91 protein-coding genes are annotated in these 94,995 nt (G+C 42.4%); 45 read left to right on the top strand and 46 right to left on the bottom strand.

What is annotated here, in order from left to right:
* Positions 1-141 precede the first annotated feature (141 nt).
* Entirely contained in the window at positions 142-816 is a 675-nt protein-coding gene (locus tag PHI47_RS11260; protein ID WP_299937307.1) for a tRNA-uridine aminocarboxypropyltransferase, read from the bottom strand.
* Positions 817-936: 120 nt separating this feature from the next.
* Between PHI47_RS11260 and PHI47_RS11255 the strand changes: the two genes are divergently transcribed.
* The 6 genes from PHI47_RS11255 to PHI47_RS11230 all read left to right on the top strand — a co-directional run bounded on the left by PHI47_RS11255 (position 937) and on the right by PHI47_RS11230 (position 8,823).
* The gene (locus PHI47_RS11255; protein WP_299937304.1) at positions 937-1,866 is read left to right on the top strand and encodes a diguanylate cyclase; all 930 of its coding nucleotides are present in this window, start codon (positions 937-939) and stop codon (positions 1,864-1,866) included.
* An 87-nt stretch (positions 1,867-1,953) separates the two neighbouring features.
* Positions 1,954-3,012 carry a 3-oxoacyl-[acyl-carrier-protein] synthase III C-terminal domain-containing protein gene (locus tag PHI47_RS11250; RefSeq protein WP_299937302.1) on the top strand — a complete coding sequence of 353 codons (1,059 nt, stop codon included), beginning with the start codon at positions 1,954-1,956 and terminating at the stop codon, positions 3,010-3,012.
* 116 nt (positions 3,013-3,128) lie between these two features.
* Entirely contained in the window at positions 3,129-5,156 is a 2,028-nt protein-coding gene (locus tag PHI47_RS11245) for a TonB-dependent receptor (protein WP_299937299.1), read from the top strand.
* Positions 5,156-5,677: a hypothetical protein gene (locus tag PHI47_RS11240; RefSeq protein ID WP_299937296.1), complete on the top strand. Its 522-nt coding sequence runs from the start codon at positions 5,156-5,158 to the stop codon at positions 5,675-5,677. Before PHI47_RS11245 ends, PHI47_RS11240 begins: the two co-directional genes overlap by 1 nt.
* Positions 5,674-7,596, top strand: a complete 1,923-nt coding sequence (locus tag PHI47_RS11235) for a GGDEF domain-containing phosphodiesterase (protein ID WP_299937294.1) — start codon at positions 5,674-5,676, stop codon at positions 7,594-7,596. The genes PHI47_RS11240 and PHI47_RS11235 overlap by 4 nt, the downstream gene beginning before the upstream one ends.
* Positions 7,597-7,656: 60 nt before the next feature.
* A complete protein-coding gene (locus PHI47_RS11230; protein WP_299937292.1) occupies positions 7,657-8,823 on the top strand; it encodes a pyridoxal phosphate-dependent aminotransferase in 1,167 nt (388 codons plus the stop codon).
* A gap of 25 nt (positions 8,824-8,848) precedes the next feature.
* Here the strand turns inward: PHI47_RS11230 and PHI47_RS11225 are convergent, their stop codons facing one another.
* The 17 genes from PHI47_RS11225 to PHI47_RS11145 form a co-directional block, all read right to left on the bottom strand.
* Positions 8,849-9,070, bottom strand: coding sequence for a hypothetical protein (locus tag PHI47_RS11225; RefSeq protein ID WP_299937290.1), 222 nt, complete (start codon positions 9,068-9,070; stop codon positions 8,849-8,851).
* Positions 9,071-9,142: 72 nt separating this feature from the next.
* Positions 9,143-9,688 carry a hypothetical protein gene (locus PHI47_RS11220; RefSeq protein ID WP_299937287.1) on the bottom strand — a complete coding sequence of 182 codons (546 nt, stop codon included), beginning with the start codon at positions 9,686-9,688 and terminating at the stop codon, positions 9,143-9,145.
* A gap of 16 nt (positions 9,689-9,704) precedes the next feature.
* On the bottom strand, positions 9,705-10,652 hold the full coding sequence (gene lpxD, locus PHI47_RS11215) for a UDP-3-O-(3-hydroxymyristoyl)glucosamine N-acyltransferase (RefSeq protein WP_299937285.1): 948 nt from the start codon (positions 10,650-10,652) through the stop codon (positions 9,705-9,707).
* Positions 10,653-10,658: 6 nt separating this feature from the next.
* Complete coding sequence (gene ilvN / locus PHI47_RS11210; RefSeq protein WP_299937283.1) at positions 10,659-11,135, bottom strand: acetolactate synthase small subunit; 477 nt, start codon at positions 11,133-11,135, stop codon at positions 10,659-10,661.
* Complete coding sequence (locus PHI47_RS11205) at positions 11,132-12,826, bottom strand: acetolactate synthase large subunit (RefSeq protein WP_299937281.1); 1,695 nt, start codon at positions 12,824-12,826, stop codon at positions 11,132-11,134. The genes ilvN and PHI47_RS11205 overlap by 4 nt, the downstream gene beginning before the upstream one ends.
* A gap of 113 nt (positions 12,827-12,939) precedes the next feature.
* Positions 12,940-14,205, bottom strand: coding sequence for an RNA polymerase factor sigma-54 (rpoN, locus tag PHI47_RS11200; RefSeq protein ID WP_299937278.1), 1,266 nt, complete (start codon positions 14,203-14,205; stop codon positions 12,940-12,942).
* Between the two features lie 135 nt (positions 14,206-14,340).
* On the bottom strand, positions 14,341-14,631 hold the full coding sequence (locus tag PHI47_RS11195) for a 2Fe-2S iron-sulfur cluster-binding protein (RefSeq protein ID WP_299930524.1): 291 nt from the start codon (positions 14,629-14,631) through the stop codon (positions 14,341-14,343).
* Between the two features lie 67 nt (positions 14,632-14,698).
* Complete coding sequence (locus tag PHI47_RS11190) at positions 14,699-15,082, bottom strand: 2Fe-2S iron-sulfur cluster binding domain-containing protein (RefSeq protein ID WP_299937275.1); 384 nt, start codon at positions 15,080-15,082, stop codon at positions 14,699-14,701.
* A gap of 82 nt (positions 15,083-15,164) precedes the next feature.
* On the bottom strand, positions 15,165-15,671 hold the full coding sequence (locus PHI47_RS11185) for a nitrogen fixation protein NifZ (protein WP_299937271.1): 507 nt from the start codon (positions 15,669-15,671) through the stop codon (positions 15,165-15,167).
* Positions 15,628-16,002 (bottom strand): nitrogenase-stabilizing/protective protein NifW, encoded by a 375-nt coding sequence (locus PHI47_RS11180; RefSeq protein WP_299937269.1) that lies wholly within the window; start codon positions 16,000-16,002, stop codon positions 15,628-15,630. The genes PHI47_RS11185 and PHI47_RS11180 overlap by 44 nt, the downstream gene beginning before the upstream one ends.
* Before the next feature lie 39 nt (positions 16,003-16,041).
* A complete protein-coding gene (locus tag PHI47_RS11175; protein ID WP_299937265.1) occupies positions 16,042-16,557 on the bottom strand; it encodes a flavodoxin in 516 nt (171 codons plus the stop codon).
* 11 nt (positions 16,558-16,568) lie between these two features.
* Positions 16,569-17,021, bottom strand: a complete 453-nt coding sequence (locus PHI47_RS11170; RefSeq protein WP_299937263.1) for a NifX-associated nitrogen fixation protein — start codon at positions 17,019-17,021, stop codon at positions 16,569-16,571.
* A 5-nt stretch (positions 17,022-17,026) separates the two neighbouring features.
* Complete coding sequence (gene nifX / locus PHI47_RS11165; protein ID WP_299937261.1) at positions 17,027-17,479, bottom strand: nitrogen fixation protein NifX; 453 nt, start codon at positions 17,477-17,479, stop codon at positions 17,027-17,029.
* Positions 17,469-18,767, bottom strand: coding sequence for a nitrogenase iron-molybdenum cofactor biosynthesis protein NifN (gene nifN, locus PHI47_RS11160; protein ID WP_299937259.1), 1,299 nt, complete (start codon positions 18,765-18,767; stop codon positions 17,469-17,471). Before nifN ends, nifX begins: the two co-directional genes overlap by 11 nt.
* Positions 18,767-20,128: a nitrogenase iron-molybdenum cofactor biosynthesis protein NifE gene (gene nifE, locus PHI47_RS11155; protein WP_299937257.1), complete on the bottom strand. Its 1,362-nt coding sequence runs from the start codon at positions 20,126-20,128 to the stop codon at positions 18,767-18,769. The genes nifN and nifE overlap by 1 nt, the downstream gene beginning before the upstream one ends.
* Before the next feature lie 57 nt (positions 20,129-20,185).
* Positions 20,186-20,791 (bottom strand): class I SAM-dependent methyltransferase, encoded by a 606-nt coding sequence (locus PHI47_RS11150; RefSeq protein ID WP_299937255.1) that lies wholly within the window; start codon positions 20,789-20,791, stop codon positions 20,186-20,188.
* A gap of 14 nt (positions 20,792-20,805) precedes the next feature.
* The gene (locus tag PHI47_RS11145) at positions 20,806-21,630 is read right to left on the bottom strand and encodes a mechanosensitive ion channel family protein (protein WP_299937253.1); all 825 of its coding nucleotides are present in this window, start codon (positions 21,628-21,630) and stop codon (positions 20,806-20,808) included.
* Between the two features lie 135 nt (positions 21,631-21,765).
* Between PHI47_RS11145 and PHI47_RS11140 the strand changes: the two genes are divergently transcribed.
* Complete coding sequence (locus PHI47_RS11140; RefSeq protein ID WP_299937251.1) at positions 21,766-22,188, top strand: host attachment protein; 423 nt, start codon at positions 21,766-21,768, stop codon at positions 22,186-22,188.
* A 32-nt stretch (positions 22,189-22,220) separates the two neighbouring features.
* Here PHI47_RS11140 and lpdA read toward each other — a convergent pair whose 3' ends face one another.
* Genes lpdA through PHI47_RS11125 form a run of 3 tightly spaced genes read right to left on the bottom strand, consistent with a single transcriptional unit; the run spans position 22,221 to position 25,212 of the window.
* Entirely contained in the window at positions 22,221-23,567 is a 1,347-nt protein-coding gene (gene lpdA, locus PHI47_RS11135; protein ID WP_299937249.1) for a dihydrolipoyl dehydrogenase, read from the bottom strand.
* Positions 23,568-23,579: 12 nt separating this feature from the next.
* On the bottom strand, positions 23,580-24,446 hold the full coding sequence (gene lipA / locus PHI47_RS11130) for a lipoyl synthase (RefSeq protein ID WP_299937247.1): 867 nt from the start codon (positions 24,444-24,446) through the stop codon (positions 23,580-23,582).
* Positions 24,430-25,212, bottom strand: coding sequence for a lipoate--protein ligase family protein (locus PHI47_RS11125; protein WP_299937245.1), 783 nt, complete (start codon positions 25,210-25,212; stop codon positions 24,430-24,432). Before PHI47_RS11125 ends, lipA begins: the two co-directional genes overlap by 17 nt.
* 103 nt (positions 25,213-25,315) lie before the next feature.
* Here PHI47_RS11125 and acsA point away from each other — a divergent pair, with 103 nt between their 5' ends.
* Genes acsA through PHI47_RS11100 form a run of 5 tightly spaced genes read left to right on the top strand, consistent with a single transcriptional unit; the run spans position 25,316 to position 30,407 of the window.
* Positions 25,316-27,067, top strand: coding sequence for an acetate--CoA ligase (acsA, locus tag PHI47_RS11120; RefSeq protein ID WP_299937243.1), 1,752 nt, complete (start codon positions 25,316-25,318; stop codon positions 27,065-27,067).
* Between the two features lie 10 nt (positions 27,068-27,077).
* Positions 27,078-28,034, top strand: a complete 957-nt coding sequence (gene pdhA / locus PHI47_RS11115) for a pyruvate dehydrogenase (acetyl-transferring) E1 component subunit alpha (RefSeq protein WP_299937241.1) — start codon at positions 27,078-27,080, stop codon at positions 28,032-28,034.
* The gene (locus PHI47_RS11110; protein ID WP_299937239.1) at positions 28,031-29,014 is read left to right on the top strand and encodes an alpha-ketoacid dehydrogenase subunit beta; all 984 of its coding nucleotides are present in this window, start codon (positions 28,031-28,033) and stop codon (positions 29,012-29,014) included. The genes pdhA and PHI47_RS11110 overlap by 4 nt, the downstream gene beginning before the upstream one ends.
* Positions 29,011-30,162, top strand: coding sequence for a dihydrolipoamide acetyltransferase family protein (locus PHI47_RS11105; protein ID WP_299937238.1), 1,152 nt, complete (start codon positions 29,011-29,013; stop codon positions 30,160-30,162). The genes PHI47_RS11110 and PHI47_RS11105 overlap by 4 nt, the downstream gene beginning before the upstream one ends.
* Complete coding sequence (locus PHI47_RS11100; protein WP_299937235.1) at positions 30,159-30,407, top strand: phosphopantetheine-binding protein; 249 nt, start codon at positions 30,159-30,161, stop codon at positions 30,405-30,407. Before PHI47_RS11105 ends, PHI47_RS11100 begins: the two co-directional genes overlap by 4 nt.
* 6 nt (positions 30,408-30,413) lie before the next feature.
* Here PHI47_RS11100 and PHI47_RS11095 read toward each other — a convergent pair whose 3' ends face one another.
* Positions 30,414-31,274 carry a hypothetical protein gene (locus PHI47_RS11095; RefSeq protein WP_299937233.1) on the bottom strand — a complete coding sequence of 287 codons (861 nt, stop codon included), beginning with the start codon at positions 31,272-31,274 and terminating at the stop codon, positions 30,414-30,416.
* A gap of 134 nt (positions 31,275-31,408) precedes the next feature.
* On the opposite strand from PHI47_RS11095, the gene PHI47_RS11090 reads away from it, so the two are divergent.
* Genes PHI47_RS11090 through PHI47_RS11075 form a run of 4 tightly spaced genes read left to right on the top strand, consistent with a single transcriptional unit; the run spans position 31,409 to position 35,398 of the window.
* A complete protein-coding gene (locus PHI47_RS11090) occupies positions 31,409-31,747 on the top strand; it encodes a TraR/DksA family transcriptional regulator (RefSeq protein WP_299937229.1) in 339 nt (112 codons plus the stop codon).
* 10 nt (positions 31,748-31,757) lie between these two features.
* Positions 31,758-32,231: a DUF2603 domain-containing protein gene (locus tag PHI47_RS11085; RefSeq protein ID WP_299937227.1), complete on the top strand. Its 474-nt coding sequence runs from the start codon at positions 31,758-31,760 to the stop codon at positions 32,229-32,231.
* 7 nt (positions 32,232-32,238) lie between these two features.
* Complete coding sequence (locus tag PHI47_RS11080; protein ID WP_299937225.1) at positions 32,239-32,865, top strand: protein-L-isoaspartate O-methyltransferase; 627 nt, start codon at positions 32,239-32,241, stop codon at positions 32,863-32,865.
* Between the two features lie 4 nt (positions 32,866-32,869).
* Positions 32,870-35,398 carry a cation-translocating P-type ATPase gene (locus PHI47_RS11075; protein ID WP_299937223.1) on the top strand — a complete coding sequence of 843 codons (2,529 nt, stop codon included), beginning with the start codon at positions 32,870-32,872 and terminating at the stop codon, positions 35,396-35,398.
* 30 nt (positions 35,399-35,428) lie between these two features.
* On the opposite strand, the gene amrS is transcribed toward PHI47_RS11075, so the two are convergent.
* The 4 genes from amrS to PHI47_RS11055 form a co-directional block, all read right to left on the bottom strand.
* Positions 35,429-36,454 (bottom strand): AmmeMemoRadiSam system radical SAM enzyme, encoded by a 1,026-nt coding sequence (gene amrS, locus PHI47_RS11070; RefSeq protein WP_299937219.1) that lies wholly within the window; start codon positions 36,452-36,454, stop codon positions 35,429-35,431.
* Positions 36,455-36,488: 34 nt separating this feature from the next.
* Positions 36,489-36,917 (bottom strand): Hsp20/alpha crystallin family protein, encoded by a 429-nt coding sequence (locus PHI47_RS11065; RefSeq protein ID WP_299937216.1) that lies wholly within the window; start codon positions 36,915-36,917, stop codon positions 36,489-36,491.
* Between the two features lie 110 nt (positions 36,918-37,027).
* The gene (locus tag PHI47_RS11060) at positions 37,028-39,148 is read right to left on the bottom strand and encodes a Tex family protein (RefSeq protein WP_299937214.1); all 2,121 of its coding nucleotides are present in this window, start codon (positions 39,146-39,148) and stop codon (positions 37,028-37,030) included.
* Positions 39,149-39,212: 64 nt separating this feature from the next.
* Positions 39,213-40,424, bottom strand: coding sequence for a phosphoglycerate kinase (locus PHI47_RS11055; RefSeq protein WP_299937212.1), 1,212 nt, complete (start codon positions 40,422-40,424; stop codon positions 39,213-39,215).
* Between the two features lie 156 nt (positions 40,425-40,580).
* Here PHI47_RS11055 and PHI47_RS11050 point away from each other — a divergent pair, with 156 nt between their 5' ends.
* Positions 40,581-42,032, top strand: a complete 1,452-nt coding sequence (locus tag PHI47_RS11050; RefSeq protein WP_299937210.1) for a pyruvate kinase — start codon at positions 40,581-40,583, stop codon at positions 42,030-42,032.
* Between the two features lie 12 nt (positions 42,033-42,044).
* On the opposite strand, the gene PHI47_RS11045 is transcribed toward PHI47_RS11050, so the two are convergent.
* The 11 genes from PHI47_RS11045 to PHI47_RS10995 form a co-directional block, all read right to left on the bottom strand.
* Entirely contained in the window at positions 42,045-43,421 is a 1,377-nt protein-coding gene (locus tag PHI47_RS11045; RefSeq protein WP_299937207.1) for a sensor domain-containing diguanylate cyclase, read from the bottom strand.
* 70 nt (positions 43,422-43,491) lie between these two features.
* Positions 43,492-45,135 (bottom strand): alpha-glucan family phosphorylase, encoded by a 1,644-nt coding sequence (glgP, locus tag PHI47_RS11040; protein WP_299937204.1) that lies wholly within the window; start codon positions 45,133-45,135, stop codon positions 43,492-43,494.
* Between the two features lie 16 nt (positions 45,136-45,151).
* Positions 45,152-47,107: a 1,4-alpha-glucan branching protein GlgB gene (gene glgB, locus PHI47_RS11035; RefSeq protein ID WP_299937201.1), complete on the bottom strand. Its 1,956-nt coding sequence runs from the start codon at positions 47,105-47,107 to the stop codon at positions 45,152-45,154.
* The gene (glgA, locus tag PHI47_RS11030) at positions 47,104-48,576 is read right to left on the bottom strand and encodes a glycogen synthase GlgA (protein WP_299937198.1); all 1,473 of its coding nucleotides are present in this window, start codon (positions 48,574-48,576) and stop codon (positions 47,104-47,106) included. The genes glgB and glgA (PHI47_RS11030) overlap by 4 nt, the downstream gene beginning before the upstream one ends.
* Positions 48,569-49,411: an ROK family protein gene (locus PHI47_RS11025; RefSeq protein ID WP_299937195.1), complete on the bottom strand. Its 843-nt coding sequence runs from the start codon at positions 49,409-49,411 to the stop codon at positions 48,569-48,571. Before PHI47_RS11025 ends, glgA (PHI47_RS11030) begins: the two co-directional genes overlap by 8 nt.
* Positions 49,411-50,829, bottom strand: coding sequence for a glycogen synthase GlgA (glgA, locus tag PHI47_RS11020; RefSeq protein WP_299937191.1), 1,419 nt, complete (start codon positions 50,827-50,829; stop codon positions 49,411-49,413). Before glgA (PHI47_RS11020) ends, PHI47_RS11025 begins: the two co-directional genes overlap by 1 nt.
* Positions 50,822-51,817 (bottom strand): UTP--glucose-1-phosphate uridylyltransferase, encoded by a 996-nt coding sequence (locus PHI47_RS11015; RefSeq protein ID WP_299937189.1) that lies wholly within the window; start codon positions 51,815-51,817, stop codon positions 50,822-50,824. The genes glgA (PHI47_RS11020) and PHI47_RS11015 overlap by 8 nt, the downstream gene beginning before the upstream one ends.
* A complete protein-coding gene (locus PHI47_RS11010) occupies positions 51,810-53,840 on the bottom strand; it encodes an alpha-amylase/4-alpha-glucanotransferase domain-containing protein (RefSeq protein WP_299937187.1) in 2,031 nt (676 codons plus the stop codon). The genes PHI47_RS11015 and PHI47_RS11010 overlap by 8 nt, the downstream gene beginning before the upstream one ends.
* A gap of 8 nt (positions 53,841-53,848) precedes the next feature.
* On the bottom strand, positions 53,849-55,840 hold the full coding sequence (locus PHI47_RS11005; RefSeq protein ID WP_299937184.1) for a glycoside hydrolase family 57 protein: 1,992 nt from the start codon (positions 55,838-55,840) through the stop codon (positions 53,849-53,851).
* Positions 55,840-58,347, bottom strand: coding sequence for a sugar phosphate nucleotidyltransferase (locus tag PHI47_RS11000; RefSeq protein ID WP_299937182.1), 2,508 nt, complete (start codon positions 58,345-58,347; stop codon positions 55,840-55,842). Before PHI47_RS11000 ends, PHI47_RS11005 begins: the two co-directional genes overlap by 1 nt.
* Before the next feature lie 245 nt (positions 58,348-58,592).
* Positions 58,593-58,946 (bottom strand): sugar phosphate nucleotidyltransferase, encoded by a 354-nt coding sequence (locus PHI47_RS10995; RefSeq protein WP_299937180.1) that lies wholly within the window; start codon positions 58,944-58,946, stop codon positions 58,593-58,595.
* 276 nt (positions 58,947-59,222) lie between these two features.
* Here PHI47_RS10995 and PHI47_RS10990 point away from each other — a divergent pair, with 276 nt between their 5' ends.
* Positions 59,223-59,648: a rhodanese-like domain-containing protein gene (locus tag PHI47_RS10990; RefSeq protein ID WP_299937177.1), complete on the top strand. Its 426-nt coding sequence runs from the start codon at positions 59,223-59,225 to the stop codon at positions 59,646-59,648.
* A 192-nt stretch (positions 59,649-59,840) separates the two neighbouring features.
* Here PHI47_RS10990 and PHI47_RS10985 read toward each other — a convergent pair whose 3' ends face one another.
* The 6 genes from PHI47_RS10985 to moaA form a co-directional block, all read right to left on the bottom strand.
* On the bottom strand, positions 59,841-60,239 hold the full coding sequence (locus PHI47_RS10985; protein ID WP_299937173.1) for a type II toxin-antitoxin system PemK/MazF family toxin: 399 nt from the start codon (positions 60,237-60,239) through the stop codon (positions 59,841-59,843).
* Positions 60,240-60,264: 25 nt separating this feature from the next.
* Positions 60,265-61,089, bottom strand: coding sequence for a TIGR02391 family protein (locus tag PHI47_RS10980; protein ID WP_299937171.1), 825 nt, complete (start codon positions 61,087-61,089; stop codon positions 60,265-60,267).
* Between the two features lie 38 nt (positions 61,090-61,127).
* A complete protein-coding gene (locus tag PHI47_RS10975; RefSeq protein ID WP_299937168.1) occupies positions 61,128-62,315 on the bottom strand; it encodes a Shedu immune nuclease family protein in 1,188 nt (395 codons plus the stop codon).
* Positions 62,316-62,592: 277 nt separating this feature from the next.
* The gene (locus tag PHI47_RS10970; protein WP_299937165.1) at positions 62,593-64,344 is read right to left on the bottom strand and encodes a nitrite/sulfite reductase; all 1,752 of its coding nucleotides are present in this window, start codon (positions 64,342-64,344) and stop codon (positions 62,593-62,595) included.
* Positions 64,345-64,359: 15 nt separating this feature from the next.
* A complete protein-coding gene (locus PHI47_RS10965) occupies positions 64,360-64,800 on the bottom strand; it encodes a hypothetical protein (RefSeq protein ID WP_299937162.1) in 441 nt (146 codons plus the stop codon).
* 295 nt (positions 64,801-65,095) lie between these two features.
* Positions 65,096-66,061 (bottom strand): GTP 3',8-cyclase MoaA, encoded by a 966-nt coding sequence (gene moaA / locus PHI47_RS10960; protein WP_299937159.1) that lies wholly within the window; start codon positions 66,059-66,061, stop codon positions 65,096-65,098.
* A gap of 126 nt (positions 66,062-66,187) precedes the next feature.
* Here moaA and PHI47_RS10955 point away from each other — a divergent pair, with 126 nt between their 5' ends.
* The 24 genes from PHI47_RS10955 (at position 66,188) to PHI47_RS10840 (ending at position 90,971) form a co-directional block, all read left to right on the top strand.
* On the top strand, positions 66,188-66,844 hold the full coding sequence (locus tag PHI47_RS10955) for a Crp/Fnr family transcriptional regulator (RefSeq protein WP_299937156.1): 657 nt from the start codon (positions 66,188-66,190) through the stop codon (positions 66,842-66,844).
* A complete protein-coding gene (locus PHI47_RS10950; RefSeq protein ID WP_299937153.1) occupies positions 66,845-67,744 on the top strand; it encodes a type IV pili methyl-accepting chemotaxis transducer N-terminal domain-containing protein in 900 nt (299 codons plus the stop codon). It begins immediately after the preceding gene.
* Positions 67,745-67,920: 176 nt separating this feature from the next.
* Complete coding sequence (gene napA / locus PHI47_RS10945; RefSeq protein WP_299937151.1) at positions 67,921-70,710, top strand: nitrate reductase catalytic subunit NapA; 2,790 nt, start codon at positions 67,921-67,923, stop codon at positions 70,708-70,710.
* 11 nt (positions 70,711-70,721) lie between these two features.
* Positions 70,722-71,531: a ferredoxin-type protein NapG gene (napG, locus tag PHI47_RS10940; RefSeq protein WP_299937149.1), complete on the top strand. Its 810-nt coding sequence runs from the start codon at positions 70,722-70,724 to the stop codon at positions 71,529-71,531.
* Positions 71,531-72,346: a quinol dehydrogenase ferredoxin subunit NapH gene (napH, locus tag PHI47_RS10935; RefSeq protein WP_299937147.1), complete on the top strand. Its 816-nt coding sequence runs from the start codon at positions 71,531-71,533 to the stop codon at positions 72,344-72,346. Before napG ends, napH begins: the two co-directional genes overlap by 1 nt.
* The gene (locus PHI47_RS10930; protein ID WP_299937144.1) at positions 72,343-72,960 is read left to right on the top strand and encodes a nitrate reductase cytochrome c-type subunit; all 618 of its coding nucleotides are present in this window, start codon (positions 72,343-72,345) and stop codon (positions 72,958-72,960) included. The genes napH and PHI47_RS10930 overlap by 4 nt, the downstream gene beginning before the upstream one ends.
* A gap of 1 nt (position 72,961) precedes the next feature.
* Entirely contained in the window at positions 72,962-73,438 is a 477-nt protein-coding gene (locus PHI47_RS10925; RefSeq protein WP_299937141.1) for a 4Fe-4S binding protein, read from the top strand.
* Positions 73,435-74,373: a hypothetical protein gene (locus tag PHI47_RS10920; protein WP_299937138.1), complete on the top strand. Its 939-nt coding sequence runs from the start codon at positions 73,435-73,437 to the stop codon at positions 74,371-74,373. The genes PHI47_RS10925 and PHI47_RS10920 overlap by 4 nt, the downstream gene beginning before the upstream one ends.
* On the top strand, positions 74,370-74,720 hold the full coding sequence (locus tag PHI47_RS10915; RefSeq protein ID WP_299937134.1) for a chaperone NapD: 351 nt from the start codon (positions 74,370-74,372) through the stop codon (positions 74,718-74,720). The genes PHI47_RS10920 and PHI47_RS10915 overlap by 4 nt, the downstream gene beginning before the upstream one ends.
* Positions 74,721-74,735: 15 nt before the next feature.
* Positions 74,736-75,956: an alginate export family protein gene (locus tag PHI47_RS10910; RefSeq protein WP_299937131.1), complete on the top strand. Its 1,221-nt coding sequence runs from the start codon at positions 74,736-74,738 to the stop codon at positions 75,954-75,956.
* Positions 75,957-76,109: 153 nt separating this feature from the next.
* Complete coding sequence (locus tag PHI47_RS10905; protein WP_299937128.1) at positions 76,110-78,212, top strand: ribonucleoside triphosphate reductase; 2,103 nt, start codon at positions 76,110-76,112, stop codon at positions 78,210-78,212.
* Between the two features lie 15 nt (positions 78,213-78,227).
* Positions 78,228-78,893, top strand: coding sequence for an anaerobic ribonucleoside-triphosphate reductase activating protein (locus PHI47_RS10900; RefSeq protein ID WP_299937125.1), 666 nt, complete (start codon positions 78,228-78,230; stop codon positions 78,891-78,893).
* A gap of 65 nt (positions 78,894-78,958) precedes the next feature.
* Positions 78,959-79,255 (top strand): c-type cytochrome, encoded by a 297-nt coding sequence (locus PHI47_RS10895; RefSeq protein ID WP_299937122.1) that lies wholly within the window; start codon positions 78,959-78,961, stop codon positions 79,253-79,255.
* Positions 79,256-79,391: 136 nt separating this feature from the next.
* A complete protein-coding gene (locus tag PHI47_RS10890; protein WP_299937120.1) occupies positions 79,392-81,596 on the top strand; it encodes a TonB-dependent receptor in 2,205 nt (734 codons plus the stop codon).
* Between the two features lie 37 nt (positions 81,597-81,633).
* Complete coding sequence (locus PHI47_RS10885; protein WP_299937117.1) at positions 81,634-82,275, top strand: Crp/Fnr family transcriptional regulator; 642 nt, start codon at positions 81,634-81,636, stop codon at positions 82,273-82,275.
* Between the two features lie 141 nt (positions 82,276-82,416).
* Entirely contained in the window at positions 82,417-84,057 is a 1,641-nt protein-coding gene (locus PHI47_RS10880; RefSeq protein ID WP_299937114.1) for a cytochrome D1 domain-containing protein, read from the top strand.
* Positions 84,058-84,079: 22 nt separating this feature from the next.
* Positions 84,080-84,244 carry an anaerobic ribonucleoside-triphosphate reductase gene (gene nrdD, locus PHI47_RS10875; RefSeq protein ID WP_299937111.1) on the top strand — a complete coding sequence of 55 codons (165 nt, stop codon included), beginning with the start codon at positions 84,080-84,082 and terminating at the stop codon, positions 84,242-84,244.
* A gap of 193 nt (positions 84,245-84,437) precedes the next feature.
* On the top strand, positions 84,438-84,884 hold the full coding sequence (locus PHI47_RS10870; protein ID WP_299937108.1) for a cytochrome c: 447 nt from the start codon (positions 84,438-84,440) through the stop codon (positions 84,882-84,884).
* 9 nt (positions 84,885-84,893) lie between these two features.
* Positions 84,894-86,276: a cbb3-type cytochrome c oxidase subunit I gene (locus tag PHI47_RS10865; RefSeq protein WP_299937106.1), complete on the top strand. Its 1,383-nt coding sequence runs from the start codon at positions 84,894-84,896 to the stop codon at positions 86,274-86,276.
* A complete protein-coding gene (locus tag PHI47_RS10860) occupies positions 86,276-88,042 on the top strand; it encodes a VWA domain-containing protein (RefSeq protein ID WP_299937104.1) in 1,767 nt (588 codons plus the stop codon). Before PHI47_RS10865 ends, PHI47_RS10860 begins: the two co-directional genes overlap by 1 nt.
* A gap of 12 nt (positions 88,043-88,054) precedes the next feature.
* Positions 88,055-88,846: a CbbQ/NirQ/NorQ/GpvN family protein gene (locus tag PHI47_RS10855; protein ID WP_299937102.1), complete on the top strand. Its 792-nt coding sequence runs from the start codon at positions 88,055-88,057 to the stop codon at positions 88,844-88,846.
* Positions 88,839-89,438: a cytochrome c oxidase subunit 3 gene (locus PHI47_RS10850; RefSeq protein WP_299937100.1), complete on the top strand. Its 600-nt coding sequence runs from the start codon at positions 88,839-88,841 to the stop codon at positions 89,436-89,438. The genes PHI47_RS10855 and PHI47_RS10850 overlap by 8 nt, the downstream gene beginning before the upstream one ends.
* Complete coding sequence (locus PHI47_RS10845; protein WP_299937097.1) at positions 89,435-89,698, top strand: cytochrome C oxidase subunit IV family protein; 264 nt, start codon at positions 89,435-89,437, stop codon at positions 89,696-89,698. Before PHI47_RS10850 ends, PHI47_RS10845 begins: the two co-directional genes overlap by 4 nt.
* Before the next feature lie 64 nt (positions 89,699-89,762).
* Positions 89,763-90,971, top strand: coding sequence for an NnrS family protein (locus PHI47_RS10840; protein WP_299937094.1), 1,209 nt, complete (start codon positions 89,763-89,765; stop codon positions 90,969-90,971).
* A gap of 5 nt (positions 90,972-90,976) precedes the next feature.
* On the opposite strand, the gene PHI47_RS10835 is transcribed toward PHI47_RS10840, so the two are convergent.
* Positions 90,977-91,447 carry an HPP family protein gene (locus PHI47_RS10835; RefSeq protein ID WP_299937091.1) on the bottom strand — a complete coding sequence of 157 codons (471 nt, stop codon included), beginning with the start codon at positions 91,445-91,447 and terminating at the stop codon, positions 90,977-90,979.
* A gap of 105 nt (positions 91,448-91,552) precedes the next feature.
* Here PHI47_RS10835 and PHI47_RS10830 point away from each other — a divergent pair, with 105 nt between their 5' ends.
* Positions 91,553-91,966, top strand: a complete 414-nt coding sequence (locus tag PHI47_RS10830; RefSeq protein ID WP_299937089.1) for an Rrf2 family transcriptional regulator — start codon at positions 91,553-91,555, stop codon at positions 91,964-91,966.
* Between the two features lie 53 nt (positions 91,967-92,019).
* On the top strand, positions 92,020-92,307 hold the full coding sequence (locus PHI47_RS10825) for a DUF1294 domain-containing protein (protein WP_299937086.1): 288 nt from the start codon (positions 92,020-92,022) through the stop codon (positions 92,305-92,307).
* 48 nt (positions 92,308-92,355) lie between these two features.
* On the opposite strand, the gene PHI47_RS10820 is transcribed toward PHI47_RS10825, so the two are convergent.
* Positions 92,356-92,880, bottom strand: coding sequence for a 3'-5' exonuclease (locus tag PHI47_RS10820; RefSeq protein WP_299937083.1), 525 nt, complete (start codon positions 92,878-92,880; stop codon positions 92,356-92,358).
* Between the two features lie 263 nt (positions 92,881-93,143).
* Between PHI47_RS10820 and PHI47_RS10815 the strand changes: the two genes are divergently transcribed.
* Positions 93,144-93,620: a CZB domain-containing protein gene (locus PHI47_RS10815; protein WP_299937079.1), complete on the top strand. Its 477-nt coding sequence runs from the start codon at positions 93,144-93,146 to the stop codon at positions 93,618-93,620.
* A 27-nt stretch (positions 93,621-93,647) separates the two neighbouring features.
* On the opposite strand, the gene PHI47_RS10810 is transcribed toward PHI47_RS10815, so the two are convergent.
* Positions 93,648-94,742 carry a type II toxin-antitoxin system HipA family toxin gene (locus tag PHI47_RS10810; protein WP_299937076.1) on the bottom strand — a complete coding sequence of 365 codons (1,095 nt, stop codon included), beginning with the start codon at positions 94,740-94,742 and terminating at the stop codon, positions 93,648-93,650.
* Positions 94,743-94,995 lie beyond the last annotated feature (253 nt).

The following is a 94,995-nucleotide window of genomic DNA, read 5'->3' as shown; positions in this document are numbered from 1 at the left end:
GATGCTGACGGTAACGGTGGAATCGCCGCTGTCCAGTTCGCCCTTCTTGGTACCTCTTCGCACCCTACGATCTCTAATGCAGACTTTTTGGTCAGCTAAGTTACAAATAGCCGCCTCGCTTGGGCGGGTATGTAAGTATAACTATTCATCTCTGCGTATAAACCGCACTTGTTCACCCTTTAAGCGGGCAGCACACTCTATCTGATATTCTACCATCGATGTAAATGGATCTAAAAAATGTTCAAAAGCACCCTGCTCTAGTTTTTCCATACCTCGTTCTTGAAGTAACTCAATCACCGTAAGCGTTGATTCTATGGTAGAGAGACAAAATTCTTTCGGTTGCTCTTTAATTTTAAATTGAGAGCTTTTTGTATGTGTAAAACTGAGTTTTGGCAAAACATTTAGATTTTTACTTAAACGAAGTATTTTCACGGAACACGGCCAAGTTGAATCAATAAGAAAAATTACCAATTGCTTTCCATACGTTTCTATATTCTCTGTGTTTAAATTAACGCTCTCTTTTCCAGGATATAGAACATAACACAGATTATTGCTATCCTCTATCAATGAATTGATAACTGCATGTTTAGTAAAATCGACATCGATAAAAAGTTCAGAATTGATAAGTGAAAGATGAGTCAGATGACCTGTACCGTTTTTAGTTTTTTTAAACTCTTTGGGATGCATCAAAATAATAAATTTTGTCTTTGTATTAAAGGGTTTTATATGAGAACACATGCATGAGCTGAGAGGCCGATAGCATCTATAGCATTTTGATCTTGCTTCAAAAATATCATTTAATTCAATTTTGTTCATTATCTTCTTTATTTATAGAGTGTACATTTCATAAAAGAATATCCAATTATCACTAAGAGAAAAGAAAAACAAAGTGAAAAATGCTAAAATAATTTCATATAAATTATTAGAGGTAATAATATGAGTCATACTAAAGTTTATGATAAAATTTTTTCTATTCATGATCAAACAATTGGTACACTTAGATCACTTAAGATAGCTCCTTACCCATCTCATTACAAAAAATATTTTGATGAAATTTTTATTGAACAAGCGGATTCAGCACTAATAAAAGCCCAAAAAGAAAATGATAATCTTAGCAATGTTCACGATGATTTAAGCCGATACCTCGATATTGCACAGCGTTCGATTATTGCTTTTGTAGAATCTCACGCAGATCTATCACAAGTTGTAGAGCTTCAAGAAAACTACATCAATAAAGCGGCTAAGGAAGGGGTTGAACGATGTATGAATTTTGTAGAAGGGCTAAGTGAACTGGGACAAAATATGTCCAATGAGCTTGAAAAAGCAAAAAATAAAATTGAAGAGCTCAGCGGTGAACTCCAAAAAGCACTTTCACAGCTCACCACCGATCCCCTCACCCAAGTCACCAATCGAAAAGGTCTGATTGAAGACTTGAACAGTGTAGTTATTGCAGGGAAAAGTAAAACACTGCCTATGGTCATTATGATGATAGATGCCGATAACTTTAAATCTCTTAATGACTTGAACGGCCACTTAGCCGGTGATAAAGTGCTCTATTTCTTAGCGCAAAGCATCAAATCCTCCATCCGAGGCGGAGATAAAGTGTACCGATACGGGGGTGAAGAGTTTGTAGTCATATTAAACCGTTGCGAAAAAGATCAAGCTTTTGTTGTTGCCGATAAAATTCGTTCTAAAATCGAGCATAGTCATCTGATATATGCGGGTAAAACAATACATATTACCGTCAGTGTAGGTGCAACAGAACATCACTTAGGTGACAATTATGATGATTTTATCGGACGTGCCGATGCCGCGTTGTACCTAGCTAAAAATCAGGGAAAAAATAAAACTGTTTTGGTACATTGAATAAATTTATATAGACATTTTTCAACATATTTTATTTAGTTTCAAGTTATAGACGGTTACCATGCCCAAAATTTAATAAGGCTTTTAATGGAACAAACTGTCTATATCGTCGGAGTCAAATCACTATTTCCAAAAATGTATGATGCTATTGATGTTATAGACAAAGTATATAATGAAAATTTGTGTTCAGTGAAAGTGAATAAACTAGCTAAAAGACTTACTATGGGGACTCAAATTAAAACCAAAGGAATCTCGATCGATCTCGATCAATTTCCAAAAAAAATTGTACCTGATGAAAACAATCCCCTGATTTGGGGGACACAAATTGTTAGCTCTTTTCTAAAAGATATTACAAAAGAAGAGATTGGATTTATCTCCGTTTCCTATAATACAAGCTCACACAAAGATTTTTTACCAAATTTATCTTTTCAAATTGCGAATGCTTCCCAACTAAACCTTAAGGCTCCGCCGCAGGAGATAGTCAATTATGGCTGTGCATCAGGTGTTTTTTCGATTTTATCAGCCGTGGATTTTTGTCAAAAAAATGATAGTGCTGCTTATGTTATGGCCTTTGAACAATGTTCTTGTCTTTATGACCCAATATGTGATGAAAATGACAAAAATTTTAGAGCTTCCCTAAAAGGTCATACAATTTTCGGAGACGGTAGTGCCGGTTTATTGCTTGCAAGCGGAAAAATCGCAGAGAAATTTGAAAAAAAATTAAAAATTATTGATGTCATGGTTGATTTTCAATATGGAGATGCCATAAAAGCAGAAAATGGAATATTTCTTGTCGGTGACGGAGTTAAAGATGTCATGCCTGGTCTTGTAAGCGAAAAAGTTATCAAACCCCTCTTGGAAAAACATGGGTTATCTCCCAATGAGATACTAGAATGGTCACTCCATCAAGGTGGCATTCCTGTCATTGAGCGATTTAAAGAAGAAGCTATTTTAGGCTTAAGCGAAACACAGATCGAAGCATCCAAAGCTATGTTTGTCCAATATGGAAATGTCAGTACCCCAAGTAACCTTATCATATTGGAATCCATCATAAATCACGATACAGGCCGAAAAGATGATTATGGAATGATTGTGGGATTCGGAGCAGGTTATTATCTTGGCGCTGTTTTATATCAACATTGTTAAATATTTACTCAAAAAGTTACACCGTGGTACGCTCAATACGGTGTTAAACCTCATTTTTTAGCTCATCTTTAACTTCCATCGGTAACAATAAAATATTCAAAACCGTAAAGGTCCTCATGAAATTCTCCATCGCTGCCGTTACATTACCTCTTTTTGCGATAACTGTAAATGCAACTGATCCGCAAATGATTGCCTCGCTGAGTGATGATATGGCTCAAGCAACCCAATTGGCAACCCAATCAAACCAAAATATCGATTATCAACCTTTTATCCTTTCCATTCTTCACAGCGATGATCTCATTAAATTTGGCGTTAGAACATTGGGAGAAGCACTCACATTGGTTGCGGGTGTCGATATGGCTACCAACACCATGAACAACCGAACTCCGATTTTTAGAGGGTCAAATCCTACAGCATACGGACAATCTACCCTCGTAATCGATAATTTTGTAATCAACAACACTCTTTTTAGTGACTATAATGGCTATTTGGACATGCCTATTGAACTTATTGAGCGAATTGAAGTAGTGCGAGGTTCCGGAAGTTTTCTCGAAGGTGTCAATGGCTATGCAGGAACGATCAATGTTTTAACTCGCGCAAAAAACAATCCGAACTATACTCAACAGGGTTCTTTGTTCGGTTTTGGCGGGAACAATGGATTAATCGGTGCAGGAGGGTGGAGTACCTATCACGGTAAAGAGTGGAAACTCGCTCTGGATGTATTTGGTCAACGTAACAATCTTAAAACACCAATAACGGTAAAAGATGCCTTCCCCTCTTTCCTAAGTAAAGCCGATTACGCCCATTTAGGGATGCAGCACAGCGGTACAGGTGTAAGCTATACCTACAAAAACTTTGAGCTCCAAGGTCGTATTAACCAATATCAAGGTGATAGTGCCTTTGGAAATTTAAATGTTTTACCTAATCCTGATGGAGTCATTAAGCAGCCCTCATGGTATCTGCAGGGAAAATACAACCTCCAACTTGATAACGACACCGATATAACGTTTAAAACCTCTATTATGGAAGATACTTGGGAAAGCAATGCACGTTCGCTTCCACCTGGGACCTATGGAACCGTCACTTTTTCCGAGGGATATTGGGCTTCATTAATGATCAAGAATCGCCATATTTCTGGTGGTGCTGCACTTCATTACAACGGGTTTGATTCACACCGTATTACTGCCGGAATAGAATCGACATGGAATGATGCTGTTGATATGCAGTCTATCACAACCAATAAGATTACAGGTACAGGATTAGTAGATTATTCTAGTACTTCCAATGCCTTTATAGACGCTGATAAAGCCAATCGCCAAACTACCGATCTTTATCTTTCCGATAATATCGATATTAACGATCATATCGCTTTAGCCATAACTGCGGGGACAATAAAAGCTTCTGACGTGCAGTCAAATATTTACGGTAGAGCCGCCCTCGTTTATCAGCCAAACTATGCTGATATTTTTAAAATAATGGCATCAGAAAGTGCCCGTTACCCTTCCGATCAAGAAATGCATATTACGCCCAGTGCTTTCGCTGCTGGTAATGAAAATCTCAATCGAGAACGAGTACACTCTATAGAGGGGCAATATCTTCGTAAATTAAATACCAATTTAACTGCGGGTATAAGCTTTTTTTACATTCAGAACATGGATCAAATTACTCTTGATCAAAACAAGACGTTTCAAAATCTAGGCGAAAATAAAACGACAGGAGGAGAAGCCGAGTTACGAGGCAATCTCACCACCGATGACACGATCTTATTCTCTTACAGTTATTTACACGGAAAAGTAAAAACAAGCAGTGGAGATGAATCAACGTTACCGTACAGTGCATCTCATTTACTTAAACTAGCCTACGCGTATGATTTTAATGAAAATCTTACGCTTGGGGGTATTTGGCATTACGTTGGGAGCAAACAACGCTCTAGTGGTGATACACGCCAAGAGTTAAATGCCTATCAAACACTTGATCTTTCCTTAGGCTGGAAACTGAACCATTTAAATAGTTACTACATCCAAGCAGTCATTGATGATGTTGGCAATTCCATCGTCCGTTACCCTTCTCCAAGATCAACGTATTCTGACGATTATCCCGTTGCCGGACGCAGTTTTTGGGTCCGTACTGGATGGAGATTCTGATGATCCGATTATGGTTTATTTTGTCCATTTTACTGCTGTTCATCCATGCAGAAGATAATGTTTTACTCAATACACATATTAAAATGATCCCAAAAATCATGGTTTTGGATCTTAAAGCAGCATCCAAATCAAATACTGCTACACTGGCTATTGTTTATGAATCTAATCGTAAAGCATTGGCACAAAATATCGCTGATGAAATCAATCAAAACTATAATGGTAAAGTTGGTAATTTGAATTTTCTTGCTATGGCAGTCAATGTGGATGATCTATTATTACGGAAAGATGTAACCTTTGTTTATCTTACTTCAATGAGCAATCGATCGGTCGATAAAGTGGCTGCATGGGCGCTTACAAGCTCAATTCCGACATTCTCATATGATCTGTCCGATCTTGAACGTGGGATATTAGGTTCCATTGTCATCGAACGCTCAACCATTATCTATATCAATAAAAACATACTGAAAGAAGGGAAATTTCGATTTAATGATACTCTGTTCCAACTTGCGAGGTTGATATGATCCATCAAATTCATAATGCCCGTATTTCAACTAAAATAATAGCAACATTGATTATGACCGCTTTTTTGTTTTTTGCCATCATTACTATGGCGACATTCACGATCGTTCGTGATGTAACAATGAACGCCCAGCGCGAGAAAGCGGCTTTACTAGTTGACACCATTGAAGCATCCATCGCACTCTCTCTCTTTTTAGGTACTAAAAATTTTGGTGAAAAGCTTTCTGCAATTACTCGACTGAATGAAGTTGTATCGGTAAAAATTATCGATAAGCAAGGAAAAACGATCCTTAATTATCATAAATACAAAGCTGATGTTTCAAAGGAAACCATACAAATTACGAAAAATTTAAGTGAACCCGGCTCTCTTCAGCCAATTGGATCCATTACCCTTACCTATTCCGGAGAAGCATTTATCAAAGCTATGAACCGCTTTTATACACTGTACGGCTGGATTGCATTAAGTATTGCTATCTTGCTATTGTTTATGCTTACGTGGATTAACCGACTCCTTGTCCCAATTAAATTAATTGCCAAAAAAGTTCGTGGTTACAAACCGGGTGAAAAAGTAATCTTTGATATCCCCTATACCCAACGAGAATTTAGACAAATTATCCATGCATTTGAAACGATGCAAGAACGCGTTTTACATTATTCGAATGAAATTGAAACAATCAATCAAAATCTTGAAAAGAAGATTACCGAAAAAACCCATTTAGCAACTCAGCACCTCTATTTTGACAATCTTACCACCCTTCCAAATCGCCTTAAACTCCAAGAGGATCTCTCAGTAAATGGGATAAATACCGTTGCCATTTTAAACATCGATGATTTTAAAGAGATCAATGACTTTTTTGGTATTGATGCCGGGGATTGGCTTCTAAAACAAATCGCATATTGGCTGGGTGAAATGAAACTCTCACCTTACCGACTCGGCGGAGATGAATTTGCGTTCCGGCTAAAACCAGGCAATACATCCACTCAATTTCGACATGACATCGAAATGCTCCTTTCTCTCTTAAGTGAGAAACTCTTTTTAATATCGGATGAAACTATTCATATCCATGCAACCGTTGGAATCGCTATTGACAGTGATAAGCCTCTCATCCATGCTGATGTTGCTTTAAATAAAGCGCGAAACAATAAGCTCCCCTATTCCGTCTACGATCAATCTGAAGGTATTGAACAACAATATCAAGCCAATATAGCAATGTCTGCGCAAATTCGTCAAGCTTTGGTTGAACATCGAATCGTTTGTCAATATCAACCGATCGTTTCATGTATTAACGGTCAAATTGAAAAATATGAGACCTTGGTACGGATTCAAAATGAAGATGGTTCACTCATCGGCCCTTATGATTTCTTGCCAATTGCTCAAAAAACAAAACTTTACCATCACATAACCCAAGAAGTTGTCTATCAAGCCTGTAATTTATTTGCAACAAGACATGAACAATTTTCCATTAATCTTTCCAGTACTGATATTTTAGATGTCCGTACCATAGCTACGATTGAAAATATACTTCGTCAAACAGGTACAGCAAATCGGATTATTTTTGAAATATTAGAATCAGAAGGGATTGAAAATTTTGATGAAGTCGCCTTATTTATCACTAAGATGAAAGCGTTAGGCGCCAAAATAGCCATAGATGATTTCGGTACCGGATATTCGAATTTTGAAAATATTCTCAAATTAAATGTCGATATCTTAAAAATCGACGGATCTTTAATTAAATCCATCGATCAAAATCCTCGGCACAGGATTGTTGTCGAAGCAATTGTCGATTTTGCTCATCGAATAGGCATTGATACTGTCGCAGAATACGTTGCTTCCGAAGAAATACTCAAAAATGTGTCCGATTTAGGGATAACCTACGCACAGGGTTTTTATACCGGAAAACCGCAATTTTTAAATCAATAATTCATGTAAAAATTAAAGCCAGCCATGTTATAATTCCGAAATTTTTTACAAGGGCCGCTTATGCTAACCGATCGCGTCAATATACTCTCCGAATCGATTACCATTGCTATCAGTACGTTAGCGCAAGAACTTAAAGCACAAGGGAAAAATATCCTCAGCTTCTCCGCTGGCGAACCCGATTTTGACACTCCTCAAGTGATCAAGGATGCTGCCATCAAAGCGATCAATGACGGGTTTACCAAATACACCGCCGTTGACGGTATTCCTGATCTTAAAGCAGCTATTGCTTTGAAACTCAAACGAGATAACGGACTGGAATACAAAGCAAACCAAATCATTGCAAATAATGGGGCAAAGCACTCACTTTATAACCTTTTTGCCTGTACAATCCAAGGTGGTGATGAAGTGATCATTCCTGCACCGTATTGGGTCACCTATCCAGAACTTGTGATGTACTGTGGCGGTACGGTTGTAGAGATTGAGACCAACGATGCAAGCGGGTTTAAAATCACCCCTGAACAGCTCAAAGCAGCATTGACACCTAAAACAAAAATGTTGATTCTCACTTCACCGTCAAATCCGACAGGTGCCGTCTACTCACGTGAAGAGCTCACTGAATTGGGCAAAGTGCTAGAAGGAACAGATGTCATCGTAGCCAGTGATGAGATGTATGAAAAACTCATTTATGATGGTGAGTTTACCTCTGCTGCTGCAGTCAGTGATGATATGTTCCAACGGACTATCACAATCAATGGACTTTCCAAATCAGTAGCAATGACAGGATGGCGTTTTGGGTATATGGCTGCTGCCAACACCGAAATCATCCAAGCAACCAAAAAGCTCCAAAGTCAAAGTACGTCAAACATCAACAGTATCACCCAAAAAGCGGCCATCTTCGGACTCAATGGTGCTGCGGATGCTGATATTGAAACAATGCGCGTAGCCTTTAAAGCTCGCCGCGACGAAGCGGTAAAACTTCTTAATGAGATCGACGGAATCTCTGTACTTTGCCCAGCTGGTGCATTTTATCTCTTTGTTAATATTAAAGAAATCAGTAATGATTCGATGGAATTTTGTAAAGCTTTATTAGAAGAGCAAGGAATCGCTGTTGTTCCTGGAGTCGGATTCGGTTCTGAGGGATATTTCCGATTTAGCTTTGCAACGGATATTGAAAGTATTCGCGAAGGTATTAAACGTATTGCTGTGTTTGCAGCGTCACGACGCTAATTCCCGCCTTCGCGGGAATAACAAATTACTTAATAGATTTTAATGCTTCCACAACTGCATCAATATTTCCCATTGGAATATGAACTTTCCACTCTGGATTTTTTGCATCACCGGATAATGAAATTCCAATACTTGCGACGCTGTCACTTCCTACACCGTAAGGCTCATCAACTTTACTAATAGAAACAATCCCTTTTTTAGTCCCATCCAATGGGATCTCTTTAATAACCGTTACACCAGAACTCATATTCTCTCCTATTTAACTGTAATGAAAAGAGTTTAGCCGATTTTGGCTAAAGCAATCTTAAAAAATAAGGAATTATTCTGAGCCCTGAGATTTGAGGTTATTTCCGTAGATAAAAGCGTACATTTTACGATAATAGCGTTCATTGCGCGTTCTATCGGTTGCACTGAAATGGTGATAACGCCCTAGTGTCTCCCATGAATATCCAAAGCTTTTAACTAATTTGGTCAAAATGGTATTAGCTTGTTCTCGCGCTGAAGTATCTTCGAAATATTCGTGCAGCATAGGGTTGGGGTGATATTTGTAGTTGATTTGATAGGGACCAAGATCGAGATTCGTTATACCTCCATCAATCAGCGCCTGCGCTTGCATACTGCATTGTTCGCTTGAGCCGCATTTGATGATATGCCCGTTCACTGCAAAACCTGCTGCTGCCGCACGCTGTGCTTCGTCTTCAGCATTGATTCGGATAACATTAGGATTGCACGCACCGCCCTCTATGAGGCATTCACAGTGCTTAATCGCATCGAGGACAATATCAGGCATTCGAATATCGGTAGATTCACCTTCAGCACTTAAGATCGTGCCGAGCATCATTAAACCTACTATCGCTATTCTCATGCTTGTCCCCTTCTTCTTAAGATTCTAATATTTTAGCGAGTTTTGCCTGCATTTTCAGCCATAATTTATGTTCCATCAAGGGAAAGCCACTGTAGACTCCCTTCAAAGTGATACTTTTAGTAACACCTGAGCGTGCCGCCAATGTTGTAAACGGGGCAATACTAAGGTGTCCTGCCGTAGCACTTTGCCCTCCCATAACAACGTTTCGTCCCAAAGTTGTCGAACCTGCAAGACCGGATTGAGCTACCATAATGGAATGTTCACCTACTATACAGTTATGTCCGATTTGGATTAGATTGTCTATTTTAGAGCCCCGTTTAATAATCGTCGAACCGAATACGGCACAATCAACGGTTGTATTTGCACCGATTTCAACATCATCTTCGATAATCACATTCCCGTTTTGATAGAGTTTAACGTGCTCTCCCATTTTGGTATGAGCATATCCGAATCCGTCACTTCCGATTACTGTTCCGGCATGAATCATAACATTGTTGCCAATACTGCAATCGCGGTAAATGGTGACATTGGGATAAAGGATGACATTGTCTCCGATAACAACTTCCGCTCCGATATAAACTCCGCTCATAATCGTACAATTTACACCGATTTTAGAGCCATTTTCAAGATGTGCGGTTGGATAGACAACACTTCCCTCTCCGACAACCGGTGCAGCGTCACTGCTTCGAATCGGTTTGGCAAAATACTGTGATAGCTTTGCAACCATCAAATAAGGTTCATCCGATTCGATAGCTACGACACCGGAAGGAAGAAGGCTCGATTTTGCCTTCGGAAGAATAACAGCAGAAGCTTGCGTCGTTGCAAGGTCTTTTTCGTATTTGGAATCAGAGAGAAAAGAGATTTCTCCCTCACATGCATCGCGAAGGGTATTCATCCCACTGATTTCAATCTGACTGCCGATTCCCGCACATTCGAGAATGGATGCTATTTCATGCAGTGTCATAGTGCCTTATCTCTCAAGCGCGACAGAGCCGCTGCGAACAATCTCTTTGGGGTGAAAACGTTTTATCGCTTCTAAAAAATGACCGATTCTTGTCGGTTCATCCGTGACCATAACAATCATCGTATCGCTTCCTACATTGACGATACTGCCATTGTACGCATGAGTAAGGGCTTCAATGTCACCCAATGATTCATTCATAGGAATTTTGACCATGGCCATCTCTTTTTCAACCAGATCAGCATGTTCATAAACTTTCAAAACCGGAATCAATTTATGAAGCTGTTTCGTGATCTGTTCGATTACCCGAACCGATCCGGAAGTTACAATCGTGATACGGGAGTATTTTGAATCAGGAATCGGAGCCACCGTGAGAGACTCAATATTGTATCCACGTCCTGAAAACAATCCTGCGATGCGTGAAAGTACACTCGCTTCATTCATAACAATAACGGAAATAACGCGACGTTCTGTTTGTTCCATCATTTCTCCTTGTACTCTAACATCATATTAAACAGCGATCCGCCTGCCGGAACCATCGGTAAAACGTTTTCAAATCGATTAACGGCAACATCGATAATCGCTACAACATTCTTTTCAATCGCATCTTTTAATGCGGCATCAAATTCTTCTTTAGTTGTAACGCGGTATCCGACTCCCCCAAAGGCATCAGCAAGTTTGACGAAATCGGGCTGTATCGACAAATCGGTTTGTGAATGGCGTTTATCATAAAAGAGAGTTTGCCATTGACGTACCATTCCCAAAAAGTTATTGTTTAAGATAACGTTGATGACGGGGAGTTTGAATTCAACTGCCGTCATCAATTCTTGGATATTCATCAAAATAGAACCGTCACCCGTAATGTTGATACTGACACGTTCCATATCGGCACGTTTAACACCAAGTGCTGCCGGAAATCCAAATCCCATCGTCCCAAGACCGCCGGAGCTGACCCATTGGCGCGGACGGGTAAAGGGATAAAACTGCGCAGTCCACATTTGATGCTGTCCGACATCGGTCGAGATATTGGCACCGTCTCCCAAGAGCTGCCCGATACGTTCAACAACCCATTGAGGTTTGAGACGATCGCCCTCTTCTTTATACGAAAGAGGATGAAGTTTGTTGAAGTTGGCAATCGTGTTGTGCCACTGGGTATAACGTAACGGATCAACTTGCTCTTTGGCTAATGGAATCATTTGCTCTAAAACATTTTTGACATCACCGACGATCGGAAAGTGTGCATTCACCAATTTTGAAATACTGGCCGGATCGATATCAACATGAATGATCTGAGCATTTTTGGCAAACTCAGAAAGTTTCCCCGTAACACGGTCATCAAATCTCGCGCCCAAACCGATAACCAAATCGGTCTCAGACATTGCCATATTCGCCGCATACGAGCCGTGCATACCGAGCATAGAGATCAACAACGGATCATCATAACGGAGCGTTCCGCGTGCCATAAAGGTTTCTACCGCAGGAATCTGTGTCATTTTTGAAAACTCGCGTACCAATTCTGCTGCATTGGAGTTGATGACACCACCGCCAAGATAGAGCAATGGACGTTTTGCGTTTGCAATAGCCTCCATCGCTTTTTTGATCTGACGTGTATTGCCTTTTGTTGTCGGTTTATACGTTTCCAAATCAACTTCTTTAGAGTAGTCGAATTTGGCGATTTGTGCCGTTACGTCTTTTGGAATATCAACATGCACGGGGCCCGGACGGCCGGTACGGGCAATGTAAAACGCCTCTTTAAGGATACGCGGAAGATCCGCCGCATCGGTTACTAAATAGTTATGTTTTGTGCATGGTCGACTGATACCGACTGCATCAATTTCTTGGAATGCATCAGTACCGATCAAGGACATTGGAACCTGTCCGCTGATAAGAACGAGAGGAATAGAGTCCATATATGCATCCGCCAAACCGGTCACACCGTTCGTAAAACCCGGTCCTGAAGTGATCATTGCCACTCCAACTTTGCCGGAAGCTTTCGCGTATCCTTCGGCGGCATGTACTGCCGCTTGTTCATGACGGGTCAAAATATGCTGAAATGAGCGTTGTTTATAAATCTCATCATAGACGTTCATGATCGCCCCACCAGGGTAGCCGAATACGACTTCGACTTCCTCGGCGATGAGTGCTTCGATAACCATCTGTGCACCGCTGATTTGCATGTCGTCTCCTTGTACGTTAAAAATATGGGAATATAACTGAAAAAAATTAGGTGATTATAAAAGAAAGAAGCTATAAATTACGTTAAAAGAGCACAAGGAAGGGACGGTACCCTTTAGAGAAGTTCCAATTTGTACAAAAACAGCCGCTCTTTATACGAAGGGATATCAAGTTCCTGACGATATTTGGCAATTACACGTCGTACCATTTTTACTCCGAAACGCTCTTCAATCATTTCATGAAGGCTTTTATCGCTAAACGGATCATCCTTATTTTCACTCCCGACAAGACGTTTGAGAAAGTGTTTGATTTCTGAAGTAGATACTTCACCGATCGAATTGGAGAAAAAGTCTTTAAACGCGTATAATCCCCGTTCTGTCTGAATGTATTTATCAGCAATGGCGCGGGAGATGGTCGATTCGTTAAAGCCAAGTTCATCCGCTACGTCTTGAAGTCGAAGCGGTTTGAGTTCTCCCCCCATAAAAAAACTGTATTGTTTTTCGATCAATACCAATGCCACATTATAGAGAGTCGCTTTACGCAAATCAAGAAGCTTAACGAGTTCACGCGCCTCTTTAAACTTTTGTTTCGCAAAATTATCGTACTTATCGATCATATTGACCTGTAGATCAGGATAAAAGGCATGATTGATACGGATATTTAATTCTGATCCTGCAAATTCGACAAACAAATCCGGTGTAATTTGAGACTCCGGTTCCATATACTCTAATGCCGGTGGATTTTTCAGGTGCTGCAAAACATGTTTGGCATCATGAAGACGGGGGTGATTGATGAATTTTTCCATTTTATCAAACTGTAAAATCATTGCACCCAGAAGTATGCTCAACTCATCATCAAGGTCATGATCACTCAGCTGAAATAAAAATGACTCTTTGTAATCGCATGCGCCCACTCCGGAGGGCTCAAGATGAGCGAATCGCTGACGTACTCTCTCAACCGTATGAGCATCAGTATCACACTGCTGAGCCACCTCTTCGACAGAACCTTCAAAATACCCCTCGTCGTTAATATAATAGATAATTTGACGGGCAATTTTTTGCGATATCGGTGTCGGGAACAAAGGCGCGACAATCTGCTCATCTAGTTTTTCATACAAAGAGGTTGATGAGATACTGAGCCATTCAATTTGCTCACTGGAAGAATTCGACACATAGTTTTGAAATGCACCGTATGCTGTACTCCCACCTGCAGCTGCATTGGACTCTTCAAAACCTGATTTTACCTCTAAGCAAGGATTTTCATTGGTAATAACCTGCAAATGTTTTTCGAGATCGTTGAGTGAACATTGTAAGAGCGGCAACCATGTCTGCATGGATAGTCTTGGAAGTTGCTTTTGTTTGTAAGATAAAGTTGTTTGCATAATAGCCACCTAAAAAATATACATTTTTATACATTAAATGCATATATTGTTCTGATAAAAATTATAGGGTTTTTTTAAGCAGATAGTTGATTAAAAAAGAGGCAACTCAGCCGAAACTGAGTTGTAAAGATGGGCTTAGTATTTAATACGTACTAATCCGTTTGGTGCAACGACTTTCATCTGACAAGCTAGACGCGCTTTCGGGCTGGTTTCACCAACCGTTTTAAGGACCGCTTTCTCTTTATCGTTGATTTCGCTCATGTATTCCATACCTGATTCGATCATTACGACACATGTGCCGCATTCACCGTCACGGCATCCGAATGGAAGCGCACTTCCTGAAGCTTCTACGATATCTTGGATCGTTTTGCCCGGGTGGACATTGATCGCCAAAAAGTCATTCATAATTTCTACACGTGTTGTCATCCCAACTCCTTGTATATTATATTTTTTTTAACTCTTCATGAGTAAATAATCATGAAGCCACCACGAATCAGTTAAATGGTTTTACCAATATAGAAGTATTTTTGATCGCACATTGACAAGCCAAACGTACCGGAGTCGGACGATTGTATTGTTGAGCGATTTCAGCTTCTTTTTTATTGATAGCGCCCATTTGTATCAAAGTTTCAAGCTCTTTATCATCCATATAAACTGCTTGTCCCTTAGATGAGTAATCTTCGGTTGTTGAATCGATTTTTTCATCATTTGATATTTCTTCAACACGTACTGCACAGCTGGCACACATTCCGTCTTTACAATCCGATGGAATAGAAATACCGTTACTTTGAGCAACACGCAATAGTACGTCACCGGTTTTAGCATAAACACGTTTGTCTTGCTTTTCACCGAAACCGCAAAAAATTACACTGACCATCTTGAACCTCCTCATAATTCCCGTACGATATGCTCATGACTTCATATCAAATACAGTATGCACAAATCTCAAAAAGTGTAGATTACTCCCCCTCTTCTTGAGATTGCGCTGCTTTTTCAGCAGCTCGCGCAGCACGGTGTTCTTTGAGCCATTTCAACTCTTCGGCAACTTCATCATAACCGTCATCTTCGAGGGCACTTTCCAACTCTGCTTCTCGGCATCCGAATGTCAATCCTTCTTCGATAAAGTTGACTTCGTAAACCCGTATGGTCTGTAAAAAATCGCCGATTTTACGAACATACCCTTCAGACCCGGCGTCTACCAATACATCACCAACACGAGCATGAGGATAGGTTCCGTCATTTCGTATCGCTTTTACCAGTCGAACGCGTTCTCCTATTCGAAATACCGAGAGAATCTCATCTTTGGTCGACATCTTGTAGAGGTTTGTTTTACGTGCCTCATTGTTAATCGGCATTGTTTCGCTGTCGCGCTCAGACGATTCTAAATCAGCTTGTGCCGAATCAGCCGTTTGTTCCAAAAAATCAGAAGCTGATGGTTGCTTGGCTTGTACAGGCGTGGACTCCATGACTGACCTCCTCTACATCATTACAGCTGCTCGATGTAGAACAGGTTCCGCAAGCGCTGGGTTTATCAAACATTTCCCAGACGTCAGCAGCTGATGGGCTATAGCCGTTCTCAAAGTTTTTGTAGACCGTAATAAGGGCAAATTTATAGAACTCAAGCAATTTTGCATCACTGCCCATATCGTGACCTTTGGACTTATCGACCAATTCTCCAAATTTTTTCATGATATGAAATCGTTTTGCGTTTACTAGACGCTCATCGTACTCCAGATCAAAAAACTCGAAAAAATCTTCGGTATCGGTAATTTTTTGAAATTCGGTTAATGTTCCCATCCTATGCTCCTTATTGTTACTCGTAATGCAATTTTGACTCTACAGTCCCATCTCGTTTTTCAGCTGACTGGCCCACTCTTTGACACGATCTTCGGTCAAATCTTCCTGATTGACATCATCAATCCCTAATCCGCAGAATTTTCCCTCACGTTCAGCTAACGAATGTTCATAATCGTATCCGTTGGTTGATGTAAATCCGTATGCACTTGCACCCAGAGAGGTAAACAAATCATGCATTTTTCCAAGAGCACTTAAAAAGTGTTCTCCATGTGTTTTTTGGTCACCTGCACCGAAGAAGGCAACTTTTTTACCTTCTAAATCGGGACGATCATTGCTCAAATCGTATAATGGATCAACCCAGTCACGCTGAGGATCACCTTGCCCCCATGTTGATGAACCGAGAATCAATACATCGAAATCCTCAAACTGTTCAATACCATCAAAATCTTCTTCCATATCGATGAGTTCTGAACCTTTTAACTCATCTGCAAGAAGTTCTGCCGCACCCCGTGTGACACCGCTGCTGCTACCGAAAAAAATACCGACTTTTGACATGTTTGGACTCCTTATCCTTGTTTATTGCATGGTTTATATTGTTCATACGTTGCGATTGCGTTGGCGAGATGTTTATCACCATCTTCAAACAATGCTTCATACGTACGAAAACCGAAACGGTGTGCATCTTTGAAATATTTGTCTACGATGCAGATGCGATCCGCTATAACCGCACATCGACCGAATCCTTCATGACTCATTTCCATGATGACATTGCATACCACACCTGTTTTACGTTCGAACGCTAATGCGATTGCTTTATAGATCATTTTGATATCGTTGGTGAGCATCTCATCAATATCTGCAATAAGAGGAATAGCTTTGAGATCCTCTTTGGTTTTGACGTACTTTTTGATTAATAGCTCTTCATCACTGATTCGTGACCAATTCCCGAACTGATCGAGTGCCCGGATTTGACGTATTAACTCTGTTCCAAATTCATTCATTACTTTTTCTGCTTCCATAATAATTATTCCCCTTCTGCCCATCGGTCTTGTCGAACATCGTGTTCGGTTTTCATTTGAATGATATTTTTAATCCACGGCGGAGGATTTCCATTAATCATTTCTACTAATGTTTTGAGAATATCCTCGATCAATGTCGGCTCATTCACTTTCATCGGGTGGATTCCTGCTCGAATTACTTTTGCCGCAGCCGTACCGCCGATACTCTCACAATACATGATGTTTACCCCTTTGAGAGCACGAACACGAAAATCTGTTTTGTCATCATCTTCGAGTTCAGATGTATCGGTTTTGATAACCTCGGAGAGGGAAAATCCGTCTTTAGAAACGTTATAGACAACAAACTCTCTCGCTCCGCCGAAGTGGGCGTTAATCTCTTCCATATCTTTGGTCGCGAAAGCGACTTTCATCGCATTATCCATGGTTCCATTCCCCTCTATTGTGATTTTAGTGTTCATGTTTGACCTTTCTCAATGAATTTGCTATCTCAAATAAAAAATAAGTACTGCCCTCATACAACTGATCGCTTTTAAGCTGATTCCCTAACTCTTCATAATTAGGGAAACCGCGGATAACGAGTGCCGTATTGTGATACATATGCAAGATTCGTTCTGCATGAAAATTACTGATAACCATATCCGCATGTTCAAAGAAACCGCGTGCATCTTCCAAATCTCCGACAAATACTTTTTCCGCTTCGATGGTATGGAGAACATCGCTAAACGTCGTAGAAATCGCCGCATCAATGGTTCCGCCGACACTGCGAAGCAATGCACAGATTCCGGCTAACATATCCGGCTCACCGGTAACGACAAAATGGGAGCTTCCAATTAGAAAATGGGAATCCAACATCGCATCTTGCAGACGTGAACGCCATCGTTTCATTAACGGTTTAGGGTCTGTGTGTCGTATTTCCATCAATGCCGCTACAAAATTGTCGCACCCATCCAATCCCATCAGATGATCAAAATGAAGATGTTCTATAAGCGGATTCTTTTTTTGTAAGGCTAAAGCCGATTTTTTCATCGAAGCACCAATGCTAATTACAATAGAAGAAGTAGCCAAATCTCGGATCTGATCGACGGTGATTCCTCCGTTAGCCAATTTCCCCTGCCCTGCTTCCCAATACCCATCCAATGAGGTAGAAAGATCAGGAAGTGCGTAAGTCTCAAAACCGAAATCTTCACACAAACATTTGATCTTTTCCACCTCGATAGGCTGCATACTCAAATGCGGTAAAAAGACAAGTTTGTTGGTTTTTACTTCGGTAGCGGCAACGGTAAGTTGTTCGATCATAGCAGTAACAGTAAGAGCCCATCCGCTCTCCATCCCACCCTCGTAATCGGGAGTATTAACGAACACATAGGGGATTTCGATGTGCATTCCGACTCCGCGAACATCATCCCCTTTGGTCTCGGTCAGACCCGTCGTATGCAAACCGATCATCGAAGGTTTGAGATTTTTCTCTTTGTTCTGAATATTTTCAATTGCCATAAGGATCGAGTAATCCCCACCATCGAGAACAGCGGTGATGTCGCTCACCGAAGTGTTGTTGATCGCGATCGGTTCGTTAAAATGGCGTGTAAAAAAGACTTTGGTATACGAGGCACACCCTTGAGCGCTGTGCATAAGCGGCATACAGTCTTTTACCCCCAGATATGCGAGGGTTGCACCCATCGGCTGAGAGTGCTTGATCGGGTTGACTTGAAGAGGTTTGTGCTCGTGGCGGGAAAGGGAGAATTCCATTATCCCACCTCCCACGGCGCCGGTTTTCCGACATTGGCAAATACCGGATTGCGAAATGCGTATTTTAAATCCTCGGCGAGATTAAGCAGTCCGTTGTAACCGCCGTAGCTCGTTTTTTTCTCCTGATTGACGTCGATAAACGAGATTTTTTTCTTGATGGCGGTGTAGAGGCTTCTCCCTCCGGCTAGGAGGATATGTGCTCCAGTCGAATCGATTATCTTGCCTTGTTCAGAGGCGGGTTTCGTCATCAAAACACCGTTTTCTCCGAGATATTCACGTGCTTTATCGATATCATCCTGAGTCGATTTAGCCACGCTGGTAGCGACAACTTCAATCCCCAAATCTTGTAATCCCGAAGCGATTGACCACGCTTTATTTCCTCCGGTATTGAGAACTGCTTTTTTCCCCGCAAACATTGCACGATACGGTATAAGTGCCGCTTCGAGATCCGCTTCCGCTTCCGCAATCACCGTTTCGGCACGTGCTATGAGTTCCGGGTCGCCCAAGGCGGTAACAATTTCACGAATTGCGAAAGTGGTGTCACGTTTGCCGTAAAAGGATACCGATATCCAAGGAATACCGTATTGTTCCTGCATCTTGCGTGTCAATGTGATGAGTGATTTAGCGCAGACGATAACATTCAGTTTCGCTCTATGAGCACAGCGGATATCACCGACACGCCCGTCTCCGCTCATGGAGCTCAGGACTCGAATGCCGATTTTTTCAAAGAGCGGCAAATATTGCCACATATCTCCGGTAACGTTGTAATCTCCGATCAGGTTAATATCATACGGAGTCGTAAACTCTGGTTCTTTGGTACCGATAAGATGTTCCAATACCGCTTCGCCTGCAAGACGAGAACCTAGGTTTTTACTCCCTACAAATCCGGCAGCATGAACGGGGACAACAGGTACTCCGTGTTTTTCCGCACCCAGTTTGCAGGTCATGTCGATATCATCCCCCATCAACGCAGTCACACACGTCGAATAGACAAAAATCGCTTCGGGTTTGTAATGCTCCATGACATAATCGATCGAATCACCCAGCCGCTTATCCCCGCCGAAGATGACATCATTGGTATTGATTCCTGTCGTAAATCCCATTTGCGTATGATCTCGCCCAGTGTACGACGTTTTTGTCTCACGTGTTTCCCATGATGAACCCAGACAGGTTTGAGGGCCGTGAACGAGGTGTACGGCATCGGCATAAGGGAAAAGGGAGATTTGAGCACCGTCAAAAGCGCATCCCCCTGCGGCAAGTCCCGGTTTAGGCTTATCACACCCTTCTCCCGGTTTTTTGTCTTTACTGTGAGAGCAAGCGCTCTCGTTCATAAGTTCTTTGATTTTTGCTCGGCTGACCATCGGATACTCCTAAGAGTTAAGTATCCATCTTAATGCAAGAAGCGTGCGAGCGGAGGATTACAATTTTTTACTGGCGGTTACGAGGAATATAGGGTAGCTTTGAGTCTCTTTTTCAACCGTGTGCGCATGATGGAAACGGACATGTTCAAACCCTGCTTCCTCAATTGTTTTACGCAATGCATCGCGTTCAAAACCGAAATGGTGTACCCCGTCGTTGCCATGAGAGTGAAAAGACCCGTCTTCGGCTTCGAGATCGGCAATAGCAATAAAACCGTCTCGTTTGAGATGCGTATGAAACGCTCTGAATAAATCTGCCGTATCTTCGACGTGGTGCATTGCCATTGAGCTGACAATTCCGTGAAATTGTTTTTGCAGAGGCTCTTCGCAAATATTTTGACAGATTGCTTCCACCCGAAGTTTGTCAGAGTTTTTGTTCTCTAACTGTTCAAGCATTTTTTCGGAGAGATCGACGCCGACTACCGTATTAACCATCTGAGCAATTTTAAAACTGAGCAGTCCGGTACCAGCTCCGAAATCCATAATATGCATCGTATTTAATAAAGAAATCCGGTTTGAAATCGTTTGAAATACCGCATGTGCGATATTTTGGCGCATATCGCCTTTATCCCATCCCTCGGCGGCTTGGTTAAATCGTTCGCTCATTGTTATACCTCATATTAATTTTGTGAAACCATACGAATCTCCCTCTGCGGATAGGGAATCGTGATCTTTGCTTCTCGCAATGCTTTATAGATGGCCATATTTGCCTCGTATTGTATCTTGAAATAATTACGGGTCGGCACCCAATAACGGACGCCAATCTCTATAGCACTTTCACCGAATTTTTCAATCCCGATGATCGCTTTTGTTTCGCTGGAGATGTTTTCAAGCCCTTCAATCACTTCACGGATAATATCGATTGCTTTTTCGGCATCGTCATTATAGGAGATACCGACACTCGACTCGACGATACGGTATTTGAATGAGTTGACGATCACTTCACCGATCATATTTTTGTTCGGAACCGTAATCAACTCTTCATCTTCCGTTCGAAGCGTTGTATAGGCGAGGCGGATCTCTTCGACTTCGCCATACACTTTGTTGATCAAAATCGTATCTCCGATTTTAAACGGACGGGTGATGATGAGTGAAATTCCGGCGGCATAGTTGGCAACGCTTCCCTGAATCGCCAAACCTGCCGTTAAAAAAACCGCACCGACTGCCGCAATAAAGGGTGCAATAGATATTCCCAATTTTCCTATAGCAACAACCAGCATCGCCCCAAAGATCAATATTCGTATGCCGTTAGCGGTAAATTTACTCAGGGTAGGATCAAAATCATGCTGATGAAAAAATTTGATAAGAACATTGAAAACGTATTTCGACAGAAACCAGCCGATCGTTACAATGATCAGCGCTCCAATAATTTGAAAACTATAGTTAGCTAAAAAATCGATCGCTTTCACGTAAAACCGATTGAAATAGGCTAGTTGTTGATCCATCAATAATTTCCTCTCTATTTAGTGACGCTATTATAAAGCAATTCTCTATCAATCCTATAATCTTTTTTTTAAGATACTAGGAGTACTATTAAATGTGAATCACTATTATAATCTTCGAATCTCAAGGAGTACGTTATGACACATAATGGCAAACTTATAATCGTTGCAGATATGGGGGAACTGAAAAGTTATAAAGTTCAGTTGATTACCGAAACCAACCGCTATCATTTGGAACTTGTAAATGATATCGATTACATCGAAGGACGCGAAACGATGAGTGAAACCCTCAGTGATGAGCGAGGGCGGTTCGGACACGAAAGCGGTGATGATCATGGAAGTGAGCATGAGTTGGAACAGCGTTTGATTCAGCAAATTGCAGATGACATATCAGCATTTCTCGCGGATGCTGCGGAAGATTCCTGCTATCTCGCATTCCCTGCAAAACATCATAAAGAGCTGACGGCAGCCCTCTCTGATACTGCTCAAAAAGCTTTGGCTAAAAATATAGCTGTCGATCTGGTCAAATGTCCGGTAGAAGATCTCCTCTCTCATTTTTAGTCAAATTAGGCGAAGCAGATTGTGCTTCGCTTTTACAAGAGTCTAATAATCTCTGAAATGGTGGGATGAGCATGTATGACTGCACTTAAATCATCAGCTCTCATCTCTTTTTCAATCGCCACGATGAGCTCATGAATAATCTCTGTTGCTTCAACTCCGATAATAGTCGCACCTAAAATAATTCCGCTATCAGCACAAACAATCAATTTGGCAAATCCCGAATCGTCTCCGGCTATTTTGGCTTTTGCATTGGTTTTAAAAAAAGCTTTTTTGATTATTACGGCTCGCCCTTGTGCTTTAGCCTCTCTCTCTTGCAGACCGCAGCTAGCGATTTGGGGATCGGTAAAAATAGTATAAGGGGTAAGATGATTATTGCTATCCATACTTCCGTGAACCAAGTTGTGTGCAGCGATATGAGCTTCTGTGTATGCCGTATGGGCGAATGCGGGCGTATTAATACAGTCACCGACCGCATAAATATGTTTTTGGGTCGTTTGAAAGGCCTTATTAACCTCGATAAATCCTTGGTCATTCAACCTGACTCCGGCTTTTTCAGGGGAAAGAGCTTCGGTATAAGGGATTCGTCCTGTGGCGCAAAGAACGATATCGCACGTCATTCGTACGTCACCCTCCCCTGCGAGCACTAACTCCACTCCACCCTCACCCACAACGGCTTTGTTGATAATGGTGGAGGTCATCACATTGATATTTCGCTTTTTAAAAGCACGCAAAAGGGCTTTGGCAACCTCCTCATCTTCACCGGAGAGTAATTGGGTTCCGCGAACAATTACTGTTACCGATACTCCAAAAGCGCTGAAAAATGTCGCAAATTCACATCCGATCGGACCGCCTCCGACAATCGCTATGGATGAGGGTAACGTTTTTAATTCAAATATATCGCGGCTGGAGAGTATTCGTTTCCCGTCTTGCGGTAACTGCTCTATGGTTTTGGTCTGCGAACCTGTTGCAATAATACATTTATCGAACCGGATTTGCTCACCCGAAACATCCACCGTATGTTCATCAACAAACGCTGCCGTTCCATACAGTATTTCAACCCCAGCCTGCTCTAAAAGCCACATGACACCTGTTCTTATCTCATTTTTGAGCATAATGGTTTTCTCTTCCAAACGCTCTAAATTCAGTCCTTTGATTTCCAATACGATACCGCAATCGTTAAAATAGGAGGCTTTCGAGGCATATGCCGCACCCGATAGATAATTTTTTGTCGGTATGCATCCCTCGTTCAGACATGTTCCGCCGATGCGTTCTTTGGTTCGCTCGATCAGTAAAGTTTTCATACCGGATCGGGCGAGTTCCAATGCCGACTCATAGCCTCCGGGACCGGCACCGATCACAACAATATCATATTGTTTCATATTAAGTCCTTTCTAGTAAGATGATCCTGATATCAGGTATTCATGCGCCATGTAGCTGCTGCGTGTGTAGGGGGAACTTTTGATGTAGTTAAATCCCATCTCCCTTCCGATGCGCCGTAACTGATCAAACTGCTTCGGATCTACATATTCTACCACTTCGCTATGTTCTGCCGAGGGGGATAGATACTGTCCGATACTTAAAAGACGGCATCCAACACCTAAAAGGTCTTTCATCAGTTCCAGTACCTCATCCTCTCTCTCACCTAATCCGAGCATAATACCGCTTTTTGTAGCGATTGATGGATTGAAAAGATGCAGTTTTTCCAGCACTCGCAGTGAGCGATCATACTCTGCTCCGCGTCGAATATGATAAAGACGCGGCACCGTTTCCATATTATGGCCGATGATCTCGGCTCCGCTGAGAGCTATTTGCTTTAGAGCCACCTCATTTTCGTGTAAATCTGGTATTAATAGCTCGATACTAATCGATTTATCCAACGCTTTAATGGCATGTACGGTTTCACAAAAGTGTCCTGCTCCGCCGTCACTAAGATCATCACGAGTCACACTGGTAATCACGACATGTTTCAGCCCAAGTTTCTTAATCGTCTCAGCAACCTGCACGGGTTCATCTCTATCCGGTGCTGTCGGTTTTCCTTTGGATACAGTACAAAAGGTACAGGCACGGGTACAGTGTGTCCCCAGTAACATAAATGTGGCGACTCGTTGGGTAAAGCACTCTCCGATGTTAGGACACATTGCTTCTTGGCAGACAGTGTGTACCTTTCCCTGATCCAAAAGTGATTCGACCTCATTCAGACTGCTAAGCAGTATCTTTTTGCGTAGCCATTTGGGTTTTGGTTTAAACGGTTTTTGCATCGATATTCCAGCTCTCTTGAGTATATTTTATTACCATAAGTTCTTTGGCTTTATCTTCCTCGGATGGTGTTAAAGTATCATCGATAAAACGTGTTCCGAAGGTTTTAGAAAATGATTCTTTCAACAATAGTGCAAGTTCATCATACGTGATTTTTTGTCCCAGTTTATCCAATGTTGCCGCATATTCCAATCCCGATTCGACTAAGAAGAGAGGCTTCCACAGATGAGTATCGAAGCTCATCGGTATACTTCCATGCTGTAAAAGATGACCACGTACATGGCGTTGGGCATTTCCTCCCATTTTTTCTCCGTTGATGAGGATATCATACGCCTCATTGCCCATAAGGCAAATATCCGATTGGCTGAGCTGATGTTCGATATCACAGGCGAAAGATGCTTCATACCCCATTATCCGGTACAGCCGAATCAAAAATCCGCATATCAATCGATAGCTCTCTTTTACCCCTTTCTCGGTATCTCTCGGCATAACCAACGAATACGACAGATCCCCTCCATGTACCAAAATTCCCCCTCCACTCAAGCGTCTGACACAGGGGATACTGTATTGTTTCAGTAGTTCCCTATCCACATGTCCCTGAATCTTGGAAAACCGTCCTAAACTCAGAGAATTTTCCCATCCGTATATGCGTAAAACAGGTAAATCACCCTCTCGATATTCGCTTAACAATGCTTCATCAACCGCCATATTCCACGATGCCGTTCCTACACCGGTCTCAATCAGCCGCCATTGTCTAAGTTCAAACATATTTGCCTCTCACTTCACGACGTCATAAGGAATCTTACATCTATTTTAGCTTATCATGGTTGATTATTGATTGTACCTGAAAAGAATTTTCGGAGGCTAAACAATGGAAAAACATTTTATCGATAAAAAGGCGGAGGATTTTTCAGTCCGACCTAATATAATGGAGTATGCTCAAGAGTACGCTTCATTCAAATGGGAAGATGTTTCTGCGCACTTTGAAGGATTACCCTCAGGGGGACTGAATATTGCCCATGAGGCAATCGATAGACATGCCAACGGGTTACTTGCCGAGAAAACTGCATTAGTGTGGTTAGGTGAGAATGGAGAACGCAGAACCTATACCTTTTTAGAGATGAAAAAACAGACGGCTAAATTTGCCAATGTTCTCCAGACCCTCGGGGTTGAGAAGGGAGAACGGGTTTTTACCCTCTCTACCCGTCTTCCCGAACTTTACATTGCCGCACTCGGTATTCTCAAAAATCGCAGTGTTCTCTGCCCCCTCTTTTCCCAATTCGGCCCTGAACCGATACTTCAACGCTTAGTGCGCGGTGATGCCAAAGTCCTTCTAACGACTAAAATTCTTTTTGAAAAAAAAGTGCGCTCCCTGCTGGATCAATTGAAGGATTTGCGATACGTCTTATTGATTGATGCAGAAGAAGATGAAAGTGATCAAATTCGCTCTCTCCCGCGCCTTATGGAAAATGTTTCCGAGTATTTTGATATTCTCCCCACCGATCCCGAAGATATGTCGGTACTCCATTTTACCAGCGGGACGACGGGAATGCCCAAAGGGGTCGTACACGTCCATAAAGCAATTTACACCCATTGGATGAGCGGCCGCTATGTTCTCGATCTTCACGAGGATGATATTTACTGGTGTACCGCCGATCCGGGCTGGGTAACAGGGACATCGTACGGAATCATTACCCCTTGGCTGCACGGTGTCACCAATATCGTTGATGAAGCAGAGTTCGATGCCGCACGATGGTATAGTATTTTACAAAACGAACGGGTAAGCGTCTGGTATACGGCACCGACAGCGATACGGAGATTGATGCGTCTGGATACTAATCCCAGAGACGAGTATGACCTTAGCGCACTGCGCCTTGTACAAAGTGTCGGCGAACCGCTTAACCCTGAAGCAGTGATTTGGGGGATGGAGAAACTGAAACTCCCAATCCATGACAACTGGTGGCAGACGGAAACAGGCGGTATTATGATCGCTAATCTACTCTCCCAGCAAATCCGTCCCGGATCAATGGGACGTCCTCTTCCGGGAATCGACGCGGGAGTGGTTATGCATCATGATGATGGCAGTGTAAGTGAAATCACCGAGGCGAACAAAGAGGGGGAACTCGCCCTTCGTCCCGGATGGCCATCGATGTTTCGTGCCTACCTTCATAACGACGAAAAATACGCCAACTCTTTTGTCGGAGGGTGGTATCTCTCAGGCGATTTGGCCTACAAAGATGAAGACGGCTATTTTTGGTTTGTCGGACGCGCCGATGATATTATCAAAACTTCCGGCCATATGGTTGGCCCCTTCGAAGTCGAAAGCACCCTAATGGAACATCCGGCAGTAGCCGAAGCGGGGGTGATCGGCAAACCCGATCCCCTCATCGGGCAGTTGGTCAAGGCATTCGTCTCTCTCAAAAGCGGGTACGAGCCTTCTGAAGATCTTCGACGCGAATTGATCGGATTCGGACGTAAAAGACTGGGGGTAGCAGTAGCCCCAAAAGAGCTCGAGTTTCAGCAAAGCCTCCCTAAAACCCGCAGCGGAAAAATTATGCGACGTCTTCTCAAAGCACGTGAAATGGGTCTGCCAGAGGGTGACACCTCTACCTTGGAAGATTAAGGAGATAAGAATGAAAACAGATAGTGACATTGTCCATAAATTCTATCGTGATATGCTGTTGATCCGCCGTTTTGAAGAGAAATGTGTGGAAATGTACAGCCGCGAAAAAATACGGGGTTTCTTGCACCTCTACATCGGCGAAGAGGCAATCGGGGTTGGAGTAATGCACGCGCTTGCTCCCGATGATGCCGTCCTCGCCACCTATCGCGAACACGGACAGGCTCTCGCACGGGGAGTCCATCCCAATCGGATCATGGCCGAAATGTACGGGAAGCTGGAAGGCTGTTCCAGAGGACGTGGAGGATCAATGCATATTTTTGATGCAGAAAAGCGTTTTTACGGAGGGAGTGCTATCGTCGCCGGTGCTCTTCCTGTAGCGGTTGGGATGGCATTGGCTGATAAGATGATGAAGCGCAATCGTGTCACCGTCTGCTTTTTCGGTGACGGAGCCGCAGCCGAGGGGGAATTTCACGAATCGCTAAATCTTGCCGCCTTGTGGCATCTGCCAATCCTATTCATCTGTGAAAACAACCTCTATGCGATGGGGACAGCGATCGAGTTTTCCCACTCCGAGACGAACCTTGCCAAAAAGGCATCATGCTATCGTATTGAATCACATCAAGTGGATGGAATGGATGTCGAAGCGGTAGCTGAAGCGTCCGAAAGTGCTGTAGAAAAAATACGTGATGGAGCGGGACCGATATTTCTCGAATGTTTAACGTACCGTTTTCGTGCCCATTCGATGTTCGATGCCGAACTCTACCGCTCCAAATCCGAAGTAGATGAGTGGAAAAAGAGAGACCCTCTTTTAGTACTGCAACAGCGCTATCCAAGTATTAATATTGAAAAATATGAGCATGAAATTACCATAACTATTGACGAAGCGCTCAACTTTGCCGAAAACGGCACGCTGGAGCCGAGAGATGATCTCACAAAATTCGTCTATACACAAGGGGGAGTACAATGAGTACCGTCATTACCTACCGTGAAGCGATTCGACAAGCGATACGTGAAGCGATGGAGAAAGACGAACGGGTCTTTTTGATGGGAGAAGATGTCGGTCGTTATGGTGGCAGTTTCGCCGTCAGCATGGGTCTCTTGAAACAATTCGGAAACGAGAGGATCATCGATACCCCGCTCAGTGAATCGGCTTTTACAGGTGCAGGTATCGGTGCGGCATTGAACGGTATGCGTCCCATCGTCGAAATCATGACCGTCAATTTCAGTCTCCTCGCACTGGATCAGATCATGAATAATGCCGCTACCTTGCTTCACATGTCGGGAGGACAGTTTAACGTCCCTCTGGTGATCCGGATGACAACCGGAGGGGGAAAACAGCTCGCTGCCCAACACTCCCACTCACTGGAGGGGTGGTTTGCCCATATCCCCGGTCTCAAAGTCCTCACCCCTGCCACCGTACAGGATGCCTATGACATGGTTGGATTAGCCCTTGCCGATCCCGATCCCGTGTTAATCTTCGAAAACTCTCTCCTTTATAACGCCAAGGGAGATTTAGATACCGCATCGACCCCGCTTGCTATCGGCAAAGCCAAAGTACACCGTGAGGGGAAAGAGATCAGTATCCTTTCGTATGGTATCAGTGTGTTTAAAGCCCTCGAAGCCGCTGACATTCTTGCATCCGAGGGAATCGATGCTGAAGTGATCGATCTGCGTTCGTTGCGTCCTCTGGACGATGAAACGATAATGGCGACTGTGCGTAAAACCCATCGGGTGATGATTGTGGATGAGGGGTGGAAATCGGGAAGTATCTCAGCAGAGATCATGGCTCGCATCAACGAACAGGCTTTTTTCGAACTCGACGCCCCTATGGGGAGAGTGTGTTCTGCCGAAGTTCCCTTTCCCTACGCCAAACATCTCGAAGATGCCGCACTGCCGCAACCGGATAAAATAGTCGCCATGGCTAAAAAATTGATGGAGGAGTCATGAGTACTTTTGTAATGCCCAGTTTGGGTGCCGATATGGAATCGGCGGTGTTGATGGAATGGAAGATAAAAGAGGGAGACCGTGTTGAAAAAGGGCAAGTGATCGCCGAAGTTGAAACCTCCAAAGGGGTAATCGAAATCGAGGTATTCGAAGAAGGAACTGTCGATAAAATCCTTGTTAAAGAAGAAACGGAGTGTACGGTAGGAACCCCGTTAGCCATCATCCGAACCGATAATGAAACTTTAGAAGAAGAAATGCCAACACAAACGCTCCAGCATCTCGATGAGAAAAGACCGCATACAGATGCTACCATCGATATACCGGTATCGGAATCCTCCGAACGGGTCAAAGCTTCCCCAGCAGCAAGAAGGAAAGCCAAAGAGTTAGGAATTGATCTTTTCAGTCTCGCCGCAACGACAGGTGAAGTTCATCTGTCGCACGTTGAATCTGCTGCTCCAGCCGAACCTGTTGAACAAAAAACACAAGTAAGCGGTATGCGTCAGGCTATTGCCCGTGCTATGAGCCGCTCCAATTCCGAAATCCCCCACTATTATCTAACCACTTCTATCAATATGACTCCCGCATTGCATTGGCTTGAAGAGATGAATGCCAAACGAAGTATTAAAGATCGAATCCTCCCCGCAGCTTTGCTGATCCGCGCCGTCGTTCTATCTCTCAAAGCCGTCCCAGAACTCAACGGTTTTTGGGAGAATGATGCTCCAAACATCAAAACGCAGATCAATGCCGGCATCGCCATCGCATTACGGAAAGAGGGTCTTATCACCCCGGCTTTACTGAATGCGGAATCTATGAATCTGGATGAGACAATGCATTCGTTGGACGATCTTATCAGCCGTACCCGTGCCGGAAAACTGCGAAACACCGAGATTACTCAGCAAACCATCACAATCACCAACCTCGGTGATCTCGGGGTTGAAAGCGTCTACGGTGTTATTTATCCCCCACAGCTAGCACTGATAGGATTGGGACGAATCATCAACGTTCCATGGGCTGAAGGGGATGCGCTATGTGTACGCAAAGTGATGCAGGCGACGCTCGCAGGAGACCATCGTGCCACCGACGGACGAACCGGAGCGAAGTTTCTCGAAAAACTGAACGATCTATTACAACACCCTGAGGAGTTACTATGACGCAAGAGCAGATTAAAGCCGCTATCATCGAACAGATACTATTTATCGCTCCCGATATAGAGGAAGCCAATATCATCCCTGATAAAAACATCCAACGCTCTTTGGAGATTGATTCCTTTGATTTCCTAAAGATACTGACCGCTTTAAATGAAGTGACAGGGGTCGAAGTTCCTGAATCTGATTATTCGAAGGTGGATACACTGGAACATATGTGCGAGTATTTTATGAAAAGAGTGAAAGACTAGAGTGTGTTACTCATGCCCTTCGTGCTTCTTGCGTCCGACATAATTTAGTATAGCCATCGAGACGATTAAAATACCGACTCCACTGATGAGATAAAATGCATAGTTCATATTGCGTATATCGTCAATAGCCACTTTGAACACTACCATCAACGACTCGATCGAGAGGGCGATAATGATCGAGGTTAAAAATTTTGTCAGAGTTTTGTATTCGGTCCCCTCTTCGAGCGTCAAGGATCGATAGAATACTTCCTGTTCTAAAATCGTTTTTGCCAAATCATAGATTGCAATTGCCAGAGTAATCCCGATAATCGATTTGAATACATGCTGCAATGTCTCATCACCGAAACTTATCAATGCCTTCACAAACCCGATCAATCCATATACGCCGAGAAACATTGCTAATAAAACCAATCCGCCGCCCAAAAGCGCATAGATGGCAATGGAGAGTTTTGAGATAAGTCGGTTGCTGTCGATAAGGTGCATTTTACTCAATACCGCAACCAAATCGAGATCAAACACGGCAATCTTGCCGTCAGGATATTTACGGGCAAATGAGACTTTCGGCTTGCCGCTGTTGGCACAGATATAAGGATTCGAGATATAGTTGCCTTTCTCATCGAACTGTATACGGTTGATAAAATAGGCTCTGTCTGAACCCTTTAACGACATATCATGTCCGCTGCGGTGCCATGTCGGAGTTATCTGCTCCCCTTGGGCATTCATCAAGTACATATCACTCAGACAAGGGAGACGTTTGAAAAAGTTCTGTACTTGAACATCATCAAAATCATGACGTGGATTATCACTGATCGTCGTCAGTAAAAATCCCTCTACAGCATCCCGATTGTCTCTATATATTTGCATCATTTGTTTCATCACTATATTCCATACTATAAAGTTATTTAGTGTATCCAAATCTGTTGTGCGATGTCAAAATACTTTTTAACCTTTTTTCGTTATCATCTAGCATTGTTAAACGTTTATCATAAAAGGGGGATATCATGAGTACACCTAGTAATCTTACTATCAAAAATTTTGAAGCTATCCTAAAAGCAGAAAAAGCAAACCTCGAAAAAAACATACAAATGCTCAAAGCCGAAGTAAGCAGCATTGAATCGGATAAGGATATAGGCGATATGGAAGATTTAGCAGAGCTTGAAATCGACAATTCAAGAGATCATGCGATCCTTTACAAGCTTCAATCCCAGGTATCTGAGATCGATGCCGCATTGATACGTATCAGTATGGGAATCTACGGTATTTGTGAAAAAACAGGTAAATCTATACCAATAGAGAGATTGATCGCCAATCCAACGGCTCGCACCGTTGTAGGCGAGTGAAAGGATCAGTGTGATTTATCCTGAACATTTAACCAATCATTTGGGGGAAATTGCCGGAAAGCTTGGTATCAATCCCAGTGAGATGACCATAGTAAAAATGACTCCGGGTGCTGATGATCGGCATAAAGAGCTTGAACTGATCCAAGGGGATTGGAATGATACGCGCCCTTGGATTATTTTAGATGAAAGAGATCGGATTTACACATTAACCTCGGCCGAATCTTTATCGATGATAATACATCTTCTAACCGCCAGCCAAAGTGAAAATTTCCAACATAAACTTGAAAAAGCAATTTGGCAGCGTCTGCCCATCGATTTTAATGATGTTTGGGAAGTAGCGATGGATCGGATACAGACAATGGCCCGTTCTCAGTCGGACAGTTTGGTCGTGAACATTGATTTGGATTGGCTGGTAAGTGAAATCAAGCAAAAATATCCGAATCTTTTTTATCATCTAGACCAGTTGATGGAACAAAAAGAGTAATCGGACAATGGAAAACACAATGGATGGAAACGGATACCTTATCCATCATTTAAAGGTTTCAGGTGTTCTCCAATCACCTTCTCTCATCAATGCATTTAAAACATGCAACCGAATCCTTTTCGTCCCCGAAGAATTTTATCCGTATGCCTATGATGACCGTCCGTTGCCGATCGGCACAGAACAAACCATATCACAACCCTATACCGTTGCCATTATGCTTGAACTCCTGCATCCGCGTATCGGAGACAGAGTACTCGATATCGGTTCAGGCTCAGGATGGACAACCGCCCTATTAGCTACGACAGTCGGGACATCCGGATTTGTGGAAGGCGTTGAAATTATTCCTCGATTAGTGGAATATGGAAACGAAAATTTAGCCAAAGCCGATATTCATAACGCAACAATCACATTAACCGATCCTTCGATCCTCGGAAAACCGGGAAAACTTTATGACTGCATTCTAGTTTCTGCCAGCGCTCACGAGATGCCGACTGCACTGATCGATCAGCTAAAACCACAGGGGAGACTCGTCATCCCCATCCGAAATAGTATATGGCGAATCAAAAAAGAGAAAGACGGAACTGTTACGAGCGATGAATTTCCGGGATTCCGGTTCGTCCCTCTGATCGTCTAAAAAAATGATGAAAGAAACCACATCTAATGGATTAAGTCGTGATGAAGCCTCTGAAAGACTCCATAAATATGGTCTGAATGTACTGCCAGGAACACAGCCGAAAACATTTTTTTATATCATGTTAGACGTTATCAAAGAGCCGATGTTTTTGATGCTGCTTATTGCCGGAAGTATTTATCTTGCCTTGGGCGATCGTGCTGAAGCACTGTTTTTACTCTCATTCGTTTTTGTCGTTATCGGTATCACATTAATGCAAGAACACAAGACGCAACGGGCATTGGAATCGTTACGCGATCTATCTGCACCACGTGCTCTGGTTCGACGTGACGGTGTAGATATCCGTATCGCTGGTCGAGATGTAGTCCCTGGTGATCTGCTGGTATTACATGAAGGGGATCGTATCGCCGCCGATGCCATACTTATAGAGGGGCAGTTATCGGTTGATGAATCACTATTAACGGGTGAAGCCGTTCCGGTCAACAAATTGCCGAGTGGAACCTCCAACACACAGAAAGCGGATAGCACTGCTTTATTATTTGCCAGTACTGTGGTTACCAAAGGAATTGCACTAGCCGTAGTACGTTCCACAGGCACATATACAGCTATCGGTCGCATAGGCCAGACGCTTGCATCAACCGAAGAGATTCCCTCCGGATTGCAGTTAGCTTCACGGTCTCTGATTCGTAATCTAACTATTCTGGCTATCAGCATCGCAATTGCATTAATTTTTATTAATTGGCTGTTAAATGATAAATCTTTTCTGGAAAGCCTTTTATCAGGTATTACCTTGGCGATGGCAATCCTTCCCGAAGAGATCCCTGTTATTCTCACTGTATTTTTGGCACTGGGTGCTTGGAATATTTCGAAAATAAAAGTCCTTACCCGCCGAATCAGTGCTGTAGAGGCACTGGGAGCCATCAATATCCTCGCCGTAGACAAGACAGGGACATTGACGCAAAACAGGATGAAAATTGCCGAATTGTACGTCGATGATACTCTCTTTATCGCAGACGAAGAGAATAAACTGCCCGAAATATTTTATCCGTTGATTGAATTTGCCATGCTGGCTACCCCGCTGGATTCCTTTGATCCCATGGAAAAAGCAATCCAATTCTTTGGTCATACACAGCTAATTGGAACAGAGTACCTGCACAATGAATGTGTTCCTGAATTTCAATACGATCTTTCTCCTGATATCATGGCAATGACTCAAATTTTTTCCCATATCAGCCCTTCCCTTCATCTTCTTGCAACGAAAGGGGCACCTGAAGCGGTTGTCGATTTATGTCATCTTTCTGAAACTCAAAGAAATGAAATCCAATGGCGTGTTGAAGCTATGGCTGCACGGGGACTTCGTGTATTGGGAGTAGCCAAAGGTGAAATACAATCCAGAGGTAACAATCCGGTTTGGCCTAAAAGTCAGCATGATTTTGATTTTACTTTTTTAGGACTTGTCGGGTTTATGGATCCTCCGCGACCTGAAGTCCATGATGCAATAGCTGAATGCCGAAGTGCAGGAATACGGATACTTATGCTTACAGGCGATCATCCCGCTACGGCACGTACGATTGCGAAACAAGTAGGATTATCTGAACGGGCAAATGTCATTACCGGTGACGAAATTTCACAATTAAACGATGAAAATTTGATTTTACGACTATACGAGACGGATATATGTGCCCGTATGCTACCTGAACAAAAGCTTCGTTTGGTGCAGCTATTACAAAAAAAAGGTAACGTTGTTGGCATGAGTGGAGACGGAGTCAATGATGCCCCTGCGCTTAAAGCTGCCGATGTTGGTATTGCCATGGGCGAACGAGGCACCGATGTGGCAAGAGAAGCTGCCCACATAATTCTTTTGGACGATAGTTTTGCCAGTATTGTTGCTGCGATCCGTCAAGGAAGAAATATTTATGATAACATAACCAAAGCAACCCGATTCACGTTTGCCGTCCATGTCCCTATTATTGCCCTGACTCTTATTCCTGCACTTTTACACTGGCCTGTATTGCTGATGCCTATTCATATCGTTCTTCTCGAACTGCTGATTGATCCTGCGTGTGCTATTGTTTTTGAAGCTGAAACAGCGGCTAAAAATATAATGAAACGTCCGCCTAGAAATCCGGAAGCAACCCCATTTGGTGGCAAGAATATCGCATTTGCATTGATTCAGGGAAGCGGTTTTGCACTTATATTACTCATCGCTTATCATGTGTTGCTGCAGATGGGGTGGATTATCACTACGATTCACATCACTCTCTTTACAGCACTGGTTTTTGGCTTATTTTTATTGGTGCTTGCCAACAGTGACAATAGCCCTTTTTCACAACCTCGTAATCCATGGCTGCTATATATGTTCGCTGCCGTCACACTTTTGCTTCTCACCGTACTTTTTATCCCATTATTACGTGATTTGCTTGGTTTTGCCACGCTTACACTTCCACCCATTATTGCTGCTTGTATACTGCTTTTCATAAGCGGAGTATGGTTACTGAGCGTGCATCGGATTTATGAACCCTCATTAAAAGCATAGCAAATTTTCATCTTCGCACTATGATCTGAATTAGTGCCAAATCCCCTCTATTTGTGTGCCGCAGTAGGGACAGCTGTTTGCATTAACCAAATGGTTGGTCACGTACTGCCCGATATGGCCGTGACGGTCAATGACCAGCTTATGACAGGAGGGACAATAGGTCGATTCACGTGCCTCATCGTCAATATTGCCGACATAAACGTATTTCAGCCCTGCCTTCTTGCCGATCTCATATGCGCGTCGAAGTCTAGAGCCCTGTGTTCTTGGAACATCTTGCATTTTATACATCGGATGAAATCCGCTGATATGCCACGGCATACTCGGATCAAGAGAGGCTTGAAACTCTGCAATCGCGCGTATCTCGTCATCCGAATCATTGTATCCCGGAATTAGAAGGGTTGTTGTCTCAATCCATATCCCTTTTTTATGGGCATATTCGATGGTATCCAGAACCGGTTTAAGCGATGCCCCGCAGATATCATGGTAAAAGGATTGTTCATATCCTTTAATATCTATATTCATTCCATCCAGATACGGGGCTATCGTATCGATTGCTTTATGCGTTTCGTAGCCGCTGGTGACGTAGATATTTTTCAGTCCCGCTTCGTGTGCAAGGCGGGCAGTGTCATAGGTATATTCGAAAAAGACAACAGGCTCATTGTACGTGTATGCAATACTGTCACATTTGTATTCTAATGCCAAATCAACAGCCGCTTGGGGAGAAAGGGGGCGTCCGAAAATTTCGTGTTGATGTTCTTTGGGGTATTGGGAGATATCGGCATTTTGACAAAACTTACACGAAAAATTGCATCCGACGGTTCCAAAGGAAAAAACCTTCGACCCCGGCAAAAAATGAAACATCGGCTTTTTCTCTATGGGATCAACATTCACTGCCGCTGCAAGGCCATAGGTGAGGAGATAGAGCTCCCCGTTTTCAACTTTACGAATACCGCAGATCCCGTATTCACCTTCAGAGAGCTTGCAATGTTGATTGCAAGCTTCGCACGCTATTCTTCCATCCTCTAGTTTGTGTGAAAGCCATGCTATTGCTGACATTTCAACTCCTTTCAACGGACTTATTTTGATACGGCTATTTTACGTTGATCTCTTTGGCCGTCTCGCTTATGGCCTCTTTTTTCGGAAGTGTAATCTCAAGAACCCCGTCTTTATTTTCGGCATGAACATTCTCTGCATCCACATTTGAAGGCAATGTAAAACTGCGGCTAAAACTGCCAAAACTGCTTTCACACTGATAATAGTCCTCTTTTTTGACCTCTTCTTTTGTCTTTCTTTCCCCTTTGAGAGTCAAAATATTGTTTTCAACTTTAACACTGATATCCTCTTTTTTGACACCCGGAAGATCGACATCGATATGATAGGCGAATTCCCCTTCTCTCGTATTGACGGTGGGAGTAAAGCTGGTAAACAGATCTTTTTTCAGATCAGAGGAGAAAGCTTCACTAATGCGTTTTTCTAAACTACGCAACTCTTTAAACGGATCAAATCGTGTTAACAACATAATAAACCCCTTCTGAGTAATTTGCAGAGAATTAACCAAACTTTTAGAGCACACCTCTGCTTGAAATTATTCTAACTCCACACAGATTAAACAATCCCTAAACTATAAGATTAATCTATTACATCTCTGAGACTTAGACCGACTTTCCCTTTTATAATATCGACTTCCACAACACGTATACGGCTCAACTGCTGATTGACGCTGAGTACTTCGAGAGGATGGGATATTCGTTTTTCACTCATTTGTGAGATATGAATAAGCCCGTCGTTTTTCAGCCCAATATCAACAAATGCCCCAAAATCGGCAATATTTCGGACAACCCCGGAGACAAAGGAACCCTCTTTGAGTTCTTTGATATCGGTGAGGTCGCAGCGGAACATAATCGGCGGCAAGCTCTCGCGGGGATCAAATCCGGGTTTGCGTAACTCGGTAATGATGTCACCAAGCGTCACATCCCCTACCCCCAATTCCTGCGCGATGTGCGGAATCTGTTCTTTGGTGATTGAGGAAAGATCATAGCGTTTTAAAAGGGTATTCGCCGCCTCATAACTCTCAGGATGAACCCCCGTATTATCCAACACGCTTTTGCCCTCCCGTATCCGAAAGAACCCTGCACACTGCTCATACGCTTTCGCCCCCAGCCCTTTGACTTTGAGGAGTTCCTGCTTGCTTTTAAACGCGCCGCTGTTTTCACGGTATTCCACTATCGCCTTGGCAACTTTTGTCCCCACCCCGGCCACATAGGAGAGGAGTGAGACCGAGGCACTATTAGGATCAACGCCGATACGATTAACCAAATCTTCGGTGACGTCACCCAGTTTCTTTTCTAAGAGCTTTTGATCGACATCGTGCTGATATTGCCCCACACCGAGCGATTTCGGATCGATCTTAACCAGAGCCGCCATCGGATCGCGCAACCTCTGAGCTATCGAGATTGCCCCGCGTATCGTCACATCGAGCTGTGGATACTCCTCCTGTGCGATTTTAGAGGCGGAATAGACCGATGCCCCCGCTTCGGAGACGACGGTATACGTAAGGTTCAACCCCTCTTCGCGGTTCAGCCTTGCAAAGAATTCCTGCGTCTCCCGCGACGCGGTTCCGTTACCGATGGCAACGGCGTTGAAGCCGTAACGCTCACTCAGCTGTTTGATCACTTTTGCACTTTTCTCATAATCGCTTTGCGGTGGTGTAGGATAAATCACGGCGTGATCCAGATACGTACCGTTCTCATCCACAACGGCGAGTTTACATCCCGTGCGGTACGCCGGATCGGCGCCCAAAATGGCACGTTTGGTGACGGGAGGCGAACCTAAAAGCTGTGAGAGGTTTTTACCGAATGTATTGATTGCTTGGATATCGGATTTTTCTTTGATCATCGCATGGACTTCACGTTCCAACGAAGGGAATAAAAGACGTTTGAACCCATCAAGATAACTCGCCAAAATCAGCGTTTGAGAACTTTTGGCCTGTTTGGGAATCCGATAGCGTGCTATCGTATTTTCTATCCGATCCGCATCGAGGGTGATCTTAACGCTCAGCTCTTTTTCGGTTACACCGCGCATAATCGCGAGATAACGGTGCGATGGAATCGAGGAAATTTTCTCACTTTTTCCGGCAAGCTTTGCAAAAAGACCCTCTTCTTTGAGCCCTTTGCTTCCTTTAATCTCAAACGATGAATAATCCAAAATCTGACGACGCCAGTAGTCACGCTCACGAGGGTCATCACTGTAACGCTCGGCTAATATGTCCTGAGCACCTTTGATCGCATCTTCAACCGAAACAATGGAGCCTTTGACAAACGATTCTGCTCTTTTCGTAAACTCGTTCAACTCCAATCGTCCGCTCTCCAACAAATCAGCCAACGGTTCCAAACCTGCCGCGATGGCGACACTGGCTCGGGTATTTTTCTTTTCTTTAAAAGGGCGGTAGATGTCTTCGACCTCTTGCAACGTGGAAGCGGAGTTCAGGCGTAAGCGCAGATCATCATTGAACACTGAACGCTCAGCAATGAGTCGTGCAACTTCCTCTTTACGATCGAGAAGTTTTTTTGAGTAAGTATAAACAGTATCAAAATCACGGAGCTGTTCATCAGTGGCACCACCCGTCATCTCTTTACGGTAACGGGCAATAAACGGGATCGTCGAACCCTCTTCGAGAAGCTTGAGGATATTGGTGATTGTTTTAGAAGATAGCCCCGTTTTTTGGGCTAATAGATCGATTAGGGGAGTCATAAAAATCCTAAGAATAAAAATCTGATTATATCCAACGAAGTTAAATACAAATCAGACCGATTTTTTATGACTTTCTATCCAATTTTTCAAAACCGGGAAGGATTTTCCCCTCCAGCAACTCCAAACTTGCCCCACCACCGGTAGATATAAAACTGAATTTCTCTTTTTCACCCGCTTTTTCTACAGCATCGACGGTATCACCTCCCCCTACGATACTATAAGCATAGCTTTCACTAATGATCGTAGCGAGCTTATAGGTCCCTTTTGAAAATTGATTGATCTCATAAATTCCCATCGGTCCGTTCCAAATAATTGTATTGGAAAGTTCAACCGCTTCTGAAAATAGTTTTAATGTTGCAGGGCCGATATCAACCGCATGAAACCCATCCAGTACATCCTGAACCGGAACCACTTTTACATCGATAGGATGTTCAATCGAATCGGTAATGACCACATCCACCGGCAAATAGACTTTGACCTTATATTGCTTTGCCTCTGCTAGAACCGCTTTGGCCGTTTCCACAAAATCGGCTTCAACTAATGATGCTTTCATATCATAGCCGAGTGCTTGCAAAAAAGTGTTGCTCATTGCACCCCCGATGATCAGTTTGTCCACTTTTTGCATCACGGATGTCAACAGTGTGATTTTGGTAGAGATTTTAGAGCCTCCGACGACCAGTGCGATCGGATGAATCGGATTTTCAAGCGCTTTGGTAAACGCTTCGATCTCCCGCATCATCAAAAAACCGGCTACTTTGGTATCGACATAATCCGCAATCCCGTACGTCGAAGCATCCCGACGATGTGAGGTACCGAAGGCATCGTTGACGTACACATCACACAAATCGCCGAGTTGTTTGCAAAACGCAGGGTCATTTTTTTTCTCCCCCTCATAAAAGCGGATATTTTCGAACAAAAATATACGTTCAATTGAGCACTGAGTATTTTCTCTTTTCAACGTCTCAAAATCGTCGATAAATTCAACCCGTTTTTGGAGCAGCCGCTCCAGCCTTTTTTGGATATGTGTGAGCGAATAACGCTCATCATACCCACCCTTTGGACGGCCCAAATGACTCACCAACGTTATCGAACAGGCATTATGATCGATACAATAGTTGATTGTGGGAAGTGCGGCACGTATTCTACTGTCATCGGAGATGTTGAACTGTGCATCCATAGGAACATTAAAATCGACACGAATCAAAACTTTTTTTCCGGTTACATCAATATCTTTTAGGCTTTTTACTCCACCCATTATATTAATATTGCTAGTCATTGGTTCCCTCTTTTTTGAAACATACTGGAACATTTTATATCCCGATTATCCATATATTACACCAAAATTCATAACATTCGACACCTAAAAAACACTTGTAACATTTTTATCGTACTATTAGCATTATAATAGTGCTAAACAATTACGGAGGGTTCGATGGAGAACGCTTTTTTAACTGAACTGCTCGAAAAATTATTGGATCTCAAAGAGAAAATGACATCCGGCATCGACAGTGATATAACCAATGTCTCTTTGCTCAACATGAAACAATATCTCAACCTTCGCAAACACGATTATTCCCGTTTGCAAGATGATTTGACGAAAGTGGGACTTTCCTCGTTCGGGCGTTCTCAGGCTCATATCGAAGCGAGTATCAATGTCGCCATAGATATGCTCGCCCATGTTCTTCACAAAAAATCCTCAGTCCAAAAAGCGTTATTAAGTTATGAAGAGTCTCACGCCATAATGGATAAGAACAGCGAAATTTTTTCCACCTCAAACGACAAAACAAAAATCATGATCACCGTCCCCTCCGACTACGCGGATGATGAATTTTGGTTTAGCAATCTCGCCCATGAGGGAGTTCATCTCTTTCGGATCAATACGGCTCATGACTCGATAGAAATTTGGAATGATATGGCTAGAGCAATTAATCTGGAACGGCAATCCGGCGGTAAAGATTTGAGGATCTATGTCGATCTAGCCGGCCCTAAAATCAGGACATCGCTGATTAAACGTAAAAAATCATCCGATAAAGTTAAAACAATAAAAGTCAATTATGGGGACAAAGTGCTGATTCGTACATCCGATTACCTTCACACGGATAAAAAATCAAAAAAATATGCGGCAACGGTTGGATGTACCCTTGCCAATCTCGGATACTTAGTTACCATCGGCGACAAAGTCTTTTTGGATGACGGTAAAATCGAAATGGTAATCGAAGAGATGCATGGAGATGATATCGTCTGCTCTGTTTTAACGCACAAAAAAGGGGGCAGTTCTATCAAAGACGAAAAAGGGATCAACTTCCCCGACAGCAACATCGATATCCAAGCCATCAGCGACCATGATAAAGAGATACTTCCATTTATCTGCGAATACGCTGACATCATCGGAATATCCTTTACTCAAACACCCGAAGATATTCATGATCTGATCGAACAACTGGACATACTGGGCAAAAAAGGCAAAATCGCGATTGTCGCCAAAATTGAAACTAAAAAAGGGGTAGAGAATTTACCCAGAATCCTCGAAGCCCTTATCGAATACGGTAACTCTGGGGTCATGATAGCGCGAGGGGATTTAGCCATCGAGATCGGATTTGAAAATCTGGCGTATATGCAAGAGGAGATTCTCGACCTTTGCACCGCAGCGCACATGCCCGTGATTTTAGCCACTCAGGTGTTGGAAAACAAAATGAAAACGAACATCCCCAGCCGCGCCGAGATATCCGACGTCGCATTCGCCCACAAAGCCGAGTGCATTATGCTGAATAAAGGGGAATACGCCCTAGAGACGATCAAAATTCTCAATACGATTTTAACCCAGATGGATTTGATCTTTCGTAAAAATAAACTGCTTTATAATCCGAGTTTTCAGTGGAAGTAACCCAAGATTGATTTACGCTTGATATATCTCCGTTCTGTTTCTGCCGTTCTTTTTAGCTTCGTACAATGCGGTATCTGCTTTTTCAAAAAGAGTTTTTTTCGTATCTTCTTTAGTGAGCTGAGCGATTCCGAAACTGAGGGTCAAATTATTTTCAACATACCTAAATACATACGACTGAACCAGTTTTCGTAGATTTTCAGCTAAATTATACGCACCGTTAAGCTCAGTCGAAGGGGTTAGGATGACAAACTCTTCCCCTCCCCATCGTGCGAAAATATCTCCGTTTTTAATATTATTTTCAATCAAACTGACCAAGTCTTTGAGCAGTATATCACCGGCTTGATGCCCATAGGTGTCATTAACCAGCTTGAAATTATCAACATCGAAAATGATGAGGCTCAAGGGCTGATTGTTGAGATTGGCATTACCGATTTCTAGGCCAAAAATCTCTTCGAAATTTTCACGGTTATTGATACCGGTAAGGTTATCTTTGTATGCTTTTTGCTCCAAAGTATTTGTCATGGAATAGAGTTCATCAACCTTATGTTTCATGGCTTTGTTAATGTTTTTGAGCTGCTGTTTTGTCTCTTCGAGTTCGGTGATGTCGTGCCGTATCGCGATATATTCTACAACATCACCGTCAACGTCCAAAATCGGGATAACCGTCGTATCGACGATATACTGGCTCCCGTTTTTTTTCATATTGGTGACAACACCGTTCCAACTCTTTTTGGCTTTGATTGTGTCCCACAAATCTTTAAACGCTTCTCTGGGCATATCGGGGTGTCGGATAATATTATGCGGCTTTCCGACGAGTTCGTCTCTGCTGTAACCGGATATCTCACAAAATTTATCATTAACGTAAGTAATGACCCCTTTTGGATTCGTTTTTGAGACGATATTGCTTAAATCAACTGCTTTTTTATATTCGGCCAAAAGGTTAGAATTCTCACTTTTGTAATTTTGATTATTGCTGGTAATAATTTCAAAATTTATTGCCAAATCATTGGCCATTTGCAGGGTCAGAGAGTCAATTTCGCTTTGTAAAGAAAATGAGAGATTTCCATTTTCAAAAATAATCTCTTCTATGGCATTTTTTAATTTAGTAATCAATGAAAAAAGATCAGCAGTCGTTACGTTATAGTTATTTAATAGTTGTAAAAATTCGATCTTTATCTGACATTCTGAAACCGTTGCACGCCATTCAATAACGCTGATAAAACAATCACAAAACTCATAAAAAAGATGGGTATTTTTGTCAACAATAGGTAAAGAGTGTCGATGAAGTACATTTTGTACCTCATTTTTAGACATCCATCTTTTAATGATATCATTTCTATTGACTCGTAAAAAATAGGAAAACTCTTCGCTATTTATAATCTTAATCATATACACTCACTTTTAGATTTTGTCATCATTATTTTTGCTTATTGTATAGCAAAAATAATAAAAAACTTCATCAATGATTATACATTTTCACATAATATTCATGCGCCATACGCCCTGAGTCGAATGCAGGAATAACATCGCTCATCGCATTTTTCACCATCTGTGTCCACTGCTCGGGACGGTCGTAATACATCGGTATGATCTCATTTTCCAAAATATCCATAAGGTTTTTGTTATCTTCATGGTCTTGGACTTCGACTGGAGTGCTGTGATCGATCGGCGGAATCGTAAACGCGTTGATCCCGTGTTTTGCAAATTCAGGATGCCATCCATCATCGGTAGAGAAATGAATCGAACCGTTCATACTGGCAGTCATGCCGCTCGTACCGCTTGCTTCGCGCGACACACGCGGTGTATTGAGCCATACGTCTGAACCTTTTTTCAGGATACGTGATAGCTCAAGTTCATAACCGACCAATACTGCCATATTTTTGATTCCATGGCTGATATGGATCAGTTCGTTAAACCCATTTACGGCATTGGTATCAAACGGATACGGCTTGCCTGCCCAAATAACCTGAATAGGATTTTCGGTACATTCCAATAAACGTTTAAAACGTGCAAAATCATGTTTGAGCAGGCCAGGACGTTTGTATTCGGCAAAACGGCGAGCCCAAACGATCGTCAAAATATCAGGATTGAACATTTTACCCGTCTGATCGGCAACCACATTAAAGAGATTGCGTTTGAGATGTTTTTTACGTCCGATCAGAGCATAATCTTCGTGTTCATCCAGCGCGGTAAGCATACCGTTATCGGTCCAGAAACGGCGATTTTGGGCATTGGTGATATAAATGATTTCGGAACGTCCTTCGCAATTCTGCCACATTCGGTTAGCAACCGCACCGTGCATTTTAGAAACGGCATTGGTAATCTTAGAGGAACGTAGCGCCCCTACGGTGAGATTAAAGCTGCTATCGTCTTTCATCTTCATAATCGAACGGACGGTTTCCAAATCTAACCCGTTAAAAAAACCGAATTTATGGAGTAACTGAATATTATGCTGTTCATTTCCCGCATCTTCAGGGGTGTGAGTGGTAAATGCCACCCGTTTTCTGACATCATCCATATTCTGATACTTTGCATACAACTCATACACCAACGGCAAAGCGTGCCCTTCATTCATATGATAAATATCGATATTTTGTCTCAATGCTTCGAGAACTTTTACCCCTCCGATACCCAATACGACCTCTTGTGAAATACGCGTCTCTTCATTTGCATCATAAAGTTTATGGGTGATAGTACGTGCCAAAAAGTCATTTTCAGGGATATCGGTAGAGAGAAGAATTATCGGAGCAGAGCTAAAGACATTGGAAGGCAAATAAAACGCTTTGATATGGACTTCTTGAGAATGAATATTGACCGTAGCCTGTACTCCGAGGTCTTCGAGAAAATAGTAATGTTTTCGGATAAACTCCGTTTCCAGACTCCGGTCTTCGTGGCGTGATTGATCGTAATACCCGAAGCTCCATAAAATGCCTACTCCCACTACATTTTGGCGCAAGTCATAAGCACTTCGCATATGCGAACCGGCTAAAAATCCTAACCCGCCCGAATAAATCTTGAGAGCTTGATGGATAGCAAATTCCATCGAAAAATAAGCAACACTGGTAGTGTATTTCGGATCTATTTCATAATCGTGGAGAATCATATTTTCTTCTTTATAATCATATAGTGGATAATTGTACCGCGTTATCGGCTGTTTTTCGTTTTAAGTAGACAACCCCTAACGGAGGCAAGGTAACGGTAATCGAAAATTCCCGTCCATGCACCGATTCTTTGATAGCCTCAATGCTTTCCGAATTCCCGATATTCCACCCCTCATAGAGGTACGATTGGGAATTAAATATCTCACAGTAGTTACCCCCATCAAGGACACCCGTCCGATAATGTTCCCGTGTCACGTCTGCAAAATTGCAAATCACATACACATTTTCTTCAGGATTATCGCTTTTTCGGACAAAGCTGATACAGTTGTGACTGAAATCGCTGTCGTCAATCCACTCAAACCCTTCACGCATCACATCATTCATATGTAACGCACGTTCTTCCCGGTACAGACGGTTGAGATCTGAGAGCATCGTGTTCAACCCTTTGTGCAATGGATTTTCCAACAAATGCCAATCGAGTGATTTTTCGAAATTCCACTCCGCATATTGGGCAATATCACCCCCCATAAAGAGAAGCTTTTTACCCGGATGAGCCATCATATAGCTGTACAAAGAGCGTAGATTGGCAAATTTTTGGTTGGTATCCCCCGGCATTTTGTTGATGAGGGAGCCTTTCATATGAACAACCTCATCATGACTCAGCGGAAGCATAAAATTTTCATCAAAGCCGTACCACATGCTAAATGTAAGCTGCTGATGATGGTGCGCTCGGTAAATCGGATCGTAGCTCATGTATTTGAGAGAATCGTGCATCCATCCCATGTTCCATTTGAATCCAAAGCCCAGCCCACCTACATCCACAGGACGGGTCACCATCGGGTAGGCGGTCGACTCTTCGGCAATCATCATAATATCGGAGTGTTCGCCATACAGACTGATGTTGAGCTTTTTTAAAAACTCTACGGCTTCGAGATTAATATCCCCGCCGTATTTGTTAGGAATCCACTCCCCCTCTTCACGTGCATAATTGAGATAAAGCATGGAAGCAACCGCATCGACTCGGATACCGTCTATATGATATTTTTCCACCCAAAACATAGCTGAACTGATTAGAAACGACTGCACTTCATTTCGTCCGTAGTTAAAGATAATACTTCCCCACTCCGGATGGTATCCCTGACGCGGATCATCATGTTCATACAGTGCTGTTCCATCGAAGTTGATCAACCCGTGCATATCGACTGCGAAATGCGACGGAACCCAGTCCATAATGACCCCGATGCCGTTTTGATGAAGGGTATCGATCAAAACCATCAGATCCTGCGGTGTTCCAAAGCGTGCCGTAGCAGCGAAATAGCCGACGACCTGATATCCCCATGATCCGTCAAACGGATATTCGGTAAGCGGCATAAACTCGACATGGGTGTAATGCATCTCTTTTAAATAGTCCACCAGTTCCGTAGCAAGTTCTCGATATGTGAGAGGACGGTTATCTTCCTCTACTTTTCTACGCCATGACCCTAGATGCATCTCATATACACTGATGGGTGCATCGTGGGCATTATATTGATAACGTGAAGCCATCCATGTGCCATCACCCCATCCATAATCCTCTAAGTTCCATACACGCGATGCTGATTTGGGAGGTTCTTCGGCATAAAATCCGAACGGATCGCTTTTATCATGGACAATATTATGGAATTTTGAGACGATATGGTATTTGTAAGTAAGTCCTTGTTCTACTCCGGTAACAAACCCTTCCCAAATACCCGATTCATCTAAGCGCAATTTCAAAGGATGTGCATCGGTACTGTAATCATTAAAATCACCCCGTACACTTACATACGCCGCATTCGGCGCCCATACGGCAAAATAGACCCCCGCATTCCCTTGATATTCCATTGCGTGAGAACCGAGTTTATCGTAGAGCTTTGTGTGCGTTCCTTGCTTAAAGAGGTAGATATCCATTTCACTCAGACGTGAGACCTCATAGCTCATTGGATGTTTCATCATTTCCCTTTTCTCCCGTGAACAATACGATGGTAAAGTGCTTCATATTCACGCGCTGCAACTTCCCAATCGTACCGTTTGGCCATCGCATTAGCACGCATCTGTGCAAACCCGTCAGGATCATTGTACCACGTATGTACAGCCCAGCCTACGGTATTGGTTAGAGCGTCCGGCGATGCATCATAAAATTTAAACCCCGTTCCGTGTTCTCCGTCATTATGATAGTTTTCAATCGTATCATCCAGTCCTCCCGTCGCACGAACGATCGGAAGTGTTCCGTAGCGCAGTGAGTAAATTTGGTTTAACCCGCATGGCTCAAAAAGTGAGGGCATCAAAAACAGATCGCTTCCCGCTTCGATTTGGTGGGCGAGGTCGTTGCGATAGCCGATAAAACAGCCGAATTTATCAGGATACATACGAGCGATATCACTAAAATAGTGCTCTGCCCATTTTTCCCCTGCTCCGAGCATCACGATTTGGATATCCATCTCCAAAAGTCTATGGATAGACGTTGCTATCAGGTCTATACCTTTTTGCTCCGCTAAGCGCCCAACAAGTCCGATAAGAGGAACTTCGGCTCTTTGTGGAAGATTAAAAGTCTGCTGAAGCGCGCTTTTACAAACCCCTTTACCGCTCATATCATCACTGTCAAAGGTATGGGAGATCAATCTGTCAACGGAGGGACTCCATTCGTCATAATCGACTCCGTTGAGGATTCCATGTAATTTATATGAGTTAATATCAATCAAACCGTCCAATCCCCATCCAAAATCATGCGTCCGTATCTCTTGGGCATACTTTGAGCTTACGGTACTGATCGCATCGGCATGGATAAGCCCCCCTTTGAGGAGATTGACCCTTCCGTGTTCTTCAAGCTCGAAATAATGTTCCCATCCGATACCCAAAACGTCCATTAGCCCTTTGTAAAACTTCCCTTGATGCTGCAGGTTGTGGATAGTGAGCAATGAGCCCGTATGGGCGAAGGTTGGATCATAGGCATAGTGCGTATTGAGCATCACAGGGATAGCGGCAGTATGCCAATCGTTCGCATGGATCACATCAGGATGAAAATGGAGTTTTTTGGCCAGCTGCATCACGGCACGCGAGAAAAAGACAAAGCGGTTATCATTGTCGTCGTAGCCCTTTCCATTCTCATCATACAGCCCCATACGTCCGAAATATGCTTCGTGCTCAATAAAATAAATAGGTACATCACAATCCGGAAGGGTCCCTGCATAAACACTTCCCCACATCTCTCCCATCACTCCCATTGGGACTCCGAGTCCTCCCTCTAACATGGTTAAGCCGTATTTTTCACGATCCACGACATAATAGCGCGGCATAACCACCCGAACGTCATGTCCCAGTGCACGAAGCGCTTTGGGCAATGCTCCTGCGACATCGGCCAAACCTCCTGTTTTAGCGAAAGGGACAACCTCCGAAGCGGCAATCAGTATTTTGAGTTTATCCATTAGAATTCTCCAATAATTTTGCACCCGCTAGAGGAGCATTATCTAAAACACTCCTCTCGATTTGCAAGGTTTTCAACGAAGGGTTTAACGCATAGTCTTTTAGGTTTTCGCGTACAAACGGAACTAAATAAGGGTTTTGTTCTACTATTCCCCCTCCCAAAACTAAAATCTCAGGATTAGAGAGGGTCACCAATACACCTGCAGCATGAAGAACGGCCTTTTCAAATTCGGCTGCAATGGAACGTTCTTCTGCAATAATTGAGTTTTTTAACTGTTCAAGATTGGGATTTTGTTCACGCCCATAAAGGGTAAGCCATTTGGATATTCCCGAACCGGACGCATAGAGTTCAATACAATTGCTCCGTCCGCAGCCGCAGAGAAGCGGCGTTTCACGATAGGGAATATGTCCGATCTCAAACGCCATATTACGGCTTCCTCTCACTAATTTCCCCTGATCGATAACCGCAGCGCCGATCCCCGTTCCAACGAATAAAGCGGCGATGCTATCCGATTTCCAGTAAGCCGCTTCAGCGCGAATGGCACAGTTTAGATCATTATCTATTTTCAATGGAATACCGTAACGGGATTTTACCGCTGAAGCAATATCATATTCATCAATATTAATATTAGGAGATGCGACCAGAACCCCTTGATCAACCTGTCCCGCATACGAAATTCCGATAAAAGAGATATCCGGATGCTGAAGCATGACACGATCGATATACGAGAGTAATCCATGTTCTTGAGAACGGATATATTCAGTTATAACATCGTTCTCACTCCATACTTCACTGCGCAGGTGAGTACCGCCGATATCAATAAAAAGTTTTTTCACTAATATAATCTTTCATACAATGTAGAATACGCTTTTGCACTCTCAAACCAGGAGAAATCGGATTTCATATTGTGATTCACAATTCGCTCATAATGTTTTTTCTCCGAGTACAGATCACACGCTCTATGAACAGCACTTAGTAATGCACGGGCAGTCGGTGTGTTAAATACCAATCCATACCCTGCACAACTGTCCTCTTGATATTTTTCATAGCGCTTAACGGTATCGGTTAATCCTCCGACACGGTGCACCACAGGAACCGCTCCATATCTAAACGCGATCATTTGGTTCAATCCGCATGGTTCAAACAAGGATGGCATCAGTAAAAAATCCGCCGCTGCATACATCTGATGCGAGAATGACTCATCATAACCGAAAGTCAGAGAGATGTTTTTATACTGCTTTGCCAAAGTTTCCAGTCCTTCATGATAGCGCTCTTCTCCCTCTCCCAATAGGGCAATATTACACTCACACTCAGCGATTTGCGGCAGTGCCTCGATCAGAGTTTCCACCCCTTTTTGCCCGGTAAAGCGCCCGATGAATACAAAAAGCGGTTTTGTAAGCCCTTTAAGCCCCAAACGCTTCAGCAGATTGGTTTTATTGGCTTTTTTCCCTTTGGCATCCGTGTAGGGGGAAACCAACATCTGATCCGATGCCGGAGAAAAATGTTCCGTATCAATACCGTTGAGTATTCCACTTAGTTTTGAGTGATGAAAATGCAAAAAGCCTTCCAGCCCGCATCCAAACTCATGGGTTAAAATTTCCTGTGCATACGTTGGACTCACGGTAGTCACTTCATCCGCGTAAGCAATTCCCGCTTTCATAAAGTTTACTCTTCCGTAAAACTCTAAAGATCCCATCGTAAAATAACTCCGTTCAATTCCGATGGTCTCTAATATAGAGGATTCAAATATCCCCTGATAGGCTAAATTATGGATCGTATAGATGATTTTTGGTGAGAGTACAGGATCTTTATGTATCAGCAACGCGGCAAGAGCACACTGCCAGTCGTTGAGGTGAACGATCTCATAACATTTTTTCTTGAGTAATGCTGTAATCGCATATGAAAAAATAGCAAATCGTAAAGCGTTATCCTTATATCCCGATTCGGGTGTGCCATATAGAAACTCTCTATCACACAGTATCGGAGAATAGATAAAATAGTATTCATACCCTTCAACACTGCAACTGTAAAGATCGATAGGGTAATCCACTCCTCCCATTGAAATATCAAAGGATTCTCCTAAAGAGGTAATGGAGTGTTTATCTCTATCAATCATACTGTATAGAGGCATCACGACAGTAACGGCATAAAGGTTCTTTAATGCACGCGGTAATGAATATGCAACATCTGCCAACCCTCCACTTTTTGCAAATGGGTACACTTCACTTGCTGCGAATAACATTTTTTTAACCATTATCGTCTCCTCGTAAAAGTTTTGCTGCTAATTCCGGTTCCACCGGATTGATCATCATTTCGGTATTTACTTCAAATCCGCCGAATCTATAAAGTCTGGGCATTATACGAATAATCAAACGATGTGCATTACACTCCTTTGCCTCTTCCCCTAACGGAGGGGTTGATACCCAGAGGTTAAACGCAAATTTGTTTAATTGTTGCGCAAGTCTTTGCAGTACGGAGGATAGCAGCGATGCAAGGGCATCGATATCTCCGTCACTCACCGTATCTATTTGACCGATACAATTTTTCGATCCAATCATAACTTCAAAAGGATAACTACTGGCAAAGGGACAAAACGCGCTAAATTCACCGCATTTATCAACCATCCGTATCTCTGCATCCTCCTCATCACGTATGATGGACTCTATCAAGGAGCTATGATACGTATGGAGATGTTCACGCGTTCGACGATAAAGATCACGCTGTAATTTTGGAACCAGAGGTAACCCTATCAACTGTGTATGAGAATGACTTTGCATTGAACCTGCATCATACCCTTCATTTTTAAAGAGTGCCATAAATGCGATACGGTGATCCCGACGTAAATCATCAACCCTTTGACGCAGTGTTTTAAGCCATGAAACCATCTCATGATGATTCCATTCCACCATCGAGAGACGATGAAGCGGAGTATCAATAATCACTTCATGCGCACCGAATCCGTCCCAATATTCAAATCGTCCGTTATGATGCTGATGAGGTGCTTCGATCGCTACTGCTTTATACAAATTAGCAACAACCCTGGTCTGCCATCCTTTGTGATTACTCAGAGTATCGGATTCACGCAGTGCAAAAATCTCTTTAGGGGTCATGGTTTCATTTCCCTCACAAAACGGACATATCTCCTCTGTTGATTCTGCTTTATTAATATCTGGACGATGAAGGCGCTCAGGAGCGATAATAACATCCGTATCATGCATACGGTCATAACGAATTTCAGACACGTGTGATCTCCAATGTACCCTCTATGGTAAGGGAAAATTCAAAATCAAAGACAAACGCGATACTGAGACATTGAACACTCAGATCAAACCCCTGCTCACTCTGAGAGAGAGTATGCAGCTGAAAATAGTAAGCGTGGCAAGGTTTATCCATACGGAATGTGATTTTTTTCTTTAAAACGGTGTCGATAATTTCAAAACTTTTGATATTGTCAATATTTCCATTTTGTTCTAGTGGTATGCCGTTGATCAGCAGTGTTTCATAATCGGAAAAATGTAGATTATGTTCCATCACATATTTGAATCTACCGGTTGCTTTACTTTCTAATCCAAAAGCGAAGTTGATAGAATCCGAACCGAACGTAAAACGTTTGGAAAGAGTCGCTTTTGCTTTTTCCCCTCGATAAACTCCCCCATTACGAAAAAATGTTATTGAATCTTTGCTCTGAGAGGATTCAAAAGGCTGATTGGCAAAATCGCCGTATTCGCTAAAAGTACAGCGACGAAACGACTCTGCATCAAAACACTCATCGCTGATATGATCGACAAACGAGTTTTTTAAATACCAATCGTAAATAATGGCTTCACGAAGCGTATCGTCAAACGAGCCACTGGCATGATGAATCGTATCAATCCCCTCTTCAATCGGTACACTTTTCTCACACGGTGTTTCAAATAATCGCTTGTGATACGCCTCTTTACGTCGGGTCAATGTGTTCTGGTAATTAAAGCACTTATCCCGAACGTCGAGCTCCACCAGTTGAGCTCCGTGTGCTGCATCAAAACGGGCAATCAGTTTTGAGGTGACCGATTTGTATTTAGGATAACCGTCGAGTTCATTGGTATCACTTACCAATACTTTTTTCTTACCATAGCGGATATTTTCACATTCGATAAGATAGGTATAGGCATTGTCACGCAAATTAGGGAGATATAGCCCTCCAAATACTCCATGCCAGAGCGAATCATTCGTTTGCGCTTTGTGCAAAGGCAATTCAAAATCCCCCTCACCTGCATGAAACGCACGGGAGAGTTCGATGGTTCGTTTGTGCAATCGGTTGGATTCGGGATATTTGACGAAAAAGTTTTTCCAAATTCCCCCTTTGAGAAACTTCACCCCTTCGCGTTCATACCGTTCCAGTCCCATCTCCTCTTTCAATGCCTCAAGAGCCAGAGCATCATCGGCTTTTAGACTCCACTCACCCATTTCATAATACGAAACATTCGGGAGATAGGCAATACCGCGTGGATGACGGGATTTAAAATACTCACCGTAATGACGTGTTTCTATGGATTCATCGGCTAAAACTGTTTGGACAAACTTTTCCAACCACCCTTTTTTATAAACCCATTCATGCGTTCCGGGCCACATTCCAAATTTTTCGGCATCATCGAAAATAATAGCGGCGGAATCTTCTTTCCGATTAAACGATTTTATAGCCAGAAGGGCATTCTCCACCGTTAAAAACGGTATCGCATAGCGAAGCTTTTGGCTAATCGGAAATAACCCCATAGGAACTCCGCCCTCTTCGCTCATATAATACCCGTCCAGCCCTTCGGAATCGAATCCGGCACATTGGAAATGGTAATCATCCATCACCGTATATCCGATTCCGGAACGACTCAAATCGGGGATTAAAGCGGATTCCCAAACCCGCTCGGTGAGCCATAACCCTTGGGGAACTTGCGAAAATCGCTCTTTAATCGAATCGTTCAAACGTCTTATCTGTGCAACCCGATCCTCTGCAGGGATAACGCTCAAAATCGGCTCATAATATCCCGCACTGAAAAACTCAATACTCCCCTTTTGTGCAAGCATAACTATTTTCGCATACAATGATGGTCGTAACTGTTCAATGCGCTCCATAAGCCAACCACTGCAATGAACGGAAAATTTAAAATCGCTATAGCGGCTCATTACTTCGAAAAATGGTTCGTAGCAGGTTTGTATACCCATCTCGATAACCCAGTCAAAATTGTCCACCGGCTGATGCATATGGATTCCAAACAGTAGTGATGTTTTCATCGTTTTCCCTATATAAACCAGTCGGTTATAAAATTTTCATCCAGATCGATCAACAATGACCCATTTGCCGGCAAAATCTGAACTCTTTTTTTCTCTTGTATCAATTCAAATCGCAAATGCACCGACGTATTGCAGTTAAAATGTATACGAGAGACGCCAAATTCCAAACGTTTCGGTAAAGCTGAAGGATCGATGGCGATACGTTTACCCGTCTCTTCAATAATCACTTCAATGTGTACATCAGCAAAAGATTTAAAATCCCCTTCAAAAGCCACATATAGCAATTTATCATCAAACCCATAGTAAATAATATCAACAGGGCCGCGCTTGCGATCCATCGTTGAGAAACCCTTTGTTTCATCGACTATACCGCATCCTACCCAATCGAAAAATGTATTTTTCTCTCTCTCCAAAGAGGGTGAAATCATAGTGTGCGGTTTTTGCCAAGAAGGTTTTTCACCACCATCGGAGATAATCGGAACCAATAAAACAGAGGGGATTTCTTTCTCCATCAAACGATAGATTTGTATTAAATGTTCTCGAAACAATGCATCGAACTCGAATGAAAACTCGGTGTAATGATCTTCGCCATACCACCAAAACCAGTCACTACACTCCGATGCCAGAAGATGATGCTGAATCTCTTTAGATACCTCGTTACTCAGTCCGTATTGTTCCACATCACGGCGCGTCTGAAAAATAAGTTCCCATGCACGATTTTTTTCACGGTGTCCAACCCATGTATCAAACGTTCCATGTATCCAGCTTCCGGGGGCAATATGATCTAAAGGCATTCTGTTAGGCTCACGGGAAACCTCATCCATCGTCATAGTTTTACACCATGAAGACTTCGAAAGCGCTCCATAGAGTCCATAGAAAAAATCCAATCCGTTATTAGGAAAAAACTCCCATGCATTTTCTCCATCTACAATCACAAAAACATGCGGATTTTCCTCTATAAGGACAATCTGGTGAAGGGCTTCCATAAAATGGCTACTCGCATTTGAACCCTCCATGTGCCGATACTCAAATCCAATCAAATCACTCAGTCCGTGATCGCGAAACGCAACCGTAACTCCGTCGTAGTTATAGGGCTTATAGTGCAACGAAGGTGTATCATCATGTAAAGTATGATGCAATATCGCTTCATCCGTAGCTATCCACTTTATGCCGTATTCTCTGTACAGTGCAATACTTTTCTCATCCACTGCTCCCTCTGCTGGCCAGAAACCGCTTGGTTTGCATTGAAAAATGCTTTCATACAAAGCGATCGACCGCTCTATATGCTCACGTGCATCAGTTAGAAGTGAATAAGCCCCCACAGGTAATTGCGTTGAGGCATTGGCACGCGAACCATTTTCCATATCGATTAGTAGCGGCAATATCGGGTGAAAATAGGGAGTCGTTGAAACGGATATAACACCCTGATGTTGCAGATTTGCATAAAACGGAAGTATCTCTTGGACAAAATTGCTCAACGATTCAAGCAATAAATTTTTATCCTCTTGCGTATAGCCTTGATGCTTTAAAAACAATGCTTTAACTTGATTATTATGAATGCGCAGATAGTTCCCACACCACGAGAGTAAAAACAACACTGCCAAATCGATAAGCTCTTCATCCGAAAATGTCTCTTGATAATACAATTCTACATAGCGTTCCATTGGGCGCACCATCGTCTCATATTGCGTTGAGGTACACAGTTTAATGAGCCACTCTCTCTCAGCTTCACTTAAATCACTGGGATGTGAAATCCATAAGAGAAGAAAAGCATCATATTTCAGAGGTTCACGGTAAAGTTGGAGCTGTTCTATCAATGATGCACTGAGATTAAATGTCGCTTTTAGACCCGGATAGCGGCTCATCAGCCACGGCATCTCATAATAATCTTTTATGGCGTGCAAAAATACCCATGGCATTTTCATTACCCCATCACTCCCCCTGTAATCGGGCTGATGCATATGCCAGAAAAAAGAAAGAGTGAGGGGTTTTGGTTTCATTACGCTTTCGCCCACTCCTCGATTTTTCCGGTATACACTTGCGTATAGTGTTGACCTTTTTCGTCATTTCCGGCTTGGATAGTTAGATTTAAATAATCACTGTATTGATCCGGTATCATCAACACCCAGTCATCTTTATCAAGCCATATTTTGACACCGTCTAAGGTAGAAGATTCTTTGCCTTTGGCATCTTCAAGGAACTTTCTCATCATTTTCCCTTTCAATGCCTGTGTACATGGAACCTGAATCGTCGTATAAAAAAACTTCGGAAGCGAAGCAATAATTTCGGAGAGTTTTGCGCCGTGTGTAACGATCATCTCCACTATTTTCAGTGTTGCATACATAGAATCTCTATGGGTTGCAAACTCGGTAAAGGTAAAATTCCCCTCACCGGTAGCTACCAAATCATACGTTTTCATTTTTGATGCTTTGAAGTTCGCGTATTGTCCGCGTTCGATATCGAGATGATCGAAGTAGACAATATCAGCCGCCCACGTTGGTAAAAAGACCCGTTTTTTCTCTCCGGAAGCTTTTGCTTCCATATTGAGCAAACTTAACACCGCGTACAACGATGTCTGCTTTGAAAGTAAGACCCCTTCATCGCTGATAATATCCAGTCTCTGCCCATGCGGATAAAGGAGAAATCCGGCATCGAGATGGAGTGCCCGGATCACAGCTCCCATATCTTCATACGAACGCTTTACCAACGTATTGATATTTGCAAGTCGCTGCTCATCTTCATAGGCATTGAACATAATGTGTTCAACCCCTAAATCATTCAGAATATTGGGGAAAATTTCTGCAGCCAATCCATGCATCACATCCACTGCTATGCGGCAATCAAGGCACTTAAAACGATGTGAGTGTAACACCGACTCCATCCCTTTTTTATACTCGTTATACTCTCGTTTATGATCAAGGGGATGAATCTGCCCGATCTGTGAATAATCGACACGACGGAAGATCTCTTTGAAAAAGGCTTTTTCCACTTTTTTTGCTACATCATTGTTAACACGCAGCCCTTCATGGTTGTAAAACGTAATCACCGTACTGGTTGGATCATCGATTTTTTGATGAAAATGGACACCGGCAGTGTAATGCTCATGGAAAGAGAGACTGCAGCGCATTACGGCTGAGGGGATCGCATTATAATCGACGACATCGACCCCGGCAGAGAGAAGTCCTCCCAAAAATGCCCGCTTGAGCATTCGGGAACTCTTGTCATAATGACGGGAGACAAGTACCGTAGAACCAATCGGAAGCTGTGCACCGAACGATTCAGCCAATTTGGTCGCCATTTCGCAGGAGAGTTCGACATTGGATTTTCCGACTACCATCCCATTTTCAAAAATAGAATTTTTGTATTTACTCCCCAAAATGAGACTGCGGCTAACGATAGCGGCATCTTCGATTACTTTATACGGCCAGATGGTGACATCTTTTTCCATTGTAACCAATTCACCGATTTCACACCCTTCAGCCAAAATCAATCCCGACTTTGCGGTGACATTTTTACCGATATGGTTGTTACTGCAGATAACGCATCCATCGAGTTTGGCATTTTTACCGATCTCGACATCATTCCAAATGACCGAATTAGAAATTTTAGAAGAACTACCGATCGTAACGTTGTCTCCCAAAACAACATTATTCAGTTTTGACCCCCGTTTTACAGTGACATTTTTGCCAATCACCACGATTCCGACCACTTCGACACTATCATCTAAGGTATTGTCTTCTTCGCAGATCAGTACCCCATCGAGGTATTTAACTGCTTCTCCTCCGAGACTGAATTTAATTTTTCCACTGAGGATATCTTCGTAAACATCACGATAACTCTCTGGATTTCCGACATCGCGCCAATACCCCTGCGCGTATCCGGCCATGAGAGATATCCCCTGACGCATCAAAAGGGGAAAAAGGTCTTTAGCAAAATCGAAATTCTCATTTTTAGGAATATAGTTTAAAATTTCGGGCTCTATGATGTAAATACCGGTATTGATCGTATCACTGAAGACTTCACCCCAGCTCGGTTTTTCGAGGAATTTTTCGATTTTTCCCTCATCATTCGCAATAACAACCCCAAATTCGAGGGGATTCTCAACCGATGTGAGGGTAATGGTCAATTTGGAGTGTTTTGCTTTATGGTAATCAAAAATTTGTTGGAAATCAAAATCGGTCACCAAATCTCCGCTGATAATGATGAAATTCTCATCCCCGATAAATTCTTGAGCTTTTTTGACCGCACCTGCCGTTCCGTAATCATCATCCGGAACTACATAAGTGATGTTAATCCCCCACTTGCTTCCGTCTTTAAAATAGTCTTTGATAACTTCGGGCTTGAAATACAGAAGGATAATAAACTCTGTAATTCCCAGATCTCTTAGGCTCACAATGGTGTGTTCCATCATCGGACGATTCATGATCGGTAACATTGGTTTAGGGATTGAATGTGTAAGAGGTTGTATCCGTGTTCCGAACCCGCCTGCCATAACCACTGCTTTCATTATGCTCCTTAGTACGAAAAGATATTTTAAAAAGTTAAGACATTGTTACTAAATCATAACATAATGTTCCATGCAATTCATCAGTTTTTTGAATATTTTTAAACACTATAGATCAATGTAGAGGACGGAAGCATTTAAAGTGTCATTTAGTACCCTATTATACACTTTACCCTATGGTGTCAAATGCGATTCTATCCAACCTCTTTCATGATCTACATCAAACGATATTCCCACAGATTTAGCTACTATGGTTTCATCTTTAATAAGGAAGTGAAAATGAAAAAGATCGCAAGCGTCGTCTTTACACTGGTTTTTATGTCAGCTGGTTTGTGGGCCAATGAAGCCGTTCCGTAATCATCATCCGGAACTACATAAGTGATGTTAATCCCCCACTTGCTTCCGTCTTTAAAATAGTCTTTGATAACTTCGGGCTTGAAATACAGAAGGATAATAAACTCTGTAATTCCCAGATCTCTTAGGCTCACAATGGTGTGTTCCATCATCGGACGATTCATGATCGGTAACATTGGTTTAGGGATTGAATGTGTAAGAGGTTGTATCCGTGTTCCGAACCCGCCTGCCATAACCACTGCTTTCATTATGCTCCTTAGTACGAAAAGATATTTTAAAAAGTTAAGACATTGTTACTAAATCATAACATAATGTTCCATGCAATTCATCAGTTTTTTGAATATTTTTAAACACTATAGATCAATGTAGAGGACGGAAGCATTTAAAGTGTCATTTAGTACCCTATTATACACTTTACCCTATGGTGTCAAATGCGATTCTATCCAACCTCTTTCATGATCTACATCAAACGATATTCCCACAGATTTAGCTACTATGGTTTCATCTTTAATAAGGAAGTGAAAATGAAAAAGATCGCAAGCGTCGTCTTTACACTGGTTTTTATGTCAGCTGGTTTGTGGGCCAATGAACCGGTATTAACCGATGAGACAAAAGCATTGCTCAAAGAAGCAAAAGCGCAGGTAGAGCCTATGGAACCGCAAAAGCTCAAAACACTGATGGCAGAAAATAAAATCATACTTTTGGATGTTAGAGATCCGGATGAGTGGGAAAAAAGTACGATTGATTACGATCGTCAAGTCAAAATTTCACGGGGATTTCTGGAAATAAAATATCCAAAATTAATCCTTGATAAATACACCAAAGAGGATACATTTGTTGTTTATTGCGCATTGGAGCCGAGATCGGTGTTCGCGGCACAGCGATTAATGCAGTTAGGGTTCAAACATGTTACGTATCTTCAAGGCGGATTGAAAAACTTTAATCCTTAAGTACTATGAAGTTCAAACTTCCCAGCTACTGACAAGACTCCAAGGGAGGCTTCTTCGGATAGGTAGCATGGGGCATTTAATAATGAACTTCTACTCTGTCTTTTGTCATAACCTCTTCTTCTAGTAAATACTGTTTAATCATTAATTGTGCTATAATACTTTCATAAATCGCTTTATGCGCTCCCCTTGTTTTCAAGGGGTAACTTCTAGTAATGTTTTTAACTTCCCTTTTACAAGCTCAAAATCATCTTTGTTTATCATCCCTACACGGTAGTGCAATCTTTTTGCATCAAATAATCTAATTTGGCTTAATAACGCGGTGCTGTTGATCCCCTCTTTAAACTCAAAACTGTGATAGAAAATACCTTCTCGTACTGTCTTGGTCAACGGGATACCTAAAAAGAGGCGGGAGCTGAATTTCTTATAGACGAGGACAGGACGCAGGAACTGTTCACCTTTACCGTTTTGCTCAAACCCAACATTCTCACCGATATTCGTCACAAAAATCTCTTTTTGCCGAAAGTTAGCAATTTTTTCGTTGCTTTCTGCGGTCTTTTTAATCTCGTTCCATTCATCGAATCGTTTGCTCACGCTTTCCCCTCTTCGGTATTTTGACTCACTTTATTTGATACATTTTTTTAGCTTCTATCGCTTTGTCTAGCCGACGATGGATCAATGAAATCATTGATAAAATGTCCAAAGCATCTTCTTCCGCTATTTTCCATGTAATTTTTGGGGCGTGTGCTGTCGTGTTTCGGAATGTGCCGAATACACCTTTTAGTAAATTCATAAATCCTTTTTGCTCGCTCTGCTCACTTTCAGATACTAATGAGTTGAGAGCTAAATGAGGAATTTGATTTTTAAATGCAAATGCTTCATCAACTAACTCTGATCCATCACTATTCAAATCGGTTTTATTTCTAATTTTTTCTGCAATACTTTTTGTCGCTTCAAATACCGCATGAAAGTAGTTATCAACGAGAAGTTCTTCTTTACAAAATAGCAATACATCATGATGAACTTTTCGAGCTATAAGGTCTGTTCTAAGTTGTTGTGCACGTGCGGTTGCTTCATTTATTGTGGTTGCTTTTTTTGATTGGACAACTTTTCCATTGTCACCAATCTCATACCCTTCAAAACTCAAAATACGATTGATTTCATATCTAGTATCATTAAACCATTGAGGTCTATTGATATGACGAGCAGGGTTTAACGCATTTTGGAGAAAAGAGAGAATATTGTTAGCACACTTATCTTTTGCTTGTTTATGAACCAATGCTGTATTTAAACGTCGCCATTTTGTAATTGTAGGTTCAACATCAGGTATATTGCTTTCATGCAATAAAGATCCAATCTCTGAACCAGTAAATCCGTTTTGTGTATCTGCAAGAATTTTTGATAGTTGTTCAATAACCGCATTATTAAATAATGATATTGCCATGCTTTTTTTTATCTCCTATTGTCATTGAGAGTATTCACCTATTTGCTTCCTTGACTAACTATATGCTTTGCTCTTTCATAAAGCTCATCAAAGGTCATTATTTCGGGAGTAAAAATATTTTTACGGAATAATTCAAATGATCTATATTTATCCGAATTAACACCATGCTCATTTTGGAATTCATCAAGCTTACCAATAATCAAAAATGATTTCGGTTGAAAGTTAAAAACCTCTTCTCCTGTCAAATTACCATGACTATCTTTTAATTGAATTTTGTCAAAAAAATTATTCATACTAAGGGAAACAGTATTTTGAATTTGTGCAATTGCACCTGATAATTCTTTTGAAATACTCCAACAACTACCTCGATAAGGTTTGTTTTCTAATAAATCTGTTTTATGAGTTTTGAGCTCTACAAAACACAAGGATTTTATCATTCCAGCAGTTTTTAGCAACCCATCTACTCTTTTACCTGAGTTATTAAAATCATATCCGCTGACAACTTGTTCAATTTTCTTGTCATCTAACTCGGTTTGAAAAATATATGACAATCCATACCCAAATATCCACGTATTTGCTTCGAAAAATTTCTGCCAATCTGCCTCTTTTAGACTATCATCTTCTAACATATTTTCAAATTTAGCGAGTTGTTGTTTTCTATATCCTAAAGAAATTACATCTGATTCCGTTACTTCATTTTCAACAACTTTTTTTATTACATTGGGATTTTCTTTTAGATATTGTATTACCTGTTTATCGTCTATTTTGAACTCATTTACTTTATCTAAAGCAATATTTAAAGGGATTGTAACTCTTCCCTTGCCAGTTAATGGTATCCCTTTTAATGCTTGTACAAATTTCAATAACAAATCTAATTGTTCTCCATAAAGTACCATAGATTCTTTACAAGCATTACCAGTTTTTGTCATCCATCTTTGAACAGTTAATGTTTTTATGTTCCTTGTATCTTCATAAAAATATGCTTTTATTTCTTGCTTGGCATTATCGGTAGTTTTTAAATGAATTTCAATTCCATCTTTGCTTTCTACTCTTTTAGTCATTTTATGATTTGTACTATCTCCAAATTTCATTGAAACACCTCTACTGTGTCTTTCAATTACTTCTCCATCAACATATTGTTTGTCTGGTGGAAATTGTGGACTAACGCTAAGTGTATCCTCTTCTAATTTTTCATAATAGAAATATTCTTTGTCATCTGGTGTCATTTAGTTCCCCTCCACAATCGCTATCTCATTCCCACTCATCCTCACTCAACCCATACAGCGCATATTGACAAGGCTTTCACCTTGTTTAATGGAATTGAGTATAGATTTTTTAAAAATGGACAAATTTTGTGCCTTACTGTTAAAGTAAGGAGATTATAGCGAAAGTTACTCGTTCCGTAAAACACTCAGAACATCTTTCAATACCCCAAAAAAGATCAGTATTACTTAGCAATGGGATGGAATTGCCGATTTATGTCTATATGAAATAGGATATAGTTCAAACTTCCCAGTATTTTTTACTGACAAGCAGTTTTTTAATTTGTGGAGCGATCTCTTGATCGCTTTCTCCAACACTCCAAAGTTTTTTACTCAATTGACGTATCGCTTCATTCAAATTGTCCTCAATCAGCAACACAAAAGACGCTTTGGGAAAATACTGAAAAAACAACTCTTTTTCTAACAAAAACTGATCTTCTTCAGCAATATTTTCCCGTTTTTCCACCTCATACAATGCTATTGCTGATCCGCATTCCAATTTTGCCAAGAGCCATAATGCAATAAATTCTACGCTATACCGATTTAAAATGCTTTCGGAAAAAGATTCAAACGTATCACAACCACTCCGTTCATATTCATGGATAATAAGATCAATCACCGATCGGATATGTTCTAAGGGAACCATCTCAAAGAGTTCTCGTCCGACACTGATCCCTGCGGAGTGTTCGGCCCCGAGATAGATGCGGGCGCCTTTGTCCGTATTGCCGAAATTATTGGTACGCAGCCCGATGAGCCCGATATCGCAATGCTGGTGTCTCCCGCACCCTTTGCCGCATCCTGAAATCCCTATTTGAATACGATGCTCAGCTATTTTCTCCAAAGGGAGCAATTGTGCGTCGTCTTTAATATTCCAAAATGAATAAGGGCAATAATGGCTTCCTGCGCACGCAACAATAGTCTGGCTCTTTTTGAGATGTTCAAAAGGAGAGAATGACTGAGATAGTCCGAGAATATAAAGATTGTGATCCGTACTTAATCGTACCTCGGCAGAGTATGTCTCGGCAAAATCCGCAATAGCCACCAACTCTTCGGCACTGATACGCCCGAAATTGCTCTCGTAGCAAAACGCATAACTTCCGTCTTGTAGCTTTTGATATCGTGAAAAAAGTCCTTTTTCTAACACTAGATTGCCTGCTTGTTGCCAAGTTTTTTGGTATTCATGTGCAATATGTTCCACAAATGTTTCCATTGTGATCTCTTCAAGCAAATGAAATAGTCGGGTTCGGGTTCGGGTAAAGCGCAGGCCATGCGTGTTGAATGCTTCAATAAATGCTTTGAAAAAGGGGACAACTTCATCGGGCAATAAAAAAATATCGGCACTGCGGGCGATCTCGGTATTTTTTCCTCCCATATAGACGTTAAATCCGAATATTTCCTCTCTTTTAGCCAGTGCAAAATAGAGGTCATTGGCGAAAAACGAGGTGACGTTGGCACTGTTGCCCGAAATCCCCGTGGATATTCTACGCGGCAGCATACCGACAAGATGGGGAGTTTTAAGAAAATATTCCTGCATTTGCAGAATCAGCGGATAGGTTTCGATAACACTCATACAACCTCGTCCATCAAAGACATCGGTCACAATGTTGCGTACGTTATCCCCGAAAGTTTGCCATGTTGAAATCCCAAGCTCATTAATCTCTTTGAATATGTGCAATACATTTTCGCTGTTAAGCCCATGCAATTGTATACCGGCACGCGCGGTGAGAATAATCTCAAGCTCATTGCCCTTTGCAATATCGGCAATGGCTCGCAGTTGAACCGTTGTGATACGCCCTGCGGTTATGCGTAAACGAAGTGTATACTCATCCTCTTCGATGGGGGTGTTAAAAATACCGAAATCCTGTAAATAAAATCCGTCCCCTTCGCTGATACCGTTAAAGTCCAATGTCTCAATTTGAGGATAGTATTCGAAAGGAGAAAGGGCTGCCTTATGGCGTTCACGTTTATTTAATTTTTTTTCCGTCATTTCCATTGTTGTCACCGTTATTTATAGAGCCGATCGGATATTGATCGCAACCCACAAGATAGCAAGATTAAGGAGAAAAATTGCAAGCGATCCGCCTCGGGAAAGGAATTTTTGAACCAAGGTACGGGTTGTCTTATGGGTAGCGAAAGCGATATAGAGATGAACCATCGTTGCTATACTCAGGAGTGAAACCAAGACTAATTTCCATGTCACATAGTGCCCAAGCTCTGTATCGGTGTGCATAACGCTAAAAAGCTGATAATGATCTCCCAATATAAATCCCGTACTGATTAAAATTATCAGCCATACCGTTTCAAAATATCCATAAAACGGTCCGATTGCTCCGTATACGGCCTCTTGAGTCGCACGATCTCGAATAAATATCCCTAATCCGAATAATACGATACTACCGCCGATCCATGCACATGCAGAGAGAATATGAATATATAAAATCCATGTCACAGGATCTCCTTTAATTTTTCGAGAGTATAAAGGTATTTTGGGTAATGCGACTTGATACAAATCAATATATCATTCTGTTGATGAAGCTAGCTTTTTAATGTTGAGGAATTGAGTCAAACAGTACAGTGCTTTGAATCGAAGCTATCTGAAGGAGGTCACTTTGCCATACTGTTTGAATCAACCCCTGAGGGGGGAAGACTTTTTTTATGGTTCGACAATTATAGAGGATTATCGGCTTAATGTCTTTGATATAGGTCAAATGCCTGAATGTTCTTATGAGAATACATACGTTCTCTCACCCGCCCGTACGGTAAAAGGCACGAGAAGATACTTCAACATTCTCGATACCCCAAAAATTCTTTTCAGGTTTGTTAAATACGACATCTTCTAAGATTTCGGTCACTTTTTTACGATTTCCATCTCGTATCGCGTCTTTAATACTTTTTGCCCCCTCGAAGTATAAACACCCGATCAAATCCCCCTCCGCCGTAAGACGCAAACGATCACACGTGGCACAAAAATCATGGCGATGAGGCTCGATCGTTCCAAAACGGTACCCCTGCGGAGTTTCATATAAATTTGCCGGTCCGCTCACCTCTTTGTCAATCGGAATGAAAGAATAAGATTTGCCTAATACTTCAATGATTTCATCACTTCTAAGCCCTTTGAGCGCGTTGCTCGCGTGGGAATTTTCCATGTATTCGATATAACGGATCTGTGCACCGATCCCTTGAGCGTATTCAAACAAAGGGACGATTTCGTCTTCATTGATTCCGCGTAAAATAACGCTGTTAAGTTTGACCGACAACCCCACATCGACTGCTGCACGAATTCCTGTGAGAACTTGATCTAAAACATCTTTTTGTGCGATATAATTTAATGTCCCGCGATCCAATGAATCGAGAGAAATATTAACACGCTGCAATCCTGCATTTTTAAGTTTTTCAGCCTGTGCAGGTAATAAAAAACCGTTGGTTGTCAGTCCAATATCAACCTTCGGTGCATAGGTATGAATCATAGCGATAAGTTCATCGAGATTTTCACGCGTTGTCGGTTCCCCTCCGGTAAGACGGATTTTCTGGATACCGTTATCAATACTGATCTTGATAAATGCAAAAAGCTCTTCATAACTCAACAGATTCTCTTTAGGTACCCAGCTAAAGGGTTTTTCGCTCATACAGTAGCGGCAGCGAAAATTGCACCGCTCGGTAACTGATACACGTAAATAGGTAACTTTTCGTTCAAAACGATCTTGTAACATACGATGATCCTCAAATATATCGATTTCTAAATAGTAGCCGATTCGAGAGAGCAATTTCTTGATTTACATCAATAGTCAAATTGAGGGTTTGGGTTATCATATACTTTTAACGTACAAAGGTTAACCATGTCAATATTACTCGAGAATCTTGATTTTTTTAAAGATTGTGATCCTCAAAAATTATCCGTCTTATATTCAACCGCCAAATTCAAAGCCTATAATGCCTCCGATATTTTGGTGTATGAAGAAGATGATATTAATCGCGTCTATTTCCTCGTCGAAGGTGAAGTAAAACTCTACAAAGTTGACCGCTTTGATAATGAAATCTTTTTATATACCCTCTCCAATCAAACTCTTTTAACCGATATCGGTTCTCTTGAATGCCACACGATCAGCTGTTTTAGCAATATAGAATTTTTAGTTCCGAGCCGTGTGGTATCATTCGATCTTAAAATTTTTAAAGAAGTGGTCAAAACCGATCTTTCGCTTTTAAATCATTTAGTTAATATCCTCGCCGATCAAAAACAGCGAGTTGATTGTATGGTCAGTATGGGTATGGTGTATGACGTGACAGCCAAAGTGGCCAAAATGCTTTACGATCAACTTGATTTGTATAATCGGCTCAAAAAGCAGGAGATTTCCTATCGGCTCAACATACAGCCTGCTACCCTATCACGGGTATTGGCTAAATTTATGCGTAAAGGGCTAATTATGGAAGAAGATCATAAAACAGTCGTATTACAACGCGAAGAATTGACACGATATTTCAACGAGGGGCTATAAATGCAATCTATATCAACCAAAGTACGCTGGATCGTTGCGATTCTTTCTCTCAATCTTATTACCATAATTCTTGTCGACATTTGGCTCAATACCGATCAAAAGTTTGACGCCAAAGTGATTAATACCGCCGGAAAACAGAGGATGCTTTCCCAACGTACCGTTCTTGAACTTCATCGGCTCCTTTTGGACGAAGAAGGGTCGTATGAGCGGCTCCAATCTGCACGAGATGAGTTTGACCATAATTTTAAGCAGCTCGGTACGGCAACTTCTGAATACAAAGGGTTTTCAAACGAACAAATTGAAAAAACCATGTTGGAGGTATATGCCCACTGGAATCGGATGGGTGGCTTAATCGATCGTTATTTGCAGGGGGATCACAACCTTTTCGATCTCAAAACGATCTATGATGACGGTGATCGAACATTAGTCCTGATGGATCAAGCGGTTACCCAATATGAAGAATATATGATGGAAAAACGGATCGTCGCCCACCGTATCCAAATTTTTCTCGCTCTGATCTCGTTTGGTGTTATCCTCTATATGGCACGAACAACGCTGCAGATACAACAAAATTTTGACAAATTTCTGGAGCACTCAAAATCAATCAGCGGTAATGAAAATATTGGCGAACAAAAGGGAAATGAACTCGATATCGCATGTGCTCATATCGAGTATTTTTTACACAATGTTGAAGAAGCAATTCAAAATGCCACAGAAGCCGTCGAGAAGAGTGAAGCCGCTACTGCGATGCTCATCGGTTCAGGACCGGAAACCGAGGAACTCTTGGAACAAAGCGAAGATATGATGATACAGGTGAGCGAAGAGCTTCATCGCACATCTCAGCGCCTTAAAAAACTTAAAAACAATCTCCAAACCGCCAACGCGATTCGAAACGCCTAAAAGCGTTTCAAATTTAATCCTTCTTTTCTTCTTCTTTTGACTTAAGTCAAATACTTTTTTTTTGAATTGCTTTACAATGTTTGAAGTGCATGAGTTATTTCATAGCATAAAGAAATCTTAAGGGGTCTGGCCGTTTTACGGTATGGATTGAACGTGATTTCATTAAGGAGTTTTCAATGTCGTTAGATAGAAGAGAGTTTTTAAAAAGTGCCGCCGCCGCATCCGCTGCAACGGCAGTTGGTATGGCAATCCCTGCAAGTGTAGAGGCTGCTTCAAATCAAGCACAAGCGGGATGGCGCTGGGATAAAGCAGCTTGCCGCTTTTGCGGAACCGGTTGTGGAATTATGATGGCGACCAAAGACGACCGTATCGTTGCGGTCAAAGGTGACCCGCTCGCTCCCGTCAATCGTGGTCTTAACTGTATCAAAGGGTACTTTAATGCCAAAATCATGTACGGTGCAGACCGTCTGACTCAACCCCTTTTACGTATGAACGATAAAGGCCAATTTGATAAACACGGTAAATTTAAACCGATCAGCTGGGAACGTGCGTTCGATGAGATGGAAGTACAGATTAAATCCGCTCTCAAAGAAAAAGGGCCGACCGGTATTGCAATGTTCAGTTCGGGTCAACAAACCATTTTAGAAGGTAATGCTGCCCTTAAACTAATGAAAGCAGGTTTCCGTACTAACAATATCGATCCGAATGCCCGTCTATGTATGGCATCTGCCGTTACTGGGTTTATGAACGTTTTCGGTGCGGATGAGCCATCGGGATGTTATGACGATATCGAACTGGCTGAAACCATTGTGGCATTCGGTTCCAATATGGCGGAAATGCACCCTATTCTCTGGTCACGCGTATCCGATCGTAAACTGAGCAATCCGGATAAAGTGCAAGTCGTTGTTCTTTCAACCTACAAACACCGTACAATGGACCTTGCCGACGTTGAGATCATCTTTAAACCTAATACCGATTTGGCAATTTTCAACTACATCGCCCGTGAGATTGTATATAACCACCCTGAAGCGATCGATTGGGATTTTGTCAACCGATACATCGTATTCGCTACCGGTCCCGTCGATATCGGATACGGATTGCGTGAAGATATTCATCATCCAAAATACAAAAAAAGCGAACTTGATACCGCAGCGAAACAAAAATCAAAAGTTCTTACTGCCGATGAGGGGGTAAGTCTTGGGTATCTAGGCTATAAAGCGGGCGATACACTTCAAATGAAAAATACTGAAACTGCTAATAATCATTGGCAAATCACTTTTGAAGAGTTCAAAAAAGGGCTCGCTCCGTATACCCTCGATTATACGGCGCATGTTGCCAAAGGTGACCCCGATGAGAGCATTGAAGATTTCAAAGCAAAACTTCAAAAAATGGCTGATCTTTACATCGAACAAAAACGCAAATGTCTCACCTTCTGGACGATGGGATTCAATCAGCATACCCGCGGTACATGGGTGAATGAACAAGCGTATATGATCCATTTCCTCCTTGGTAAACAAGCCAAACCGGGAAGCGGCGCATTCTCTCTCACCGGTCAGCCATCAGCGTGCGGAACCGCTCGTGAAGTAGGAACCTTTAGTCATCGTCTACCGGCAGATATGGTCGTTATGAATCCAGACCATCGTAAAAGAGCCGAAGAGATCTGGCACATTCCAGCCGGCACGATCAATCCGAAAAACGGATCCCATTTCACCCAGATTCACCGTGACCTCGAAGACGGTAAAGTGAAGTTCGCATGGGTCAGTGTTTGTAACCCGTATCAAGATACCGGCAATGCCGAGCACTGGATTAAAGCAGCGCGTGAAATGGATAACTTTATCGTTACCTCCGATGGTTATCCGGGGATTTCGGCCAAAGTGTCGGATTTGATTTTACCAAGTGCCATGATGTACGAAAAATGGGGTGCATACGGTAATGCGGAGCGCCGTACTCAACACTGGCGTCAGCAGGTAACTCCGGTAGGGGATGCGATGTCCGATACATGGCAGTTCGTTGAGCTCTCCAAACGCTTTACGATCAAAGAAGTATGGGGTGCGCAAAAAATCCCAGGACTTGAGGGCGGATTACCGGATGTCATGGGTGCTGCCAAAGCGATGGGATACAAAGAAACCGATACCCTTTATGATGTCTTGTATGCCAATACGACTGCTAAAAGCTTTAAATGGCCTGATCCGGTCGGCAAAGGATACCAAAATTCTGAAGCTGAAGGTGACAAACGTAACGTTATCGGAAGTGACGGAAAACCGTTTAAAGGGTATGGCTTTTTCCTCCAAAAATATCTGTGGGAAGAGTATCGCAAATTCGGTGACGGACATGGACATGACTACGCCGACTTTAATACCTATCACAGAGTACGCGGTTTGAAATGGCCGGTTGTGGATGGCAAAGAGACCGCATGGCGCTACAACGCGAAATACGATCCGTATGCAAAAAAAGCCAACAGCGGTCCATTCTCATTCTACGGACATGCGTTTAAAGAGATCCCATCGGGTAATCTCCAAGGGGTTACAGATAAAACGAAAGTCCATTTGGACGGAAAAGCAAAAATCTTCTTCCGACCGTATATGGAACCGACCGAAGTACCGGATAAAAACTACGATATCTGGCTTTGTACCGGTCGTGTGTTAGAGCACTGGCACAGCGGAACAATGACGATGCGGGTTCCTGAACTCTATCGCGCTGTCCCTGAAGCACTCTGTTACATCCATCCGAAAGATGCTGAAAAACGCGGTGTCAAACAAGGCGATATGGTGTGGGTCGAATCACGTCGCGGCAAAGTTAAAGCGCACGTCGAAACACGCGGTCGTAACCGACCTCCGCGCGGACTCGTATTTGTTCCTTGGTTTGATGAAAAAGTATTTATCAATAAAGTTTGTTTGGATCATACCTGCCCGATTTCCAAACAAATCGACCATAAAAAATGCGCTGTCAAAATCTATAAAGCGTAACGGAAAAAGTCATGAAAAATTCTCCTTCAAACGATCGTCGCCGCTTTCTCCTCTCCATTGCGAGAGGTATCGGGCTAAGTGCGATGGGTGCGTTGGTATGGAGTGCTTATGTGGGTGAGGTAAAAGCCGCTCCGTTGATTTTACGCCCTCCGGGTGCGTTAAAAGAAGATGAGTTCATTAAAAACTGTATCAAATGCGGATTGTGCGTGGAAGCGTGTCCTTACGATACGCTTAAACTGGCGAAGCCAGGGGATAACCTTCCTATGGGAACCCCCTACTTCACCCCACGTACGACACCGTGCTATATGTGCAGCGATGTTCCCTGTGTTCCGGTATGTCCAAGCGGTGCCCTTAATGAGCCATCGGTTAGCAGCTATGTTAAAGCACATGCCAAACTCGATATCAATAAAGCCCGTATGGGACTGGCGGTTATCGATAAAGAATCATGTATTGCAACATGGGGAATCCAGTGTGACGCATGTTATCGTGCCTGCCCTTTAATGGGTCAAGCCATTACGATCGAATACTCTAAAAATGAGCGAACGGGAAAACATGCGTTTCTCGTCCCCATTGTACATGCAGATGTCTGTACGGGATGCGGTATGTGCGAACATGCCTGTGTCACTCAAAAAGCGGCGATTTACGTTTTACCAAGAGCATTAGCGATGGGGGAAGCGGGAAATCATTACATCAAAGGATGGGATCCTAAAGATGAACAACGTCTTGAAAGTGTCAATAAAGAAGTTCCGCATGAGTTCACCAAAACCAAATTAAGTGAAAAAAGTGCCCTTGATTCACTCAATGACGAAAGTGGGCTGTGATGAAACATTATAAATATCTCTTGATGAGACGGTTTACCCAAATCGGGATATTGCTCCTCTACATCGGAGCCAATGCCTGGGGATGGAAAATACTGCGAGGTGATCTAAGTGCCTCATTACTGATGGGTAAAGTTCCATTGGCAGATCCCTACGCAGTGGTTCAAATCGCTGTTACCGGTGCAACACTGGGGATGGATATCATCCTCGGTGCGCTCATCGTTACCCTCTTTTACGGGGTTATCGGCGGACGGGCGTTTTGCAGCTGGGTATGTCCGATTAACATGATTACCGATACGGCCGCATGGCTGCGTCGCAAAATGAGATTATCAGAAATCCAAAAACGGTTTTACATAAGCCGATCGCTTCGGTATTGGATTTTAGGTTTGAGTTTAATTTTGTCAGCGGTGATGGGAGTGGCGGCATTTGAGCTGATCAGCCCTGTTTCGATGGCACATCGCGGAGCCGTATTCGGTATGGGTATGGGCGGCGGTGCGTTAGTGGTCATATTTTTGTTTGATCTGTTGGTTCATGAAAACGGATGGTGCGGTTATATTTGTCCGTTGGGTGCATCGTATGCACTCATCGGTAAATTTTCCTTTATCCGTGTTCACCATGATGCCAATAAATGTACCGATTGCAGAGATTGTATTACGGTGTGCCCTGAAAAAGAGGTCCTCCATATGATCAATCGCAGCAGTGAAAGTGTCTTGATGGGTGAATGCACCAATTGCGGCAGATGTGTTGATGTTTGTAAAGAAGACGCGCTCGGATTTTCAATTCGAAGTCAGTTAAAACAACCAAAGGATGAAGAATGAAAGCAAATCGAATCATCGGCAGTCTAGTAGCTGCTTGTATTTTAATCAGCGGTGTCTATGCCGCGAGCAATGCCAATGCCGGTATAGACGAAAAAGATTTGGGAATGCGTAAAGCGGAAGTGTATACGGAAGATACTGCTGCACCCGATGGTACGAACTACCACAAAGAAGCTCCAGGAACCTCTAAAAAAATCCAACGTGCGTATGTTAACGCACCGCCGATGATCCCTCATGACATCAGTGATTTGGGTGAAATCGATAAAAACAACAATGCATGTCTCGGATGTCATATGCCGGATGTTGCAACAACGATGGGGGCGACACCGATCCCGAAAACACACTTTACCAATTTTCGCCCAGCGGTAGAATCGGATGCGGATGATAATTTCAAATCCGAAAGCAACGATCAAATGATTAAAAAAGATCTGCATGGACAGCTATGGCAAGGCCGCTACAACTGTACACAATGTCATGCTCCGCAAACTCAGGGTAAATTACGGGTTGAGAGCAACTTCAAACCGGATTACACCGATAAAAAAGGGCAAAAACATAAAAATAAATCGTATTTGATGGATGAGATTGACACCGGTGTACAAGTCGGAAACGGATTATAAGATGTCAACCTCAACACGTCGCAATTTTTTCGGTGCTCTAGGTTCACTTTTCAAAGAGAACCGTGGTCCGATCCGTCCTCCGTATGCATCTATAGCGGCAACGTTTAATGAATGCCGCAGTTGTGAGGGGATGTGTGTCAGCGCGTGTGAAGAGAAAATTATCCACCGTGATGAGAAAGGTATCCCTTTTCTGGATTTTAAAGCCAATGGATGCAGTGATTGTCACAAATGTATGGAAGTGTGTACTCCGAATGTTCTGAGCGATCCGGATCGTTTTATTCAGGGGCGAGCCCGTATCACATCGATGATGTGCATGTCCCACCACGATACAATCTGTTTTTCCTGTAAAGATCCGTGTTTGGAAGATGCCATTATTTTTGAGGGAATGTTTCGACCGATTATTATTCCCGAAAAATGTACGGCGTGCGGCTATTGCGTTGCGGTATGCCCCAATGCGGCCATTGAGATTGTAGTATGAAAGTTTTAGTAATTTTATTTGGATTCTATATATGGCTCAGTGCAGCCATACTCCCGACATCCGTAATCAAAACCGATGCCCTGATCAGTGACATGGTAGTGGATAATGGAAAAATCTATGTGGCTACGGATGGAGGAGGAGTCGATGTATTTGATTCAAAAACTTTTAAAAAGCTGAACGTTCTTCGTATTCCTGATATAAAGAACAGTGAAGGCAAATCATTTTCACCGAAAATTTATTCGGTTGATCATATTAAAAATACAACGGTAATAGTCACTGAAAGCGGCAGCGATTTTCGCAATGTTTATTTATTGGAAGGGGATAAAGCGATCAAGATTGTCGATAACGGACGTGGCTTATTGATAAAAAAAGCCCGTTTTATTGATCTAGATCATTTACTCTTCGGCCTCTCAGGTGATACTATTGTTTTGATGGATATTTCAAAGAACACCCTTGTTTATCAAGTTCAGGCAGGCGGAGGCATGTTTAGAGACATGGTACTAAGCCCTTCAAAATCGCTTGTCGCAGTTGCCGATGAGGGGGGAGAAATCACCATGATTAATGTCAAAAGCGGCCGTCGTGTTAAAACGCTCCGTGGCATCAATGTTGATAATATCAATCGAATAGATTACAAACACAATACGATTCTAAGTGCCGGACAAGATCGTCGCGTCGGTGTCTATCGTGCCGGTGGAAGTTATTTTCTTGAAAGTGACTTTTTTGTTTATGCCGTAGGGCTCAGTCCCTCCGCTGAAAAAGGGGTCTATACCGATGGTATGGATAACCAGTTACAGGTATTTGATACGACGACCAAAGCCAAAATTGCCCGCCTCCAAAGCGGAGAGGTGATTTTGGATACGTTGATCTTTCTGGATGAGCACCGCCTTATCGGTGCGGGCGAAGAGAACAAAATTTATTATTGGAGACTACCGTGAATATTTCAAGTATTGTGGTGCAAACCAACCCGATCTACACTGATGAAGTTGTCGAAATTTTAAAAGCAGCAGATTTTTGCGATTACCATTTTCATGACGAAAAAGGACGAATTATTGTAACCATCGAGGGTGAAGGGGTCGAAGAAGAGATTCCTAAACTCGTCAGGATTCAAGAAATGGAACATATCATCTCAGCCGATATGTCATTCGCTTTTAGTGAAGATGAACTCAACGCGGAACGTGACAAATTGGAATTAGTAGGCAATGATATTCCCCAATGGTTGAATGATGAAAATGCAACCAAAAGAGATATTAAATACAACGGCGATCTCAAAGATCGATTTTAAACTTAGGAGAAGAAGATGAAAAGAATCACATTATCAACAATTGCTGTTTTAACCTTGTTGCCAAACGTACTTAGCGCAGAAGGTTTTGCCCTCTTTAGTGATGCAAAGTTTAACGGAGAGATCCGTCCTCGTTATGAGAGTGTGGACGATGAGAGCAATACCAAAGACAAAGCAAATGCGTTTACCGTTCGTGCGACTCTTGGGGTTGAAGCTAACTTACTCGGTATCAATGGTTTGAGTATGAAAGTGGATGGTACAACAGTTCAACCAATCGGTGGCGAGCGTTATGACAGCGGATCAAACGGTTTGAACTATGATAAAGTCGTTGATCCGGAACAAACCCGTTTCTCCCAAGCGTATCTCCAATACAAATACGGAAAAACCGTTGCCAAAGCGGGACGTCAGGTTATCAATCTCGACAATCAGCGTTTCATCGGTTCTGTTGACTGGCGTCAAATGATGCAAAGCTTTGATGCGGCAGTCATCAGTGACAGCACGATTGATAATCTAACGCTTACCGGTGCTTATGTATGGGGACGTGAAGCGGTTAGTGATGCTCCGACGGCTGATACCAATTCTATCATTTTAAACGGATCGTATAAAGTAAGTGATATGGTCAAAGTAACCGCCTACGATTACATGATCTCTTCTGCCAGTGACACGATCGGAATGGCTTTGACCGGAGATGTACCTCTCGCTTCGGCAAAAGTCGCTTATCGTGCGGAATATGCAAGTCAAGGTGATGCATCACGGGATACCGATGATGCTCATAAAAATGTCAAAGCGGATGCGTATTATTATAATCTCGATGCTCTTGCAAACATTAACGGTATTCTCGCAGGTGTTGGATATGAGTTCTTGAGCGGACATACTACGGGTGATGGAAAAACGGCATTTTTTGCTCCATTGGGTACATTACATGCCTTCAACGGATGGGCAGATAAGTTCTTAGCAGCAACACCGACCGGCGGATTATGCGATGCAACTGCAACCGTGGGTTATACGGCTGCGGGTCTTGGGAAAGCGATGCTCGTTTATCATAATTTTGAGACCGATGTTTCTATGGGCGGCAAAAGTGATTTAGGCTCGGAGTGGGACGCTTTGTATACCAATGCCATTCCCGGAGTTAAAGGACTTAGCGGTCTTGCAAAAGCAGCTTTCTTTAAAGCCGGTGATGTCACAGGTTACACTGCGGACGTCAGCAAAATCTGGCTCCAGGTCAGCTATAAATTCTAAACTTCTTTCTTGCCCTTCGGGGTATAGAAAAAAATCTTCTCTGTAACCGCTTTTTTCACCACTTCATTTGACAAAGGTCAAAGACATTTATTTCAGATTCCATTAGAATATCTCATCTAAATATAACCATAAATTGAAAAAGGAAAGCATCTGATGGAGCCGATCAAACATGTTCTAAAACGGGATGGTTCTACAGAGCCGTTCTACTCATTTAAAATCGAAGATGCCATTACCAAAGCATTCAACAGTGTGTCAATACCATTGGATGACAAAGTCGTCACGGAAGTATTATTTATGGTTTTGCATGACGCTATAGTCGATGTAGAAGCGATTCAAGATCTCATAGAACGTACCCTTTATAATGCAGGCTATTTTGAGGTGATGAAGTCCTTTATCACCTATCGCTTTTTGCATAAAATGCAGCGTGAGCATATTTTGGGGCTTGGGGAAGACACCACCTATGTTAATTCCACCCAAAGTGTCGAAGAGTATATTCACAAATCCGACTGGCGTGTTAATGCCAATGCCAACACCGGATACTCCAATGCCGGATTAGTGAATAACCTCGCCGGTAAAGTGATCGCCAACTTTTGGCTCGATAAAGTGTATGCTTCGAATGAAGGCTCAGCTCACCGAAACGGCGATATTCATATTCATGATCTCGATTGTCTTACGGGGTATTGCGCCGGATGGAGCCTCAGAGCTCTACTCAATGAAGGGTTTAACGGCGTACGGGGACGTGTTGAGAGTAATCCACCCCGCCATTTTAGAGAAGCTCTGGGACAAATGGCCAATTTTTTAGGAATTTTACAATCCGAATGGGCGGGAGCACAGGCATTTAGCTCTTTTGATACCTATTTAGCCCCGTATGTTTTTGCCGATGAACTCTCTTTTATCGAGATAAAAAAGGCCATTCGTGGGTTTGTGTATAACCTTAATGTCCCCGCACGATGGGGCCAATCTCCGTTTACCAATATTACTCTTGATTGGATGGTTCCGGATGATCTGGCTTTGCAGTTTCCTACCTGTAACGATCTTCATCTATTTCATAATTTCCCCTTTACCACCCATCATCAGCGTAAACTGTTTGAACGGAACAAAAGAAATATGAGCGACCTGACCTATTCGGATTTTCAGTCCGAAATGGATCAAATCAACCGTGCCTTTTATGAAGTGATGAGCGAGGGAGATGCGACCGGAGCGCCGTTTACGTTTCCGATCCCGACCGTTAACATCACCGAAGATTTCGACTGGTATGGCCCTAACACGGATATACTCTTTGAAAATACCGCCAAAATCGGTTCCAGCTATTTTCAAAATTTTGTCGGGAGCCAATATCTTCGTAATGAGGACGGCAAGCCTATCGAAAATCCAGATGCCTACAAACCGGGGCACGTGAGAAGTATGTGCTGTAGATTGCAGCTTGATTTGCGTGAACTGCTCAAACGCGGTGGCGGACTTTTCGGAAGTGCGGAAATGACAGGAAGCATCGGTGTTGTTACTATCAACATGGCACGATTGGGATATTTATACAAAGACGATCACGCACGCCTAATGAAAGAACTGGATATCTTGATTGATATAGCGTACTCGACATTAGAGAAAAAACGCCTTTTTGTCCAAGATATGTTCAATCGAGGACTTTATCCCTACACCGCCCGCTATCTAAAAGGGTTTCATAACCACTTCTCGACCATCGGGGTCAACGGAATGAACGAGATGATCCGCAATATGAGCGGGGATACCGAAAATATTTCTACCGAATGGGGAACACAGTTTGCCCTCTCTATCTTGGATCATATGCGCGATAAAATGCGTGCATTTCAAGAAAAAAGCGGTAATCTCTATAATCTTGAAGCCACGCCGGCAGAGGGGACAACGTATCGTTTTGCGAAAGAAGATATCAAACGATACCCCGATATCATCCAAGCAGGTGTTGGGGAAAATATCTATTATACGAACAGTTCCCAGCTCCCCGTCGATCTCACTGCCGACCCATTTGAAGCCCTCACACTGCAAGACGAGTTGCAATGCCGCTACACGGGCGGTACGGTACTGCATTTGTATATGGGCGAGCGTCTTAGCTCCGGTGAAGCATGTCGACGTATGGTTAAAAACGTCATTACCAACTTTCGCCTTCCCTACATCACGGTGACTCCGACTTTTTCGGTCTGTCCCGTACACGGCTATCTCAACGGTGAGCATGAGTATTGTCCTAAATGCGATACCGAAATCCTTCTCAAAGAGTCGGCATAATGGCCGAGATACCCGATGAAAGCGCTCTATGATCTGACGCCGTTTACCCTGCTGGATTTCCCTGATATCCCTGCCGCTATATTTTGGTTTGCAGGGTGTAATCTGAGATGCACCTACTGCTATAACCCCGATATTGTTCTGGGTGCTGCTCATATCGATGAAGAGAGTGCCCTCGCCTTTTTAACGAAGCGAATCGGACTACTCGAAGGGGTCGTCCTCAGCGGCGGAGAAGCAACCCTTTATCCCAATCTGATCTCCTTTTGTCGCTCCATCAAATCACTCGGATATAAAATCAAACTCGATACCAATGCTATGCGTCCTGATATTATTGCAACATTGCTAAAAGAAAATCTGTTGGATTATGTCGCCCTCGACTACAAAGCTCCCTCTTCCGAAATGATCCGAATCTGTGGCGGCGGAAGCGAACATCGTTTTTGGGAAAGTTTTCATATTGTCCAAAAATATGGAATTTATTTTGAGGTACGAACAACATTTCATCCTGATCTTCTTAACGAAGCACAAATTATTACCATGGCTGATACACTTAAAAACAAAGGATATACCCGCCCTTTTTACATACAGCTTTTTCGTGAGGGTGTTCCAACACTGGGCGATCTCCCCTCTTGTGAACGAGTTGTTGATTATACGTTGCTTAAAAGATATGTAACCCTTCGCAATTGACCTATATCAAAGACTTTATTCTTCAAACGCTTTACAATGACGTATTCTTTTTGTAGGAGTTTACAATGAAAAAAGTGTTAGTTGCGGTATGCGTACTATTTGGTCTATGGAGTACCTCTATGGCAGACGAAGGTGCTGATTTATTTAAAAAATGTGCAGCCTGTCATGGTGCCCAAGGTGAAAAAGCAGCACTGGGTAAAAGTAAAATCATTAAAGATATGAGCAGTGCACAAATTATTACAGCACTTAAAGGATACAAAGACGGTACTTACGGTGCAGCGTCAAAAGCGATTATGAAAGGGCAAGTTGCATCATTGAACGATGCTCAAATCACTGTTTTGGCAGCCCATATCAGTAAATAACTGACTCTCCTCTTTTGAGGAGTTGGTTCGAGCAGTATAGATTAAAAAAAACCCTCCTTAAGGTAAGCCCTGATAAAGCACTATACTGCTTGAACGAACTCCTATTTTTACAATATTTAATCAAATAGGGGCAAATATGAAAAAAAAGTTCATACTTTCATTACTATCCGCAACATATCTAATAGCTGATGGAATCACGTTAGATCCAATTATCGTTACCGCAACCCAAACCCAAACAACGCTCTCGGATGCTCCCGGAAGTGTCAGTGTCGTATCGAAAGAAGCAATGCATAGCCTGCCTATTGCTAATCTCAAAGAGGTAGTTAAAGCCTTAGAGGGGATAACATCCATTGCACACAGAGGCTTATCGGATGTCAATCCTACGGTCGTGCTTCGCGGAATTCCGGATCAATCACGGACCATGATATTACTCGATGGTATTCCTATGAATACCAGTTATACGAGCAGTGCCGCAACTCCCTATAATATACTGCCTGAAGATTTAGAACGGGTTGAAGTGATTCGCGGACCGTTTTCAAGCCTCTATGGAAGCAGTGCAATGGGCGGTGTCATCAACTATATCACCCAAATGCCCAATGATCCTGAGTACAAAGCCAGTATCGGATACGGTGATGCCTTTAACGATGGCGCAGCTCAAGGCAATCTAAGCAAAATTTACGTCTCAGTTGCCGATAAGATTACCGATAATTTAAAATTTAAAATCAGTTACGGAGCTTTTTGGAGTGAGGGATACCGATCTGATTTTGTAACCGTAACCCAACCAAAAGCCGGATACAGCGGCTTTATTCCGGAAACATCTTCTCCGCTCCCCACTACTGCACAGCTGATTGCAGGTAATGCGGGCAACCGAGGGGTCAATAAATACGATTTATCTACCAAACTCCTCTATACACCCACAACAAAAGAGACCGTAAACGCATCCTATCGGCAGTCCCACTATCATGTAGAATATACGGATCCTGAATCGTATATCACACAGAACTCATCGGGGAATACGGTTTATTCTTATCCGGGAAGCTCCACTACCGGGTTAAAAGAAAGTAAATTTTTACAAGGTCAAAGCGATTTAATCAGCGATCTTTACTCCCTGGATTACCGACATAATTTTTCAGGTTCTACCTTTGATATCCGCTATTCCCTGTTATCGGTATACGATTGGTACACCTCGGCAGGGACAACGGCCACACGCAGCGGAGGAAGCGGTACGCTAACCCCTAGAAAAGCGCAAAATATGATGCTCCATACTACGTGGCAAAAACCGATCGGGAATTCATTGGTGCTCTTAGGGGGAGAATACAAACGTAACACTTCGGTTTCAGACACCGATACCGTATCGGATTGGAGAGATGTGGACTCCCAAACGCTCACAACCGCTAGTTCAGGAGGAAAAGAGCGGATTATCGCCGCCTTCGCCGAAGTTCAAAGTGATATTAGCGATAAATTATCCACCAACATCGGCGCGCGATTCGAATCATGGAGCGGGTATGACGGATATGTTTCCGATGCCAATGCGTCCAATACGACGCTGAATCAAGCCTACCCTACCAAACACAACAATAATTTCTCTCCTAAAATATCACTCAACTATCAAGTAACCGGGAATACGCTACTAAAAACCTCATGGGGTAAGGCATTCCGGGCACCCGATCCGGTCAATCTTTACCGAACGTATGAAATTACCGCAATAAATCGTGTTTATGTTGCGAATCCGGATCTAAGCCCTGAGCGAAGTGAATCGTATGATTGTGGAGTGGAGCAAAAAACACCGCAAAACGGTCTTTTTAAAGCCTATTGGTTCCATACGATTATCGAGGATATGATCTCCACTAAACCGCCTATTCTCAGTGGCGGCAAAAGTTACTATGAGCGAGTCAATATCGGTAAAGCCCAAAGTCAAGGATATGAGCTCTCCTACATCCAGCCGTTGGTGTATGATCTCACGCTCAATACCAACTATACCAAAACCTATACCAAGATTTTAGAAAACCCTATCGATCCCACTTTGGTTGGAAAACACTTTGCCGGTATACCTGAAAATATGGTCAATGCCTCCCTTGTCTATGATAATCAACAATTTTTCGCCTTGATCAACTATAACTATCAATCCAAAATCTACAATAATTCCGATAACAGTGATACCGTTTCCAATGTCTACGGTTCGATTGACGGTGTAGGCATTTTTAACACTAAAATCGGGTATCGGCTCAACAAAAATATTGATTTCACTTTTGCGATTAATAATCTGATGGACACAGATTACTACAGTTATGAAAAAGCGGAAGGCAGATCGTGGTTTACCCAAATCAATTTAAAAATTTAATCTTTTTTTCTATACAAATAAGCCATAGGAGCGCAGAGTGATAGACCAATTAAAAAGTATTTTTCTTTTTTCACACCTCAGTGAAGAAGATTTAACCCATTTGGCATCGATTGGAAAATTTCGAGAATATAACAGCGGAGAAACTCTTTTTTATGAGGGTTCATTTTCTGATAAGCTCTATATCCTCATGAAGGGTATCATCAAAGCATACAAAACCGATATGAAAGAGAATGAAATCGTTCTGCACTACTTTTATCCTGTATCACTCGTTGCAGAAATGGCAAATCTCTACCACATCCCCTTTCCGGCAACCGCAGAATTTCAAACAAACGGATATGTATTTGAAATCGACTATCCTCTTTTTGAGCGCGATTTTCTTAAAAATCCTACGGTATCCTTCGAACTCATAAAATCCCTGACTCAAAAACTCAAATACCTCGAAGAGGTTATTACCACGCGTCTGGCACTGGACGCAACTTCGCGTGTAGCAAAATTTCTTTATGAAAACGGAGATATTTCCGATTCCACCAAACGACATAAAATTGCAACCATTTTAGGGCTCACCCCTGAAACGCTCTCTCGCTCCTTTAAAAAAATAAAAATTCTTGGACTTATCAGTGATGAAGGAAAAAATTTCACAATCTTGAATCGGGAGGGGCTAAAAGAACTTTTTTCTTAAAAGTTTTTACAAATTTGATTTATATCAATGGAGCTTCATATCCTTTTCGAGTACACTAACTCAGATGGGTATCATAAAGCTTTGCTAACAATCCATAAAGTATATGACCTATCCACATTTTACAAGTACAAGGAGTGACGAATGAAAAAAGTTCTAGGTATAACCCTTGCGGGCGCTATTTTTGCAACCCTTCCGCTTTTAGCAGGAGATTCAAAAATGGACGTTGTCCAAATGTTTGAAAAAGAGTGTCAAGGGTGTCATGGACCCAATCACGAAGGCGGAGTTGGAAGTTCCCTTGACCCTAAAGCGATTGGTAAAAAAGGGGATTATTTTCTTCGTGATACCATTCTAAATGGGAGAGCCGGTACTGCGATGCCTGCTTTTAAGAGTAAATTTACCAGTGATGATTCTGATAAAATGGTTCAATATTTATTAAAATACGAAGCAAAACAGTTAACTAAACTGACTATGGAAGATGTTGCGGCTACGCATCAAATCCTTGAAGATCGCGAAGAACTCTATAAAAAATACCCAAAACCGACCGATGTAAAAAGTGTTCAGGATATTGTTATCTTTACCGAGAGGGATGCTTCAAAAGTGGGCTTTATCGACGGTACTACCAATAAAGTTCTCTCAAAGCACAGCTCCGGTTTCGCAACACACGTGACCGTCGTCAATAAACGTATACCACGTTATGTCTACAACATCAGCCGTGACGGATGGGTCAATATGTTTGATCTCAATGCCCCCGGACAACCGATGATCGCAAAAATTCGTGTCGGAAGCGATAGTCGCGGACTTGCCTGTACTCCGGATGGCCGCTATTTGATGGCAGGGAACTATGTCCCAGGCGGAGCAGTGCTTTTGGATGCTATGACCCTTAAACCACTCAAAGTCTATGCAACCGATCAAGTCGAAGATATGGACGGGAAAATCGGTTCTTCGCGTGTTGCTTCCATTGCCGACACTCCGTATGGTCCTTACATTGCATTTGCACTCAAAGATGCAGGACACGTTTATATCGTCGACTACAGTAAACCTGATTTTCCGATCGTTGGCGATATTCCTAAAATCGGTAAAATTTTGCATGATGCATTCTTGAACGAAGGGGAAGAAGTAGGACGCTACTACATGATCGCGTCACAAGGAAGCGATGTCATGGGAATCGTTGACTTTAAAACCAAAACATTAGCGGACAAAGTCTATACCGGACCGGGAAGCAAACCGCATCCTGGACAGGGTTCAAGCTGGTATAATGAAAAATTAGGCAAACAGCTTCATGCAACGGTCAATATGAACGTAGGCGATGTAACGATTTGGGATAACCAATGGCATGTATTGAAACATACCAAAACAGCTGGCGGAGGGCTATTTATCGGAACCAACGAGCATACACCGTTCTTATGGGCTGATAATGTTATCGGCGGTGAAGATAATTACAACAAAGTTCATCTCGTTGATAAAGAGAGCTTGATGGTTGGACGCATTATTCAAGCTACCAAAGAAGGTATGGTTCAACTGATCGATCCAAACAACCTCAAAGTGCTCAAAGAATGGAAAATAGGTGCTGTCAAAAATGAAAAAGGTGAACTTATTGTTCCTCGTTTACTTCACGGAGAACCGGCAGCGCATGGTGAACATGAGTATATTTCGGATTGGACATGCGGAAGAATCTTGGTATTTGACGCTAAAACAGGAGAATACATTACCCAAATCACCGGATTGACAACGCCGACATTTACCTATTCTATTGAACACCGAATGGACCTTCCGGGTGCATAAGACATTAATTTAAGGAGATACAATGAAAACGAATCCAATACTAAAAGAACATGCGGCTAAACGTACGAAATGCGTTGTTTACACACGGGTAATGGGATACCATCGTCCGGTTGAGAGTTTTAATATCGGCAAAAAGCAAGAGCACAAAGATCGAATCCATTTTTGTGAGCAACAAAAAGCTTCGTAATTTCAATCCCTCTTTTGAGGGATTTTACCCTCCGTACAACTACCCTTTTTAACGGCTCCCTCTCACGATTTTCTTCACTCTATGAATTGTTAAAATATACAGGATATTTAAATACTATTTAAAGGTAGAATTAAATAAATTCAGGTACTATTTCAATTACTACCTTATGGTGGAATTATAAAAAGGGGTTGAAATGACTGAACGTATTACTAAAAATATGGCCAGAAACATCTACTTTGGTGGTGGACTATTTGCCATTTTGGTATTTACAGGGCTTACCTTTGATACCGTTAAGCAAATTCCGAAATTAAGTCATGATGACCAAATTACGGAGTCTGTTGCTCTTGGTAAAAAAGTATGGGAAAACAACAACTGTGTCGGTTGTCATACGATTATGGGTGAAGGAGCCTATTATGCCCCGGAACTCGGCAATGCTTTCCCGCGTTTAGGCGGAAATGATGAAGCAGTATTTAAAACCTATCTTGCAAGTTGGATGGCGGCACAACCGCTAGAAGCTCCAGATAGAAGAAAAATGCCACAGTTTCATTTAACACCGGAACAAGTGAATAATCTTGCAGACTTTTTGATTTGGACATCACGTGTCAACAATCAAGAGTGGCCGCCAAACATTAAAGGATAAGGAGAGCCTATGAAATATTCATCTCAAATGGTCGCAAAACCATATTTTATTTTTGCACTCATTCTCCTGGCTGGAGAGATTGTTTTTGGTCTTGCCATGGGGACACAATACCTCTATGGTGACTTTTTATTTCCGGCGATACCGTTCAATGTACTGCGTATGGTCCATACGAACTTGCTGATCGTCCTTTTGTTATTTGGATTTATGGGTGCAACGTACTACCTGATTCCTGAAGAGAGTGAACGGGAACTCTGGAGCCCGATGCTGGCGAAACTCACGTTTTGGATTTTTGCAGCGGCAGGGGTAGCAACTATCCTCGGCTATTTGTTTGTCCCGTATGCGACATTGGCAGAGTCACTGGCGAACAGTTTTTGGCCAACCATGGGACGTGAGTTTTTGGAACAGCCGACGCTTACTAAAGTCGGTATTGTTGTTGTCGTACTCTCGTATATTTTAAACGTTACGATGACGGTTATCAAAGGGCGTAAAACGACGATTTCGGTTATTTTATTGACCGGTCTTTTTGGTTTGGCATTTTTCTTTTTGTTTGCTTTTTACGTTCCGACGAATCTTGCAATGGATAAATTCTTCTGGTGGTTTGTTGTCCACTTGTGGGTTGAGGGGACATGGGAACTTATTTTAGGTGCTCTTTTAGCATTTGTCCTCATCAAAACAACCGGTGTTGACCGTGAGCATATTGATAAATGGCTCTATTTGATTATTGCGATGACCCTTATTTCCGGACTTGCCGGAACAGGACATCACTTTTTCTATATCGGTACTCCGGGGTATTGGTTGTGGATCGGATCGATCGCTTCTGCGGCAGAGCCTATTCCATTTTTCTTGATGATTCTGTTTGCCTACAATATGGCAAAAAACCGCCGTATCCAGCATGACAATAAAATTGCGCTGACATGGGCAAAAGGGACTGCTGTTGTTGGATTCTTGGGAGCGGGCGTTTGGGGCTTTTTGCACACACTCGCACCGATCAACTATTATACACACGGTACACAGTTGACCGCTGCACACGGACATCTCGCCTTTTTCGGTGCGTATGTGATGATTTGTTTCACGATGATTTCGTATGCTATGCCGATCCTTCGAGGACGACCTCATGGTAACGGACCGAAATCACAAAAAGTGGAGTTAGCCAGTTTTTGGATGATGGTACTCGGTATGATCGGTCTGACTTTGGCATTAACCGTTGCGGGTATCATGCAAATCGAAATGCAACGTCTTCCTGATGCGGCACATGCGGTCGGCTTTATGGAAACCCAAGCGGCTATCTCTAAAGTGTATATGGTTCGTTTAGCGTTTGGTGTAATGGTTCTCTTGGGGCTGTTGACCTATTTCTACAGTTTCTTCGTCAAAGAAGAGAAAGCAGCCGCGTAATGGATGAAAAAGTCGGTAAGATTTGGGACCACTATGTCACCAAAAAAGCGTCTCGTCTTTTTACAGAGGAAGCGGTCAGATTTGAGGACATTGCCAAAAAGCTAAAAATCTTTTATCACCTCTTAGGGGGTGAAAAAGCCAAAGAGCTTCATATTACCGACAAAAGATCGATAAAAACATCACGAACGCTGTTAGAGAAGTTTTCAGGAACCGGTAAAACTTTTTTTCTTGCTTGGCAAGATGAAAAAGGGGTTTACCTCCCTGCTTCGTTAGCCTATTTTCCCCTCAAATCAGACAATGAGATGCACTATTATTGGTTAATCGCCATGCTGAGCAACGTGAATATCAAAACCAAGCATATAGAGCACGAAAATACTTGTGCGGCCAATCGTATCATTGAAAAATACGCAGGTTTTAGCGAATTTCATACCTACGCGTTCCCTTTTTTAATGCATAATTATCCTGAATTATCCACGATTGAATCTTCCCTCGAAGGCTCATCAGCGGATAATTATCCAAACCCCTTATGGATATACCCTTCCCTCTCTACCTCGAACAAACTCCTAGAGAACGGTGATGAAGAGGACGCCCAAAGACAAAACGACGAACAGCGCAAAAGCGAAACCTTGCAGATGAAAAAAAAGAGTGAACAAATCGATGATAAAAAAGAGACGGACGGATTGCTCCTCTTTTTGCCCGAATCGATTCTGAGCTTTATGGAGCAAGTGCGGGTTGATCGGCAGGAAAACGACAGTTTTGATGAAGATGCCCTCTACAATGCCGAAGATTTAGATGAAATAACGCTGGGGCAAAAAGATGCCAACCTCTCCGCACGGATCAAAATGGATCTGGATATTTCCGCCAACAGTATTGAAGAGTATCCTTTGGGGAAAGGGCACTTTATCGATGAGTGGGATTATAAAAAAGAGGTCTATCTCAAAAACTATGTTTGCATAAAACCCATTATTTCCCTCCATACCGAACCCATCGAATTACCCAAACGGCTGGAAAAAATGATGCGCCGTATCCAGAGTGAACTCGATTTGATGGAACTCGACCGGATCAAAAGAGATAATCTCCCTTACGGCGATGAGATTAACATCGATACATGGATCGATTACAAAGGGCATCAGAACCGCTCCAATCATCCACAGCGCTTTTTTGAGACGTTTGAGCGAAAGACGAGAGATATGTCCACTTTGATATTGGCGGATGTTTCCCTCTCCACCGAAGCGGGGATAACCCAAGAGATACGGGTTATCGACATGATCCAAGATGCCCTGATGGTGTTCTCCGAATCATTGCACCGACTCCAAGATAGGTTTGCCATCTATACGTTTTCATCAATCAAAAACACGAAGGTCAACTTTCACATCATTAAAAACTTCAAAGAGAGCTACAACGATAACGTTCGAGGTCGGATTCATGCCATTAAACCGGGGTATTACACCCGAATGGGAGCTGGAATACGCGAAAGTGCCAAGATTTTAGAGAAACAACAAAGTGCCAACAAGCTCCTGTTGATTCTCAGCGACGGAAAACCCAACGACGTCGACCGCTACGACGGACGATACGGGATCGAAGATACGAAAAAAGCGATCGAAGAGGTGAAGCAAAAAGGGATCACCCCGTTTTGCATCACGATTGATATTGATGCGAAAGAGTACCTCCCCTACCTTTTTGGACGAAATTCGTATGCCGTGATCCGTGATGCCAAAAAACTCCCCAAAGTGTTACCCGAAATCTACATGAACTTGACCAAATAGGAGAAACAAACAATGTCCAAAATGTATTATGTGCCGCAAGGCAACGAAATCGAGCTTTTCAAGGCAGCGGCGGGGATGAATCTCCCCGTGTTGATCAAAGGGCCGACGGGCTGCGGTAAAACACGCTTTATCGAAGCCATGGGGGAAGAGCTGGGGCGGGATGTTTACACGGTAGTGTGTCATGATGATCTCAGCGCCGCCGATCTGGTCGGTCGCCATCTTATCGATGAAAACGGGACATACTGGCAAGACGGACCATTGACGAAGGCGGTGCGCAACGGCGGTATCTGCTACCTCGATGAAATTATCGAAGCGCGGAAAGACACAACGGTGGTTTTACACTCCCTCGCCGATTATCGACGGGTTTTACCGATAGACCGCACCGGTGAAGTGATCACTGCCCACCCCGATTTTATGTTGGTCGTCTCGTATAATCCGGGGTATCAAAATGTGTTAAAAGGGATGAAGCCCAGCACCAAACAACGCTTTATATCGCTCAGTTTTGATTATCCTGCACCCGAGATCGAGAAACAAATTCTCCTCAAAGAGAGTGGTGTGGAGGACTCGATAGCCCAAAAACTGGTAGCTATTGCGGGTGAAATTCGTCAATTAAGCGACAGCGATATTCAAGAGGCGGTATCGACACGATTACTCATCTATGCCGGAAAATTGATCGCCCACGGATTTGATCCCTATCAGGCATGCATCCATTCGATTGTCGAATCGCTCAGTGATGAAGAGGATGTTTTAGAGGTGCTTGAAAAGCTGATATCATTACATTTTACAAAAAGTTCACATGGCTAAAACGCTCTCTATAAAAGCACCCTACCCTCCGGGTGATTTTGCTATTTGGATTATTGTCTACGTCGAATTAGTCACCTTTGGACTCTTATTTGTCGGGTATGCATATTCTCGCAGAGCCAATCTGCACCTGTTTAATGATTCACAGCTCTTACTCAATCAAACAACAGGATTTATCAATACTCTCCTATTGATAACGAGCAGTTTTTTTATCGTGAAAGCCGTTGAAAAAATCAAAAGCATGACACACGACACCCGCTATAAATCAAATATTGCCGCTTCACATTGGCTTTTATCGGCTATTGTCTTGGGAAGCTTTTTTCTCGTTTTGAAGCTAACCGAGTTTTCCCATATCTTTGGTCAAGGCATTACCCTCAGTACCAACACCTTCTTCATGTTTTACCTACTATTGACTATGTTTCATTTTATGCATGTTTCGTTAGGGGTCATCATCTTGGTCAATCTCTACCGAAAAACAAAAAGCCAAGGATACACTTCCGAGGATTGCAGAGGGCTTGAAAGCGGCGCACTCTATTGGCATTTGGTTGATTTGCTGTGGATAGTCCTTTTTCCTTTAGTGTATATCATCCGATGAGAATGACCATAAAGCGTGTTTGGAGTATTTTAACGGCACTCACTGTTTTTGCTTTTTTATTGGGATACTTAAAACTGATCAGTACATTTTTGGTTGTCGTTTTATTGATAAGTACCTTTCTAAAAGGGCAATTGGTGATTGATTATTTTATGGGCTTAAAAGAGGTTCAACTCAAATACAGGATCTTACCGACACTGTGGCTAATCCTAATTCTATCATTGATCGCGGTAGCGTATTATCTACCACCGAGCGTATATTGATTTACGTCAATTCCTCCCATCTCCTATCTCGATATACTCCTGCAAACTTAATAAGGAATCCATAATGGCTACTTTTTCGACATCACCCACCCCTAAAAAACAAAACTATTTTCTATCCCAACCTCATCAGCCGTTTTTTGTTTTCGGACTTTTATGGGCGATCGTCTCAATGGTGCTGTTTACCCTCTCACACAAAGGGATCATCACTCTCGCGCTAGCAGAAAACGAGTTTCATCTCTATACCCTCGCATTCATCGTTTTTGCCCAATTCTTTCACGGCTTTTTGTTTACAACCTTTCCCCGTTTTTGTACTGCTATGGCTATCCCAAAAGAGGTCTATATCCGAATCGTTTGGCTCTATCAAATCGCCGCTGTCCTCTTTTTTGTCGGTTCGCTTTTTTCGGAATTACTAGTATTCTTCGCAATGGTCGCTGTTTTATTTGCCCATGCAATGGCAATCTTTACCCTCCATTGGGTGTATAAAATCGGTCACTCTCCGTTAAAACAAGATCCCTATTGGGTATTGGTCGCTCACGGTATCGCAATTGCAACGCATCTCGTATGGGTTATCGCTTACGGAATCAGTTTGCTTTGGGATATTCAAGGGTGGTTTGCCCTCATCGTACCGATCATTGTGAACTTCTTTCTCGTGTTCCTTACCTTTGCCGTCGCCCAGCGAATGATCCCTTTTTTCAGCCATTCTCAGGAACCTAAAACCAAATATTTTGTCGAGACGGTATTTGGTGCATTAATCGCCAAAACACTCTTCGCCATTTTTGCGTTCACGGTCGCTGAAGCGGCTATCAGTATTTTTCTCTCCCTCTACCTGTTACGGGAGTTTTTACGTTGGAAACTCCATCCGTTTCATTCACCGGCAATCGTATGGATACTTCATCTTGCTTTGTTTTGGCTTCCGATAGGACTTTTCGTAGGGTCGCTTACACAGATTATCGAAAAGATCTATGGTGTCAATTTTTTATTTGCTGAAATCCATTTGCTGGTATTAGGCTTTTTGACCACCGTACTTATCGGATTCGGAACACGGGTAACCCTCGGGCACTCCGGGCAATCTCCTGATACAGATCGGATAGCTGTCGCACTGTTCTGGTGGACGCAGGTTCTTATCCTTGGGCGTTTCGCCCTCTCTGTAGACACAGCGTTTGGAGCTACGCACGGATGGCTATTTGATGCGGCGGCATGTGGATGGATTGCTTTATTTATCGTATGGGGTGCTCGGTACGGTAAAACTCTGATATACGGTAAGCAGAGCTAATACCGTTACATAAATGTTATTTTTTTTCGTATTTTATGCAATCCTATTCCGATAATAATCAACGTTATCAGCCCTAATAAAAGCGGCGATAACAAATAGAGGGATATATGCCCTTGCGTTACTATCAAAAAATTAGCCCCCGCCGGGGGATGAATCGCTTTGAATGCATGCATCAACATAATAACTATTCCAAATCCGCCTCCAATAGCAAGCCATTCGCCGTTACTGTAATGTAAAATCAAAAAACCAATAATTGTTGAGAGACTATAACTCGCCAAAACATTCCACGGCTTTGAAAACTGGCTCTCCGGCGCGCTAAACAAGAGAACAGCCGTTGCCCCGAATGGGGCAATAATAAGCATTTGATGTACGGATTGAGCAATCAAACCAATAAAAGAAAGACCTAAAAAAGCTCCTACCCCTGTTAATGTTCCCTCTATTACGTGAGTAAAATCCTTACTTTTAGTTTGATGCATTTTTTCCTACTATATTATTTTTTTTAAATACTACCATAAAGTAGACTAATAGGATATCGAAAGCAAAATTAGCTAAAATATCTTATTTAAACATGAGGAAAAGCTATGCATTTTTCTAAAACTACCGAATACGCCATCCGTGTATTGTCCTACCTGCATCGCCATAATGAAACATCTCATTCAGTAAATGTTTTGCATCAGGAACTGGGTCTCCCTTATAAATACTTAACCAAAATGATGACCGAATTGGTTAAAAAGGGGCTAGTCACTGCATCACGCGGACGCGAGGGAGGCTTGAGTCTTGCAAAAAGTGCCGATCAAATCCGTCTATGCGATATCCTCGAAGCGATTGGAGAACCTCTTGAATATGAACGTTGTATCTTAGGATTTGAAAAATGTGACGCTTCCAACCCGTGTGCCTTGCACGATCAGTGGGCACCTCCTAAAGCGATGATAGAAGAGATGCTCACCACTACGACACTAGACTCACTGATTCACAACAAAGAGACAAAATTATAATATCAGCTGTTAGCACTAACACTATCGTCCGGTGCCATGCTACAATAGCACCAATGAAACCGTTTATACTCCTATTTGTTATCCTTAATCTTGTTACGTTTGGTATATTTGGCATCGATAAATTACTTGCGCGTATGAATCGCAATCGAATCAGCGAAAAAACACTTCTTACCTTAGCTATAGTAGGCGGAAGTGTGGGAGCTGTTTTTGCTCAAAAGCTATTTCGTCATAAAACACGCAAATTTCGATATAGAGTGTGGATAATCTTGATCATACAGTTTGTTGTATTTGAGGTGCTTTGGTATTATTTACCGATTTTATCAAAAATGAAACTATTATAAACACGGCTAAGGTTTGGGAATACGCATTGTAATTAGCAAAGAATTTTTCTAAATCTCTATTCTCATCTTATTTAATATCTCAAGTGTTTTAGTAACATCATAAACTGCGCTGTGATACTGATCCTCATCAAAATCAATCCGGTAATGCCGGCAGGTTTCCAGCAATTTCGGATTTTTTAGACTTCCCCTGACATTGAGAGCTCCAACAATCTTCTTATTGGATTTCATCGTACAAAAGTGTTTCTCAAATGTGACAAGCTCACCGATATGACGCAGCTCAAACGCTATATTATGCGCTATAAGGATTTTAGCTCCCTGACAAAACTCTACAAACTCACTATCCTCTACGAAATACTCCGCATAATCAACATCAGCTCGTAACCTCTGGATTCTTTGTGGTGAGAGTTTATGGACTGCCAACGCATAAGGGTTAACCTCATATTCAGAGAAATAGTAACGATGAAAGGTGTCAGCGATAACATATTCGCCCTCTTCTCTTTTAATCCGAAACGCCGCAACTTCAATCACGTCATGGATATTGGTAGAATTGGTTTCAAAATCCAAAATAATCAACGGTTCTCCATCGGTGTATGCATAAATTTTAATCGGTATTTTACCCAGATGGCAGTGTCGATTGGTTTATAATGTCAAAATACTCGTTTTTGAGGCTATCCATGATTCAAACTCCCATCTTAGCCGTTGGCGGTATTGTTGTGATTTTGAATATTCATTCATAAATCACTTTTTTATAATTACATGAGTTTTTTATTATTATATTTTAATCTAAGCATCGATAGAATCTTTCATCATGCTTAGAATTCAAACAGGAAATTACGATGACACAAAAAACACTAATAGTCGGATTACATGAGGCAAAAAAAGCACATCTTAAATGGATAAGCAGGGTTGAAGAACTTGTCGGAAACACACTGTCCGATTCACCTCTCATTGAATCTTCCGCAGCAGAATGCATACTTGGAAAATGGCTAGCGCATGAGATTAAGTCAATCGATCAGAATTCTAAAATCTTTAAATCATTTGCTGCCGTTGATACACACCATAAAGAACTGCATAATTTATATTTAGAGCTTCTTGCTTTAAAATCCGGTAAGGGTCAAAACAAAGTGCTATTTGGGGTTCAGAGAATCATTTTGTGGTGGCATCCAACTCTATCCGTTTCTTCTCAAATAAAAAAGAAATATCATCTATTAAAGAATAAATCAGAGGTATTATTTAAAGCAATGGATGTTCTAGAAGGCGCTATCGGCTTATATCGAGGGGACATAAAATATACGGGGAAGATTCATCTATAATTGACAAAATATTTTAAATTTATTCTATTATTTTTTCAAAGATTGATCAACGTTTGAAGTCAACGCACTAACTTCTTCTGCCCATTGCACAACGCCATATTGTTTTGCCAGTTCAGAAAGAAATACATGTTTCGTCTCAATTATTTTAGAGATGATTTCATCACATTGTTGAATTTTAAACTCTTCACCCATATGGATGAGATGTATACGATCTATTTCCGAAACATTTCGAAGATTAAAAAGCATTTGATGGTGCTTGTTATAGGTAAACGTCAGATCGTAAGCCGGTGCTGCCCTCCACTTTCCATGCTTATCCATCAAATATGAGATATTACGGCTATGGTCATCCTTGTTTCCAAAAACGATGTTAAAGATCATAATGCGATAGAGGTTAACCATATCTTCATGGGGGATATTGAGCTTTAGCCCTACTCGAAATGCGTTCATATAATCGAATGTCGTCTCGGCAGGATTATGATGCATTAAACCCGATAGTGAATGCATGTGGAGACGCTCGATACTACTAGAAGTTTTTCTGATATCAAATCGCTCAACGGCGAAATGAACTCCACCGTCCGTTTCGATGAGCGATGTCTCGGGCATTCTAATCCCGCATTTTTTAGCACATAGCGCATAGATATGTTCCGTAATTGTCTTGGAGATCTTTTCTTCTTCATAGGGTGTAGCAACACCTCGATTGGCTCCATACATGAGGTTATCGAATTTGATGATAGAGTGGGTAAACCCATCGTGGATATCTTCCCCTTTTTTACCGACAAATATCTCTTTACTCTGATGGTTCAGTCCCACAATCGCTTTTGGTCTAGCACCTGAAGCCGCCGAATTGGATATGGCGATGATTTTTGCTAGTGAAAGTTCCGCTTTTCCATTCAGAGCCATTTTGGTTTGTTCGTAGAGTTCTTTGGCTTGAAGTACAACCCCGTTACCATCATTCTCCTTCAATATCGACGGTTCATACGTCAGAACTCCCATCGTATTATCGCCGATGAATTGCAATGTCTCCATCACCGATGGGTGATATTTAAAATGCTGCACGAAAAAGTCATTTAAGTATTCTTGACCGTATTGTCCCGGAAGGCTGTCATTGATCAACCCCGGCAAACCGTGTTGAAAGGCAAGATGGGAAAAATCATAGAGTTTATTTTTTTCTTTGAGTTGAATAGGGGAAAAAGGCTGATCAGTATTTGGAGAGAGGGCAAATAGATTTTTACCGTTATGTTCAACAATCTGTAGATTTCACTCGAAGTTTCCAGCCGTTTCACAAACATGTTTCCACTTTTTCAACGGCGAATCAGGCTGTAAAATTGTAGCGTAAAGCTACACTTCGGTCTCTTCTTTTTTCTTCGATTTTAGT

The sequence above is a fragment of the Sulfuricurvum sp. genome (genome assembly GCF_028713855.1).
Lineage (GTDB): Bacteria > Campylobacterota > Campylobacteria > Campylobacterales > Sulfurimonadaceae > Sulfuricurvum.
The sequence above is the reverse complement of the archived record's forward strand: the minus strand, read 5'-3'. Positions and strand labels throughout refer to the sequence as shown.

Bases quoted from the DNA above. Each gene is read 5' to 3' on its own strand.
- PHI47_RS11260 (WP_299937307.1), bottom strand. From the start codon at position 816: ATGAACAAAATTGAATTAAATGATATTTTTGAAGCAAGATCAAAATGC.
- PHI47_RS11255 (WP_299937304.1), top strand. From the start codon at position 937: ATGAGTCATACTAAAGTTTATGATAAAATTTTTTCTATTCATGATCAA.
- PHI47_RS11250 (WP_299937302.1), top strand. From the start codon at position 1,954: ATGGAACAAACTGTCTATATCGTCGGAGTCAAATCACTATTTCCAAAA.
- PHI47_RS11245 (WP_299937299.1), top strand. From the start codon at position 3,129: ATGAAATTCTCCATCGCTGCCGTTACATTACCTCTTTTTGCGATAACT.
- PHI47_RS11240 (WP_299937296.1), top strand. From the start codon at position 5,156: ATGATCCGATTATGGTTTATTTTGTCCATTTTACTGCTGTTCATCCAT.
- PHI47_RS11235 (WP_299937294.1), top strand. From the start codon at position 5,674: ATGATCCATCAAATTCATAATGCCCGTATTTCAACTAAAATAATAGCA.
- PHI47_RS11230 (WP_299937292.1), top strand. From the start codon at position 7,657: ATGCTAACCGATCGCGTCAATATACTCTCCGAATCGATTACCATTGCT.
- PHI47_RS11225 (WP_299937290.1), bottom strand. From the start codon at position 9,070: ATGAGTTCTGGTGTAACGGTTATTAAAGAGATCCCATTGGATGGGACT.
- PHI47_RS11220 (WP_299937287.1), bottom strand. From the start codon at position 9,688: ATGAGAATAGCGATAGTAGGTTTAATGATGCTCGGCACGATCTTAAGT.
- lpxD (WP_299937285.1), bottom strand. From the start codon at position 10,652: ATGACACTGCATGAAATAGCATCCATTCTCGAATGTGCGGGAATCGGC.
- ilvN (WP_299937283.1), bottom strand. From the start codon at position 11,135: ATGATGGAACAAACAGAACGTCGCGTTATTTCCGTTATTGTTATGAAT.
- PHI47_RS11205 (WP_299937281.1), bottom strand. From the start codon at position 12,826: ATGCAAATCAGCGGTGCACAGATGGTTATCGAAGCACTCATCGCCGAG.
- rpoN (WP_299937278.1), bottom strand. From the start codon at position 14,205: ATGCAAACAACTTTATCTTACAAACAAAAGCAACTTCCAAGACTATCC.
- PHI47_RS11195 (WP_299930524.1), bottom strand. From the start codon at position 14,631: ATGACAACACGTGTAGAAATTATGAATGACTTTTTGGCGATCAATGTC.
- PHI47_RS11190 (WP_299937275.1), bottom strand. From the start codon at position 15,082: ATGGTCAGTGTAATTTTTTGCGGTTTCGGTGAAAAGCAAGACAAACGT.
- PHI47_RS11185 (WP_299937271.1), bottom strand. From the start codon at position 15,671: ATGGAGTCCACGCCTGTACAAGCCAAGCAACCATCAGCTTCTGATTTT.
- PHI47_RS11180 (WP_299937269.1), bottom strand. From the start codon at position 16,002: ATGGGAACATTAACCGAATTTCAAAAAATTACCGATACCGAAGATTTT.
- PHI47_RS11175 (WP_299937265.1), bottom strand. From the start codon at position 16,557: ATGTCAAAAGTCGGTATTTTTTTCGGTAGCAGCAGCGGTGTCACACGG.
- PHI47_RS11170 (WP_299937263.1), bottom strand. From the start codon at position 17,021: ATGGAAGCAGAAAAAGTAATGAATGAATTTGGAACAGAGTTAATACGT.
- nifX (WP_299937261.1), bottom strand. From the start codon at position 17,479: ATGAACACTAAAATCACAATAGAGGGGAATGGAACCATGGATAATGCG.
- nifN (WP_299937259.1), bottom strand. From the start codon at position 18,767: ATGGAATTCTCCCTTTCCCGCCACGAGCACAAACCTCTTCAAGTCAAC.
- nifE (WP_299937257.1), bottom strand. From the start codon at position 20,128: ATGGTCAGCCGAGCAAAAATCAAAGAACTTATGAACGAGAGCGCTTGC.
- PHI47_RS11150 (WP_299937255.1), bottom strand. From the start codon at position 20,791: ATGAGCGAACGATTTAACCAAGCCGCCGAGGGATGGGATAAAGGCGAT.
- PHI47_RS11145 (WP_299937253.1), bottom strand. From the start codon at position 21,630: ATGGATCAACAACTAGCCTATTTCAATCGGTTTTACGTGAAAGCGATC.
- PHI47_RS11140 (WP_299937251.1), top strand. From the start codon at position 21,766: ATGACACATAATGGCAAACTTATAATCGTTGCAGATATGGGGGAACTG.
- lpdA (WP_299937249.1), bottom strand. From the start codon at position 23,567: ATGAAACAATATGATATTGTTGTGATCGGTGCCGGTCCCGGAGGCTAT.
- lipA (WP_299937247.1), bottom strand. From the start codon at position 24,446: ATGCAAAAACCGTTTAAACCAAAACCCAAATGGCTACGCAAAAAGATA.
- PHI47_RS11125 (WP_299937245.1), bottom strand. From the start codon at position 25,212: ATGTTTGAACTTAGACAATGGCGGCTGATTGAGACCGGTGTAGGAACG.
- acsA (WP_299937243.1), top strand. From the start codon at position 25,316: ATGGAAAAACATTTTATCGATAAAAAGGCGGAGGATTTTTCAGTCCGA.
- pdhA (WP_299937241.1), top strand. From the start codon at position 27,078: ATGAAAACAGATAGTGACATTGTCCATAAATTCTATCGTGATATGCTG.
- PHI47_RS11110 (WP_299937239.1), top strand. From the start codon at position 28,031: ATGAGTACCGTCATTACCTACCGTGAAGCGATTCGACAAGCGATACGT.
- PHI47_RS11105 (WP_299937238.1), top strand. From the start codon at position 29,011: ATGAGTACTTTTGTAATGCCCAGTTTGGGTGCCGATATGGAATCGGCG.
- PHI47_RS11100 (WP_299937235.1), top strand. From the start codon at position 30,159: ATGACGCAAGAGCAGATTAAAGCCGCTATCATCGAACAGATACTATTT.
- PHI47_RS11095 (WP_299937233.1), bottom strand. From the start codon at position 31,274: ATGATGCAAATATATAGAGACAATCGGGATGCTGTAGAGGGATTTTTA.
- PHI47_RS11090 (WP_299937229.1), top strand. From the start codon at position 31,409: ATGAGTACACCTAGTAATCTTACTATCAAAAATTTTGAAGCTATCCTA.
- PHI47_RS11080 (WP_299937225.1), top strand. From the start codon at position 32,239: ATGGAAAACACAATGGATGGAAACGGATACCTTATCCATCATTTAAAG.
- PHI47_RS11075 (WP_299937223.1), top strand. From the start codon at position 32,870: ATGATGAAAGAAACCACATCTAATGGATTAAGTCGTGATGAAGCCTCT.
- amrS (WP_299937219.1), bottom strand. From the start codon at position 36,454: ATGTCAGCAATAGCATGGCTTTCACACAAACTAGAGGATGGAAGAATA.
- PHI47_RS11065 (WP_299937216.1), bottom strand. From the start codon at position 36,917: ATGTTGTTAACACGATTTGATCCGTTTAAAGAGTTGCGTAGTTTAGAA.
- PHI47_RS11060 (WP_299937214.1), bottom strand. From the start codon at position 39,148: ATGACTCCCCTAATCGATCTATTAGCCCAAAAAACGGGGCTATCTTCT.
- PHI47_RS11055 (WP_299937212.1), bottom strand. From the start codon at position 40,424: ATGACTAGCAATATTAATATAATGGGTGGAGTAAAAAGCCTAAAAGAT.
- PHI47_RS11050 (WP_299937210.1), top strand. From the start codon at position 40,581: ATGGAGAACGCTTTTTTAACTGAACTGCTCGAAAAATTATTGGATCTC.
- PHI47_RS11045 (WP_299937207.1), bottom strand. From the start codon at position 43,421: ATGATTAAGATTATAAATAGCGAAGAGTTTTCCTATTTTTTACGAGTC.
- glgP (WP_299937204.1), bottom strand. From the start codon at position 45,135: ATGATTCTCCACGATTATGAAATAGATCCGAAATACACTACCAGTGTT.
- glgB (WP_299937201.1), bottom strand. From the start codon at position 47,107: ATGATGAAACATCCAATGAGCTATGAGGTCTCACGTCTGAGTGAAATG.
- glgA (WP_299937198.1), bottom strand. From the start codon at position 48,576: ATGGATAAACTCAAAATACTGATTGCCGCTTCGGAGGTTGTCCCTTTC.
- glgA (WP_299937191.1), bottom strand. From the start codon at position 50,829: ATGGTTAAAAAAATGTTATTCGCAGCAAGTGAAGTGTACCCATTTGCA.
- PHI47_RS11010 (WP_299937187.1), bottom strand. From the start codon at position 53,840: ATGAAAACATCACTACTGTTTGGAATCCATATGCATCAGCCGGTGGAC.
- PHI47_RS11005 (WP_299937184.1), bottom strand. From the start codon at position 55,840: ATGAAACCAAAACCCCTCACTCTTTCTTTTTTCTGGCATATGCATCAG.
- PHI47_RS11000 (WP_299937182.1), bottom strand. From the start codon at position 58,347: ATGAAAGCAGTGGTTATGGCAGGCGGGTTCGGAACACGGATACAACCT.
- PHI47_RS10995 (WP_299937180.1), bottom strand. From the start codon at position 58,946: ATGAAAGCAGTGGTTATGGCAGGCGGGTTCGGAACACGGATACAACCT.
- PHI47_RS10990 (WP_299937177.1), top strand. From the start codon at position 59,223: ATGAAAAAGATCGCAAGCGTCGTCTTTACACTGGTTTTTATGTCAGCT.
- PHI47_RS10980 (WP_299937171.1), bottom strand. From the start codon at position 61,089: ATGGCAATATCATTATTTAATAATGCGGTTATTGAACAACTATCAAAA.
- PHI47_RS10975 (WP_299937168.1), bottom strand. From the start codon at position 62,315: ATGACACCAGATGACAAAGAATATTTCTATTATGAAAAATTAGAAGAG.
- PHI47_RS10970 (WP_299937165.1), bottom strand. From the start codon at position 64,344: ATGGAAATGACGGAAAAAAAATTAAATAAACGTGAACGCCATAAGGCA.
- moaA (WP_299937159.1), bottom strand. From the start codon at position 66,061: ATGTTACAAGATCGTTTTGAACGAAAAGTTACCTATTTACGTGTATCA.
- PHI47_RS10955 (WP_299937156.1), top strand. From the start codon at position 66,188: ATGTCAATATTACTCGAGAATCTTGATTTTTTTAAAGATTGTGATCCT.
- PHI47_RS10950 (WP_299937153.1), top strand. From the start codon at position 66,845: ATGCAATCTATATCAACCAAAGTACGCTGGATCGTTGCGATTCTTTCT.
- napA (WP_299937151.1), top strand. From the start codon at position 67,921: ATGTCGTTAGATAGAAGAGAGTTTTTAAAAAGTGCCGCCGCCGCATCC.
- napG (WP_299937149.1), top strand. From the start codon at position 70,722: ATGAAAAATTCTCCTTCAAACGATCGTCGCCGCTTTCTCCTCTCCATT.
- napH (WP_299937147.1), top strand. From the start codon at position 71,531: ATGAAACATTATAAATATCTCTTGATGAGACGGTTTACCCAAATCGGG.
- PHI47_RS10930 (WP_299937144.1), top strand. From the start codon at position 72,343: ATGAAAGCAAATCGAATCATCGGCAGTCTAGTAGCTGCTTGTATTTTA.
- PHI47_RS10925 (WP_299937141.1), top strand. From the start codon at position 72,962: ATGTCAACCTCAACACGTCGCAATTTTTTCGGTGCTCTAGGTTCACTT.
- PHI47_RS10920 (WP_299937138.1), top strand. From the start codon at position 73,435: ATGAAAGTTTTAGTAATTTTATTTGGATTCTATATATGGCTCAGTGCA.
- PHI47_RS10910 (WP_299937131.1), top strand. From the start codon at position 74,736: ATGAAAAGAATCACATTATCAACAATTGCTGTTTTAACCTTGTTGCCA.
- PHI47_RS10905 (WP_299937128.1), top strand. From the start codon at position 76,110: ATGGAGCCGATCAAACATGTTCTAAAACGGGATGGTTCTACAGAGCCG.
- PHI47_RS10900 (WP_299937125.1), top strand. From the start codon at position 78,228: ATGAAAGCGCTCTATGATCTGACGCCGTTTACCCTGCTGGATTTCCCT.
- PHI47_RS10895 (WP_299937122.1), top strand. From the start codon at position 78,959: ATGAAAAAAGTGTTAGTTGCGGTATGCGTACTATTTGGTCTATGGAGT.
- PHI47_RS10890 (WP_299937120.1), top strand. From the start codon at position 79,392: ATGAAAAAAAAGTTCATACTTTCATTACTATCCGCAACATATCTAATA.
- PHI47_RS10880 (WP_299937114.1), top strand. From the start codon at position 82,417: ATGAAAAAAGTTCTAGGTATAACCCTTGCGGGCGCTATTTTTGCAACC.
- nrdD (WP_299937111.1), top strand. From the start codon at position 84,080: ATGAAAACGAATCCAATACTAAAAGAACATGCGGCTAAACGTACGAAA.
- PHI47_RS10870 (WP_299937108.1), top strand. From the start codon at position 84,438: ATGACTGAACGTATTACTAAAAATATGGCCAGAAACATCTACTTTGGT.
- PHI47_RS10865 (WP_299937106.1), top strand. From the start codon at position 84,894: ATGAAATATTCATCTCAAATGGTCGCAAAACCATATTTTATTTTTGCA.
- PHI47_RS10860 (WP_299937104.1), top strand. From the start codon at position 86,276: ATGGATGAAAAAGTCGGTAAGATTTGGGACCACTATGTCACCAAAAAA.
- PHI47_RS10855 (WP_299937102.1), top strand. From the start codon at position 88,055: ATGTCCAAAATGTATTATGTGCCGCAAGGCAACGAAATCGAGCTTTTC.
- PHI47_RS10850 (WP_299937100.1), top strand. From the start codon at position 88,839: ATGGCTAAAACGCTCTCTATAAAAGCACCCTACCCTCCGGGTGATTTT.
- PHI47_RS10845 (WP_299937097.1), top strand. From the start codon at position 89,435: ATGAGAATGACCATAAAGCGTGTTTGGAGTATTTTAACGGCACTCACT.
- PHI47_RS10840 (WP_299937094.1), top strand. From the start codon at position 89,763: ATGGCTACTTTTTCGACATCACCCACCCCTAAAAAACAAAACTATTTT.
- PHI47_RS10835 (WP_299937091.1), bottom strand. From the start codon at position 91,447: ATGCATCAAACTAAAAGTAAGGATTTTACTCACGTAATAGAGGGAACA.
- PHI47_RS10830 (WP_299937089.1), top strand. From the start codon at position 91,553: ATGCATTTTTCTAAAACTACCGAATACGCCATCCGTGTATTGTCCTAC.
- PHI47_RS10825 (WP_299937086.1), top strand. From the start codon at position 92,020: ATGAAACCGTTTATACTCCTATTTGTTATCCTTAATCTTGTTACGTTT.
- PHI47_RS10815 (WP_299937079.1), top strand. From the start codon at position 93,144: ATGACACAAAAAACACTAATAGTCGGATTACATGAGGCAAAAAAAGCA.